We start from the raw sequence: 115,343 nt of genomic DNA, 5'->3' as shown, positions 1-115,343 counted from the left end.
GCCGGTCGTGCATCGCTGGGCCTATGACTACAGCGTGCCAGGGATAGAACAGGATTTTGTGCCGCAAACGGTTTCCGCCGAGGAGCTGGAGCACATGCGGCAACTCAGTGCCGGAACTAAAATCGCGGACGTCAAGACATGAACAGGCTGCTATTGAGAAACGCCGGCGGCGCTGATCCCGGCGGCAGTTGGAGTCACGACCCTGGGGGTATTCAGGCCGCCGAGGGGGCCGATCGAAGCCAAACCGCAAGAGTAGGCCTGCGCCTGTTTCTGGTGGTGGTGAGCTCGTTATTCTTCCTCTTCCTGATCGCGTTCATTGCCCGCTCACAAATGGCCGACTGGCTACCCTTGACAGAGCCTTTGGCGCCGTTGGCCAATCTGCGGCCGCTCTGGCTGAACTCGGCTTTTCTGGTACTCGGTTGCATCGCACTGCAGTGGTCGCGTATGGCCGCCCGACAGGCTCGGCTGGGCGCAACCGTGATCGGTTTTGCATTGGGGGGCGTCTTTGCAATTGCCTTTCTGGCGGGGCAATTCTGGGTCTGGCAGCAGTTTGTCGCGTGGGGCTACTTTGTCGCCAGCAATCCGGCCAACAGTTTCTTCTATCTGTTGACCGGGCTGCATGGGCTCCACCTGCTGGGCGGGCTGATCGCCTGGTGCTGGATCGTCGCTAAATTCCTGCGTCATGTGCCATTGGCGCAACTTGGCGCCAGCGTAGAACTCTGTGCCATCTATTGGCATTACTTGTTGGGTCTCTGGTTCGTACTATTCGCGCTGCTGGCCAGCACGCCACAAACCTATGAAGCCATCGCCAGATTCTGCGGCCTGAGGTGAAAAGCCATGGCATCGCACCCACAAACCCAAGCCCAAGCCCAAGCCCAAACCGAGAGCCGTTCATCCAATCCACCGGGCTCACCGCCTGCACCGGGATGGCAGGGCATCGCCAGCGACTGGTCCTCGGATAGAGAGGCCTTCAAGCAGGTCCCCTGGGGCAAGGCGATGATGTGGATCTTCCTGCTCAGCGACACTTTTATATTCACCTGTTTTCTGACCGGCTACATGTCGGTACGCATGGCCATCACTACCGCCTGGCCGAACCCCAGTGAAGTGTTCGCATTGACGATCGGCGGAAGAGAGATCCCGCTTATTCTCATCGCCATCATGACCTTTGTGCTGATCAGCAGCAGCGGCACCATGGCCATGGCCGTCAATTTCGCCTATCGCCGTGATCGCGCGAAAACCGCTGCCCTGATGCTGGCGACCGCTGCCTTGGGTGTGACTTTCGTCAGCATGCAGGCATTTGAATGGAGCAAGCTCATCGCGGAAGGGGTGCGTCCCTGGGGGAACCCCATGGGGGCGGCGCAATTTGGTGCCAGTTTTTTCATGATTACCGGTTTTCACGGACTGCATGTGTCAATCGGAGCCATCTACCTCAGTATTGTGGCGCTGAAAGTATTGCGGGGAGATTATGAACGCTCCGGAAACTATCAGAACGTTGAGATAGCCGGGCTTTACTGGCACTTCGTGGATTTGGTGTGGGTGTTTATTTTTGCTTTCTTCTATTTGTGGTAGAGGAGCACGGGTGATGGCACATGCTCAGGGTCAGCAACATCCAATCAGTTTGTACCTTAAAATCTGGGGGCTGTTATTCGTCCTCAGCACGATGTCGTACCTGGTCGACTATTTCCACTTCCATGGCTACCTTCGGTGGTTCCTGATTATCACTTTCATGTTGTTGAAGGCAGGTTTAATTGTCTCCATCTTCATGCATATGGCCTGGGAGCGGCTGGCCCTGGTCTATGCCATATTGGTGCCGCCTTTGTGTTTACTGGTGCTCGTCGGACTGATGGCCACCGAAGCAGACTATGTTTTCCTCAGCCGGGTCATTTTCTTCGGCCAATAAGCCGCTTTCGGACGGCCATCAGTTTCCAGGCGCTAACCCGATATCACTCGCTTGAACTGATGCCATTTGTGCTGCCAGGCCACTGTCCAGTGGGGGGCTGCCGCTCCCGTGCCGGCGATCTTCAGATTTGGATGATGATCGATTACCTGGTCCAGGATCGATTCCTGATCCGGTTCAACATCCACGAAGAAAATATGTTTGCCCTCTTTTACCACCTGTTGGAAATTGCGGAAGTGAGTGTTCGGCACCTGGAACCCAAAAAAACCGCCTTCCCAGATGCAGAAGCCCAAAATAACAATGGCCAGAAAGACAAAAGGCGTCCAGCCTGCGGCGGATTCGGTCCAGCCCATCCAATAAGCGCCACCCAGGACCAGTGCTGCGAGGGGCAGACCGACCACAGCACCAATCTCACCGGAATGAACAGCATCTTGTTCCATTAACGAGTTGACCTCGTGGAGGTGATGTTCTTCGACATCAGCAACTTTTTCACTGAGTACATGAATCTGTTCAGAATTGATGCCGCTGGCTTCCAACTCATTTTCAACTGTTTCGAGATCGTTGAGATTGTCACTGATGTAATAGTGCCGATTCATGCCACACCTCCAAACCCAAGTTCGCCGTAGACCTCCTTTTTCCGGCAGCCGTTAATAACCGAGATTTGCAGTCAGTAGCTGTGCCGTGCGGAACGTTGCACACTTCTTGCAAACTGAAAAAAAGTATAGCACTCGCCAGCACGCCCCTAGTTGATCTGCACTATGACCGGACCTTCGGTTACGATCGGCGGGTTGGCGCGGATACTCGAGGTATTTTTCTGAATCCAGTCACGCGCGACTTTCAGGCTCGCATCACAGCCGGCCTTGTCTATGCAAACAGTGATCGCCGTACCACCGTCACCCGTATTGAGCAATGTGTAGCTGACGAGGCCAGGCACTGTCCGCAAGGTCGCTTCGATGTCGTCTTTGCGCTCTTCCAGAAGCCCGAAAAGCTGCTTCGCTCCCGTACCCAGATAGGTTCTTATCACTGCGTACATAGTCGTCTCCTTTGGGAGTACCGTCTTGATGCCCATCCAGATCCGTTGGAGGCCGCCATCACGCAAGTTTCAGCTCACCCTGATTCATTAAGCTTAGACAAACGCCGGCGACAACCGAAATGCAACGACCACCGGCCCATCGCAAACATCAAAAACCGCGGAGCTAACTGAAAACCCGGCGCTAACCGAACCTTGAACATTGACGCAACTGCGCCGGGCTCACACCAAGGCGTTGCTTGAAGGTGGTCGCCATGTGTGCCTGGGAGTTGAAACCGCAGGCGTAGGCGATCTCCGTCAGTGTGGCGGTCGAATCGCGCATCAGGGCTCGGGCCCTGGCGAGGCGTCGGTCGATCAGGTAACCGTGCGGGCTGTTGCCCGTGGCGTTTTTGAAGGCCCGCATGAAATAGCCTTCGGACAATCCAAGCAGGTCCGCCATCGCCGGTACGCTCAACGGGCCATCGAGGCCAGCATCAATGAACTCATCGAGCAAGCGCATCCGGTAACCGGTTATCGAGCCATGGGCCGGTGACAGCACTGCCTCGCTACCCGTCGCCCGCGCAGACAATGCCAGTGCCCAGGCCTCCCAATCGTCCTCCACGGACGCGCGCAACAGCGCGGTGCGCATTCGCCATGCGAGGGTAGTGGCCTGCCGGTCGATGCGATTGTTGAAGGCACGATCCCCCACCAGCGCAATACCGTCGGTGCGCATCACCCGCAGGTATTCACCGCCCGTGGGTGATTCGGACAACACGTCACACCCGGCGGGAACGAACGCCAGGCCGTTGGGCACGGCATCGAAAGGGCGTATTCGGTCACTGCCGATAGCGTGCAGGCCTCGCTGGCTGTCGAAGGCAAAGCCGATTCCCGCCTGGGTCGCCACATAGCGGGTCGCGTAGGCGCGGCCGGGTAGCAATTCGATCGCCCAGGGGCCGACCACGATGCGACGGACCGGTTCGGACAGGAGCGTTGGCGGCAGGCGATTTCGATGGCTCATGAATGCCATAGTAGTGAAGAGGGGGGACAAAAGTCAGGTCAGTTTTTTGAAAGCCGGCGTAATGCGCCCGTGTCCAGACTGGGCAAAATCTCAGGGGGATAACTCATGCACAGACTCACTCGCGACGATATCGAACAGGCTGCACGCAACGTTTACCAGGTCATGCCGGCCACCGCCCAATACCCTTGGCCCTTGCTGGCTCGGCGGTTGGGTTGCACGGTGTGGGTCAAGCACGAAAATCACACGCCTACCGGTGCTTTCAAAGTGCGTGGTGGTATCACGTTCATGCACTGGCTCAAACGCGAGCACCCAGGCGCGAAGGGCATTGTCAGCGCTACCCGCGGCAACCATGGCCAGAGCCTGGCGCTGGCGGCTGGCGCACTGGGTTTGCGGGCGTTGATCGTAGTGCCGCAAGGTAACTCGGTAGAAAAGAACAACGCCATGCGCGGCTTTGGCGCTGAAGTGGTCGAGTATGGCCGCGATTTCGATGATGCCCGTGAAGAAGCGGCACGCCTTGCGCACGTGCATGACCTGTTCCTGGTCCCGCCGTTTCACACCGAGCTGGTCAAAGGCGTCGCCACTTATGCGCTGGAGCTGTTCAACGCAGCGCCGGACCTGGATACCGTATATGTACCGATTGGCTGTGGCTCGGGGATTTGCGGGGTGATCGCTGCCCGCGATGCGCTGGGCCTGAACACCCGGGTGGTGGGCGTGGTTTCCACGCAGGCGGCTGCCGCACAGTTGTCGTTTGACACCGGAGTCCTGTGCGAAACCGCCTCGGCAACCACCTTTGCCGACGGCCTGGCCGTACGCAAGCCGGTGCCTGAGGCCTTTGCCGTCTACGCGCAAGGTGCGCAGCGGATTGTAGCGGTCAGTGATGCGCAGATTGCCGAAGCCATGCGCGTGTATTACACCGATACCCATAACCTGGCTGAAGGGGCCGGTGCGGCGGCGCTGGCAGCGCTCATTTCGGAGCGTGAAGCCATGTCGGGAAGAAGGGTGGGTGTAATTCTGTCCGGTGGCAACGTCGACAGATCGGTGTATGCGCAAGTGATTGCATGAAGGGGCAATGACCTTGGTCACATAAACTTGGCCACATAAATTTGAAATGCACGGCGTTGCTCGACACAATCACGCCCCGATCCGGCCAGAAGGCGCCGGACGGTTGTGGTGAAAAGGGGCCGCTGGTGAACGAACAGACATTGTCCATGCGCCTGGAGCGCGTGGCGGCGCATGTGCCAGCCGGTGCGCGCCTGGCCGATATCGGCTCGGATCACGGCTACCTGCCGGTGGCACTGATGCGCCGTGGCGCCATCGCGGCGGCAGTGGCCGGCGAGGTGGCGTTGACGCCGTTCCACGCGGCCAACCGCACCGTGCGCGAGAATGCCCTGGACCTGCAGATCATCGTGCGCCTGGCCAACGGCCTGGCGGCAATCGAGCCGGAAGACGGGATCACGGCGATCAGCATCTGCGGTATGGGCGGCGAAACGATCCGCGATATCCTCGACAGCGGCAATGCGTACCTGAGCGGTCAGGAGCGCCTGATCCTGCAACCCAACGGCGGCGAACAGCCACTGCGCCAATGGCTGATGGACAATGGCTACCGCATCGTCTGCGAGGAAGTGCTGCGGGAAAATCGTTTCGACTACGAAATCATCGTCGCCGAGCGCGCCGGGCCTGTGATGTACACCGCCCAAGAGCTGTACTTCGGCCCATTGCAAATGCAGGCCCGCAGTCCGGCATTCCTGCTCAAGTGGCAGCGCAAGTTGCGCCAGAAACAGAAGACCCTGACCCACTTTGCCCGGATGCAACAGGCCGTGCCCGAGTCGACGGTGCAGGACATCGCGCAGCAGGCCCGGTGGATCACCGAATTGCTGGCTTGAGCCAGGCCCAGGATTTGTACGAGTCTTTGCTTACGCGGGCGATGAGTCGACCTTTTTTTCGGACCCTTTGCCTTTGGCCTGACGAGCGCTGCGACGCAGTTCCTGTGGCGTGCGCCCCACGACTCGCACGAAGCTGCGCAGCATGTGATCGGCATCGCCGAATCCGAAGCCCCTGGCGATCTCCTCGAACGTCTGGTGCCCGTCCTCGACCAATGGCCGCGCTGACTCGATACGCAGGCGCTCGATAGCTTTCGCCGGCGTCACACCGACCGATGCCGCGAACACGCGGCCAAACTGGCGCACGCTCATATGCGCAACGTCGGCCAGGCGTTCAAGCGACAGATCATCACGCAGATGATCGCGCACGTAGCTCAGCACCGTGCGGATCCTGTCCGAGCCAGGGTCGAAATCCAGCAGCGAAGAGAACTGATACTGACCACCAGGTCGCCGATAGTAGACCACCAGCATGCGCGCGACGGAGCGTGACACGTCCTTGCCCAGGTCCTGCTCGATCATCGCCAGGGCCATGTCGATGCCAGCCGACATGCCAGCGGACGTCCAGACATTGCCGTCCTCGGTCCAGATTCGATCTCCATCCACGCGCAGTGCCGGATAGCGTGCCTGCAATTGTGGCGCGTAGTTCCAGTGCGTGGTCGCCACGCGACCGTCGAGCAGACCACTCTCGGCGAGCAGGAAGGCGCCGGTACAGACACTGGCAGTACGGCGAGCGCGCGGGGACATCTGCCGTATCGCCGCGGCCATCGGCATCATCCGGTCATCGATCGGAGCGGTGGGGGCGCCGACGATGATCAGCGTGTCGAGATGGTCGACAACCTCCAGGGCTTGCGTCGCGACTTGCAGTCCGCTCGAAGCGCTGATCAATCCGCCTTCAAGCGAAGCGACTGTGAATCGATAGCCCGAAGCGGGGGCACGATTGGCATTGGAGAAGGCTTCGAGCGGGCCGCTCAGATCCAGCAATACGAAGCCCGGGTAGACCAGGAAACATATGTGACGCTGCATGCACGGAACATCCAAAGACTGATTGGGGGGCCATAGTACGCACTTGTTGAATGGAAGGTCACGGGGGGTATCGAGCCACCCGCCTCATGCAAGGTGACCGGGCTTGTCGGCCGAAATCCACGGATAAATGTCCATTTCGTGCCGTCTTCTCGCCGTACCGTAAATGCACCACCCCCACATTGCGGACGTGCAAAATGACCTTCAATCGAATTCATCCCGGCAGACTCATCTCCTGCGCCACCTTGCTGGGGGCGATCCTGATGGCGCCCGGCATCGGCTTTGCCGCCGAGAACCCCTACGCCGATCCGGTCAAACCCGCGCTCCCGGCCTCCACCTTTGAATGGGATTCCAGTCGAACCGCGCTGGTCGTGATCGACCCGCAGATCGACTTCATGAGTCCGGAAGGTGCGGGCTGGTCAATCTTCGGCCAGAGCGTTACCGAGCAGAACCTGGTGCCGAATCTGACCCGGCTGTTCACGGCGTTCAAGCAAACTGGAGCAACGGTTGCCATCTCGCCGCACTACTATTACCCCCATGATCATCAGTGGGAGTTTGAAGCGCCAGCGGAGGCCGTCCAGCACAAGCTGGGCATGTTCGACCGCAAGGGCGCCTTGACGCTGGATGGATTTCGCAATTCGGGTGCCGACTTCATGAAGGAATTCAAACCCTTCATCGAAGACGGCAAGACCCTCGTCGCATCACCGCACAAGCTGTATGGCCCGCAAAGCAACGACCTGATGCTGCAGTTGCGCAAGCAGCGGGTCGACAAAATCATCCTGGCCGGCATGGCGTCCAACCTGTGCGTCGAATCGCATCTACGCGAGTTTCTGGAGCGTGGTTTCGAGGTAGTCGTCGTACGTGACGCGGTCGCCGGCCCGAAGCTGCCTGATGGCGACGGATACGGGAGTGCGCTGGTCAATTTCCGCTACATCGCCAACGGCCTGATGACCACCGACGAGGTCGTGAAAAAACTGGAAGGGCGCTGATCAGCGGTATGCCCTATCCGCTGAACAGACACGGGAGTCCTTGTGGCTCCCGTGCCCGCTGAATTGCTCGGAATGATCCATGAGCGAAGATCCCGCCCGCTTTGACGACAATCAGTGACCGGTATGCAATGTTCGCTTTTCGTAGGGGCTGGCGATGTGAGTTCAGCGCGATGGCGGTTTTTTTCGGAATAGAACAGGAAACGATTCAGCTCCTTGGCTACGCCGGTTTCAGCCTGGGAGGCAGGTACCCCCAAGTGTTGGATTTAGTACCGTTTGTCGAGCGCTCTGCTCAAAAAGTGAACGATTTTGATAGGCTTCGCTCTGATGTTCCAGCAGACGGGATCCCTTGAGAGGTCGCGCTGCACTCACTAATAAAAAGGACGTATACCTCATCTGCATTGAATGGAATGCACTTGGGGATTTTTTTACCTGAGACCTGGAGTGATAGTATGCCGTCATCACTGACTCGCTGGGCGAGTCGCTCCCTCTTGTAATACCTAATTATTAAGTTGCTTCAATCATTGCGAACTTGATCTTGCAGTTGCGAATAAATAATTCGCATGCCTGGGGCATGGTCAATTTGCACTGCTGTTTTAAGTGGAGATGTCATCTTGGATATTAATACAATTATCGGCCTGATCGGCCAGAAAGAATCCATGGAGTTTTTGCGTTTAGGTGTTGTTTACGTTCACCTGTTGGCTTGCTGCGTAGCGATTGGCCTGGTGTTTGCCAGCGATGCCGCAATGGTCAAGGATTTATGGAATGGTCGTGTGTCGTCGGGGCACGATAATGAACATATGGCCAGTCTTCAGAAGTCTGTTTCCAATGCGTTGATATTCTTGTGGATCACCGGAGCCGCGGTAATAGGCATTGATTATCTGGATAAAGGCATGAACTATTTTGCCAATCCAAAACTTCAAGCCAAAGTCATCATTGTATTGTTGCTGACGTTCAACGGCATGTTGTTGCACCGCTTTGTATTGCCGGCAATGCTGAAGGCCGGGTCGCTGCTTGATCTCAAGGTCAGTGTACGAATGTTTGCCCTGTTCTCTGGCGCACTGTCGGGTGTGTCCTGGCTGTATGCCGCCATGCTCGGTGTCGGTCGACCACTGGCCTGGAAATATTCGCTCACCGAGTTGCTGATGGCCTATCCGGTGTTGATCGTGCTCGGCTTTGCGATGATGGTGGCGCTGACTCAGTGGGCGCGCAATCGCCACGAGGCAACGCCGACCCAAGAGACTTGGCTGTTCGCGGGAATTCCTGCGCTGCGCTGAGTTGAGCTGACGAAAATCCAGGTAAAGACGGGTAAAACCGTTTGACCCTTTGAAACATCAGACCCCCTCCTGAGCGCCGACGGCAACGTCGGCGCTTTTTTTATGCTTGGTCCACATTCCTGATCACTGCCCTGACCCCTAATGGGGTTGTGCCGAGATATGGCAAAAATTAGAACATTCGCTCTGTAACACAATGAACTACAAGGTAATTTGCAGGTTGTTACTTTCTGCTCACCCACCGTTTGGCTAGATGTCTGTTTCAGCGCCAAAGCCCGGCCGGGGTCCATGGCCGACTATAATTTAGTGTGGGGGGGGACCGTTGGAGGTGGCGCTATGCGTATCTTCAGGCAACTCCTGCTCTTGGTCGCGGGGCTTCTGGCAAGCAGCCTCTCCCTGGAGGCAATCAGCGGTGGCGGCCTCGGTCAAAATCCTCACCCGGCCGTTCTGGTCAGTGGGCAGTCACAGCAATGCGGGCAATTCCACCATTTCCACAGTGGCCCATTTCATATGGGAAACCGGCATTTCGCGCCGATGCACAGCCGGCATTTCGTACCGATGCACAGCCGGCATTTCGTACCGATGCACAGCCGGCATTTCGTACCAATGCACAACCGGCACTTCATACCGATCCACCGGATAAACAGCTTTGAGGTGATCAGAGGGTCCAGGTTCAGCGATCAGCGCTTCGGTTCCAGGCACGTTCACTTTGTGCGTCAGTTCGATCCGCGGACGGGGCAGTTTCTGATTCGGGAAATTGTCTGGTGACGCATGCCGCTCCAGAGAACCGAGCAGCAACAACTCACATCATCCGTTCCTGACGCAATATCTCACCCCGAGGTCCCCGCAGGGCCGGACGGTGGGAAGCCGATCATCCTTTCGGCAGGAGGAGAGGAGCGGGGTTGACCTCGCGTCTACCGCTCATCGCCAAGGCATAAAATAAACTTTGACATCATTGGGGCTTTGGTTGAGTATTCATCTATCGCATGCGATCTAGTCGAGTGCGATTGAAGTCAGCAGCAACCCTTGCCGTTTGGAGATTCAGCCATGAACACCGCAAGCAGCCGCAGAATGTTTATCTCTACCGCTCAAGCCTCCCATGGCCAAAACGGCAACAACTGGATCATTGCACACGCCAATTGCTGAGCGCTGTCTTTTTAAATGCCAAATACACCGTATGCGATAAAATCGCATACATATAAAACCCTGAGGAAATCCCCATGAGCAAAATCGAAAAAGTACTGGCCAGCGGCAAAACCCACACCACTCATAACAGCGCAGGCAACACCTTGCGCGGGCATGACGGCAACCTTGACATCGTGCTGTCGTCCCCCGGCAGCGACACACCGGCACACGTACTCACCGCCGTTCAGCCGCACCCGAAAGCCGAGCAACTGTTCGCCGGAGCCTGGTCAGCCTGCTACATCGCAGCGGTGGGGCTGGTCGCCCAGCAGATGAAGGTGACACTGCCGACCGACACGGCCGTCGACATTGAAGTCGATCTGGGCCAGACCGGCGCGGCTTACTTCCTTCAGGCTCGACTGACTTTGCGTGTGCCGGGGCTGGATCATGGGGTGGCGACCGAGTTGGCCCACAACGCCGATGCAATCTGCCCGTACTCCAAGGCCACACGGGGCAACATTGATGTCGACATCAACGTCCTGACGGCATAACCCACTGAAGACGGGCTCACCGGGGATTTCCCGGTGAGCCCGTCTTCAGTGTTTATACGCACTTCCGATACCATCGCATACGACGTATAGTTTCAGTCTCGCAAGACTGACCCAAGAGAACGTCCATGAAAAACACCGACAAGACATCCGCCCTGGATCTCAAACTCTCCGATTTCCTGTGTTTTGCGGTCTATTCAGCCAACCTGGCCTTCGGCAAGGCCTACAAGCCGATGCTTGAACGGCTCGGCCTGACCTATACGCAATACATCACCCTGGTTGCGCTTTGGGAGGAAGACAATCAGACCGTTGGCAGCCTCGGCGAAAAGCTGTTTCTCGAATCCAATACCCTCACGCCGATCCTCAAGAAGCTGGAAGCGATGGGGTATTTGCTGCGCCAGCGCGACCCGGAAGACGAACGCCAGGTGCGGATCAGTCTCACCAAAGAGGGGCGAAAACTGCGCGAAGGCCTCACCGAAGACGGCTTCCCGCAAACCGGTCTTGACCCCGACGACTTCGTGCAAATGCAGAAGGCCATTGTGAAGTTACGGGGCAATCTCATCCGGTCGACGAAAGACAGGGAGTAAGTCGTAGCGAGTCAAGTGAGTGGCCCCCGATTTCGGAGTGAGCTGCCCCACAAATGGGGCGTCTTTCCCCAGCAGTATTCGCGTCTCCTCCAGCACGCTATTTCAACTTGTGGCCAATGTTTGCTGGGCTCGCACATGGTTTACACAACGCTGGCAAAGTAATTGCTGAGTGAGAGCTTGTCCCGTTCTTGAAAGTTGCAGAGTCGGGAACCTGTGGAGCTGTCAGTACCCCCATTGAGTGATTGCATGTAACCATCGGTTTACATCGCGAAATACCCCGCCTGCTCAATTGAAGTGCTGCTGTCCTCCTCTGCAACCGTCCAGGGGAAATGCTTATGAGCCACTCCAGACATACACGTGCGCAGGTAGCGCTGCGCGGGTTGTGTTTTCTAGCTTGCCTGCTGACGGTTACGCTGATGGCGGCAGACGAACCTCTGGGTAATGACAATCAAAGTAATGAGAAGTGGCTGGAGCCGGCACGCTCCAGGATCATGCATGTGACTGGCGCGATGCCGTTCTTTCCGCATCGGGCCAATACCCCTGGCAACCTGGTTTTGAATATAAAAGACTTCGACAATGCCCAGGTCTGTGGCGCTTGCCACACAGAGATTTACAAACAGTGGCGCTCATCGATGATGTCCCAGGCCTGGGATGAACCTATCTATAGGGCCTTGCTCCAGCGTGCGAGTTCGGCCACCGAAGGGAAGGTCGATAACTTCTGCACTGGCTGCCATACCCCGATCGGTCTCACGACCGGGCAAATCAATTCGCAAGTCAACCGCTCTTCAATTGAAGACAGCGCGAAGAATCATCCGATGCCCGGGGTCGATTGCGAGACCTGCCACAACATCAGTGCCCGCACGGGCCTCGATAACGGCGCCTATGTCCTGAGCCCTCGGGCGCACGGTAAACCGACCAAGTTCGGCCCGCGTAAAGACGCCGTTTCGCCTTATCACGACACGGTGTATTCCGCTCTGCACACGCGCTCGGACTTTTGCGCCACCTGCCATAACGTCACGCACCCGTTCAGCAGTGTGGCGGTCGAGCGTACCTATGACGAATGGCAGGAGAGCGCCTACAGCCTCAACGGCGTAACCTGCCAGAGCTGCCATATGCCGGGTTATGCGGGCAAGGCCGCGATCATGGGGCCAGACCGCGAGGAGGTCGCCTCGCATTGGTTCAGCGGAGCCAACGCGATGATGCTCAAGCATCTCGGTCAGGAAGTGGGCGCGCAACGCGCGCGCGACATGCTCGCGCGAGCGGGGGAAATAACCTTCCAGCAACTGCCGGCCGCCATCATTCCCGGGCAATACAACTCGGTGGCCATCAAAGTTGCCAACGTCGGCGCCGGGCACAAGCTGCCGACCGGCTTTCCCGAGGGTCGGGAGATGTGGATCGACTTCCAGGTGCTGGATGCCAGTGGTCGCGAGCTCTATCGACTGGGTGCGATCAAGGACGGCAAGACCGAGGACAACACGCGAAACTTCAAAGTGCACATCGGCGACGAGGACGGCAATCCGTTGGACGTCGAGGTCTGGAATGCCACGCAGATTCTCTCGGACAACCGCATTCTGCCCAAGGGCTACGATATCGGGGAGTTCTCCTTCCTGGTGCCGGCCGACGCCGTCGGGCCGCTGACCCTGACGGCCACACTGAACTACTGGCCGTTCTCCCAGAAGCTGGCCGACTACCTGCTGGGCAAGGACAAGGTGCAGGTGGAAATCACCCAGATGGCCAAAGTCACGCAGAGCGTACCCCTGTCGACCAGCCTGCAAGCCGCCGGACCCGGTACGGCGCACTTTTAGCGGGTCGGGGCGCTGGACACCGTCAAGATGCACAAAGCACTCAATGGTGAGATCGAGGACCAAAAGCCTGAGACGGTGCCGGCGCAGGTGGGTCATCCCCATTCATCGGTAACGGACAGTCCCTTGCTGCCCAGCCTCGACAAGGCCTCACGAGTGTAAGGAACCGGGGCTGACGAGTGGATCTGTTTTGAGTAGAAAGGGCCCCGAAGGGCTAATGCCGATCAGTTAAGCCGAGACACTGAACCTGTGGCGAGGGAGCTTGCTCCCGCTGGGCAGCGAAGCGGCCCCAACAAATGGGCCTGCTGCGCAGTCCAGCGGGAGCAAGCTCCCTCGCCACAGGTTAATCAGCGCCGGTCGATCCCTTAACTGACTGGCATTAGCCCTTCGGGGCCCTTTTTTGGCTACGCCACTGGAGCTTGAACCATCAGCGATTTGAAATGGCGCAGGTCGCCTTCAGAAAATACAAATGAGAATACGTATCAAAACGTGAGGACGTGGTATACCATGCGTCGCGATTTGTTGGCATGTATGCCACCCCATTTGGCTATTTTCACAAGGTTTCCTAGATGCGTCGTACTCTGGTGTCTATCTGCGTGCTTCAGGCATTCTCCGCTGCCTCTTGGGCGGAGCAAGCAACTACCGATAAATCCAGTCTGGAGTTGCAAGCGACTGACATCGTTGGCACAGCTGACTTCGAAACCGCCCTGGGGCCGGTTGACGGGTATCGCGCGACGCGTTCGGCCAGCGCCACGCGCACCGACACTTCGATCCACGAAACGCCCCAGTCCATCAGTGTGGTCACCCGGGATGTCGTCGAAGACATCAGTGCCACCCGTTTGCAGGATGCACTCGATTACGCCGGCGGGGTGGGGCGGGCCAACAATTTCGGCGGCCAGGGCCTGACCACCTTTACCGTGCGCGGCTTTACCACCGGGGAGTTTTATCGCAACGGGTTCCCGATCAACCGTGGTTATCCGAACATGCCCGATGCCAACACCATCGAGCGCCTGGAAGTACTGCGAGGGCCGGCGACCATGCTCTATGGCCGAGGCGATCCGGGTGGCACCTTCAACGTCATCTCCAAACAACCCCTGGCCGTGCCCACGGTGACCCTGGGTAGCCAACTCGATGACCAAGGCATGCAGCGTGGCACGCTGGACGCCACCGGCCCGCTGGACGAAGAGGGGCGCCTGGCCTATCGCCTGAACGTGGTGGGCGAGGGCGGTGATACCTTCCGCGATCATGTCGAAACCGAACGCTACGGCGTGACGCCGGTGCTGTCCTGGCAGGCCACCGATGACACCAAGGTGATTTTCGAAGGCGACTTCATGCGCAACAATCACCCGCTCGACCGCGGCCTGACGCGCTTTCCAAACCAGATCGGCACGGCCTCGCGCGACACCTTCTTCGGCGAAAAAGACGTTGGCAAATTGCACAACGACAACAACATGGCGCAACTGCGGTTCGAGCATCTGCTGAGCGATAACTGGACGTTGGGCGGCGGATTCCAATGGCTCGACGGCACCCTCAAGGGGAATGCGGTCGAAGCCAACGGTGTGGCCGCGGACGGGCGCACCCTGGGCCGTAACTTCAACTACCGCAAGCTGGAGTGGACGGACAAGGACACCCAACTCAACCTCACCGGACATTTCACCGCAGGCGGTTTCGATCACACCCTGCTGACCGGCATCGAGTACGAGGATTACGACTACCAGGCGATTATCCAGCGCTCCAGCGGGGCGGTGAGTGCCTACCCGATCGATATCTTCAACCCGGTGTATGGCCAGCCGCGTCCAGCCTTGACCCGTACCCCGACCAACGACAAGGAAAACCTCAAGACCTACGCGGCATTTGTCCAGGATCAGGTGGCCTTGACCGAGCGTTTGAGAGTATTGGCCGGGGCCCGTTTCGAGCGCTTCGAGCATGACTTTGAAACCTTCGTGCCGGGCGGCAGAAGCTGGGAGGCCAGCGACAATGCGGTGACCCCGCGCGTTGGCGTGACCTATGACCTCACCGACACCGTGGCGATCTATGCCAATACGGCTCGCTCGTTCAAGCCCAATACCGGTGCCAGTCGCCAGGGCGGTGGTTTCGAACCGGAAAAGGGCAAGTCCTATGAGCTGGGTATCAAGTGGGAAGCGCTGGACAGTCAATTGAGTGTCGACGCGGCGATCTACCAGATCGAAAAACGCAACGTACTCACCACCGATCCTGTGGACTCGACGTTCAGTGTGGCGGCAGGCGAGGTGCGCAGCCGTGGTTTCGACCTGAACATCGCCGGCAACCTGACCCCGCAATGGCGGGTGATTGGTGGCTACGCCTATGTCGATGCCGAAGTGACCAAGGACAACGTCATCAAGTCCGGCACCCGACTGATGAACATTCCGCAGAACAGCTTCAGCCTGCTCAACGTCTACGAGTTCCAGGATGGCGCGCTCAAGGGACTGGGGCTTGGCACCGGGCTCAAGTACGTCGATGAGCGTGCAGGGCAGACCGCCAACACGGCGTTTTCGATGGGCAGTTACACGGTTGTCGACCTGCTGAGCTACTACAAGGTCAATGACCGGATCAGGCTCAACCTGGATGTGAAGAACCTGACGGACGAAGATTTTGAGGAGGGTGCATTCGGCAACGTCTACGCCTTCCCAGGGGCACCAAGAACGGTGCAGGTCGGTGTTTCCTACACGTTGTAGCCCGGCGCAATGTCGCACTTCAGCGTCGTCCGGCAGGGTGTGCATGAGTACCTGCGGCCAGCCAGTCGGTGCGGCCGGCCTGCACCGCTGTTGCACATCGGCATGACGGACTGCCAGGGCGACAATGGTTTTGTCACCTTCAGACTTCGTTAAGAAAAGTCTTTGATACTTCTCCCCAATAGATCCGGGGAGAGGTTTTTAATGTCCGACTTCAACTGGAACGTTCAGTTGCCGCTGCAATTTGGCCTGGCCGAAGCACAGCAGATGTATTTCATCAGGGCCTTGCCGGACGCTGCGCAACGGAGCGCCTTCGAAGATTTTATCCAGCAACGTTTTCGTAGAGCCCACGGTGCCGATATTCGCCATTTCATGCCGCAGCTGTTCGGCATGAGCGATGCGTCCGGCGCGCTTTGTGCGGTGGTCGGGATACGTCTGGCGAACACCGGGCCGCTGTTTCTGGAAGGTTACCTGGACGAGGCGATCGATCCGCTGATCAGTGCCGTTGCCGACCAGACCGTAAGCCGGTCAGCCATTGTCGAGGTAGGCAACCTGGCTGCCAGCGACACCGGAAGCGCACGGATGAGCATCATCGCGATGACCTACCTGCTCGCCATGGGGGGGCTGGAGTGGGTCGCATTCACCGGGAACCTGGGGCTGGTCAACAGCTTTCACCGCCTTGGCTTGAAGCCTGTGACCCTGTGTGCTGCCGACCCGGCGCGCCTGGGCGACGACCGCCACGCCTGGGGCAGTTACTACGAAAGCAAGCCGTGGGTTCATGTTGGCAATATCCGCTCCGGATTCATCCATTTACGCAACATTGGCCTGTTCAGTCGCCTGGGCTTGCCAACCTCCATTGAGGGGGCCTGCCATGTCGCCTGAAATGGAGCGTTTCAAACAGACCCTGCGTAATCACGCCGAGCAAAAAACCAACGACATTGCGTTGTGGGGCGATCATCTGAAGCTGGATTACGCCACGCTGTATGCCGAGGTCATTTATCGCCAGCAGCGCCTGCGCGATGAACGGGTCAGGGTGTTCGCACTGGCGCTGGACAATGGTGTCGAAGCCATGTTGTGGGATCTGGCCGTGTTGTTCGAGGGTTTGACCTGCGTGGCATTGCCGTCTTTTTTCAGTCCGGCGCAACGCAAGCATTGCCTGGAGCAGAGCCAGGCCGAACACGTCATTACCGAGCCGCAACTGCACGACGAGCTGCAAGCGGCCGGGTATCAGCAGTGCGGCGAGTTCTGGCACCGCACCTTCAGTGGCCCGAACCGGATGCCTGACGGCACCGCCAAGTTGACCTTCACCTCGGGTACCACCGGGACACCCAAGGGCGTGTGCTTGAGTGCCGACAGCATTCTGCGGGTCGCTCGCGAGCTGGACCTGGCCAGCAAACCCACCGCCGCGCAACACCATTTGGCGCTGCTGCCGCTGGCCATTTTGCTGGAGAACATCGGCTGTTACGCCGCGCTGTATGCCGGCGCTACCTTGAGCCTGCCGAGCCAGAAAACCCTGGGGATTCAAGGCGCCAGCGGTGTGAATGTGCCGAAACTGATGGGATGCCTGGCCAGCCGATCGCCCCAGAGCCTGATTCTGGTACCGCAGTTGTTGCTGATGCTGGTCAGCGCTGCCGAGCAGAAGGCCTTTGACCCACAGCACCTGCGTTTTGCCGCCGTGGGCGGTGCCCGGGTCAGCGAAGATCTCCTGCACCGCGCTCAACGGGTGCGCATACCCGTCTATGAAGGTTACGGGCTGTCCGAGTGCGCGTCGGTAGTGTGCCTCAATCGCCCGCAAGCACGCCGTCCCGGCAGTGTCGGACGGCCATTGCCCCATGTGGAGATTCGCCTGGCGGACGACGGCGAAGTGCTGATCAAGGGCTCGACCTTGCTGGGCTATCTGGGAGAGGCGCCGCACACCGCCCAGTGGTGGCCCAGCGGCGATCTCGGCGAGTTCGATGCCGAGGGCTTTCTCTATCTCAAGGGACGCAAGAAACATCAGTTCGTCACCAGTTTCGGACGTAACGTGAATCCCGAGTGGGTGGAAGCCGAATTGACCCAGCGCGGGCCTGTCGCCCAGGCCTTCGTCTATGGCGAGGCGATGCCTCACAACCATGCGTTGCTCTGGCCGCATCGCCCGGACTGTACCGACGAACAACTGGCCGCCGCCGTGGCCCAGGCCAACGAGGCTTTGCCCGAATACGCCCAGGTCCGCCACTGGAGCCGGCTCGCCCAACCCTTCACTCCCACCAACGGCTTGCTCACCGCCAATGGCCGGCCCCGTCGTGATGCCATCGTCGAGCGCTACCGGGGGCAATTGACCGAATCTGCATTTCCCGAGGAATCCGTACCATGAGTTTTTTTGACACGCTGCAACAAGCCACCGAGCAAGAACGCATTGAGTTGTTCAACTTGCCGATCATCCGTGATGCGCTGCACGGCGACGTCAGCCTGGAAAGTTATCGGGCCTTTCTGGCACAGGCCTACTACCACGTGCGCCATACCGTGCCGTTGATGATGGCCTGCGGTGCGCGCCTGCCATTACGTCTGGAGTGGCTGCGCGAAGCGGTATGTGAATACATCGAGGACGAATACGGCCACGAACAATGGGTACTCAATGACATTGAAGCCTGCGGCGGTGACAGAGTCGCTGTACGCGACGGGCGTCCGTCATTGCCGATCGAGTTGATGGTCAGCTTCCTCTACGACCTGATTGCCAGGGACAATCCGGTGGGACTGTTCGGCATGGTCAACGTACTCGAAGGCACGAGCATCGCCCTGGCCACCCTCGCCGCCGACAGCATTCGCCAGCGTCTGGACTTGCCGGAAAGCGCCTTCAGCTACCTCAGTTCCCACGGCTCACTGGATATTGAACATATGCAGACCTACTGTCGACTGATGAACAGTCTTGAAGACCCGGGCGACCAGGCCGCCGTCATCCACGCCGCCAAAGTGGTGTACCGGCTCTACGCCGATATGTTTCGTGGCTTGCCGCGTAACGGGGAGAACCTGCATGCGCCTGTCTGAAGCTCGCGTCGTGTTGACCGGTGCCAGCGGCGGCATCGGCCTGGCCATCGCCACCGCACTGTGCGCCAGTGGTGCCCAGGTGCTGGCCGTGGCTCGGCATCGGGAACCGTTGGCGCCGCTGCTGGAACTATATCCCCGTAACCTGAGTTGGATCCGTGCAGACCTGACGTTACTCTCCGACCGCCGCCAGGTGCTGGCGCAGGCCCAGGGCATCGGCGGCATCAACCTGCTGATCAATGCCGCCGGGGTCAACCATTTCGCCATGCTCGAACAGTTGGACGACAGTGAGATCAATTCGATGCTCGCGGTGAACATCGGCGCGCCGATGTGCCTGACAAAACTGATGTTGCCACTGCTCAAGCAAGCCGACAGTGCCATGGTGGTGAACGTCGGTTCGACCTATGGCTCCATCGGCTACCCCGGCTACGCCAGTTACTGCGCCACCAAGTTCGCCCTGCGCGGTTTCTCCGAAGCCTTGCGCCGGGAGCTGGCGGACACCCGGGTCAGTGTGCTTTACGTTGCCCCGCGAGCGACCCGTACCGGCATGAACAGCCCGGCAGCCCAGGCGCTGAACGATGCGCTCAAGGCCAATGTGGACGATCCGCAAACCGTGGCGGCCGCGGTGATTCACGCCATTGCCGGTGACCGTCGTGACTTGTACCTGGGCTGGCCTGAGCGTTTTTTTGTACGCCTGAACAGCCTCCTGCCCCATCTGGTGGACCGTGGTTTGCGCAAACAATTGCCACTGATCCGCCGCCTGAGCCAGAAACCCGACCAGGAAAATCTCGAACCATGAAAAAGATCATCGCTTGCCTGCTGCTTGGCGCATTGAGCCAGACTGTGTGGGCGCTGGATGCTGCCGACCAGCTGCGCCTCAACGGTATCCAGCAAAGCTGGGCACACATTCAGTACGAGTTGCCCGAGGGACAACGAACCGCGGCTTTTGAAAAACTGGCCGCCCAGGCATCGAGCTTCAAACAGGAACGCCAAACGGTGGCTGAGGCCTGGATCTGGTCTGGTATTGTGACCAGTAGCTGGGCGGGCGCCCAGGGAGGGTTGGGTGCGCTGAGCAAGGTCAAGGACGCCAAAGCCGACCTGGAAAAAGCCCTGGCCCTGGACCCCAAGGCCCTGCAAGGCTCAGCCTATACCAGTCTGGGCGCACTCTATGACCGCGTACCGGGTTGGCCCATCGGTTTCGGCGATTCGGACAAGGCCGAGCAGTTGCTCAAGCTGGCATTGAAAATGAACCCCAATGGCATCGACAGCCTGTACTTCTGGGGCGATCACCTCTACCGTCAGAAGCGTTATGTCGAAGCCAGGGCGGCGCTGCAAAAAGCCTTGCTGGCTGCGCCTCGACCTGGCCGCGAGAGCGCTGACGCCGGGCGCCGCAAGGAGATCGACACGCTGTTGGTGGACGTGAACAAGAAACTCGGCTGACAGGATAATGCTGGAAATTGTAGGAGCGAGCTTGTTCCGGGCGGCGTTCCGACGATGGACTCAAGAGCGCCGCGGTTAGCCAGTAAATACGCGTTATCGTTAACGACCATCGCGAGCAATCGAGCGTCGACCGGCTGCTCCTACAGAGGACCACATTCGCTTAACTGAACAGCATTACGGCTGACAGGAGACCCTGTGCGCTTATTACTCATAGAGGATGACGTGGCGCTCGGCGAGGGCATTCATCAGGCCCTCAGCCGTGAAGGTTATACCGTCGACTGGTTGCAGGACGGCAACAGCGCCTTGCACTCGCTGCTCAGTGAAATTTTCGATCTGGCGGTGCTCGACCTTGGGCTGCCGCGCATGGACGGTCTCGAAGTGCTCAGGCGCTTGCGTGACAGCGGTTCCAATCTGCCGGTGTTGATCCTGACCGCGCGCGATGCCACCGAAGACCGCATCGCCGGTCTGGATGCCGGAGCCGATGACTACCTGATCAAGCCATTCGACCTGGCAGAACTGAAGGCGCGCATACGTGCGTTGCTGCGGCGCAGCGCCGGGCGTGGACAATCGCTGATCGAGCACGCCGGTATCAGCCTCAACCCCGGCACCCAGCAAGTCAGCTACAAAGGCGAGCCGGTGGCCCTGACACCCAAGGAATACCAGTTGCTCCACGAGCTGCTCTCGCCGCCTGGCCGGGTAATGACTCGCGATCATCTGATGCAGTTGCTGTACGGCTGGAACGAGGAGGCCGAAAGCAACACCCTGGAGGTGCACATCCATCACCTGCGCAAGAAATTTTCCACCGATCTGATCCGCACCGTCCGTGGTATCGGTTACCTGGTGGAGGAGCGCCGATGACCTCGATCCGGCGTCGCACCCTGACCCTGATCATCGGCCTGATGCTCGCCGGCGTGGCCGTGATCAGTGTGTTCAATCTGCACGACAGCAACCACGAAATCGCCGAAGTCTATGATGCCCAACTGGCCCAGAACGCTCGCCTGCTGCAAGGCGTCATGCGTATGCCCATGGTGAGCAAGGACCATGGGGATCTGTACAAGGCTTTCAACCAGGCCCTGAACGAGGCGACGCCCAGGGCCGACGGGCATTCGTATGAAACCAAGATTGCGTTTCAGGTCTGGAACGCCAGGAACGAAGTGCTGGTACATACGGCCAGTTCTCCGTCCTTCAGCACACCTGCGGTCACACCAGGCTTCAGCGATGTAGTTGATATGAACAACCGGCATTGGCGCGCCTTCCTGCTTGAAGACAAGCAGAACAACCTGCGCATCTGGGTGGGCGAACGGGACGACGTGCGAACGGACTTGGTGGACCGGATCGTGCGCCACACGCTGTGGCCCAATATTCTGGGGAGTTTATTGCTGGCCGCCATGATCTGGCTCGCCATCGGCTGGGGATTGAAACCTCTGGTCAACATGGCTGCAACGCTGCGGGCCCGGCATCCCGGCTCACTTGCGCCCTTGCAATTGACGCCGCTACCCACCGAGCTTGAGCCCATGCAGGCAGCCCTCAATCGCATGCTCGCGCAAATTCAGGAAGTCATGGGGCGCGAGCGACGCTTTATCGCGGACGCCGCCCACGAAATGCGTACACCACTGGCCGTGCTCAGGATTCACGCGCAAAACCTGATGGACGCGGGGAGTGAAGAGGATCGTCGCGCATCGCTCGAATTCTTGATTGCCGGCGTGGACCGTACCGGCCGACTGGTTAACCAATTGCTGACGATGGCTCGTATTGAGCCTACGGCAGGGACTGAACCGCCTGCGCCTATTGATCTGGCCAGCACCGTTCGCGACAGCCTGGTTCAGTTGACGCCCTGGTTGCTGAGCAAGGGGCTTGAACTGGTTTTTGATGTCAGCGACGACATCAGTCTTGCCAGAGTCGACCCAGCCGCGATTGATATTGCCTTGAACAACCTGGTGACCAATGCGGCGAATTTTTCCCCCCGGCATGGAGTGATCACTGTAAGGCTGGTGGAAAAGGAGAATAGCTACGAACTGTCTGTCGAGGATGAAGGGCCAGGCATCGATGAGCTGGATCGCGATCGGCTTTTCGAGCGTTTCTACAGCAGCGGAAATGATCAGGGTGCGGGGTTGGGGCTGACCATCGTCAAGGCCATTGCCGATCGCTTTGGTGGGCAGATCAAACTGGAGAACCGCATCCCCGGAGGATTACGCGCTACGTTAGAAGTCTGTCGCTTTTGACGTTGTTCCTGGTTTTGTCTGGTGCAGAGTATAGGAGAGCGACTGTTGGTCGGATGAAAGATGGCGCCGGGTTTTATGAGCCTGGCTGTTTATTGACGTTTTTAATGGCGTTTTAAAACAATGGGTTGGCGTCTGAAAATCAGAGTCCTGTCATAGTGAATGCTTGTTGACGATCGAATTGGGTCCGACTTAAGTCTGATTTCCGAATGCCAGGCGCCCGGGGCGTGCGACTGGTGACCGGCGGTGTCCCCGGTTCCCTGCTATTAATCAATAAGTGTACGAGTACTGATCGTTTCGGGAGCGCGTCATGAATCCAACCATTCGCATCGGCATTGCCGACGATCATCCGATGTTGCGTGAGGGTGTTGCCAATACGTTGAGAAAACGGGCGGATCTTCAGGTCGTGGAGCAGGGCGCCACTGCGCAGGATGCCATGGATATTGCCCGCAAGATCCGTCCGGATGTGATGTTGATGGACGTCAATATGCCGGGCGATGTGTTCGCCGCGGTGCGGTTCATTTCCACTCAACTGCCGAATGTGAAGGTGCTGATGCTGACGGTTTCGGAAGCCGAAGATGACGCATTTCTGGCACTGGAGGCCGGTGCGCGCGGGTATGTGTTGAAAGGTGTCAGCGGACCGGAACTGGTCCTGGCAATCAGATCGGTTGCCAGGGGGGAAACGTATATCACCCCCGAGTTCGCCAACAAACTGCTGAGTAACGACAAGAAGCACGAAGCACAAATTCACACGATTGATCTGACCCATCGCGAGGAGGAGGTCATTCGTGAAGTTTCAAAGGGGCTGACCAATAGGGAGGTTGCGTCAAAGCTGAAGATCAGCGAAAAAACCGTCAAGCACCACATGGGCTGCGTGATGCAGAAACTGCACGCCCGAAATCGTGTTGAAGCGGTCACGGCTCTACGGCATTACAGGGAGCGCGAAGCTGTCGGGCGACTTCACATCGGCGCAGCAAAAACACAAATGGATGCCTAGAGTTTGAACTGTGCATTGACCGACGTACCAGAGACGCCAGAGTCGATGCTGAACAACCCACCCAGAGATTCAATGCGATAACGCAAACCGGCGAGCCCCAATCGGGTTCTGCCGGATGCCCCTTGCAGCATGGCGTCTGCCGCCATGCCTGGACCACTGTCCCTGACGCTGATGTTCAATAGTTCATCACTGTAGTGCGCCTCGATGACCTGACCCTCGCCGTTGGCATGCAGGTAAGCGTTGTTGAGGGCCTCTTGCACAAAACGGTACAAACAGAGTCTGAGCGGCAGTGACGCGGCCTCCGGTAGCAGTCCCAGGGTTAACGTGACCTTGGTGCCAGTGCGTTGCTCGTGCCGTTGCGCCACCAGTTGCAACTCTTCCACCAGGCTCAATTCATTGATTTCCGGAAGTGCCAGGCCTCGCGATAAATCGCGGACCTCACGCAATGCGTCGGTGGCGGCGCCTCGAATGGTTTCCAGCGACTCCTGATCGACAGCGGAACAGTTTTCGGCCAGGTCGTCGAGCCGGATCAGAATCAAGGTCAATAGCTGCGCCGGCCCATCGTGCAGGTCTGCACCAATGCGCCTCAAGGTGAGTTCGTTGACATGGGAAAATTCCTGGGTAGCCGTCGCCATCTTGCGCTGCAGTTCCGCATTGCTGCTGTGCAGACGGGTTTGCTCCTGCAGCCGTAAGCGCAGTGCCACTTGTTGGCGCTGGATGATCTTGTCACCGCGTCGCACGATGAAGAAAAGCAGCGTCAGCATTGCCAGGGTCGCGGCGCCAACGACCACCCATACCTGCTCTCGGACGCGATTGATCTCGCGCTTCAGACTACCGGCCTTTTCATAAAATTCGCCCACCGCGATAACTTTCCTGGTGCTTGAATCCCGCAGGGGCGCGTAGATCTCATAGAGCGGCACGTTGAGGTTGCGCTCGAACTCGTTCTCATCCTCGTTCAACCCTTCAAGGTCGGTGACTACTTTGCCCTTGAGTGCCTCGGTGATCTCATCCATGGGGAATGTGTGGTTGGTGATGGCTTTATTCGTGCTGTAGACCACCGTGCCATCCGCTCGCCAGATCTTGATCGAGACAATGTGATGTTTGAGCGAACGACTTTCGGTGAGGTGGTCCAGGGACTGGACACTTGCCGCCGAGAGCTTGTTGTCCCGGCTCATCTCCTGCACATAGGGCTCCAGAAACGTATCCATGTACTGAGCGCCTGCTTCTGCTGCGCTATGTACCGCGGCACTTTCTATTCGAGCGCTCACCAGTTTGCCGACGAAGAACATGGTCAGTCCCAGGATCACCGCAGCGGCAACGACAAACTGGGTCGAGCGACTCAGATTGCGCGCCTTGACCCTGATCCGTGTGCGCCAGATTCCATTGCGAGCCGCATCGCCAACAGGGGCTGGTTCGACCAGAGCCTCAGTCTCCAGCGCGGTAAAAGTCGCGTTTTCCGATTCGGCTTTTGCATCTTTTGCCATCGACCTGGTTCCCTGATCATCGTGATAAGTCGGTTGGAAACCCTGCAACTCAACGGATATCTGGAGATTGGCTGTGAGCGCCATGCCCATGACTGACAGTAGTTCACTGTATAGCGATCCGACAGCTTCACCGATGGACTACACACCACGATGCTCAGCAAGAGCACCGTCAGTGCTGCTTGAAGGCGGCGCTCGTGCGGCGCTAACCGAGAGGTTTCGGTTAGCGCCGCACGGCGATGTGTTGAGACGCGTACACCCGACCTATGTTCAGGCTTGCGCGGCGCTGACCTTGCCGGTGACCGTGGAATTCTTGCGGACCGCTTGATACAGCAGGCTGGAGACCAGGAACCCGACGATGGCCAACAGACTCATCAACGAGAACACGTAGTTGTAGCCTTGTTGACCCGGGAAGTGGTCAAGGATTGCGCCATAGATGACGTAGGCAAACATGCCCGGCGCATAGCCGATCAGGCAACCAATGCCAAAGGCTGAACCGGTGATGTGTTGGGGAATGCCGACTTCACCCATGGGTGCCCAGAACACGCCGCGCATGGAAAAGACAATCAGCGCGAAGGAGAGGGTGGCCGCCATGCCGGCGTAGATGTAATCCGGGCTTTTCGGGATGAGCATGATGACGCCCATCAGCGGCAACAACGCCAGGAATGCCCACTTCAGATAGCGGCTGGAACTCTTGAACTGTTTGTCGGCAATGAAGCCACCGGCAGGGCCGCCCAGGATCTTGAGGAAGTACTGGTTGATGATGCCGTAGGCGCCCACCAGAGCCACGGGCAGTTCGTACATTTCCTTGAGGTAGGGAATGAAATAGGTCAGGCCGCAGTACACGATGTAGACCATGAACACGTTAAGGCTGACCAGCCAGATGCCCGGCACCTTGATGGCCTCGAGCAGGTTCGACAACCCGTTCTTCGGCTTGGCGGTCGACTGGGTATTGCCGCTCTTGAGCAGCAGCCAGGTCAGGGTCCCGGCAAGAATGTCGATGACCGAGTAGAAGAGGATCGCCGACTTCAGACCGTTTTCACCGGAGCCCATGGCGACGAACACGCCCAGCGCAGAGAAGGCGACCAGGGTATCGATGACGCCACGTCCGCCTTCGAGCAGGCCGAACAGGCGCCCCTGTTCCTTATCGTCGCCCAGGTTGCGGATGGCTTTGAGCAGCGAAGGCCAAAAGAGGCAGTCGGCACACACGGCCAGCAGGCAGAACACAACCAGCAGATTGCTGAAGGGCGGAAAGGTCGCCAGGTAGAACCCGAGGCCGCCGGTACCGATCAGGCCAAGGGGGATCAGCTTACGCGTGTCGTACCGGTCGGCGAGCATGCCGCCCACCACGAACAGCGCGGTGGCGATGATGGCGTTGGCGCTCAGCAGCAGGCCGATTTCAGTGTGGGACAACCCCATGAATTCTTGCATGGGGATATAGAAGGCGTCTTTGAGGCTCGCCAGCTTGTAGATGGTGCCACCACCGAGGATGAGAATCAGGAATCTGAGCCATTTGGCCTTGTCTTGGGATGTCATTATTGTTCTCCAGGCTTGATTGGGTAGGCAGTGCCGGTGGGCACGCCAGGTTCAGTCGTTAGCGCAATGGGCCAGGGTCAACTCGGCCAGAGTTCGGAACTCGGCCAGCAGACCTCGTACATAGGCCACCTGGTTGTTGGCCCAACGGTGTTCATCGGCCAGCATTCGTTCCAGCGAGAAGCCCTCCGGCAGCGCTGTTTCACTCATTTCCCGGTACGCAATGAACGGGTCGGCGGCTTCGTCGAGTTGGCGGAACGCCGGGGCAACGTAGTGGTTTTCCTGCTCGAGAATGAAGGCGATCACTTGCGGAGCTGATTCGCCGAGCATCAGCAGTTCGAACAACATGCGTGCGTTGGGCAGGTCGTCTTCGTCACAGCCCTGCAGCACGCCGTAATGGCCGAATGCGTTTTGCTCGGGGACGATGCGCACACCCTTGAGGTGGGTCTGGCGTATGTGCGGCGCCAGGTTACGCAGCGCAGCAAGGGGCTGTTCGCAGGCATTGATCATGTTGCCGAAATCGAATAGGGCATGCAGCCGAGGGTGGTTCAGCCGGCTCAACAGTTGCGCGATCTCGCCGCTCTTGAGTTCCTCATGCTGCTCGAAGTCGAAGAACAGGTCGTGCTCGTCTGCCTGCTGCGCGAGGTAGTGCAGGTCCGACTCGATCAGGTCCATGACCCGCGACAGCGCCCCTTCGTAGCGTGAGTAGACACGGATGTTGCGGGTGCCCAGCGCCTTGGCAATGGCGATCACTTGATCGACATCTTTTTTCAAGGTACTGCTGATTTCCAGATGCACATCCAGCCCGAGTGCATTGGCCTTGTCTGCAAACGCCTGAAGCTGCGCGGGCGTCATTTGACTCAGGCTGTTTTCCTCACCGTCGAGCAAGTGCAGGCTCAGCCCCTGCAGCTCGTGGCGATAGGCGAAGTCCAGCAGGTCAGCAGGTGTCACGCGGCCGTGGGTCAGGTTGGTCAGCAAGGGGTAGGCATGGGCAAACAGGCGCAGTTGCCCCAGTCGGTCGAGCAACTGGCGGGCCAGTGCCTCAGTCAGTACGGGGGGAGCCCCGGCCCGGGCAGCCTTATGGCTGAGCAAGGCGTTGAATCGTTCCTGGATCTTATTGTTCATTCGAGTCGTTCCTGGTTCAGACGCCGGGTCTACCGGCGCAGCCTTTATCGCGCCAGTCAGGAACTCTCGATAGATCCATTATCAGTTAAATCATAAGACCACTTGCCTTGGGTCAAGTGGTCTGCTGCAGGTAGCCCATTGTGCCCAGGGCCTGGGCCAGCGCTTCGACGCGCTCTGCGGCCTGGTCCTCAGGGGTGCTGGCAAAACCGATCAACAGCGCTGGCGGCAAGACATGCACAACGCAGTAGTCGCTCAGGGCATAGGTATGAATGTCATGCTGGCTGAGTTCACTGGCCAGGGTGTCGTCATCAAGATGGGCTGGTAACCAGGCGATCAGGTGCATGCCGGCTTCCACAGGCGTGATCCTGAAAAAACTGCCGAGCCGTAGCTGCAGTTGTTCGACCAGTGCCTGCTGGCGAGCCTGGTACAGCGCGCGCATTCGACGAATATGGCCGAGAAAGTGGCCTTCGCGCATGAAGTCTGCCGTGACGGCCTGCAGCAGTGTCGGCGGGCTGCGATCCATGACCGCTCGCAGGGTGCAGAAGGGTTCGATCAAGGCGTTAGGCAGTATCACGTAACCCAGTCGTAGCGAGGGGAACAGCACTTTGCTGAACGTTCCGGCGTAGATCACACGGGCCCATTGGTCCATGGCATAGAGTGCCGGCAGGGGGCGGCCGTTGTAGCGAAACTCACTGTCGCAGTCGTCTTCGATGATCCAGCTTTGATTCTGGGCGGCCCAGTCGATGAGTTCCTGGCGCCGCGCATAACTCATGGTGACGCCCAAGGGATGCTGACGAGACGGTGTGGTAAACACCAGGCGGGCGTCAGGACACTGAGCCAGGCCTTGCTGGACATCGATCCCCTGTTCGTCGATACGCAACGGCACGACCAGACCCCCTTGGGCCTGGAGCGCAATTCGCGCCGCGATATGCCCCGGATCCTCCATCCAGAAACTGTCCTGCGGATTGAGCAACAGCATGCCCAGCAGGTTGAAGGCTTGCTGGGCGCCGGAAACGATGACCACCTGCTCGGCAGTGCAGTCGATGCCACGGGCATCGAAAACGTATTCAGCGATCGCCTCGCGCAGGGCCAGCAACCCTTGCAGTTCGCCATAGCCGAGCATGGCCTTGGTGGGTTTGTGCAGGTGGCGATTCATCAGCCGCTTCCAGACCGATTGCGGAAACGCATCGTAAGCACTGTGACTGGGCAGGAACGAGGTCGGGCTCCCGGTGGACCAGCCGGCATAGGAAACACCGCGGAAATGATCGCTGCGCAACGACAGCATGGACTGGCTCAGGTCGGACAGGCGAGGCGGCTGGGGCTTGTGCTCATCGTCATCGATACTGCGGCCTTCCCATTCATGGCCAACATAGGTCCCGGCCCCGGTGCGCGACGTCAGAAAACCTTCGGCAATCAGTTGATCGAACGCATTGAGAATGCTGATTCGCGAAAGCTGCAATTCTTTGCTCAGGGTTCGGGTGGACGGCAGACGTACGCCTCCCTGAATCCTGCCACCGAGAATCTGTTTGCGAATCTGCAAGTAGAGTTGGCGGTACAAGGGGATGGAGCTGGCACGGTCCAGCTCGATACCCGACAACAGCAAACCTGCGGAGGATTTCATTTTTGGTTCGTCTGGATGGAGTGAGTCTGGCCTGAATTGCTGTCAGGCACCCGAGGGCGAAAGGGTATCGAGCGGTACTGGATATGTCATCCACCACAGGTATTGATAGCCCTGCGATCGCAGTGCCGCCCGTTATGAACCGCGTCACAATAATATGGCTGCTGAGTGCGGCATTATCCATGGCAATGAAAGGCCAGTACCATGACCGCCATCCCTTTTCCTTTACCTGCACTCGAGCCGGTAAATAAACCGATGAATCGTTCTTCAATGGAGAGGCACATGACATCAGGACAATGTCTTTGCGGGGCTGTACGTTTTTCCCTGGAGGTTGAACCACGATTTTTTTATCGCTGCCATTGCACCCTATGCCGCAAGCAAACCGGGGTTGGTCATAATCTCGCCACGCTGGTCAAAGCTTGCGATTTTCGATGGGAAGAAGGGCCGGGTGCGATCACGAGTTGGCGCAAACCCAGTGGATACAGAAATGACTTTTGCTCACGATGTGGCTCGACTGTGCCTAATCCTCTTCGCGAGACGCCTTACTTCTGGATTCCGCTTGGGCTTCTCGATGTCGAGTTGAGCATGGAGTGTGTTGGAGATTTCTGCACCGATGACGCTATGCCATGGGATGAACAACGCTCGCAAAGAAGTCACCACGCTGCCCCGGATTCACTTGGGTTCATTTTACATGAGCTCCAGGTCAACAACGATTGACGCAGGAGCTTGGTCGGCATGCAGACGAATTGGCAGCCTGGCCCAAGCCGAACAGCGTGACCAAACGCTGCCGACCGCTTCTTCGACGAGTACTGGTCAATAGAATCCAACCGCCGTCCGGCACTAACGTATCTTGTCATGGTCCATAACCCCCGCACGACCCTCAGCGGTCGAACTGCCCGGAACCGACCGGCCCCGCATCGGTAACTTGATCAAGGACAGTGAAAGCATGCTCGCCGCCACATAATCAGCAACGCCCTCCACCCGGTTCCGTGAATCGGGACTCGCCATACGTTTACCCCTCAATTCCATTCGAAGATTTAACCCATGCACCTACGCAAAATTGCAGTTGGGCTGTCGGCCCTTGTTTTGCTCTCGACCGGGGCGCAAGCCCGCAGTCTGCTGGACATCCTCAAGCCGCCCACCGCGCATCATGAACAAACGTCCCGCTCGGGCTCGATTAGTCAGAGCGCGGCCCTGGACCTCTACTCAAGCAAACAGAAACAGGCATCGTTCGACGGCTGCGCAGACCTGTTCCCGTCAGCGAAACCGATCAACACGGCCACTGTGCCTGCAACCATGAAACCCCTGGCGCTGTGTTCCGACAACTTCGCGGTACTGTACTCGCAAACCAGCAAGACCCCGCTGGTTGTGGTCGAACGCCTGAACGCGGCCCAATTGCAGGATGCCAAAGGGGAGGAGCGCACCAACCAGTTCTACCCGGACCCACGCATTCCCAAGAGTGGGCGCGCGGAGTTGAGCGACTACCGCAGCCAGCATCCGGCCGTGGACCGTGGTCACCAATCCCCGGCCGCCGATGCACCGAACCCCAATGCAATGGCCCAATCCTTTGCGCTGTCGAACATGGTGCCGCAAGACCCGACCAACAACCGAAAGATCTGGAGCAAGGTCGAGTCTGATGTCCGAAAGTTTGCCAAGCGCGCCGAAGGAAACGTGTTTGTCTTTACCGGCCCGCTGTTTGACCCTGGCCACTCCACCATTGGCGACAACCAGGTGTGGGTGCCGACGCGCCTGTTCAAACTGGTGTACGACGCATCGTCCAAACGTGCCTGGGCCTACGTGCTGCCTAATGCTGAAACCCGAATCGAGAAGCCGATGGACTATGAGACGTTCGTGAAGAGTACCGGGCTCAAATTGCTCGGGAACCTGCCCGTCACAGGTTCCGCAGGGCGCACCTGATGGCTGGATGAGCCGCACCCCAAAGGTTGAATGCAACTGATGGGGTGCTTCATTCACAGTCGAGCGCTGTGCGTGATTGCTGAGGATCAATGCCTTTGGATTAATTCAACTTAAAAAATCGGCAGGAAGTAACAAATCGTAAAAATGAACTATACCCAATAGGGCAATCGCTCCTGACCCCGGGACATGATGCCTCTGAAGTTGGTCGTCCCAGGAACTTCAACGTCAAACAGACCGAGAGATTCTGGTTATGAACGCCTTGAAAATCGCTGCCAGCGATGCGGTACGAGATTGCTTTCGTAATGCCCGTGAAGTCGTCCGGCTCGACCAGACTGACTTTACTGATGTCGCCGTCGCCGTACTCTCGAAAGATGATTTGGCAGCAGGGGCGCTGGATGCCATCAAGCGTACCGGCTTCGACATCCCCATCTTCCTGGTGGCCTCTCAGGGCCGCAGCAATCGCTCCCTGGAAGTCTACAAACAACTGCAGGATGTGATTTTGCAGGTCAATGGTGTGTTCGACCTGTCCAGCAATAATGCCGAGTACTATGGCAATCAACTGGAGACCGCCGCCAGGGCCTATGAAGAAAGCCTGCTGCCGCCGTTCTTCGATGCGCTCAAGCATTACACCGAATCCGCCAATGCAACCTTCGCCTGCCCCGGTCACCAGGGCGGCCAGTTCTTTCGCAAGCATCCGGCCGGCCGGCAATTTTTCGACTTCTTCGGCGAGACGCTGTTTCGCGCCGACATGTGCAACGCCGACGTCAAGCTCGGCGACCTGCTGATCCACGAAGGCCCGGCACTGCTGGCGCAGAAACACGCCGCGCAAGTGTTCAACGCCGACAAGACCTACTTCGTGCTCAACGGCACCTCGGCGTCGAACAAGGTGGTGACCAACGCCCTGTTGACCCCCGGCGACCTGGTGCTGTTCGACCGCAACAACCACAAGTCCAACCACCAGGGCGCCTTGCTGCAGGCCGGTGCCACGCCGGTCTACCTGGAAACCGCGCGCAACCCTTATGGCTTCATCGGCGGCATCGACGCCCACTGTTTCGAAGAAGACTACCTGCGTCAACTGATCGCCGAAGTCGCCCCGGACAAGGCGCAACTGCCACGGCCGTTTCGCCTGGCGATCATTCAACTGGGCACCTATGACGGTACCATTTACAACGCCCGGCAAGTGGTCGACCGCATCGGCAAGCTGTGTGACTACATCCTGTTCGACTCGGCGTGGGTCGGTTACGAACAGTTCATTCCGATGATGAAGGATTGCTCGCCCATGTTGCTCGATCTGGACGAGAACGACCCGGGCATCTTCGTCACGCAATCGGTGCACAAACAGCAGGCCGGTTTCTCCCAGGCCTCGCAAATCCACAAGAAAGACCGGCACATCAAAGGTCAGGCGCGCTACTGCAACCATCACCGGCTCAACAACGCCTTCATGGCCCAGGCCTCAACGAGTCCGTTCTACCCGCTGTTCGCCTCACTGGATGTGAATGCGCGCATTCACTCCGGCCGCAGCGGCCTGCGTCTGTGGGACGACTGCGTGAAGTTCGGCATCGAAGCGCGCAAGTTGATCCTCGAAGCCTGCACCCTGGTCCGCCCGTTCGTGCCGGATACCATTGAAGGGCGTGCGTGGGAGGACTATCCAACGGAAGAAATCGCCAGCGACATCCGCTTCTTCGAGTTCCATCCCAAGGACCGCTGGCACGCCTTTGCCGGCTACGCCGACAAGCAGTACTTCATCGACCCGTGCAAGTTGCTGTTCACCACGCCGGGCATCGACCCGGTGGACGGCAGCTACACCGAGTTCGGCATTCACGCCGGCATCCTGGCCAACTTCCTGCGCGAGAACGGCATCGTCCCGGAAAAGTGCGACCTCAACTCCATTCTGTTCCTGCTCACCCCGGCCGAAGACTGGGCGAAGATGACCCACCTGGCGGCACAGATCGCCCGTTTCGAACGCTTCGTTCAGGACGACGCGCCGATGAGCCGGGTGCTGCCGGCCATCTACGCACAGCACCAGGAACGCTACCGCGACTACACCATCCGCAGGCTCTGCCAGGAAATGCACGACCTGTATCGCAGCCACAACGTGCAGCAGTTGCAGAAGGACATGTTCCGCAAGGAGCACTTCCCGAAAAAGGCCATGAACCCGCAGCAAGCGCAAATCGAGTACATCCGTGGCAACGTCGAGCTGGTGGCGCTGGCGGATGCGGACGGGCGTATCGCCGCCGAGGGCGCACTGCCTTACCCGCCGGGCGTCTTGTGCGTGGTGCCCGGGGAGATCTGGGGTGGCGCAGTTCTCAAGTACTTCCTGGCGCTGGAGGAGGGCATCAACCGCTTGCCCGGCTTCACGCCGGAACTGCAGGGCGTGTACCTGAAGCACGAAGGCGGTCGCACCCGCGCGTATGGCTATGTGATCAAGCAGTAAGGATCACCCTCGTACTCGGTGGCAGGTGTCAGGTCAGCGGGCCCAGGGGTTAACTCTCTGAACAGGGCAAGGAGTTTGCGATGGCGGATTCAAGCAAGAAAATGGGCCTGATGGGGCTCACGACGCTGGTAACGGTCAACATGATGGGCTCGGGCATCATCATGTTGCCCACCAACATGGCTCAGTTGGGTGCCGTCTCTTTGTTGTCGTGGATTTTCACGGCGATTGGTTCGATGGCCATCGCCTACTGCTTTGCCCAGTGTGGCGTCTTCTGTTCACGCTCCGGCGGCCTGTCCGCCTACACCGAAGAGGCCCATGCGAAGTCGGGTTTTTTCCTCTGCTCGTACCTGTACTTCCTGTCCCTGGCCATCGCCAACGTGGCCGTGGCCATTTCGGCGGTGGGCTACATGACGGCCTTCGTGCCCTGGCTGGGCACGGGGGCGATTCCACTGTGCGTCGGCACGATCGCACTGATCTGGCTGACCACCTTCGCCAACTTCGGTGGGCCGGGCATCACCGGCAAGATCGGCGCTTTCACGGTGTGGGGTGTGATCATTCCGGTAGCGGGCCTGAGCATCATCGGCTGGTTCTGGTTCAAGCCCGATGTGCTGGCCGCCGCCTGGAACCCCAACAGCCTGCCGATCTCCGAAGCGATCAGCAAGGCGATTCCGCTGACCCTGTGGGCCTTCCTCGGCATGGAATCGGCGGCCCAGGCTACCGATGCCGTGGAAGACCCCAAGCGCAATGTGCCGTTGGCGTGCCTGTTCGGCACCCTGGGTGCCGCCGTGGTCTATGTGCTGTCGACCACCGTCATCCAGGGCATCATTCCCAACGCTGAGCTGGCCAAGTCCTCCGCACCCTTCGCGCTGGTCTATGCCACGATGTTCAGCCCGATGGTGGGCAATATCGTTATGGCCCTGGCGGTCATGGCCTGTGTCGGCTCGCTGCTGGGCTGGCAATTTACCCTGGCGCAAACCGCCAAGATGACGGCTGACCAGAATCTGTTCCTCAAGCTGTTCAGCAAGGTCAACTCGATGAATGCGCCCGTCGTCGGCATGATCGTTTGCGGTGTGCTGCAGACTGTCTTGGCCCTGTCGACCATCTCGCCCGATGCCGCCGCACAGTTCAGCAAGCTGGTCAGCCTGGCAGCGGTCACCAACCTGATCCCTTATATAACGGCGATGACCGGCCTGCTGGTGATCATGCACAAGGCCGGGGTCTCGTCGGCCATACACTCGCGTAACGTGGTGGTCCTGCTGATTGCAATAACGTACGCCTTGTACGCCTTGTATGCCTGCGGCAAGGACGCAGTGATGGGCGGCACCCTGGTACTCGCTGTCGGCTACCTGCTCTATGGATTCCTCGCCAAACGCTTCACCGAAGCGCCACCCGCCAACCAGGCCAGGGCCGGCAATCTTTAGGCGTGGCCACCAGGACTGCACAGACATCTGCATACGGGGAAACCGGACATGAACGTACCATTTGCCACAACCACCAGACTGCTGCTTGCCTTCGCACTCTCGACGCTGCCGCTAGTGGCCGGCGCCAACACCCTTGAACGCGTGCGCAGCAGCCACACCTTTACCCTGGGCTACTTGCCTGACCTGGCCCCTTTCAGCAAGCAGGAAGGCGACAAAGCCAGTGGTTATGCCATCGACCTGTGCCTGAAAGTCGCCGACAAGCTCAAGAGCGAATTGGGACTGCCCGACCTGCAAGTGCACTATCAGCCCGTAACGGTTTCGGACCAGGTCAGCGCCGTGAGCCAGGGCAAGGTCGATATCCTCTGCACACCGACGCCACCCACCCTGGAACGGCGCAAGATGATCAGCTACTCCATACCGATCTACACCGCCGGCCTCTCGGTCGTGGTGCGCAACGATGCTGGCGAACCGTTGCTCAATGTGCTCAATGGCAAGGTCGCCAATAGCGGCCCGACCTGGCGTGCCAGCATCAACAATGGTCTGGCCAACCACACCTACGCGACCCTCGAGGGCGGGGTGACCGAAGACTGGATTCGCGAGCAGATGCGCCTGCTCAACGTGATCGCCTCACTGGTGACCGTGGCCAACAACGACGAGGGCGTCAAGCTGGTCGCCGAGGGCAAGGCCGATGCCTTCTTCTCCGAACGCATGCTGCTGCGAAACGAAATCGCCAAGGAAGGCGTGGCGAAAAACCTGATGCTCCTGGACCGCATTTTCGAGTACTCGCCAGTGGCGATGATCGTGGATCGCAACGACGAAGACTTCCGCCTTCTGGTCGATACGGCGCTGAGTGAAGCCTATTACTCGGGCTTCATAGCAAAGGCCTACGACCAGTATCTGGGCGGGAGCAACCTGACTGTGAAAAAACTGTTCAGGGTGTATGCGTTGCCTTAGTGGCATCGTTGGCAACGGGCCGTCCGCGGACGTGTTGCTACTGTAGGAGCGAGCTCGCTCGCGATGGACTCAAGAGCACCGTGTTTATCCAGTGAGCACGCGTTATCGTTGACGACCTTCGCGAGCAAGCTCGCTCCTACAGATGAGCAGCATCAATCCGCGAAGACCATGGCGAAATAGCTCAGGACAGGCTCGTTTGGTGTTTCAGGCGGATGCGCTCACTCCTGCACCTTTTTCCTGCGACGCAACGTCATGCAGGGAAATCCTCGAAGTCTCCGGCAATGCCAGCCCTCCCGCCAGCGCGAGCAATGCAACCGCGATCAGATAGAACGCTGGCGACAAGTTGCTGCCGGTGGTGCTGATCAGCCACGTCGCCACCAGCGGAGCGGTGCCGCCGAAAAGGGTGTACGCCATGTTGTAGGTGATCGCCGAGGCAGTGTAGCGAGTACGGGTAGGGAAGGTTTCCGAGAGCAGGGCCGCCGTCACCACGCCACACAACACCGCGCCAATCGCCAGGAGCATGACGCCGACGATGGACGCTACGAACGAGCCGGAGCTGGCCATCAGGAACGATGGGTACACGACCACAATCAACAGCACGCAAGTCGTCATCACCGTAACCCGACGCCCGACCCGGTCCGAATACAGCCCGGCCAGCGGGCAGATCGCCGCCGCAAACAGCAATGCAATCAGCGACACCAGCAACGCTGTGGCGCGACTCAGGCCACCAGCGACTTGCAAGTAAGTCGCGAAATAGGTGGTGAACATATAAAACGACAGTGCCGTGAGTGACACAAAAGCGCCCAGACAGCAGATAGCCGCACCATGATTGCGCAAGGTTTCCTTGAGTGGGGAGTGTGCGACTGCATGTTCCTCGGTCACTGCCTGGAATGCTGGTGTCTCATCGAGCTTCAAGCGCAGGTAAAGACCCACCAGGCCCAGGGGCGCGGCAATCAGGAACGGCAGGCGCCAGCCCCAACTGCCCATTGCTTCGGCCGACAATGACGCCTCGAGTGCGTAGGCCACTACGGCTGCCGCGGCGAAGGCGGAAAATGTCGACACCGGAATGAAGCTGCCGTACCAGGCACGTTTATCACTCGGTGCATGCTCCATCAGGTAGGCACAGGCACCGGCGTATTCACCCCCGGCGGAAAAACCCTGGGCGCAACGGATCAGGGATAGAAGAATCGGCGCCATGACTCCGATCGCCGCATAAGTGGGCAGCAGACCGATCAAGGTCGTCGCCCCGGCCATCAGCAGAATGGTCATCGCCAGGGTTCGTTTGCGGCCGATCCTGTCGCCCAGCATGCCGAAGAAAATCCCGCCAAGGGGGCGAAACGCAAAGGCCACGGCGAATACCGCAAAGGTCTTGAGCAGCGCGGCACTGGCATCGCCGCTGGGGAAAAATTGCTGGGCGATGGTCGTGGCCAGAAAACCATAGACGGCGAAGTCGAACCACTCGACGAAATTGCCGATGCCGGCAGCCACAATCACTCTTCTCAGCGTTCTTGGGCTGACTTGTTCCATAGTTGCACTCGTCATGCTTGACCTCGACCGTTCGTCAGTAAGTATCGATTATCGGGGCAGGCACTGAGGCGGCTCACTTCAAAAGTGTCATCCACATAGTCACTACCGACTTTGTGCCGTTGAATGAGGCATGATTCGCGCCAGATTGGTCGAGGGTGAGTAAAGGGCGGTGTATTTCGCGTATTTGTAAAGCGTTGGCGGTATTGTCGATCGTCAGGACTTGATCGATTGAGAAGGGATGAAGATGACATTGACTGTCGAAAGCCTGGTCAGGATCGCAATGACCAATCCAGTAAACGCAGAGCTTGCTGATCGCTTGCCTGAGCTTGGTTTGAACCAGTGCATGCTCACGGCCGGTTGCCTGTTCCAGGCCGTGTGGAATCATCAGTCACAGCGACCGGCAGCGTGGGGCGTGAAGGATTACGACGTCTTTTACTTCGACAATGATCTGTCGTGGGAAGCCGAGAATGAGGTCATCCAATCCGCTCAGCGTCTGTTCGACCACCTCGACGTGAACGTTGAATTCAAGAATCAGGCTCGCGTTCACCTGTGGTACAGCCAGCGTTTTGGGGGGGATTATCCAAAACTTCAGTCGGCCAGAGACGGAATTGATCGCTACCTGATTGCCGGCACCTGCATGGGGCTGGATATTGAAACGGGCGAGGTCTATGCACCCAACGGCTTGGCCGACACTGAGTACGGGTTACTTAGAATCAATCCAAAGAATCCGAGGACAGACTTGTTCGACCAGAAGGCGAAAAGTTACCAGGTTCGCTGGACTTGGCTCAGGATCGTAGAGATGCAACGTTGAATGGGAGCGAGGGGCGTTTACCGATGAAGCAATTTATTGGAGATGAAAGCCGATTGCTGCGTGCCACGACGGCCTGTAAACGAAGCAGCCCTTGGCGAAGGGCTGCCTGGACTGTGGATTCAACACAGCAGATTTTGTGTAATCCGGATCTCGGTCAAACCAGCAGCACCTTGGGTGCTGCATTCGAGGCTTGAAACCGCACAACAGATCAGCTGTTGGTGCGATCGGTTGCCTTGGCTTTGCTTTGAGCGACAGCGGCTTCAGCCTTTTGTTTCTGGGCAACCTGGTAGGTTTCCATCGAGACTTTCCGGGCCGACTCCATGCGTGCGAAGGTCCGGTCACCACCACCTGTGGCCATCGCCAGGGAAGAGGCGGTCAGCGTGGCGACTACGAAGAGAACTTTCATGGATTTCATTTGGGTATCCTCAAGTGAAACTTGTTAACAGTTAAAGCGCGATTCATTGGCGAGCGCTGAACGTCCTTGTTCAACCTGACTTCACCAGCCAGCCAGGGCGGCGTTACCTGGTGTCCAGGTGCTTTGCTCCATGCGCGCTTCGGCGTCTTTGTTTTTTGCCCAGATGGTGAGCAGTACCATCATCCCGAAACCGCCGACGATGAGCACCGGATAGGCTGCCAGCAACTCCACCAGCGAGTACTTCCAGGCCAGCGGACGACCAACACCCAGCATGGCGGCATAGAACCACGACACGCCAGAGAACGCCCCCGAGAACAACGCCAGCATGCGCAGGCTGAAGGAGAGTTTCAGTAATGAGCCGGCTTTTTTCAGCGCCGGCAATACACCGCGATGCAACACGAAGCCGTTAATGGTCAACAGCACAACGATGCCGATTTTGGCTTGCAATTTTGGATTGAGGAAATACTCCATCCCCTTGCCGGCATAATCGATCCCGATAACAGCAATGCCCGTAATCCAAAGCGCTACAAGTGCAAGCGATACGGTTTTTTGAAGACTGTCCATGTGCGCGTCGTCATGGTGACTCGACACATCGCCCTTCAGGAGTTGCTTGACCATTGCAATGTCACTGGTCAACACCAGCCCGATTGCCACACAGCAGGCGATAAGATGGAAATATACAACGCCCAAGCGCAAATATTCCCCGACGGGTGAAGTAAGAATACTAAGTTCCATGACTACCTCTTTGTACAAACAGTGAATCAACCTGACTTTCAGGACGGCTTGGTTAGAGTTTGCCGTAGCTGACGGAAGTTATGATTCAGCCGTTTCAATTGAATTATCTTGCGGCATTACGCTGTCAAGATAAAAGCGAGTTTGGCGAATGAACTTTTAGTCATTCGATTATTCCATTTTCAGGTAATAAAAAACCTCATCCGCACTTGGCGCATATGAGGTTTAACTTCCGCTTCTGGGGTCAGGTGAGCATCAGAGCCCGTAACACCTGCTGCGCATTCTGAACGAAAAAACCGTATACGTTCATTTTTTGATCAATTTTGCTGACCAACGGCAGTTGTCATGACTGGTTGCACATTGCCATCCTTTATCGCGCAGCCTGCACCATTACTGGGTTTGCGGCGAGTCGGAAGGCAGACGAGAGCCCCGGCGTTTTTTTCGTCTTTTATTCCAGATTCCATGGATGAACTCGGGGAGCTTGAGTGAATCCGCCATAAAAAAGCCTTTGGCCGGGTTAACAAACCAGGTCAAGGCACTGCCATTTTCCCCTCGAAAACAGAAAATTCGCGGCATAGCCACAGGGGAGTTTTCAGCAAACAAGTTGCCTCTGCATTTGCTGACGACATAACCAGCCGTTTAATAGACGACGCTAGCCATTACCTCCGCTGCCACTGTTTACTGGTTTCTGTTGACCTCGACCTGTGGCCCGACGCCATCTCCTGTACGGAATGTCGGTAACGCAACCGAGTTCACGAATTTCACGCCGTCCCAGCTGGGCAAGGGTGTAGGCATCAATTGGAACTGGCCCGGGTGCTCAGAGTCCCAGCGCAACAGCATCGCCGTGTCCTCATGCTGTGTGTTGTGGCAGTGCTCCATGTAGGTACCGGCAAACTCACGGATGTGTATGGCCATTTCGACATTGTCGAGGCTCTCGGAATCGCGGCCTACACGGTAGATATCCTTGCGCGCCCCTTTTTCCCATTCTGGTGGTGGTTTGCCACCTCGAGTGAGAATGATCCCTTCCTCGAAGTGCACATGCACCGGGTGACTCCAGCCATTGCCGCCGTTCTCGATCTTCCAGACTTCCAGCGTGCCTTCGCCCTTGAACCCGGCCGGTGTCGGGCCAGTGGCCAGTTGTGGCGCGGCTGAAATCCGCCGCGGGTCCATGTTGAAGCCTTGGCCTCCATCGGTCTTGATCGTCCAGGGCGTAAAATCCGTGCCGTTGGAGCGGCCAAAGCTAAAGGTGCGGTGCCGCGCCTGGGCAAGCCGGGCGATATCGGCAGGGTCATCACGGTGCAAGGGCAGGGGGATCATGAACTTGCCCTCGGGCTTGCCAGGCTTGGCGGGCTCGAAGTCGACCGGATTCATGCTGACATCCTGGCCGGTGTAGGGCTGGACGTTCAGTTGCAGGAACAGGCCCACGCCCGGGTCACCGTTGACCCACTGTGGCCCGTGGCTGGTTTGCCTGACCACGGGCAGGTACTGTTCGGAGAGTACATCCGCCAATGGAATGTCGCGATTAGGACGCTTGCCGTCTTCATGCTCCTCGATGTTGACGAAGAAAATCTTGTCGCCCGGGCTGATACCGTTCTTCGCGAAGTCGACGACGATGTCATAGCGCTCGGAAATGCCCTGTATCGGCAGAATGGCATTGTGGTTCTGCGTGTCGCCGTCACCATCGAGGTCCAGGCTGCCGTCGAACGGCACCGCGTGCTCCATGATATTGCCGTCATTGGCAATCATGTGGAACGGCACCCGGTTGTATGAGACCCCGGAGCCGTTCGGGCCAGGAAACTCGCCACTATTACCATTGACCTGGCGCACCATCGCCAGCTTGAAGTAGCGAGAAACCGATCCGTTGAGAATGCGGAAACGGTAGCGGCGGGCACGTACGTCCAGGAATGGCTTGTACTCCCAGTTGGTCAGCACCTGGTCACCGAGAAAACCGTCGGTGTTGAAGGGGTTGAACCACAACTGGCCGGTCTGGTCCCAGGCCTTGTCGGCGATCGTCAGGTTGACGTCATAGTCGCGGTTACCCCAGCCCAGCGCCGAACCGCTGGGCAAGCGCAGGTTGACCCCGTCGTCGACCGACTCGTTGCCACGGTCCACGGCGCTGTAGTAGTTCATCATCGTGGCATTGCCCTTGTAGACATTCTGCGCGGTGAAATCGAGCATGTGGTCGTGGAACCAGTGGCTGCTCATGGTTTCACGCCAGTCGCCACGGATCTTGATGGTGCCGTTGTTACAGGTCTTGAGGCCCGGAGCGGCATCGTTGACGAACAGGGTTTCACCGGGGTCGCACGGGAATGCCGCCCGTGGGTCCTCGGCACTGGTATTGATGGTGTCGTAACCGGCCAACTGGATCGGCCAGCGATAGTCGTAGTACTGGCCTGGGAAGAAGAACGCGTTGGTAAAGCCGTCGCTTTCCGCCGGCGAGTGGCCGTTGTGTTCATGGGTGGTGAGGGTGTGCAGGCCAAAGCCCCGGTTGGCCGACGGGTCAATGGGCAAGGCATCGTAATGACGCATCAGCATCGCCTGGCCATAGCGTACTAAAAGCAGTTTGGGCGGAAAGGTGCCGTCGAATGTCCACAACGCATTGTGGTCCTGGACAGGGAAGTTGGCGTGAAACTGCACTTGAATGCCCCTGGTGGTGCCCTCGTTGGCCGGGTTGCCGCTGGTGTTGTGATAGAGCCCGCCTGGGGCAAATTCCCCTACGGCGTAGTTATGCCGTTGCATGCGATCACGAAAACCGCTGTTGACGTGCGCACCGGCTTGCACGGTCTTGAAGGCATCGCGCGGGAAAAACTCATTGAAACGCTGGTGCGACCAGCCTTTTCCCGGTGGCCGGCCTTCTGCGGGCGAATCGACCCGGCGATTGAGGAAAAGCTCGATCTGCGCCTTCCAGGGATTGCGGTCCAGGACATTGGAGAACTCGGTCGGGAAGGGCGTCAATGCCGGCTGCCTGAGAAAGGCATCCAGCGCATCCGGCGACGGGCCGCTTCGCGCCACGTTCAATGGATCTTGCGCCGGTGCGGGCCCCAGCGTCGGAACCGGAAACGGGACGGGTGATGGCGGGTCGGTCGCATCCAGTTTGTTCGAGCCGAACTCCTCGAAAAGTTCAAGCTTCTGGGTGAACGGTTGAGCCCCGAACACCGGGCTGGCATTACCGTTGGTGGGGATGTTGAAGCTGGGTTGCAGATCGGGTGGCAGCACATTGTCGACCAAGGGGGTCCGGCGGTTACCGACCACTCCATTGGGTAAGTCGAAGGCGCCGACGTTTGCGGGAGGCAGCTTGAGCAAGTCCCGCAGTGCGGCATTGGGGTCGGCGGGCGGATTGGTGAACGCCGATGGGTCGGTAGGAGGCGGTGGATCGGTGTTGTCGAGGGGGACTGCCTGGGTCCGGGACAAGCCCAGCCCGAGGATGATCGCGGCAGCAGAGATACTTAACGCCAGCCTGGTTTTGGACAATGGACTAGGTTTCAGCCTTCCGGCATCTAGTTTCATCGCAAATACCTCTGACTGGTTCCTCGGAGCGCGCGGCAATACATGGGCAACGAGCCACTGCTCCTGGCCCGGCTGGCGAAATGTTTGATTTCACGCCGGGAAGATGACGACGCAACTTTCCTGCCAAAAGTGAAAGAAGGTGACTAATGGCTCTACGCCGCGTTCCCCTTGTCTGCTGGCTTCTGGCAAGTATTAGCAGCCAGGATGAATACCCCGATAACGGGGAATATCCCCCAATAACGGGTGCGATTGTGCGCAGTGTCTGGGCTAAGAGAAATGGCCACGTCAGTCGAGTGGCAGCGATATCGTCAATCTCGTTCCTTTGTCCGGTGCGCTGTCGATCGTGAATTCGCCGCCGAGCATGCTGATGCGTTCCTTCATCCCCACCAACCCGAACGAGTTGATTTTTTTTTGATCCGTCATGCCGACGCCATTGTCTTTGATCTGCAAGTGAAGCCGGTGACCGTCCGTGTAGAGTTCGATATGCACCTGTGTCGCTTGCGCGTGCCGGGCAATATTCGACAGCGATTCCTGCACGATGCGAAACAGCGTCGTGGCGGATTTTTCGTTCAGATCGCAACGCAAACTCTCGTCTTTCACCGACATCGTGCAATCGATCGCGCTGCGCTGCCGGAACTCTTCAAGTTGCCACTCGATCGCTGCCTGTAATCCCAGATCGAGTACGGGCGGCCGAAGATCATTGATGATGCTGCGGACACTGCGGATGGCTGTATCGAGGTGATTCAGGGCATCGCTGACCTTTTCGTTGAGCTTGGGGTGCAGGGTACTGGTGCGCGCCTGCAACATGGAGACATCGATTCGCAACGCCAGCAGACTCTGCCCCAGCTCGTCATGGATGTCGCGTGCGATGCGCTTTCGCTCTTCTTCCTTGATGCGCTCCTGATAGGCGGCCAGTTCGCGCAGTTGCAGCTTCGATTGCAGCAATTCTTCGGCCTGCATCGTCAGTTTGCGCTGCAGGTAGAACAGGTCGACAAACACCCGGATCTTGGCGCGAAGAACCTCGACCACAATCGGCGAGAAGATGTAATCCACTGCGCCGGACGTATAACCGCGGAAACGCTCGGAATCCGTATCGGCCTCAGCCGTGACGAAGATAATGGGCGTGTGGGCCGACTTCGGGCGGCCGTGAATGAGTGCCGCGGTTTCAAAACCGTCCATCACGGGCATTTTCACGTCGAGCAGAATGACGGCGAAGTCGCGCTGCAATAGCAGGCGCAGCGCCTCGCGCCCGGAGGTCGCCGTGGCAACATCGAGGCCCATGTCGGCAATCACCGCGGCGAGCGCCGTAAGCTTGCCGGGATTGTCATCCACCAGCAACACGGATGCTGGTACGCCATCAGGCGGGAGCGGTTGCCGCACCTGGGCGCTCTCTTTGAATGCCGGGGGTTCCTGCATATTCATGCCACTTCTTTATGCCACTTCGGTTTGCGCTGGCCGCAATGAGCGCGGTACAGCATCATCGATAGAGCCATTTGCGCATCAGTGACAGCAGCTGGTCGGTATCCACCGGCTTGCTGACATAGTCCGATGCTCCTGCCTCGAGGCACTTTTCACGGTCACCCATCATCGCCTTTGCCGTCAGCGCAATAATGGGCAGGGTTTCAAATCTTTTGAATGTACGGATCTGGCGCATGGTTTCAAAGCCATCCATCTCGGGCATCATGATGTCCATCAGCACGATGTCGGTATCGGGCTGCTGCTGCAGCAGTTCTATGGCAGTTCGGCCGTTTTCGGCCGTGGCCACCAGCATTTTGTTGCACTCGAGCACGCTGGTCAGGGCAAAAATATTGCGCACGTCATCGTCGACCACCAGGGCCTTTTTACCCTCGAGACTGTCTGAACCCTCATAGAGTTTTTCCAGCATCTTGCGCTGGGCCGGCGACAGCGTGGCTACGACTCGGTGTAGAAACAGCGCGGTTTCGTCGAGTATGCGCTCGGGCGATTGAGCTGCCTTGATGACGCCCTTGCCGAGCAGTGTCCTGAAACGCTCGCGTTCCGGCTTGGTCAGTGTATCTGCGCCATAGACGACGATCGGCAATTCACGCATTGCGTGGTCTTCCTGCAACGCCTCGAGAAACCCGATGCCGGATGCGTCGGGCAATTTGAGATTGATTGCCATGCAGTCGTAGCGTTTCGTTGCCAGTTTCTTCATTGCTTGCGCGCCGCTGCCGGCCGTTGCGATCCTCACATCGGTATTGCCGAGTAGATCGAGGATACGGGCGCGGCTCCCTTCGTCGCCGTCGACGAGCAGCAGGTTCCTGGTCTTGCGCCGAGCGAATGCCACGATGCCGACCAGCGCATTTTGAATCTCGTCGGCTGTGACCGGCTTGAGCAGATAGTCGAAAGCGCCATAGCGCAGCCCGCGTGTGTGGTCGTCAGCGATCGAGATGATCTGGACCGGGATGTGACGCGTGGCGAAATTGCGCTTGAACTGCTCGAGCAGCGACCAACCATCGATGTCCGTCAGGCCCGGGTCTAGCGTGATCGCGGTGGGTTTGAAGCGCTCGACAAGCTCCAGCGCATCCGCGCCACGGGTCGTGACGATAGCCCTGAACCCCTCCTGGCGCGCGGCTTCGAGCAGAATGCTGGCGAATCGGGCGTCGCCCTCGAGCATCAGCAGCACTTGGTCCCCGGGTTGGACAGACTCGCGGTCGTCCAGTATCTGTACAGACGGGGCTGACACGGGGTCGCGCTTGCCTTGGCCAGGTACTGTCACTGATTCGTCCAGCGTCTGACGCTGGGCATCCTGTGTACGCAAGGGCACGTACAGCGCGAAAGTACTGCCCTTGCCGATCTCACCGGGGATCAGCCGCAGCTCACCGCCCAGCCGGTGTGCGAGCTCGCGGCTGATCGACAGGCCGAGGCCGGTGCCGCCGTATTTTCGTGAGGTTCCGGTATCTGCTTGCTGGAACGCCTCGAAGATGAGCTTCTGCTTGCCGGCAGATATGCCAATGCCGGTGTCGGTGACCAAGAAGGCGACCACCGCATCGGCGCTATTGAGTTCGCTGTGATCCACGCTCCACCCGGACACAGCGGGTTCGATGCTGATCTTGACGCTGCCTTGCTCAGTGAACTTGAAGGCGTTGGACAGCAGGTTCTTGACCACCTGCAGCAGGCGCTTTTCATCGGTCCAAATGCGGGGGGGCAGGGTAGGGGCCAGTTCAATCGTGAAGTCCAGGCCTCGGCTTTCGGCGACCGGCCGGAAGGTGCGTTCGATCTGGTCGTGCAGATCGGCGAACAGCGCTTCTTTCATATCCAGTGTGACTGTACCCGACTCGATCTTGGACAGATAGAGGATCTCGTCGATCAGCTCCAGCAGGTCTTTGCCCGCGCTACGGATGGTCTTGGCATATTCGACCTGCCTGGGCGTGAGATTGTGCTCCGCGTTGTCGCTGAGCTGCCGGGCCAGGATCAGCAAGCTGTTCAATGGCGTTCTGAGCTCATGGGACATACTGGAAAGGAATTCGGACTTGTACTTGGAGGTCAGCATCAGTTGCTCCGCCTTCTCCTCCAGCGACAGCTTGGTGATTTCGACTTCGCGGTTCTTGCGCTCCACTTCGGCTTTCTGCTCCTCCAGCAGTCCGGCCTTGTCCTCCAGTTCCTCGTTGGTCTGTCTCAATTCTTCTTGTTGCCTTTGCAGCTCCTGCGCCAGCGATTGCGACTGCTTGAGCAGTTCTTCGGTACGCATATTGGCTTCGATCGTGTTGAGCACGATACCAATCGATTCAGCAAGCTGATCGAGGAAGGTCTGATGAATGATGCTGTAGCGCGTGAACGAAGCCATTTCGACGACGGCCTTGACCTTGTTCTCGAACAGGATCGGCAACACGATGATATTCAGCGGGGCGGCCGCACCCAGTCCCGATGAAATCGCGACGTAATCTCCGGGGACATCGGTCAGCAGGATGCGCCGCTTCTCGTAAGCGCATTGCCCGACGAGGCCCTCGCCGAGCCGCCATTCATCGTTCACGTTGATGTTGCCCTTGTACGCATAAGCGGACATCAGTTTGAGTTTCGCAGGATCGGGCGGGCTCTCGTTCATCATGTAGAACACACCGTGCTGGGCGTTGATCAGCGGAGCCAGTTCAGACAGCACCATCTTGGAGACTGCCGCCAGATCGCGCTGGCCCTGCAATAAACGGTTAAACTTCGCGAGATTGCTCTTGAGCCAATCCTGTTCCGCGTTTTGCCGCGTGGTTTCCCGCAGGTTGCGGATCATTTCGTTGACGTTGTCCTTCAATTCCGCCACTTCACCCTTTGCTTCCACCTCCACGTAACGCGTCAGATCACCCTTGGTCACGGCAGTCGCCACATCGGCAATTGCGCGCACCTGATTGGTCAGGTTGGCCGCCAGACCGTTCACGTTGTCGGTCAGATCGCGCCAGGTGCCGGCAGCACCCGGCACGTTGGCCTGGCCGCCCAGCTTGCCTTCGACGCCCACTTCACGCGCCACTGAGGTCACCTGATCGGAGAACAGCGCCAGCGTATCGGTCATACCGTTGATGGTGTCGGCCAGTTCGGCGATCTCGCCCTTGGCCTCCAGTGTCAGTTTCTTCTTCATGTCGCCGTTGGCTACAGCGGTCACCACTTTCGCGATGCCTCGCACCTGGCTAGTCAAGTTGGCCGCCATGAAGTTCACGTTTTCGGTCAAATCCTTCCAGGTGCCGGACACGCCTTGCACCTGCGCCTGTCCCCCGAGCTTTCCCTCGGTGCCGACTTCGCGCGCCACCCGCGTCACTTCGGCGGCAAAGCTGTTGAGCTGGTCCACCATGGTGTTGATGGTGTTCTTCAGCTCCATGATTTCACCCTTGGCTTCCACGGTAATCTTGCGCCCCAGGTCACCTTTGGCCACCGCCGTCGTCACGTCGGCGATGTTGCGCACCTGATTGGTCAGGTTGGCCGCCATGCTGTTGACCGAGTCGGTCAAATCTTTCCAGGTCCCACCGACACCCGTCACTTTGGCCTGACCACCCAGTTTTCCGTCAGTTCCCACTTCGCGTGCCATGCGCGTCACTTCGTCGGCAAAGGTCGAGAGCTGGTCCACCATGGTGTTGATGGTTTCCTTGAGTTGGAGAATTTCACCTTTCGCTTCGGCTGTGATCTTGCGCGACAGGTCGCCGTTGGCCACCGCCGTCGTCACGTCGGCGATGTTGCGCACCTGGGTGGTCAGGTTGGCCGCCATGCCGTTGACCGAATTGGTCAAGTCCTTCCAGGTACCGGACACACCGGTCACTTCGGCCTGTCCACCCAGTTTGCCTTCGGTACCGACTTCCAGCGCCACGCGTGTCACCTCCGAGGCGAAGCTGGAGAGCTGGTCGACCATCGTGTTGATGGTGTTTTTCAGTTCGAGAATCTCGCCCCTGGCTTCAACGGTAATTTTCTTGCCGAGGTCGCCGCGCGCCACCGCGGTCGTCACTTGTGCGATGTTGCGCACCTGGGTGGTCAGGTTGGCCGCCATGCCGTTGACCGAATTGGTCAAGTCCTTCCAGGTACCGGACACACCGGTCACTTCGGCCTGTCCACCCAGTTTGCCTTCGGTACCGACTTCCAGCGCCACGCGTGTCACCTCCGAGGCGAAGCTGGAGAGCTGGTCGACCATCGTGTTGATGGTGTTTTTCAGTTCGAGAATCTCGCCCCTGGCTTCAACGGTAATTTTCTTGCCGAGGTCGCCGCGCGCCACCGCGGTCGTCACTTGTGCGATGTTGCGCACCTGGGTGGTCAGGTTGGCCGCCATGCCGTTGACCGACTCGGTCAGGTCGCGCCAGGTGCCTGATACGCCACCCACTTCCGCCTGACCGCCCAACTTGCCTTCGGTACCGACTTCCAGCGCCACGCGGGTCACCTCGGAGGCGAAGGAGCCCAAACGAGTCACCATGGTGTTCACGATCCCGGCGGATTTGAGGAACTGGCCCCGCAGTTTCAGGCCATCGAGTACCGGTGGTACCTGCTGGCTCAGATTACCCTCGGCAACCGAACCGATAACGCGAATCATCTCGTTCATCGGGCTGATGAGGTCGCTGGTGAGCGCATTGCTCGAGTTGACGATCTTTTGCCATGAGCCTTTCATCATCGGCAAATGAATACGCTCATCGACCTTGCCCTGCTTGCCGATCAGTCGCGCCACGCGTTCGAATTCGGTGGCAGTATCGGCTGCCATGTCGATGATCTCGTTGAGCGTGTCGGCGATCTTGCCCGGCATGCCGGTCCAGTGATCCGGCATACGCGTGGTGAAGTTACCATTGCGCAACGCCTTCAGCGCTGTCAGCAACGTCTTCATGTCGAATACTTCGATGGGTGTCGTTACTGTGGCCATGTCTATGTCCAGTCAAAATGGATGACACGCGCAAGGCGTTACGCAGGAGCCGGTATTGCAGTATTGACCATGCTGAAGACTGAGCGTTGGCTTACGAAATATTAGCAAGGTTGGCGCAATGCCCCGGATCCTGGGGAAGTTGGCCGGGAACAGGCCATTCCAACCGCCTGCACCCGCATTCCCGAGAAGTGAGTGCTAACGCCTGAGGCAAAAGTGCAAGTGTGCTCTGCGCCTGCTAACGTCAAACTCTGCAGCAGACTCCATGGCTTGCTGGCCGCTGGCCGCAGGGTTAGTGTGGGAATGCATGAGTGCGCGCCACTGTGCCGGCGGGTTCAACATCATCTGTACATCGAGACACGATACGGCCAGGGCCTTGCGGGTGCGAATGGAAAATACAGATGATTGACCAAAAAATCAGAGTCTTGCTGGTGGATGATCACAGCATCGTGCGTAACGGCGTGCGACGCATGCTGGAGACTGCCGGCGAGATCGACGTAACGGGCGAAGCAGAGACGGCACAAGACGCCATGCGCCTGGTCCGGGAGCAGGATTTCGACGTGGCGCTGGTAGATATTCAACTGCCCGATAAAACCGGCCTCCAACTCCTCAAGCTCATGCGTGCAGAGAAGCCCAAGCTCGCGATTCTGATGTTGAGCATGCATTCGGTCGAGGCCTATGCATTACGCGCAATCAAGCACGGCGCAGCGGGATACCTCACCAAGGATATTTCCGCAGCCACCTTGGTGGCGGCGGTTCGCAAGGTGGCCTCAGGTGGCAAGCACGTCAGTCCTGAGCTGGCAGAAAAACTGGTCAACGCTATCGGTAGAAGCGACGGGGCACTCCACGAAGCGCTATCCGACCGGGAACTTGAAGTCCTGAAACTCCTCGCTTCAGGCGAGCGAATTGTCCGCATCGCGCAGATATTGCACTTGAGCCCGAGTACCGTCACGACGTACCGGGCACGCATCCTGGAAAAAACCGGGATGGACAGCAACGCGAAACTGGCCCGCTATGCGCTCGAAAACGGCCTGTTGAGTTAGAACGCCCCGTCACCCGATCCAGCCTGCTTGTAGTGGAATCACTACAAGCGCTTGGCCGATATCTCCACAAAGAAGTCCTGCTAACGTCGATAGTCGGTTCCGATCTACTTGAGCATATTACCCCTGCGCAAGATTTAGTCCGCTGAATGGAGTTGTCTTCGTCAGCGTCTTGTACAGCTATGTCAAAAAAGAGAGGTGAAATCATGCAGGTCACCAGCACAGAACCATTGACTGCACTGATGCCAGCCAGAGATTCAGGCCCTTTGCGCCTGTTTGTCGTTGAGGATTCGAACGTCGTGCCAGCACTGCGGCGCACGATGTCGCCACGGATCGCTGGCCTGTCGCTTGCCGGGGTGTTCCACCGCGCAACGGCCGCCATCGTCGCCATCCGGCGTGAACCGCCCGATGTCGTCTTGCTGGACGTCAACCTCGGCGACGGTCAGGGCATGGAAGTATTGCGTGTGGTCGCGGCCGAGTATCCGCTGACAAAAGTCATCGTGGTCAGCAATTGCGCTGCTCCGGCACATTGGAAGTACTTCACAAAAGCGGGTGCCTACGCGTTCTACGACAAGAACCATGAACTGGCCATCATGCGCCGCATGTTGGAGCGTTTAGCCAAGTACCTGTTACCAGAAGATTTTTCCTGCTGGCAATCATCACCAAATGGGAGCAGTACCCCATGGAACCAATCAGTAAAGAACACGACTTTCTAGCCGTGCTGCGCCAGGTCATGTCACATGGCGTCATCACCTTGCTCGCGATGGCCATCGCGTTTGCCACGCCGGATGCCGCGCGGTACATCCTCTATGTATGGTGGCCACGCGTGGAGTTGAACGCGAATCTGCTGCTTGCGACAGAAATCGTGCTGGCTTCAACCTTGATGGTTCTGTTCTATCTGTGCAAACGCGCATGGGACAACCGCCATCGCCTGACAAGCGCGAAGATGGCTTCGCTGCTCTTCACCAGGCATCCGCGCAAGGGATGGCTTTCGACCCTTCAGGAACGGAATCTGGTCCGCTCTTTACCGGCGGCGCGCGACGCCTCCATCCTTTCGCTCACGGGGTACGAAACCCTGATCGCCCCCAATAGCCTGTTGAAGGAGGTCTTCACGACGGCGTATGAAATCCGCGTCATGTTGCTCAATCCACTTGGCGTAGCGGCGCGCAAGCGAGTCGACTCACTTGCGGAAAACATTACGACCTCGACCTTTCAACAGGAACTTGCCGCCAGCATTGCGTTCCTGAACGAGTGCCGCAGAAGCGGCAAGAAAGTTTCGCTGAAGTTCTACGACCACGACCCGTTCTGGAAGGTTGTCGTTCTCGATGATCTTGCCTGGGTCCAGCATTGCCATAGCGGTCGTGAAATGAAGGAGCAGCCTGAGTATGTGTTCGGGCTGCAATACGCTGAGCCGGACCAGGGATTGTTTGTGCCGTTTTATACCTACTTTCTCCACAAGTGGAATGAGGCAGGCCACTGGGAGTATGACTTCGACACCGCTGAAGTGGTCCAGCGGGATGCGACCACTGGCAACGAGACCGGGCGTGCTCCACTCGGGCTCCCCGACCATGGTCCTGCATCGCCGTCCCAGGCAGCTGCTCGAACTTTCTCGCCTGCTTCAGAAAATGAAATTGCACAAGTCAGAAAAGAATCTGGAAACGATCTTCGTAAGTTGAGTGCGGAGTGCGCACTGAATTCATGTTGAATTAATGTTCTACCTGTTGAATTAATGTTCTAACTGGAGGAAATCATGATGATAGGCTATTGGTTGTGCGCGTTGCTGTGGGGTGTGGTGCTGCTGGAGGAGATCCATTGCATACCCCCTCAAGAATGGAAAGACGAGGGGCTGAAAAAGGTTCTGTTGCTGCGACGGACCAGAGCCCGGACCGGATACTTTCTAGCCTTGATCGCGGGCGCCTTGTGCCTATATAGCGAAATCCTGGTAGCGCCGGCCGATCAGAACATTTTCAATCCGGAGCTCATACTTGCCTTGTGTGGTGTTCTTTGGGGTGCTTATCTTTCCGTCGTCTGCATGAAGGGGAAGCGCTAGATGCCTGTCTCCATGACGACTGCGGGTAACTGATATTTCACTATCGTCGGCCGGCAGGAAAATCCCGCCGGTCAGGCGCTGAAGCGGGCTCAGGCCCACAGCCTCGACGCACCCGAAATCTCAAGCCCTGGTTTTTTTCGAACCGGGGCTTTGTGATTTATCGATCGTGCATGACCGGGCGTTGGTCCAACCTAGCGAATACCGGTGCCCGCCATGGACTCTGGCACCCACTGCGCCGTCGATAGCGGCTCGATGTAGCGGATGCCGCCATGAGGGCCCACCACGCCATTGATGTTATAGGTGCCTTTCGACAAGTCGTACGTCATGAAAGGGGTGGCGTCCGGGACCTGTTGGTCATAGCTCTGGCTGAAGAAAGCGAAGGAGCCACGGTATAGCTGGCCACTGGTGTCGTACTGATCGGAGGCCACAGCGGCCCAGGTGTCTTCGTCCAGGTAAAAGCGGCGCTTCTGGTAGATGTGGTTTGCACCGGGCTTGAGGTTGCCTTCCACGACGTAGACCCGGTGTTTTTCCCAGCGTACGAAATCCGGCGAGATGAAGTTTGGCGTGGTCAGCGATTTGGCACTGCGAGCGTAGGTCAGCTTGTAGGTGTTGTAGGGCACGATCATTTCTTTCTTGCCCACCAGCGTCCAGTCGTACAGTTCGAGTGCACGGGCGGTACCGGGGTTGGGTGTGTCGTAGGCCAGGATCGAGATCTGTTTGACGCGGCGCTGGGCAGGCATGTACTGCCAGGCCCGGCCAGGAAACTGCGTCGGGTTGGTGGCGTTCTTGAGCATGATCGACTCGCCGGCCCGGCGCGCGGGGCCGGTATAGGACAGTTTCAACTGATAGTAAATGTCGGAGCTGTTGAAGGGCTTGGACATGTTCTCGTAAATCGGGAAGGAGACGAATGCCTCGCCGGTGACCGCCAGACTCGGTACGCCCGCCGTGTCGACGCTCCAGGAGTCGTACTTGGAATGGATGTTGACACCCTGGTAGCGCAGCAGGAAGTTCCACATCGCTTCAGCGCCTGATTGCGGGATCGGGAACGGCACGCCGGGCATCACATTGTCGATGGCGATCCCGCCGTTCAGGGACCTGGCGGCAGTGGCATTCCTGCGGCTATTGTCCAGTACCGCCTGCGGGAGCGATGCAGTGCGGTGGGTCGGATACACATCGATGCGAAAGCCGGGGTAACGCCTGGCCAACGCTACGGTGGTGGCGGTCAGCATGCCTTTGTACGACTCGACATTCTTGCCATTGATCACCAGCAGGGGTTTTTCGTGGGCAAAGGGGTCCGGGCGCATGCTGTCGCCGGCCTTGAAGCTTGCGGGGGCAGTGGTCAGGCCACCGTTGTAGGGCGGAATGGAACCATCGGCATTACCGGCCTTTTCGGCACCCACCCACGTCAGGCTGGTGCCCAGCCGGGCGGCTTCCTGGCTCGATACATAGGCCTGGGCATCGATGGCCAGCGCCATGAGGGGTACGGCAGCCAGAAGACTTTTCACGAATTTCATATTGTTATTCTCCTGCCTGGCGTACCAGGCAACTCGTGACTCAGGCAGAGCAGTCGCTTACGTCCGCTCGATCACCAGAGACTTTTTCAGTGCTGTCATTAAATAGCCCCCGCATCAGGGGCGCTTTTCATTTGACGACAGTCCCTTGGCTATTGATGACAGGCTCTGGCTGTCTCTGCGGGCAGGGTGGCTGTGATTGCCTCAGCAGGCTGATGCGTTCGATGGCGCGGTAGCCGGGAGCGACCATCACTTGTTTGTATTTCCCAGAGGAATCATTGAGTTACTGAATGGTCATAGTTGTAACCATTCCATACTTCCGACGTTTAGGACGTTCATATGAATCGCGCAGTACTCTTGATCGTGGCCATTTCCAGCGCCGTCTTGTTGGGAGGCTGCGGCCCGCACTGGGATGACGGAGAAAGGTACGGTCGATATCACGATCATGATCATCGACGTGGCTACGACCAAAGAGGGGACGATGATCGAGGTTATTACCGTGACTATGATCGTCGTGACTACGAGCGCGATCACCGTCGCTACCGCGATCGCGATGACAACGACGACTGATACGTTCAACGTCGTTGAAAAGTGGGGGGTTGGTTGAGCCGCATCCAGACCCACTACCTGTGGCAATCAGGCTGTCGATTTCCTGCTTCACGTCTGTTGGCAGGCTGTCATAAGCCAGCACCATGTTGGCCCATATGGTGTCGCCACCCTGTGCATTGCAGGACAGTTTGTTGGCATGTCGGGACGCTGCAAGTGAGTTGCGGCGCAATGGGTAACGTCAGATACGTCGAAGAGGTGACAGGTTCAGGCAAGGTGCCCGGCCAGCAGGCTAGTGAGTCGGCCACCCGAACCTCTCGTTCTATTTATTCAGGCGATAGGGGCTCGGGTGTCGCCTTGCTCTCTCTGTAGGAGGCGGCCCAAGCCGAAGGTGTCTTGCCAAACTGGCTGCGGAACCAGCGGGAAAAGTCGCCGGCAGAGGAAAAGCCTAGCAGTTCGGCGACCTCATACAATCGGCGTTTGCTGTTGGCCAGATACTCCTCGGCGAGTTCAGCGCGTACGGCATTGATGATCGTTGTGACACTCTCACCCTCAGTTGCCAGGTGGCGGTTAAGGGTGCGTCGATGCATGCCAAGATGCTGGGCAACCGCATCGACAGAACACAGTCCGCTTGGCAGCAGCATCTTGACGATCTGACGTACCCGCTGCGTCGGCTCGTCGCGCAGGTTAGCCAACTGCATGTCCAGCGATCGCTTCACTTCGCGATGCAGCGCCGGGTCCGCCTCAGGTATGGCCATATCCAGATCGCGCCAGCGGCAAACGATGGCATTGAATTCCTGAGAGAACTCGATCGCGGTTCCCAACACACGGTGGTGTACTTGAAGGCTGGAGGGGGGCTCGTGAGTAAAACTGACCCTTACAGGCCGGAAGGTATAGCCGCTCAGAATGCACAACGTGCGCAGGATAATTCCGGTTGCCTGTTCAATCGCCTGGCGCCAGACGCCATGATGGCCCTGCATGTTCACACCTACATGCAGCAGGGTCAGATCGCCCACATCCTCAAGCCACAATTGCACACCGGCGTTATGCAGTCGCGTATAGCGAAAGCAAGATTGCAAGGCGGTGCGCAGTGTTGGCTCTTCGCGGATAAGCAGCGCCAGCATGCCAAAGTTGGAAAGGTGTCTCTTTTCGGCGAGCAGCAGACCGAAAGCCTCCTGACCGGACAATCGGGCTGACTCCTCCAGCAGCCACCCGACCGAATCGCTACTGATCATGATATTCGGATCGTCGAGGGCACTGGCCGGCAGCCTGGCTATGCGCAGCATACGAAAAGGATCGAGCCCCACTGAACGGGCAACCTGTTCATAGTTGGTAAGGCTGGCACTGCGCGTCAGGGTATACATGCTTTCCCTCCTGTCCCAATTTCGCAAGATTGTGTCCTGCGAAGCTTAGTGCAGGATGCGCCGTCAGAGCTACCTTCAGGCTTCTGAAAATAGAGAGCGCAAGGTAATGGATACGCGCTGGAACCTACTGCGGTTCAGCAGCTCGGCCCTTGGTCATGAGGATACTCACGCGTGTGGGCATTGCAGTCACTTTCGTAAGCCGTAGCGGCTACACGCTTGATAACAACAATAAAACAAAGACATTGAGGAGGCTGCATGGCCTTTCACCCAATCGCCGCAGACGATGACGACGCAGTTTGCGTCGGCGTTGCGCGTAAATATGCCTGGATTGTCTTCGCGCTGACGTTCGGCCTGTTGATTTCCGATTACATGTCGCGTCAGGTACTGAACGCGGTGTTCCCGCTGCTCAAGAGTGAATGGTCGCTGAGCGACGGCCAGCTCGGTCTGCTCAGTGGCATCGTCGCCCTGATGGTCGGCCTGCTGACGTTTCCCCTGTCGTTGATGGCTGACCGCTTCGGCCGGGTCAAGAGCCTGGCATCGATGGCGCTGCTGTGGAGCGTGGCCACCCTGGGCTGCGCCCTGGCGCAGGACTACCAGCAGATGTTTATCGCCCGGTTCATGGTCGGCGTCGGCGAAGCCGCCTACGGCAGCGTGGGCATTGCGGTGGTGATTTCGGTGTTTCCTAAACACATGCGCGCCACCCTCGCCAGTGCCTTCATGGCCGGCGGCTTGTTCGGCGCTGTGCTGGGCATGGCCCTGGGCGGCGCGATTGCCGCCAAGCTGGGCTGGCGCTGGTCGTTCGCCGGCATGGCATTGTTTGGTCTGGTGCTTGCCGTGTTCTATCCGCTCATCGTCAAGGAAGCACGGATTGCTCCACAGCGTGCCGCGCAGATCGCGAACAAGACGGCTGCCGTGGTCAAGCGTCCGCTGCGCACGCTCTGGTCCAGCCGTTCGGTGGTGGCGACTTACATCGCCAGCGGTTTGCAGTTGTTCGTCGGCGGAACGGTCATGGTGTGGATTCCCAGCTACCTCAACCGCTACTACGACATGCCGACGGACAAGGCCGGCGGTATGGCGGCGCTCATCGTGTTGTGTAGCGGTGTGGGGATGATTCTGTGCGGCATGTTGAGTGATCGGCTGTGTCGGCATTCGCCGGAGCGCAAGGTCAGCCTGGCCATCGCGTTTTGCCTGGGCAGTTGCCTGTTGCTGTCGGCAGCGTTCTCGTTACAGGCAGGTCCCGTGCAACTGCTGCTGATCTGCCTGGGCATGCTGATTGCCACGGGCACCACCGGCCCTAGCGGAGCGATGGTGGCCAACCTGACCCATTACTCGGTGCACGGCACGGCGTTCGCCACGCTGACCCTGGCCAACAACCTGCTGGGCCTGGCACCGGGACCGTTCCTTACCGGTCGGGTGTCCGACCTGATCGGCCTGCATGCGGCGTTTCAATTGGTACCCCTGGTCAGCCTCGCGGCGGCGGCGGTGTTCTTTTATGCCAAGTGTCATTACCAAAAAGATATTGCCCGGCTACAGGGTGAGAGAGTCACCAGCCCCATTGGTGGCGCCGCGTTAGAGGTGAAGTTGTGAGTCGTCGGTTACCTCGCTCTTGCAGCATCGAGTCAGCAGCTGTGGCCGATTGCCTCACCGGCGAGCGAAAGTGATCGCGAGCGGCAACCGGCATGACCCGACGCACTCCAGTGCCTGCCGGCAAAAAAACCGCAGGCCGGGGGCCCTGTACAGAGCGGCTATCTGCTCACTTTCACCCAACTCAACGTCAATAACTACCCGGTCGAGATCATCGACGGCCAGGCGTTCATTGCCACCCTTTCTGAGGAATCCGCGCCATGAGTGCCATTGCTCTCACCCGCATCCACAGTCGCACGCGCGAACTGGCACCGGGATTTATCGTCAGCCTGATCGTGGCCGCCGCCGCGTCGTTTTTGTCCGAGCACTACGGCGCACCGGTCATGCTGTTCGCCTTGTTGTTGGGCATGGCCCTGAATTTTCTCGCCGACGACGGCCCCTGCAAAGTCGGCGTCGAGTTCACCGCCCGCACGGTGTTGCGCATTGGCGTGGCGCTGCTGGGCATGCGCATCACCCTGGAGCAAATGGCGGCGCTGGGCTGGAAGCCGATAGCGCTGGTGGTGATCCTGGTGGTGGTGACCATCAGCGTGTCTGTGATCGCCGCGAAGTTTCTGGGCTTCTCGCGGCTGTTCGGCATGCTCACCGGTGGCGCCACGGCGATCTGCGGCGCTTCGGCAGCCTTGGCGCTGGCGGCGGCGTTGCCGAACCATCCCCGGAAAGAGCGCGCGACCTTGTTCACGGTGATCGGCGTGTCAGCATTGTCGACCCTGGCGATGATCGTCTATCCAATGATTGCCAACTGGTTATCGCTTTCACCGCAAGTGGCTGGGGTGTTCCTCGGGGCCACTATCCACGACGTCGCCCAAGTGGTCGGTGCCGGCTACGGCATGTCGACCGAGACCGGTGACACCGCCACCGTGGTCAAGCTGATGCGAGTTGCCATGCTCCTGCCGGTGATCGTCACCGCGGCCATGATCACCCGCATGCAAGGCGCCGACCCGACCGGCAAACGTCCGCCACTGCTGCCATGGTTCGCCGTGGGATTTCTGATCCTGGCCTGCATCAACAGCACCGGCTGGATCGCGCCGGCGGTGCAAGGCGGGGTCAATGAGTTGTCGCGCTGGTGCCTGGTGATTTCCATCAGTGCCCTGGGCATGAAGACCCGACTCAAGGAGTTGGCGGCGGTCGGGATCAAGCCGATTCTGCTGATGGTCGGTGAGACGGTGTTCCTGGTGGTGCTGGTGCTGCTGTTGCTGCGCTGGGGGCTCTAGTCTCAGCCAGACACAAAACCTGTGGGAGCGAGCTTGCTCCGGGCGGCGTTCCGACGATAGCGGTCTGACATTCAGCATTGATGTCGACTGACACTCCCTCATCGCGAGCAAGCTCGCTCCTACAGGGATTGTGTTCCAACCTCGCGCTTTTGCGGCGTCTGTACCAGCAGTCGCCGTTTTTTTTGGTTCATCACCAATGATCGGGAAACCCGCGCTGGCTTTCATGAAAATCAATTCGCAGTATTCATACCACGCAAAAAAAAACGCCGATTTGTCAGATGTGTTTGTTTGCACGAACATCATCAGGCAAATCGGCGTTAGTGTTTCTGTGTTTCCAGGGATCGCGTGAAAACCCTTTGTACCCGTGGGCTCAGAAAGGTTTGGGGGCGGCGGCACTCACTGCGCAAAGACCAGACTGTTTCTGCGCGCTACGCCACGCCGCCGGTGGCATGCCGAACTGGTTGATGAACCAGCGGGTAAAGGAGCTGGCCATGGAGAAACCGAACATGTCGGCGATGCGGCTCAACGAGTGGTTCGGGTTTTCCAGATAACGCAGCGCCAGGTCACGGCGCACGTCGTTGACCAGGTCGTTGAAGGCACAGCCGTTGTCCTGCAGACGACGCTGAAAGGTGCGCACGTTCATGCCCTGTGACAGGGCGATTTGCTCGATGGTGGCGCGCCCCATGGGCAACAACAGGTAGATGGCCTTGCGCGCCTCGAACAGCATCGAAGTACTTTCATCACCTTGTAGAGAGTCGATGTAGTCTTGGGCATAACGGGCCATGGCCGGGTCGGCATTGGGGTTGATCATATCGAGACTGGCGTCGGAGCAAACGATGCCGTTGAACTCGCTGCCGAACTCCAGATTGCAGCCGAACAGGCGCCGATGCAGGTTCAGACTGTCGGGTGGCTGGTGTATGAAGTTGACGCTGTAGGGGCGCCACTGGGAGCCGAGCAGTGTCGAGCACAGGCGAAACAGCACGCCAATGACCAACTCCGTGGCCTGGCGAATGGGCAGCAGGGATTCGGTAACCATCTCTGCACGAATGATCACCGTCCTGCCGGCCTCTTCAACGAAAATTCCCAGGGAATCGTTCATCAGATGACGGTAGCGCTCCATCACCTGCAAGGCTTCGCGCAGGGTGCGCTGTTGGCTGAGCAACAGGCTGACCACGCCGAGGTCCGAAAGCTGGCGCGACTCGGCCATGCTCAAGCCGAAGGTCTGGCAACCGCTGGCGGAGGCCGAATCTTCCAGCAGGCGCACGGCGGCGTCGATCGGAATGCGGTATTCGGGGGCTTGCAGCTGAGCCTTTATCAGGCCGGCAACTGCCAGGACGTCGCGTGGGTTGAATCCCAAGTCCTGGGTGACTTCCAGGTATTTGGTCAAGACGGCGGCGCGAACAAGCTTGGGCATGAGTAGGATCTCCCTCGGCCGATGGCGGCATTTCTTTTTTCATCGAAGATGTATTGAGCGAGAAGACGGCGTGTGTGGAAGTACTGATAACGCAAGCGATCTTCAACCTGGTCTGGCGCATTGCAGAGCAGGAAGCGCGGTCCCATCTTAGGGAGCACCAGCGCGGCGGCATGGGCATGGCGGGATAATTTCTTAGCATATTGGGACACTGCCGGCGGGCCATGGGTGGCGGCGGCAGAAACAATGCTACTGGCTTTTGACCTGTCCCAATTTCACAAGATTGTGTCCTGTGAAGCTTAGTGCGGGGCACCCTGTCAGAGCTACCTTCAGGCCCACAACTGATAAAATGGAGGTAGATAATGGATACGCGCACTTCAATGCGTATCGGTCAGCCGCTCGCTGCAATGGCGCAGGTGGATGCCGACGATCCTGATGTATTCAGCCATTGCTTTGCCGAACTCAACGGCATCCGCATGCATTACATCGACGAGGGAGAGGGCCCGCTCGTCATCCTTCTGCATGGTTTTCCTTACCTTTGGTACATGTGGCGCCGCCAGATCGTGGCATTGGCCGAGGCCGGCTATCGAGTCGTCGTCCCGGATCAACGGGGGTTTGGCCAAACCGATCGACCCGATGCCATCGAAGCCTATGACATGAGCCAGGCTGTCGGCGACATGGTGGGTTTGATGGCGGCCCTGGGCGAAACGTCCGCGGTAATCATTGGACATGACCTGGGCGCCTGGGTGGCCCAGGCGGCGGCCATGCTGCGACCGGATTTGTTCCACGGCCTGGTGATGCTCAATACACCGGTACCGCCGCGCGGCAAGGTCAAACCAACCGTGGGTCTGCAGGTCATGGCGAAAGGAAGGGTCTACCACCACCTGTATTTCCAGCAGCTCGACAAGCCGGATCGCGAGTTGGCCAGTGATCCGCGCAAGACCTTGAGCAGCGTTTATTACTCGATCTCCGGTAGCGCCGTCGGTGCCGAACGCTGGCGTCTGTTCGTTGAAGCCGGTGAACCCATTCTCAATGCCTTTACCGAGCCCAAGGGGGAGTTTCCGTCCTGGTTGAGCCCGCAGTCGCTTGATTACTACATCGCCGAGTACACGCGCACGGGGTTTACCGGTGCCCTGAATTACTACCGCTGTCGTGACCGGAACTGGGAGATTACCGCGTTTCTCGACGGTGCGAAGGTAAGCCAGCCGAGCCTATTCATCGGTGGCGCTGCCGACCCCTCCCTGGAACCGGTCGAAATCCGTGGCCTCTACGACCAGATGGACGCCTATCTACCCGCACTGCGTAAAAAGGTCCTGCTACCCGGTGTGGGCCATAGCGCCGCAGAAGAAAGCCCCGCTCAGGTCAACGAATTGCTTCTGGAGTTTCTCGAGCAGTTGGTGTCCAGCGACAGGGCGTGTGAGCAAGAGGCACGCTTAGCCCCTTGATACCATCGGTGCACGGTACCGGCGTCTGCCGCAACGTCAGCCCTGCCATTGCACATGGACAGGGCTGAATTGTTTCCCCACTACGCTCAGTCGACAACCTTGACCAGCAGATGATCGCCGAACTGCTCGCGCAGACGGTTCTTCAGGACCTTGCCCGTAGCGCCCAGTGGAATCGTGTCGACGAAGACCACATCATCCGGCGTCCACCACTTCGCGATCTTGCCTTCATAAAAGGCCAGCAGTTCTTCCCGTGTCAGGGCTGTCTGCGCTTTCCTGACGATGATCAGCAAAGGGCGTTCATCCCATTTCGCGTGTTTGGCGGCGACGCATGCCGCCTGAGAGACTGACGGATGGCTCATCGCAATGTTCTCCAGGTCGATGGAGCCAATCCACTCTCCACCCGACTTGATCACATCCTTGCTGCGGTCGGTGATCTGCATGAAGCCATCGACATCGATGGTCGCCACATCGCCGGTCGGGAACCAGGTCTGGCCTGCGTGCTCGAGCAGCGGTGAACAGTCACCTTCGTTTCTGAAATAGTCGCGTACCACCCAGGGGCCACGCACCATCAGGTCACCCGATGTCGCGCCGTCCCAAGGCAATTCCAGTCCATCCGCGCCAACGATCTTCATGTCGACGCCAAACACTGTCCGGCCTTGTTTGGATTGCACGGCATGGCGCTCTGCCGGGGACATATCAAGGTGCCTGGCCTTCAGGGTGCCAATGGTTCCGATCGGGCTCAGTTCCGTCATCCCCCAGACGTGCAATACCGCTACGCCGTAGATTTCCTGAAACTTGTGCAGCATCGCCGTGGGACAGGCTGCGCCACCAATGATGGTGCGCTTCATGCTGGAGAAAGGCTGGCCTGTTTCTTCCAGATGCCCCAGAAGGCCTTGCCAGACCGTAGGTACGCCGGCGGACAGAGTCACCTGCTCGGCTTCGAGCAAATCGAACAGCGATTTGCCGTCCAGCGCAGGTCCGGGAAGCACCAGCTTGGCCCCGACCATGCACGCGATGTACGGAAGTCCCCAGGCATTGACATGAAACATTGGCACAACCGGCAGGATCACGTCGCGCGCCGAACAGTTCAGTGCATCAGGCAGCGCGGCGGCATAGGTGTGCAGCAGCGATGAGCGATGACTGTACAAGACTCCTTTCGGGTTGCCCGTGGTGCCGGATGTGTAGCAGAGCGTACTGGCGGCATCCTCGTCGAGAATCGGCCAGACGTAGTCGGCAGATCCCTGTTGAAGCAGATCTTCATAACAAAGCAAATTATCGATGCCGACGTCTTTCGGCATGTGGGTGTGATCGGTCATGGCGATAAACGCCTTGACCGTATTGCAGCGGCCAGCGATGACCTTGATCAACGGCAGGAAGGTCATGTCGAAGAAGATGTACTGATCCTCGGCATGATTGGCGATGTAGGCGACCTGGTCTTCATGCAGGCGAGGGTTGATGGTATGCACGATGGCACCCATGCCGGACACGCCGTAGTACAACTCCAGGTGACGATAGCCGTTCCATGCCAGCGTACCGATCCGGTCGGCGGGCTGGACACCCAGGCTGGTCAGCGCGCTGGCCATCTGGCGCGCGCGACGGTGGCAGTCCCGGAAGGTGTAGCGATGGATATCGCCCTCCACCCGGCGGGACACGATCTGCGTATCGCCATGATGGCGGTCGGCGTGCTCTATGAGCGAGGAGATCAATAGCTGCTTGTGCATCATCAAACCATGCATGACATCACTCCGTTCGTACGTCTTTGATCGGGGAGCGGACAGGCGGCCAGGGCCCTCTGTCAGACTCCGCGTCAAAACCGCGAACCGGGACAGCCTGTTTTCCTCCCCTGGATTTTGGCGATCAGGTTACTGTCCCGGCACCCCCATGAATCGAGGGATGCCGGGCGTTTTCCTGGAACTCGGATCAGTTGAATGCCGTGAGGTCTTTTGGCGCGATGTCATGCTGCTCGCAATAAGCTAGATAACGTTGCAACCCCGTCTTCCAGTTTTCCAGCGCGACGATGTTGTCGTTGCCGTCCAGGAACGCCAGATCGCCAGTGACTTGAACCAGCATGAGCGAATACCCGTCTGCGCTGCCTGTGCTGACGACTTCAGGGGTGTGAGTCGACGCGGCCGTCTCGTAGACGATGCTGCCGGGGCCGGCGATCCAGTCATGTTCCTTGTATTTCCACTGGCCTTCGATGGTGTAGACCATCACCGTCCCGGTGTGGTGGTGCTTGGGCAATTGCATGTCCAGCGGCGCCTTCATCATGACGATCCATTCACCACGGATCGGGTCAAGCTTGTAGTACTTCAGCAGGACGTTTTCGGCATAAGGCGTAAAGGGAATCCACGGCAGGGATTCGCCATCGATGACGGCGGTGTCGACGTGTTCGTAGAGCATAGGTGTCTCCATTGTTTTGTTTGAGATCGAACAATTGTGAGCGACCAGGGTTACCCGACTGACTCAGATGGTCGGTCGGGTGTCCTGAATTTCCCCGGAGGGAACCGTTTGGATCAGACGAGCGGGGTACCCACGAGGGTGGCGCGCAGCATTTTTCTCGGCGCATTGCCGTAGTCAGCTACCGCGTAGTGCTGAACTTGCAGGTTGTCCCACATGGCAACCGTGTTGGTGCGCCACTTCAGGCGTACCTGATATTCCGGAATGGCGGCTTGGGAGATCAGGTAGTTCATCAAATGATGAGCCTCGGGCATGAAGTCCTGGCCGTAACGTACGTCCTCGAAGTTGAAGAAATTCGAGAAATGGGTAGTGAACGCCGAGTTGACGAACAACACCTTTTCGCCCGTCTCAGGATGGATAAGCACAACCGGGTGTTCAGCGCCGGGGGTCTTCAGGGCCATCGCGTGACGTTCTTCGCGTGGCAACTGGGCGCCAAAGGTCTGCTCGGCACTGTGCTTTGCATACAAGCCATCGATCCGTTGCTTGATGCTTTCGGGCAACTTTTCGTAGGCCATCACCATGTTGGAAAACAGGGTGTCGCCGCCGGTCTCCGGACCCAGTTCGCAGCGCAATACCGCGCCGCGGGGCGGCGCCTTCTTGTAGGTGACATCGGCATGCCAGAGGTTTTCGCGGCTGGCCTTTTCGACATAGCTCTTGGGCTTGCTCGGATCGAGATTGCGGTACAGCATCAGCAACTTGTCCGCCTCCGGATGGCTCGGCGCCAGGGGATGGGCTTCCAGTTCGCTGAATTGCGCGGCGAAGTGCTGTTGCTCCATTGGAGTGATGTTCTGGTCGCGAAAGAACAACACTTTGTGCTTGAGCCACAGGGCTCTGATTTGCGCGATCAATTCTGGATCCTGGGCTGCGTCGACCAGGCTAACGTTGCTGAGCTCGGCACCGACGGCGGGTGTGCAAAGCTCTACCTTGATCGAATGCTGGCGCACCGACGACCGGATGATGGCCGGTGCCGAGGGAGAGGCTGGTGAAGGGGTGTCTTGGATTTCGGCGATTTTTGTCATTGTTGTGTCCAGTCCGTGCTTGTGCGGCGGTGCGCAATATGTGCATCCGGTATAGGTAACTGTCCCCTGCCTGTCAGGTAGAGGTGCCGTTCCTATAGTAGGTATCCCGGGTTCGATGTTATTGGCTTGGCAGGACAGTTTCTTCGCATATTGGGACGAGTGAGCCGAAGGCCTGTCTCGAAGGCGAATAATGGCCACGCTCCTCCCACTTACACAGAATCCAGTGAGTTGCATCGTCCGGTTGAATCCGCCACACACGCCGCCCCGTCAGACAACAAGCAGCGGATAATTTGTCGCCCCTGGCACCAAACTGCATAAAATCATTGAAAAAAACCGCTACAAGCTTTAAACGGGAAGCTTTACGGCACATTGCTGGCAATCAGTAAGTGAGTGTCGGCAGTTTTGGGCTCAGGGAGCGCTGATGAGTTTTCGTACATTGACCGGCTCCCCATGGCAATCGCGCACGTGCGAAGTTGCCGCACTTGAACCCATAGAGAACCCGGGTAATGCCGGCGGCGACGACACGATCGGACAATTGCTGGATTCTGCGCGCAACTGGGCCCCTACAAGCGCCTGGGTGTTTTACCGCGCCGGTGAACAGATGCATCGGGTTGGCCAGGGCGACCCACGGGTACAGTGGCCTTCAAGCGTTGCGAATGACGAGTTTGAAGGCTTTTGCCGGGCCCGCAACGTGCATCGCTGGCCGACCGGTAGAGGCGAAAGTGTGCTGGGTTGGCTACTCGCGCCAGTCGACGATGCTGCGCAACCGGCGCTCGCTGAACTTGCCCAGCGCCTGGGCATTCAGCTCCAGACCGATACCCTTGCCCGCGCGCAGATCACGCAGCGTGTGCTGTATGAAATTACCTATCTGGCCAGTTCGACCCGTGACCGGTCAGTGTTTCTGGTCGGGGTTCACCGGCTTCTGGCCAGCCTGATCGACGCCGAGAATTTCTATCTCGCGCTGTATAACCCGCGCACTGGCAAGATCGACTACCCGTATTACGTCGACATCATCGACGCTGATGCCCTGGAGGCCGAGAACTACGAATACCTTGACCCAGCGCATCTGTCGTTGACTGGCCAGGTATTGACCACTGGCCAGCCGTTGCTGATCGACTCTGCCGGCATTCTCGCGGCTCAGGCCGAAAACCGTTTCTACTGCGTGGGTGATCGTCCCGAGTTCTGGATGGGGGCACCGTTGAAAAATGCCTCGGATGACGTGTTTGGCATGCTGGCAATGCAGGTCTACGACGTTTCTCGCATCTACAGCGCCGAAGACCGCGCGCTGTTTCTGGTGGTAGCCCGTCACGTGGCCATGGCGCTGGACCGGATTCTGCACCGGGAGGACCTGGAAGAAACGGTGATGCGTCGTACCCTGGAGCTTTCGGCACTCAACGACGCCTTGAGGCAGGAAGTGGCAGACCGAGAGCGCGCCGAACATCTGCAGAGCGCGCTGTTCCAGATAGCCGAGCTGTCGAGCCGGCCTGGCGACATGGCCGAGTTATTCCAGACCTTGCATGGCATCGTCGGTGAACTGCTGTTCGCGCAGAACTTCTACATTGCCCTGTTCGACGACGCGACCGGTGAAGTGACGTTTCCTTATTATGTGGATGAACGGCAGACGACCCGCCCGGCGGCACGGCGAGGGCGCCGGGGCTTGACCGAGTACGTGATCCGTCAGCGTCGACCCTGCCTGATTGACGCCGGCGAGGCTGAACGATTGTCCGCGCACGGTGAAATCGAAATTGCCCATGAGTCTGTGCGCTCCTACTCCTGGCTGGGCATTCCATTGTTCGAAGACGACGTGGTGCGAGGCGTGCTGGCGGTACAAAGCTATACCTCGCAGGTGAGCTATACCCAGCGTGACCAGGAGCTGTTGACTTTCGTGTCGCGGCACATCGACACAGCGTTGTCGCGACGCACGGCCGCTGAAGCGATCCATGCCGCCAACCTCCAGCTGGAAGCCCGGGTGCAGAGCCGCACCCGCGAACTCGATCACGCCAATGCCAAGTTGCAGCACGAGAACTCCCACGATGCGCTGACCGGATTAGCGAATCGCACCTACCTGCAACAGCGCCTCAATCGGGCCTGGTCGCGGTTCCGCAGCGAAGGCGGGCACCTGTCGGTGATGTTCATCGATCTCGACCGCTTCAAGATGGTGAACGACAGCCTCGGCCACCATTTCGGCGACTTGCTGTTGATGCAGGCGGCCCACCGTTTACGTGGTTGCCTGCGCGATACCGACATGCTGGCGCGCCTGGGGGGCGACGAGTTTTCGGTGCTGGCTCCCGAGGCGCCGCTGGAGGTGATGATCGAAATTGCCGAACGGATCCTGATGGCGTTCGACCTGCCGTTTTTCATCAATGGCCATGAAGTTTTCTCGTCCTGCAGTATCGGTATCGTCAGCGCCGACAGTCAGTTCCATCACGAGCCCGCCGACTTGCTGCGCGATGCCGATGCGGCGATGTATCGGGTCAAGAGTGCCGGGCGCGACAGCTACGCGGTGTTCAACCAGCAAGTGCGCCGTGAAGTCTCGGACCAGGTCGAGCGAGAAGGGGCCTTGCGCAACGCGCTCAAGCGTACTGACGAACTGCTGCCGTATTTCCAGCCGATCGTCAGCGTCGAAACCGGCGAGCTGTTGGCCCTTGAAGCGTTGATCCGCTGGCATCAGCCGGGCGGCCGGGTGATTGCGCCGGGCGAGTTCCTGCCGGATGTCGAGGGTTTGCGCCTGATCGGTCGACTGGACCTGTACATGCTCGCCAGCATTGCAGCGATCCTCGCACAGCCCGAGCACGCCGATTGGCCGCCGGTGCACGTCAATTGCTCCAGCTACAGCATGACGCGTCCCGACTTCGCCAGTGAGGTGCTGGCACTGTTGGCGCAGCACCACGTCTCGCCGTCACGGATCTGCCTGGAACTGACCGAAGGGGCGCTGGTCGCCGAGCCGGCGATTGCCCGACAGACCATGCAGCAACTGGCGGACAACGGCATGTCGGTGGTGCTCGATGATTTCGGTGCAGGGTTTTCATCCCTGAGCTATGTGCATCAATACCGTTTCAGCGGATTGAAAATCGACAAGTCGTTCATCCTCGAACTGACCACCAGCTCCCGCAGTCGCGCGATTGTCCGGGCGATAGTGCGGATGGCCGAATCGCTGGACCTGAGTGTGGTGGCCGAAGGCGTCGAGGATGAAGCGACGCTGGACCTGCTGCGCGAAATAGGGGCAGGGCAGGCCCAGGGTTATCTTTTTGCCAGGCCGATGGGTTTGAAGGCGCTGTTGGCCAGTTCACTGCTCGGTTGCCAGGGGTTCACCACTGTGTGCTGCCCTGCAGCGGAATTTTGAACTCCCGGTCCGGGGGCTGACTCCTAACTCACAAGGTAGTGCACATGACCATCTTGTAGCGATGACTCACCAACAGCTGCATAGCCGCGAGCCCGGCGCGATATTCGAAACCCACCTTCCAGCACGCCTGGACCGCTTGCCGTGGGGCCGCTTTCACTCTCTGCTGGTGGTCGCGCTGGGCGTCACCTGGTTGCTCGACGGCCTGGAAGTGACACTGGCCGGCTCGGTGTCCGGCGCGCTGAAAAACAGCCCCGACCTGCGCATGAGCAACTTCGATATTGGCTTGGCCGGCGGTATATACATCGCTGGCGCAGTGCTCGGCGCCTTGGTGTTCGGATGGCTGACCGATCGCCTGGGGCGGCGCAAGCTGTTCTTCGTTACGTTATGGCTGTATGTAGGTGCCACGGCGGCCACGGCGTTCTCCTTCAACCTGGAAAGCTTCCTGCTGTTGCGCTTCCTCACGGGCATGGGCATCGGCGGCGAATACACGGCGATCAATTCGACCATCCAGGAATTCACCCCGGCACGCTATCGTGGCTGGGTCGACCTGACCATCAACGGCACATTCTGGTTAGGCGCAGCGCTTGGCGCCGGCGGGGCGATCGTGTTGCTGGATCCGCATGTGGTCGGCGGCGATCTGGGCTGGCGCCTGTGCTTCGGCATTGGTGCAGTGCTGGGCCTGGTGATCCTGGTGATGCGCCTGTGGCTGCCGGAAAGCCCGCGCTGGCTGCTGATCCACGGTCGGCGCGATGAGGCACGAAGCATCGTCGAAGGCATCGAAGCGCGTCTGCGCGAACAAGGCCATGAACTGCCGGCCGTGACCGGCAAACCACTGCGCCTGCACGCGCGGGACCATACGCCGCTGGCGGAGATCTACCATACCCTGTTCATCAGATTCCGCCGCCGCGCGCTGGTGGGGCTGACCCTGCTGACCGCGCAGGCCTTCTTTTACAACGCGATCTTCTTCACCTATGCGCTGGTGCTCACCGATTTTTACCGGGTGCCCGTCGAGCATGTCGGTTGGTATGTATTGCCCTTGGCCCTGGGCAATTTCTGCGGGCCGCTGCTGTTGGGGCGCCTGTTCGACGTGATCGGCCGACGCGTGATGATCAGCTTCACCTACGCGATGTCGGGGGTGTTGCTGGCGCTCAATGGCTATGCCTTCCAGCAGGGTTGGCTGGATGTCACCCAGCAAGCCGCGGTGTGGATGGTGATCTTCTTTTTCGCGTCCGCTGCGGCCAGCTCGGCCTACCTGACCGTGTCGGAAACCTTCCCACTGGAAATCCGCGCCTTGGCCATCGCCGTGTTTTACGCATTTGGCACTGGCCTGGGCGGCATCATCGGGCCGACGTTGTTTGGCCAACTGATCCAGACCCAGCAGCGCAGCAGCCTGTTGATCGGTTATCTGACAGGCGCTGCACTCATGTGTGTGGCGGCGGTGGTGCAAGCGGTTTGGGGGGTGGCTGCAGAACGTCGAGCGTTGGAGCAGGTGGCCAGGCCTTTGTCGCAGGCTGAGGATTGAGGGGGGCTACCAGCCAGCGAGCAAAGGTGTCGGGCCTTTCGTGAAGGTAAACACCTCAGGATTACGCCGGCCATCATCTGCTTTTTTTGGGTACTTCAGGGAATCCCGGGGGAACACCTATAACGAAATATCTGTAGGAGCTGCCGAAGGCTGCGATCTTTTGATCTTGATCTTGATCTTGATCTTGATCTTGATCTTGATCTTGATCTTCAGCAATCTCCAGATCGCAAAAGCAAGATCAAAAGATCGCAGCCTTCGGCAGCTCCTACAGGGGAACGTGTGCACCACCGAGCAACGAGGTCGAGCGTTAGCCAGCTTCTACAGGTATCGGTGCTCCCCGGAATTGCGTGAAGAACCTTTTTTTGAGCCATCCTGCATCATCAACCTATCACTCGGACATTCTGCTTTCTCGATGCCAGAGTGTCGGAAAAAGCTTGTGTTCCATAGGTACACCTGATGCCAGAGCATCTTTAAGCCCGGGAAAGTCGGGGGAGGTGGCCCAAGGTCTCGGCGCATGCCGCACGTCATCGCCTATGACCCTCACTGAAAACGCGCGGCGACGGTTATGCCCGCCCACACCAGCAGAGGCATGCAAGGTCAACATGTTGAAACACACCATGTCCCCCGGCGACAACGTCCATCCGAGAATCGGAAAGTCCTCGCGATGGCTTTCAATATCCGGTAGCTCGCCCAGTGTTCCCTCGGAAAACCATTTGGCCTGGCTGTCCATGAAGGACCGAGGCATCAACCAGGGGCCTTTGTGTGAGCCGGCGATGAATTCGAGGGTTGATTCCCTGGGCACGGGGTCAACTGGAATCCAGAAACTCACGGTGTCCGAACCCGTGATGTTGTAGTAAGGCTGGTCCTGGTGCCAAGGTGTGCGTTGACGCGTATTGGGCTCTTTCACCAGCAAGTGATCATGGTGCAGGCGCACCTGTTGGCTGTTCAGCAGGGCGGCCGCGATGGGGGCGATGGCAGAGTTGAAGATGAAGTCGCGATAGTGTGCATTCTCTTGCCAGTTACAAAAGTCCTCGAAGAACCATCCCGGGTCCGTAGGGCTGCTCGCTACTTTTGCGCGAGGGCTGGGATGGGCAAGGTTGCGCTCGATGCCTAGCGTCAGCTCACTGATTTGCTGCGCAGTAAACGCATTACGGATGCACACTGCACCATCAGTTTGAAAGGCATGTACAGTCTCGTCGCTGACGGGGATGGCAAAACGAGATTCACCGCGTTGTGTCATTTCGTTCATGGGGATTGCCTCATTCGCCGTAAATATCGAAGTTGAAGTACTGCTTCGCGATCTGGTCGTATTGGCCTGATTGGCGAATGCTGGCAATGGCCGTGTTCAGTTGCTCTCTGAGCTCAGGCTCGTTTTTCCGGACACCGATAGCGACGCCATCGCCAATGATGCTTTTGTCGGTGATGGGCTCACCGGCGAAGGCAAAGCCCTGGCCCTGAGGCTTTTGCAGTAATCCGATGTCGGCTTGTACCGAGGCCTGGAACGATGCATCCAGGCGTCCGTTGATGAGGTCTGAAAACACCTGGTCCTGGGTTTGGTAGGAAAGGATATTGACGCCCTGGCGGCCCCATTGCGACTTGGCATAACTCTCATGCAGCGAACCTTGAACCACCCCAACCGACTTGCCCTTCAATGATTCTGCCGTCGGCAGCAATCCGGAGTTTTTTCTGGCAACGAGAGAAGACGGCGCGGTGTAGATCTTGTGGCTGAAATCGACCTGCTGGCGACGTGGCTCGGTGGCGCTGAATGCAGACAGGATGGCGTCAAATTTTTTCGCCTTCAACGCCGGGATCATGCTGTCGAAGGGCTGCTCGACCCAAACACACTTGACCCGCAACTCGGCACAAAGGGCATTGCCCAGATCGATATCGAAACCACTCAATGAGCCATCTGGCTGCTTTTGCTCGAAAGGCGGGTAGCTAGGATCGACGCCGAATTTGATCACCGGTTCTGCCTGCGATAACGGGGTGATGATCAGCCCGAACAACAGGGTGATGGATTGAAGTTTGCGTAGTTGCATGATGACCTCGTTTTTTATTGGTTTTCTCGTTTTGGCAGGTCTTTGCTCAAGCGTTGAGTGGCAAGAAAGCCTCAGTCAACTTGACCCAATATCCAGCGCCCCGAATCAGGATGTCGTCATTGAAGTCGTAGCGGGGGTCGTGAGCCATGCAGCTCTTTTCACCGTCGCCATTGCCGATGATCAGATAGCTGCCAGGGCATTGCTGCAGGAAGTAGGCGAAATCCTCGCTGCCATTGAAGGGCACGATGTCGTTCATCACCTCGTCCTCACCGAGCCAGTCGATGGCCACCTGACTGGCAAACCGGGTCATTTCTTCGTCATTCACCAGCAAGGGGTAGTCGGCACTGTAGTCGATGTCGGCTGTCGCGCCGAATGCCTGCGCCTGGGCGTGAATGAGGTGTTTTATCTGGCTCTCCAGGCGGTCCCGGACGGCGTTGTTCAGTGAGCGGACGGAAATCAGCATGTGCGCGCTGTCCGGGATCACGTTGGACGCCTTGCCTGCGTTAATGGCCCCGACGGTGATAACGCTCATTTCCTGAGGTGAAATATTGCGCGAGACGATGGTCTGCAAGGCCATGATGATGCTTGCGCAGACCACCACGGGGTCGACGCTCAGATGCGGCATCGCGCCATGACCGCCTTTTCCGTGAATCGTGACATTGACCTGGTCGGCGGAGGCCATGAAGGGGCCGGCCCGGAACCCGAGTTTACCGACAGGGTAGCCAGGCATGTTGTGTGCAGCGAACACTGCATCGCAGGGGAACTGTTGCAGCACGCCTTCCTGAATCATTCGTCGGGCGCCGGCCAGACCTTCTTCGGCCGGCTGGAAAATCAGGCGGACGGTACCATCGAACGGATGACCATGGGCGAGGGCGTAGGCGGCGGCGAGGAGCATGACCGTATGCCCGTCATGGCCACACGCGTGCATCTTGCCCGGTATCCGGCTGGCATAGGGGAGCCCGGTCTTTTCCAGAATCGGCAGTGCGTCCATGTCAGCCCGTATGCCGATCACACGCGAACCGGTGCCTTTTTTCAGCGTGGCGATGACCGCGGTTTCGGCGAAACCGCGCGTCACGTCATAACCCCATTTGATCAAACGTTCGGCTACCAGATCACTCGTCTCGACCTCCTGATAACCGAGTTCAGGGTTGGCATGGATCTGGTGGCGCAGTTCGCGCATTTCCTGCTCAATCTCTTTTAACAGCGTGATGGACTGTGTCATTGGCAGTGTTTTTCCTTGGTGACCAAGAGGAGAAACCAATTTGTCGCAAGGGCCACAATCGACGATGGCTTACGGCATCATGCGTTTCATCAAAGTGCCTGGGCTTTTTCTGGTACGGTCTTTTGCTGAGGTTCGAAGCCCGGGTGGTGTTGGTCCCCAGAGTAGTGGGCCAAGGCAGCAGCTGACAGGCAATCGAAAGTGAACAAGGCAACCCAGGGTTAACATCGGCGGACACTATGAAGTTCTATCAACTCAATGCACTCGTGGCGGTGGCCGACGCGGGCAGTATCCGCGGCGCGGCAAAAAGGCTCGACACTTCGCCGGCAGCGGTTACCAAGGCCATCCAGAAACTGGAGGCAGACACCGCCACACAATTGCTGATCCGCAATACCTCAGGGATTGTGTTTACCGAGCTCGGCAAGAAGTTGTTGATTCAGGCACGTCTGCTGGTGGCACAGATGGTCAGTGCCCGTCAGGTATTGCCTGATTGCAAGGGGGAACTGGAGGGGTGCCTGTCGGTCGCCGTGACACCCTGGTTGGCGATGACGCTCATGCCAAAAGCCGTCGTGCGTTTTCGCCAGCTGTTTCCAAAGGTACAGCTTGAATTGCATGAGGGGCTTTCATCGGTCGCGTGTCCGCTGCTGCGGGATGCGAGCGTCGATCTGTTTATCGGACGGCTTGATACCCGGTTTTCCAGCACCGACCTGACCTATCTGCCGCTGTTCACGGCCGATTGTGCGGTGGTGGCCCGTCAGCAACACCCGCGGTCGAACAGCAGGACCATGGAGGACCTGGCGTCGGCTGACTGGATACTGGCCTCGCAACAAGATGGAACGATTTCGACGCAGGGGCATGTGCATTTCGCCCATTCGCTCTCGATCATCTTGAGCTTGCTGCGTGAAACCGACATGTTAAGCATCTTTCCCTGGCCGCTGGTGGAGATATGTGCTCAGCGCGAAGGCTTGTGCACCTTGCCTCTGCGCGAGCCGGTCGGCAGTGCCTCGGTGGGCGCCATCAGCCGAAGCGGGCAGCCCCTGCGGCCGGCGGCCGAGCGGTTTCTGGAGTGTCTGATCGAAACCATTCACCTGGAGATGGGGCATGCGCAATCTCCTTATCGGCGCATGTTGCAGACTGTCGATTTGTTGGTCTGAGAGCTGTTATCGAAACTGAGTGGAACGTCACTGGTTTCGTGGTTATACGTCATTGCCTGCTTCTGGCCGATCTCAGTCTACCGCGACCGGCAGAAGGCGACCCATAGCTGCCGGTCAGCAGCGGCAGAGTTCGGCCAGAAGCAGACATTAACGCAGCTGGGTTGGTAGTCTCTCGCTCCGACTTTTAACATCCAGGCCAGCGCCCATGATTCAGCTCTCGCAGGTGCAGACCATCATCGTTGCCGATCCTGTACGTTGGCGGATACTCCGTCTGGTGCAAGGATAGCAATACGGGGTCAGGTCTTGCCTTTTGCATAATAGCGATGGCAAAAGACAAGACCTGACCCTGAGGTTTCACAGACTTTCTGCACTGATCCGCCGTGCCTGGGAATGCGGCGACCCCGGCCGCTCTACTCGGCCTGACCCGCCTGCAACTTGCGACCCCGCAGCGGCATCGCCCGTCATTCTGCGGCAAAGCAGTACAGCAGCCCCGCCCCGCCCGAGCCGGCCAGGGCTTCGCTGCTGCAGCCACGCGAGGGGTGCGAGGAGTTCCACGAGCGTGCCGCCGCATCGTCACGCAGTCCTATTCGGTCATGATGACCGACCTGGGCCGTCCCTTCGCCGCTGCTGGTCCAGTTGCTGCAGGTATGGTCATCGCTGCCGGCGAACGCAGTTCCGTCCGCCTGCGAGCCGGTGAGGATGTCGTGCATGTTCGGCGTGTCGCCGCGCCCCTTAACCAGCGCCCCGTGTTCGTCCAGCGCCGTTTCCTTGGTCAGTTGGTTGTCGCCGTGCAGTTGCGCGACGTCGCGGGCGATGACGACCCCCTTGGCGTTTTGCCAAGGGCCTTGGCCGATGCGATCACGGGCATTGACCGCCCCCGCACCGCCGACGGCACTGGTGCTGAGGTAAGCACGCCAGGTGTGCTGGCCCGCCCCGACGGCGGAGGCCAGCGTCTGGCAGTGCCTATCGGCGCCGCTCAGACCACCTAGATCGGCGCCCTTGCCCATGCCGAGGCTGGTGACAAAAAAGGTCATGTCCGTTTGCTGGGCCTGACTGGCGAAACTGCAGGCTAATGCCAGCAGGGCAGTCGGTAAGGTGAGAGTGAAAGTCATGGTGTGCATGTACAGTCCTCCTGCGGGAAAACGGTCTCCAAGATGGAATGTGACCTAGAAATTGAGCCTAGACGACGCCGGTTACCGACACACAGCCGCGGTTCAACCTTCCGTCCTCATGTATTGCTTGAGTGCGCGGCTCGCAGCTTGGCGAGCGGGCGTTGGATGCAGGATGCGGTAAGGCTCAATCCGCTTGGGGCGCTCTAGGGGCTTCGACACTTTTTCGACACGGCCCCGGGCGGCCAGAAAGCAAAAACCCCCGATCTCTTTCGAAATCAGGGGGTTTCGTATTTCTCAAAGCAATGCGGGGTCAGGGTAGCAGTACGGCTTGGAGTAGAGGGTGTGGTCGAGGTCGCGGCACCACTCGGCCTAGACGATCTCTTTAACCATGTCGTCCGACCTACGGTGAAGTTCCGGGCAGATAAACGGCAGGTCTATCTGAACCGCCTTCGCTCAAAAAACTGGCTCGCAACCTGGCCGGATCTGAAGGTTCTCTCGATAGGCTGAAGCGTATAAGCTTCGAAGTTTCATGCCCGTTTGGGATCGTTAGCTGCCATTCCCGAACGTCCGCTTGTGGCCGGTTTCTGCCTGTCGTGACCGGCAGAAGTCGGCCGATTGTGTTGAAAAAGTCCGACTTGGATTCCACGGCAGAAAAGTACGCGTCTGAGATTGAAATCGTTGCTTTTCAGCAGAGGCTTCCGGACTCGGATTTCACGTAGCAGCGTGCAAAAGAGGTGTTTTCTCCCATCAATATTCGAGCATTTTGGACAAAACGACTTTTTCAACAGAATTGGCCAATAGCAGACGTTCGATTTAGTGCCTCTTCGAACCAACCTACCGATTTCCACCTAGCGATTGCAGCTTTTCTAGCTACGCTTGCCAGAAACAGATTGGCGTAAGTACGCCTACTCCTGAATTGGCAGGCAAGGGAGCCAACCTCCATGGATAGCATGCAGGGCGTTTATCCATCAGCGACCGTTCTGGTGGTCGATGATACCCCCGACAACCTGATGTTGATCGCCGAGTTGCTGAAGGACAAATATCGGGTCAAGGCCGCCAACAGCGGTGAGAAAGCCTTGCGTCTTCTCCAGGCCGACCCGCTTCCCGATCTGATCCTTCTGGACATCATGATGCCGGGCCTGTCCGGTTATGACGTTGCCGGGCAGCTCAAGCTTGACGCTCGCATTCGCCATATACCGATCATTTTCCTGACCTCCATGACCGCCACGGAGGACGAGATTCGCGGCTTGAGCCTGGGCGCTGCGGATTACGTCACCAAGCCGATCATTCCCCCGGTGCTCATGGCCAGGGTCGAGACTCAGATCAAGCTCAAGGCCGTTGCGGATTTCCTGCGCAATCAGAACAATTTTCTGGAGCAGGAAGTACAACGCCGTACCCGCGAGGTGATCGCCATCCAGGATGTCACGATCCACGCCATGGCCTCGCTGGCTGAAACCCGAGACAACGAAACCGGCAACCACATCCGCCGCACCCAGCACTACATAAAACTGCTGGCCGAACTGCTGCGCGAGAACCCGCGCTTCCGTCACTTCCTCGACGAGGAAACCATCAAACTACTATTCAAATCGGCACCGCTGCACGATATTGGCAAGATTGGCATTCCTGATCGCATCCTGCTCAAACCGGGACGGCTCACTGCCGAAGAGTTCGAGATCATGAAGACCCACACTACATTGGGGCGCGACGCCATCCAGCACGCGGAGGATCAATTAGGCATAGACGTCGACTTCCTTCATTTGGCCAAGGAAATTGCCTACGGCCACCAGGAAAAGTGGGATGGCAGTGGCTATCCGCAAGGCGTGGCCACCGACGACATCCCGATCAGTGCCCGGTTAATGGCCGTGGCAGATGTCTACGATGCGCTGATCAGCCACCGCGTGTACAAGCCCGGCATGCCCCATGAGCAGGCGGTGGAAATCATCCGTGAAGGCCGGGGCTCGCATTTCGACCCGGACATCTGTGACGCGTTTCTCGCCAATGCTGAGCAGTTCCGCGAAATTGCAGCGCGGTTCGCCGACAGCGACCAGGACATGGCCAGACAGTTAGCCCTGCTTGAGCAGATTGCCGACCGTCCCTGAGCCCTGTGTATCACTCTGCACACCCTGCTGAACGAGGCCATTTATGAACAGACTGTTCGAGATGCTCGAGCGCCTGTCCCTGCGCAGAAAACTGATCATCGGCTTCGCGGCGCTTCTGATATTGGTTCTGATACTGGGTGTGCAAAGCCTGCGCACCCAGTATTCGCTCCGGAACGAAATGCAGCAGTTGTACCAGCAGGATTTGGTGGGTATCCAGCATGTGCAGGAGGTTCGGGTGCAGTTGCCGCATCTATTGCTGGCAATGCAACGTGCGATCGCGACCAACAATGCGGACATTCGCATCAGCGCCAGAGCCCAGATGGATGTCGCCCATGAGCGACTCCACGAAGCCTTGGAGCAGGTGCGCCCGACGCTGCGGCGACAGAGCAGTCTCAACAGCTTGCTTGAATTCGAAGTGGTATTGCAGCGTCTGCAAAAAGATGGCGATGAAGCGCTGGAATTCGCCGGCAAGGGCTCCCTGGGTCAAGCCTTGATGTTGCTCAACAGTAAGGATTTTCTCGCGCTGGAACAGGGAAGCGACGGGCTTCTCACTCAGATCGAGAAAAACAAGGAAGCCGACATCCACGATACGGCGAAGAATCTAGCCGAATATGCGCAGCGTAGTACCACGATCACTTATGTGTTGCTGCTGGGCGGTTCGTCGTTGGCCTTGCTGTTGACCTGGCTGGTCAGTTATTCCATTCGTGTGCCGCTGAATCGCGTCCGCGAGGCGGTGGACGAATTGGCGTCCGGCAAGCTGGACGGTCATATCCCCCATACCGACCTTCGCAACGAAACCGGTGACTTGGCACGTGCCATCGCCACGCTGCAGGTGGAGGCTTGTCAGCTTGAGCGCCAGCGCTGGATTAAAAACCACACTTCGCTCTTGCAAGTGGATCTGCAACAAGCGGAGACGCCGCAACAGTTGGCCCAGGCTTTTTTCAGCCACATGGCACCGCAGTTGGGCATGTACCAGGGAGCGCTTTACGTTCTCTATGATGGCGCGTCGCGCCTGCGATTGGTTGGCGGTTACGCGGTGGATAGTGAGCACCCTCTGCCCGTTGAACTTGAGCTCGGTGAAGGGCTGCTTGGCCAGTGCGCAATGGATCGCCAACCCCGTCAACTTCAGAGTCTGCCCGAATCATTTTGGCATGTACGCACGCAGTTGGGGGCATCTCCCGCCAGCGTCCTGATAGTTCAGCCAGTGCTGCGTGGTGAACGCCTGCTCGGGGTGGTGGAAATGGCCGGTTTTCGCCAACCGGAAGAGAACGAAGCGCTACTCTTGCAAGAAGTTTTGCCTAGGCTGGCCGGTGCCATGGCCATCATGGAACGCAGTGAGGCAGCCAAGGCGCTGCTGCTGGAGACTCGCCGCCAGGCAGACGAACTGGGGACGCAAACGTTACAGCTGGAGCACCAAGCCAGAGAGTTGGAAACCCAGCAGGCTGAGCTACGCGCCACCGAGGCTTGGTATCGCGGCATCATCGAGGCGGCGCCGGACGGCATGCTGGTGTTGGGTGCCGACGGTCACATTCTGATGACCAATCCGCAAATGGACACCTTGTTTGGCTATGAACGCGGTGAGCTGATTGGCGCCAGCATCGAGCGTCTAGTGCCGCAAGCCGCCCGCCAGCGGCATGTCAGGTTACGAGACGATTTTATTGCCAGCGGTGGAACTCGGCAGATGGGCGGCGACCTCGATGATCTGAGCGGAGTGCGCAAAGACGGCAGTCTATTCTCGGTCGAAATCGGTCTGTCCCATCTGCCGCGTCTGGAGGGGCGTGGTGTCTGCGTGTGTGCCTCGGTGCGCGACGTCAGTGAGCGCAGGGCGATGGAAGCCAAGCTGCGGACTGCCAGCGATCGCCTGAACCTGGCGCAAGAGGCCGGCGACATCGGTCTGTTCGACGTTGATCTGGTCAGCGGCACAAACTATTGGACGCCCCAGCTGGAAACCTTATTTGGTCTTGGGACTGGCGCCTTCGGTGGCACTCTGGAGCACTGGAAGGCGCTGGTGCATCCCGAGGATGTGGCTCGGGTCAGCAGCACGTTCGAGAGCGCCGTCCAGAGTGGAGATGATCGCGTCGAATTCGACTTTCGCATCGTGCGCAAAAATGATGGAAAGGTACGCACGTTTCGGTCGCTCAACCGTTTCTCACGCACACAGGACGGCAAGCCATTGCGCGCAACCGGCATCAACATCGACGTGACTGCTTTGGCAGAGGCAAGAGCAACGGCCGAAGAGGCCACCCAGGCCAAGAGCGAGTTCCTCGCCAATATGAGCCACGAGATTCGCACGCCGATGAACGCCATCATCGGGATGAGCCACTTGGCGCTGCGTACCGAACTGGACCAGCGTCAACGTAACTACATTGAAAAGGTGCACCGCTCGGCGGAGAACCTGCTGGGGATCATTAACGACATCCTCGATTTCTCCAAGATCGAGGCTGGCAGGATGTGCCTCGAACAAGCTCCATTCCGCCTGGAGGACGTACTCGACAGCTTTGCCGCCATGATTGGCCTGAAGACCGAGAACAAGGGGTTGGAGTTGTTATTCCAGATCCCGCCCGACCTGCCCACTTCCCTGCTCGGCGATCCCCTGCGACTGGGGCAAGTGCTGATCAACCTAGGCAACAACGCGGCCAAGTTTACCGAGTGCGGTGACATCGTGGTCGGGGTGGAAGAAGTTGGTTCACACAACGAACACGTGCAACTGCACTTTTGGGTGCGCGACACTGGCATCGGCATGACCGTCGAGCAGTGTTCACGCCTGTTCCAGTCGTTCAGTCAGGCTGACAGTTCTATCACTCGCAAGTACGGGGGCTCCGGGCTGGGGTTGTCCATCTCGAAGAAGCTGGTGGAGCTGATGGCCGGCCAAATCTGGGTTGAAAGCGAACCGGGGGTCGGCTCCACGTTCCACTTCCAGGTGCAATTCGGAGTGCAGCAAGGACTGCAGCCGCGCCGTATGTTCAAGGCCGGTGAACTGCTTGGCATGCGGGTACTGGTCGTGGATGACAACGCCAGTGCGCGTGAAATTCTCTCGGGCATGGCGCGCAGCTTTGGCCTGGAAGTGGATGTCGCGCAGAACGGTAGTCTGGCGCTGCGCATGTTGGCCGACGCCGAACACAAGGCGCTGCCTTACGATCTGGTTTTGATGGACTGGCGGATGCCCGTCATGGATGGTATGGAAGCCGTAAGCAGAATGCATTCCGCCGGTCTGAAGCGCACGCCATCGGTCATTATGGTTACCGCTTTTGGCCGCGAAGAAGCCCGCGAAGAAGCCGAACGCCAGGGCATCCAGTTGCCGGTAGTACTGACCAAGCCAGTCACGCCGTCCTCGTTACTCGAAGCCATCGGTGTGGTGCTGGGCAAAGACACGAACGGCGATACTCGGGCTCGCGAACGCTATCAACAGAATGTCAGTACCGTAGCCAGTCTCAATGGAGCGCGGCTGCTTCTGGTCGAAGACAACGATCTGAACCAGGAACTGGCCAGCGAGCTGCTGGAGAGTGTCGGAATACGCCTGCGACTCGCCACGCACGGTCGGGAGGCCCTAGACATCCTCGCCGAGGATGTCGACTTCGATGGCGTGCTGATGGATTGCCAGATGCCAGTGATGGATGGCTACACTGCCACCCGGCAGATTCGCCAGCAACCGCGCTTTAGAACTTTACCGGTGATCGCCATGACCGCCAACGCTATGGACGGTGACCGCGAGCGCGCGCTCGAATGCGGCATGAACGACCATATCTCCAAGCCACTCAATGTCGAAACCATGTTCGCCACAATTGCAAAATGGATCAAGCCACGAGCCGCTAAAGCATTGCTGAACGTGGGTTTCGCGGACAGGTTGCCAGATCATCTTGAGGGCATTGACTTGGCTGCGGGTCTCGCCACCTGTATGGGGCGGCGAGATCTCTACTTACGCCTGCTTTGCAAGTTTCGCGATACTCAGACAGGCTTTGCCGAGCAATTCCAGGCCGCACGGATCGATCCGGATGTTAGCGCCGCTGGACGACTGGCGCACAGTTTACGCGGCACCGCCGGCAACATCGGCGCCAAAGCCGTGGCGCAGGCCTGCGCTTTGCTGGAACAGGCCTGCCAGAACGGCGAGCCTGCTACGCAGGTGCAAGCGCTGGCGACGCAGGTCGAATATTGCCTGCACCCGATCCTGGCGGCTCTAGCCGATCTCAAGGCAGACACACCGGCCTCCACGGATGGTTACCTGCTGGACGACTCGGCAATCAGCGAGCAGCTGAACAGGCTTATGGTTCTTTTGGACGAAGGTGACACAGCGGCTTTGGACCTGCTTGCGGGACTGCGCAATATGCCACTCGATCGTGCGTTGGCAGAGCGTTTGGCACTCGCCGCGGCGCAGGTGGAACTGTTCGACTTTGATCGCGCCTTGAAGCTCCTGCAGGATGAATGAATTGGGTAAGCAGGTAGCCGCTAACCTTTACCTGAAGCTGACCACTTTTGGCCGTTTTGTGCCTGTCGCGAAGGGCCGTTACCGGCCCAGAGTGTGTAAAAACGCCTTCGCGAACCCTTGCTATGATTTCTGAGGATTTCATCGCAGGGATCGCCCATGAAGCGCTTTATCCAAGGTGAACATCGAGGCCAAGGCACCTTACTTCAAGACCATCGCTAACTTCCGAAAAGACAACAGCAAGGCCATCCGGGGCGTCTGTCGCCAGTTCGTCGTGCTGTGTCAGCAGTTGGGATTGTTTGGAGAACATCTGGTCGCCATCGAGGGCAGTAAGTTCAAGGCAGTCAACAATCGCGACCGCAATTTCACCAGCGCCAAACTGAAGCGGCGAATGGAAGAAATTGAATCGAGCATCAACCGTTACCTGACGGCACTCGATACTGCTGATCGGCAAGAACCCACAGCTACCGAGCCCAGCACCGTGCGGTTGGAAGAGAAAATCGCCAAGCTCAAAACCCAGATGAAAGAGCTTCAGGCGATCGAAATTCAGCTCAACGAATCGCCGGATAAACAGGTCTCACTGACCGATCCCGACAGCCGCTCCATGATGACGCGTGGCACGGGAATCGTCGGCTACAACGTGCAGACAGCGGTCGATACTCAGTACCATTTGATCGTTGCGCATGAGGTGACTAACGTCGGTTCCGACCGCGATCAACTCAGCTCGATGGCCAAGCAGGCCCGCGAGGCGATGGCGTCAGATACGTTGTCGGTAGTGGCTGACCGAGGTTACTTCAAAAGCGAACAGATCCTCGCTTGTCACGATGCCGGCATCACCGCCTACGTGCCCAAGCCGATGACCTCTGGAGCCAAGGCTGACGGGCGTTTCAATAACGATGCCTTCATCTATGACGCGGCAAAAAAACCAATACATTTGCCCGGCTGGAGAGGCGCTGATCTGGCGCTATTCCAACGTTGAAAAAGGCCTGAAGTTGCATCGTTACTGGAGTTCGAAATGCCAGGGCTGCACGTTGAAAGCACAGTGTACGCCGAGCACGGAACGACGAGTTCGACGCTGGGAGCATGAAGCCGTCTTAGCGGAAATGCAGCTTCGGCTGAGCAAAGCGCCAGAGATGATGCGAGTCCGAAAACGGACGGTTGAGCATCCCTTCGGGACGCTCAAACAATGGATGGGGGCGGCGCACTTCCTGACGCGAAAGCTGGCCGGGGTGAGTGCGGAGATGAGCTTGAATGTGCTCGCCTACAACTTGAAACGGGTGATGAAAATCATCGGTGCCAACGGTTTGATGAAAGCGCTGACGGCCTGAAAAAGGCTGATTTTGGCCCATCCCAGAGGCTGTAAAAACAGCGTTGACGTATTCCAGGTCACGACCGATGCGACCCGCAGCATTGACCGTGCGATCGCTCAGCCAACGAAGGTCGATGATCCAAGACGATGAGGTCAGAGCGTTTTTACACACTCTGGACCAGAAGTGGTCACTTCTGCGCTTCACAAGCACGACTCTCAGGCGCGCTTGGGGAGCTTCCAGTTCGGGCGGATGAAGTGGCATGTGTAGCCATTCGGTATACGCTCGAGGTAATCCTGATGCTCCGGCTCCGCTTCCCAAAAAGGTCCCGCCGGTTCGATTTCGGTGACAACCCGGCCTGGCCACAGGTGTGAAGCATCGACATCGGCAGCGGTGTCCTCGGCGATGTCGCGTTGCTGTTCGCTGAGGTAGTAGATCGCCGAACGGTAGCTGGGGCCCAGGTCATTACCCTGACGGTTGGGCGTGCTGGGGTCGTGTATCTGGAAGAAGAACTCAAGGATCTGCCGGTAGCTGATCACGGCAGGGTCGAAGACGATCTCGATGGCTTCGGCGTGGTTGCCATGGTTGCGGTAGGTGGCATTCGGCACATCGCCGCCGGTGTACCCGACCCGCGTGTGCAGCACACCGGGATAGCGTCGCAGCAGATCCTGCATGCCCCAGAAGCAACCTCCGGCGAGAATGGCAGTTTCGGTTTGTCTGGTCATGGTCTGTCGTTCCTCTCGGAGGAGTTGGGTATAGCCATTGTTATGAGGGCGTGTTGGCCAATTCCAAGGTTTCGCGCAAACAGAACTGGAATGACCGCATTTGGCCGATTACTACCTGTCGCGAAGGATCGCAATCACCTCAAACCTGGCGGTGGCGGCAGACAGAAAACCGCCGGAGTCAGACCATGATTGAACCCGCCAGTATGTTAGCGTGCAGCCGATAAAAGGGACTACCTCAACGAGCTATAACCGAATACTGGCATTTATAGGGGGCTGTCTCACTAGCGGTAGGTGATTGGTTTTTCCGGGAATTTGCAACCGGTGGTATGAGTCGCCTGCAATGCACCGTGGAGGGCACCCATGACTATCTCATGCAGCAGCTTGCGTCGTGCTCCCTTACTTGCCTGGGACTCTCCAATCCAGGCAGGCAGTTGGTTGAGCAGGGAAACGATGCTGCTCAAGGTAGCACGCTGGGTGAAGCTCACCGGTGTACCCGTGAGCTGCTCTATCGTTCCCACCAAGTGTTCCTCATAGCGCCGACGCAAGGTCAGGATCAAGGCTTGCTGTTCGCTGCTCAGACAATGGAGGTCATACTCCGCCAGGCGGAAATGCGCCCCCATACGCTCATGCAGCAGGAGGTGCGCCTCAAGCAGGCCGTGCAGTCGTACCGCAGGTGCGGATTTGCGACGATTCACCAGGCTGGCGCCGTGAAGCAACTGTTCGTAGAGTTCCTCGATCAGCTCGAACAGCAGTGTTTCCTTGCTATCGATGTGGTTGTAAATGGAGCCGACATTGATCCCTAGATAAGTGGCGAGATCGCGCATGCTTACCCGGCTGAAACCACACCTGGCGAACAGCTCGAGTGCTTTGTGGCGGGTTTCCATGTAGCGCGAGTGGTGCCCTTGTTCGACAGGTCCCGCTGAAAGGGAATTCGGGCTGGCGCAACGGGGCGTTACTGGCTGGGCGTTGGTCATGGAATTAACACCTCGATAGTTGTTCATTCACCTTCATCCGCGAAACTGCCCCAATAGCCGATTCAGCTGACCCGCCAGTTGGCCCAATTCCTGGCTGGCCTCGTTGGACCGGTCTGCTGCCTGGGCATTTTCGTGGGCCAGCGAAGCTGCACGGGTGACATTCTGGTTGATGTCCTCTAAGGGAGACGGAAGAGGGGGACAGCCGCACGCAGGGCGCGTCCAGCCAAGGGCTCAGAGCACGTAGTGGACCAGCTCGCGGGCGATCAGCAGGCGCTGCACCTCACTGGTGCCTTCGTAGATCTGGGTGATGCGCGCATCACGGTAGTAGCGCTCTACCGGGTAGTCCTCCAGATAGCCGTAGCCGCCATGGATCTGCATGGCACTGGAGCACACGCGTTCGGCCATTTCCGAGGCGAACAGCTTGGCCTGCGAAGCTTCTGACAGGCACGGTTGCCCGGCGCTTTTCAGGCGTGCGGCATGCAGCACCAGCAGGCGGGTAGCATTGAGCCGGGTGTGCATATCGGCGAGCAAGTTGGACACACTCTGGTGTTCGATGATTGGTTTGCCGAATTGGATGCGTTCGCGGGCATACCCCAGCGCGGCCTCGAACGCGGCGCGGGCGATGCCCAGGGCCTGGGCGGCGATACCGATGCGACCGCCTTCCAGGTTGGACAGGGCAATGGCCAGGCCCTTGCCGCGCTCGCCCAGCAGATTGGCCTCGGGGATCGAGCAGTTGTTCAGGGTCACCGCGCAGGTATCGGAGGCCTTGATGCCCATCTTGTGTTCGCTGCGGTCGACCACGAATCCGGGATTGTCGGTCGGCACCAGGAAGGCCGACAGCCCCTTCTTGCCCAGCTCCGGATCGGTGACGGCAAAGACGATGGCCAGCTTGGCGCGCTTGCCGTTACTGACGAACTGCTTGGCGCCGTTGAGCACCCACTGGCCATCGCGCAGTTCGGCGCGAGTGCGCAAGTTGTGTGCTTCGGTGCCGGCCTGTGGCTCGGTCAAGCAGAAGCAGCCGATGGCTTGGCCGCTGGCCAGAAGCGGCAACCAGCTATCTTGCTGGGACGGGCTGCCATATTTCAGCAAGGGGCCACAGCCCACTGAATTGTGGATGCTCATCAATGCGCCGAGCGCCCCGTCGCCGGCCGAGATTTCTTCCACGGCCAGGGCGTAGGCCACATAGTCGGTGTAACTGCCGCCCCATGTGTCCGGCACAACCATGCCCAGCAGGCCCAGTTCACCCATCTGCGCCACCACGGCGTTATCGATCCAGCCGGCCTTCTCCCAGGCTTGGGCATGCGGGCCGACTTCGCTGCGGGCGAAGTCGCGCGCCATGTCGCGGATCATGCGTTGTTCTTCGGTCAATTCGATATCGTGCATTGCGAGTCTCCTGCCGATCAGGCGGTGCGAAGGGGGTTGCCAGAGGCTGGGCGATAGTCTCTGAAGAAGGCCTGCACCCGCGCAGGTACCAGTTCCCCCAGGGAGGGCGGGTTCCAGCGTGGGATCTTGTCCTTGTCGATGATCAGGGCGCGGACGCCCTCCATCAGGTCGCCCTTGTCGAACCACTGGTAGCCCAGGTGCAACTCCAAGGCAAAACAGTCGGCCAGGCTCAGGTATCGACCGCGACGCAATAGCTCCAGTGTCGCGGCCATTGCCAGCGGCGAGCGGCTGTCGAGCAGCTCAACCGTCTGCTCGGCCCAGTCGCGCAGCTCGGGACGCTGCTCGCGCTGCAGCGCGTTGCGAATCGCCGGCACATCAGGCAGGGCGAAGTATTCATCGATCACCTGGCGATAGGCCTTGAGTTCCGATCCCGCAATACGCTCGGTGGCCAGGCCAGCGAGCAGATCTTGCAAGTCTTCGTCGGGCGCACGGGTCCAGTTCAGATGATCCAGGGCGGCATCCAGTTCGGCCAGCCGCTCGCTGGGCAGATAGTAGTCGGCCAGGTTGGCATAGAGCGCATCGGCGGCACGTACCTGGCAGCCTGTGACCCCCAGATAGATACCCAGCTCCCCCGGAAGGCGCGGCAGGAAATAGCTGCCGCCGACATCGGGGAAAAAGCCAATGCCGACTTCCGGCATACCCATCCGCGTGCGCTCGGTGATCACCCGCAGTGAGGCAGCCTGTGCCAGCCCCATGCCGCCGCCCAGGACGAACCCATCCAGCAGCGCCAGCACCGGTTTGGAATAGCCATGCAGGTACTCGTCAAGGGCGTACTCTTCCTCGAGAAACAGCTCGTGCAGGTTGTCGCCCGCCTTGTGACTGTCATACAGCATCCGGATGTCGCCACCGGCACAGAAGGCTTTTTCCCCGGCGCCACGAATGGTCACGGCGACGATTTCCGGGTCCTGTTCCCACACCCGCAGGTACCGGCACAACAGTGTCACCATGGGCAGGTCCAAGGTGTTCAACGCGCGTGGTCGATTCAGCGTCAGGTGGCCGATGCGGTTGCGCACACTGGCCAGCACCGGGGGTTGCTGCCCGCTCATGCTTTTGCTTCCCCACGGAACAGTTTGATGATGGCGGAGAAGTCCAGACCGCCATTACCTTGCAGGCTGAAGGTCTGGTACAGCTGCTGGGCGGCAGCACCGAGCACCACTGGCTGACGCGCATGTTTCGCTGCTTCGGTGGCGAGGCCGAGGTCCTTGAGCATCAGGTCGGTACCAAAGCCGCCACTGTAACCACGCGAGGCCGGAGCGTTTTCCAGCACACCCGGGAACGGATTGTTGATCTCCGAGCTCCAGCAGCGACCGGTGGAGGTACCGATGACACCGGCCAGCACCTTGGCGTCCATGCCCAGGGCCACACCCAGGGCCATGGCTTCGGCGACGCCGACCATGGAAATGCCGAGCAGCATGTTGTTGGCGATTTTGGCCACTTGGCCGTTGCCTGCGCCGCCGCAGTGCACGATGTTCCTGCCCATGGCCGAGAGGATCGGCAGGGCTTGGTCGAACACGCTGACTGGGCCGCCGACCATAAAAGTCAAGGTGCCTGCCGCCGCGCCACCGGTGCCGCCGGATACCGGCGCGTCGAGCATCGGGTTGCCCTGGGCCAGGGCGAACTTGGCCACCTCGCGAGCGCTTAGCGGGTCGATAGTCGAACTGTCGATCAACAGCACGCCTTGGCCAATATTGGCCAACAGGCCGTCCTTGCCGCGATAGACCTGCATCACATGGTCGGCGGTCGGCAACATGGTGATGATCACCTCAACCTTGGCTTTGGCCACGGCGGCGGGCGAGTCAGCGGCGCTGGCACCGGCCTCCACCAGGGCGGCGACCGCCTGCGGGAAAGGATCGAAGACGGTCAGACTGTGGCCAGCCTTGAGCAGGTTGCGGGCCATTGGGCCGCCCATGTTGCCGAGGCCGAGAAATCCGATATGCATGATGACTACCTTTTGCGAGTGGGGATCAGCGGTGCAGAAAATTCGGCGCACGCTTTTCGACGAAGGCTTGCATGCCTTCCTTTTGGTCGTGGCCGGCAAACAGCGAATTGCATCGTTCAGCTCCTGGCCGGCCGACGCTTGGCGCCGGCCGGCAGAGATCATTTAAGGGTGATGGTGGTGTTCACCGAGCCGCCGGTGTCATCCTCGTCGAACCAGCGCTGGGTGACCGTCTTGGTCTGGGTGTAGAAGGTCACCACCTGCTTGCCGTAGGGGCCCAGATCACCGAGCTTGGAGGCGCGCGAACCGGAGAAGGAGAACAGCGGAACCGGTACCGGGATCGGCACGTTGATGCCTACCTGGCCGACGTCGATTTCTTCCTGGAAATGACGGGCCGCAGCGCCAGAGCGGGTGAACAGGGCGGTACCGTTGCCATTCGGGTTGGCGTTGATGATCTCGATCGCCTCGCTCAGGCTGGCGGCGTGCATGACGCACAGCACCGGGCCGAAGATTTCTTCGCGGTACACCGACATTTGCGCAGTGACGCCGGAGAAGATGGTCGGGCCGACGAAGTTGCCGTCCTGGTAGCCAGGCACGCTCGGGTTGCGTCCATCCAGTTCGAGTTTGGCGCCTTCTTCGATGCCGCTGGCAATCAGGCTGTGGACGCGGTCCAGGGCCGCGCAGGAAATCACCGGACCGATGTCGGTGCCAGGCTCGGTGCCGCCATTGATCTTGAGGGTCTTGGTCCGCTCGATCAGGTCCGGCAACCAGGCCTGTGCTTCACCCACCAGGATCACCACCGGCAGGGCCATGCAGCGTTGACCGGCGGCGCCGAAGGAGGCTCCCAGCAGGTTGTTCAACGTCTGCTGCTTGTTGGCATCGGGCAGGACAATGGCGTGGTTCTTCGCGCCCATCATGCACTGTGCGCGCTTGCCGTTCTGGGTGGCGCGGTTGTAGACATGGGTACCGACTTTGGTCGAACCGACGAAGGATACGGCTTTGATGTCCGGGTGGTCGCAGATCAGGTTCACCGCGTCGACGCCGCCGTGGATAACGTTGAGCACGCCCTTGGGTACACCGGCCTCCAGGGCCAGTTCGACCAGGCGCATGGTCACCAGCGGGTCTTGCTCGGACGGCTTGAGGATGAAGGTGTTGCCGGTGGCGATGGCCATCGGGAACATCCACAGCGGGATCATCGCCGGGAAGTTGAACGGGGTGATGCCGGCGCACACGCCCAGCGGCTGCATCAAGGTGTAGGTGTCGACGCCGTTGGCGACGTTGTTGGCCAACTCGCCCATCTGCAGGTTGCCGATGGAGGTGGCGTGTTCGACCACCTCCAGGCCGCGGAACACATCACCTTCGGCATCCGGCAGGGTTTTGCCCTGTTCGGCGGTGAGCAGGGCAGCCAGTTCTTTGATGTTCTCACGGATCAGCTGCTGGTATTTGAAGAAGATCCGGGAGCGGGCGCCGATCGGCGTCTTGCGCCAGGTCTTGAAGGCTTCCTTGGCGCTGGCCACGGCGGCGTCCATTTCCTCGGCGGTGGCGAAGGGTACGCGGGCCAGAACTTCCTGAGTGGCCGGGTTGACCACGTCGCGCCACTGAGTGGTGCGCGATTCAACGAATTCGCCGTTGATGAGGAGCTTGACGGTTGGAATGCTGGATGAGGTCATTTTCGGGTCCTGCCTACTTTCTTTAGGTCGAGTGAAGCCCCTCGGCCTGGTTGGCCGAGCGGTCGCGTTTGAATTCAGAAGGGCCGGCGTACCGGCCCGGGTTCAGCCCTTGAGGTGCGGGAAGTCTTCTTCGAAGTATTCTTGCGCGCCGCGTGCATCGCTCTGGCGGCGCTGCACTTCCATTTGTCGCAGTTCTACCCGACGGATCTTCCCGGAAATGGTCTTGGGCAGTTCGCTGACGAATTCGATACGTCGCACCCGCTTGTAGGGCGCCAGGTGCTCGCGGGCGAAGGCGAGGATGTTGGCGGCCAGCTCGGCACTGCCGGGTTCGTCATGGGCCAGGATCAGGAACGCCTTGGGCACGGCCAGGCGTAGCGGGTCTGGGCTTGGTACAACGGCCACTTCCATCACCGCCGGGTGCTCGATCAGCGCGCTTTCCAGCTCGAATGGGCTGATGCGGTAGTCGGAGGCTTTGAACACGTCGTCGGCGCGACCGACAAAGGTGATGTAGCCATCCGCGTCGATCTGCGCCGTGTCGCCGGTACGGTAGTAGCCGTCGCGCATCACTTCGGCGGTTTTTTCCGGGCTGTCCTCGTAGCACAGCATCAGGCCGAGGGGACGCACGTCCAGCGGCAGGGCTACTTCACCCTCATCGCCGGGTACGCCGTCGGGGTCAAGCATAGTCACCTGGTAACCCGGCAATGGACGGCCCATTGAACCGGGCTTGAGCAGCTGGCCGGGCGTGTTGCCGACCAAAGCGGTGGTTTCCGACTGACCGAAGCCGTCGCGCAGCGGCAAGTCCCAGGCATGCAGGATCTGCTCGATGATCTCCGGGTTGAGCGGCTCACCGGCGCCCACCAGTTCGCGCAGGCTCAGGCGCTCCTTGTAACTGGCCAGATCCTCCTGGATCAGCATGCGCCACACGGTGGGCGGGGCGCACAGGCTAGTGACGCCATAGCGCTCCAGCGCGCCAAGCAGGGCCAGGGCGCTGAAGCGCGCGACGTTGTGGATGAAGATGCAGGCGCCGGCGTTCCACGGTGCGAAGAGGCAGCTCCACGCATGCTTGGCCCAACCCGGTGACGAGATGTTCAGGTGCAGGTCACCCGGCTGCAGGCCGATCCAGTACATGGTCGACAGGTGGCCGACCGGGTAGCTCTGGTGGCTGTGCAGCACCATCTTCGGCTTGGAGGTGGTACCGGAGGTGAAGTACAGCAGCATCGGGTCGGTGGCTAGCGTGCGGCCTTCGACGTCGAAGTGCTCGGAATATTCGCTGGCGGCGCTGTGCGGGGTCCAGCCAGCGGGAGCCGGGCCGACGCAGATGCGACTGCAGCCGTCTCCCAGGCCGACGAACTTGTCGACATGGGCACTGCCGACCACCAAGTGACGAACCTGGCCGCGCTCGATGCGGTCGCCCAGGTCATCGGAGGTCAGCAGGGCGGTGGCGGGGATAACCACGGCGCCAAGCTTGAAGGCGGCCAGCATGGTTTCCCACAGGGCGACGTCGTTACCGAGCATCAGCAGGATGCGTTCGCCGCGGCGCACGCCAAGGGCACGCAGGTGATTGGCCACCTGGTTGGAGCGCGCGGCCAATTGCTGGAAGCTGTAGCGCTGTTCGCTGCCGTCTTCTTCAACGATCCACAGGGCGTTGGCCTGGTTGCCCTCGGCCATGGCATCGAAATAATCCAGTGCCCAGTTGAACTCGTTCAGTTGCGGCCAGCGGAAGTCACGCACGGCAGCGGTGTAGTCAGTACGGTGGGCCAGCAGGAAGTCTCGAGCGGCGAGGAAGGGTTGGCAGTTGCTGTTCATTGGAGTCTCCATCGATCGTGGTGACGATCGGCGCGGGTACAGGTACGGGATGGTCAGGCGGCGAGGGTGGCTTCGCTGCGGGCAGCAATGCGTACGAGACGCGTGCAGGTACCTGAGAGCGGGGAGACGGCGGCAAGCATGGATGTCTTCACGGTGTATGCCCTTGTTTATTTTTGTTGGGTCTGGCCCGGTTCATGACCAAGCGCTTGAGCCCAGTATATGCATGCAAAAATCAATTAAAAATGCTCATAAAAACCGGTGCGTTGTGCAAAAAAATCATAGGTGTGGCGCGTTGGATGAGGCCACTCGCACCGTCAGGCGACGCGAGCGGCCCCGTCTGGCGGGGGGATTTACCAGAGCGCCAGGGTATAGCTGAGGATCAGGCGGTTTTCATCCAGGTCGCTGCCGAAGTTGGTCGAGCGCACCGTCGCGTTGCGCCACTTCACCCCGACATTCTTTAATGGCCCGCTCTGCACGACATAACCGATGTCGGTATCGCGTTCCCATTCCTTGCCTTGGGGACGGTTGCCGCCCAGATCAATGTTGTCGCCGGTGAGGTAACGGGTCATGAAGGTCAGCCCGGGAACGCCAATGGCTGCAAAGTTGTAGTCGTAGCGAGCCTGCCAGGACTTTTCGTCCTTGCTGGCGAAGTCGCCGATCTGCACGAAGTTCACCAGGAAGGCGTCGGTGCCGTTGACGTAGGCGTAGCCGGTGTCGCCGCTCATGCCTTGGTAACCCAGGCCCAACGCATGCCCGCCGAGGTTGTAGGTGAACATCGCGCCAATCGCATTGTTATCGACATTGCTGCCGCCATCGTCCGTAGAACGGGCGAAGCGCAGATCCGTCTTCAGCGACTGGCCGGTTGTGACTGGCAACACGTAGGTCAGGTTCACCAAGTGCTGACTGTAAAAATTGTCGAGGTGACCGTAGCTGTAGCCGGTGGCGAGGTTGCTGGTCCATTTGTAGTTCAGGCTGGCGAAATCGAAGCTGTCGCTATCGAGATGACGTGTGGTGATGCCCTTGGCGCCGGTGCGGGTGATGCCCATGTCCTCGTAATCGGAGGAGTCGCGCTGATTGACCTGCGTCAGTCGCCCGGCATCCACCGTCAGGCCTTCGAGTTCCAGCGACGTCAACTGGCCGCCCTTGAAGGTTTGTGGCAATAGCCGTGAATCGTTGGCCAGTACCGTCGGCAGTTTCGGCAGCAGCGTGCCGAGTTTCAGTGTGCTTTTTGAGGCACGCACTTTGGCGGTCAGGCCCAGTTCGCCGTACTCGTCCTGTGCACCTTTGCTCGTGTCGCGGTGGCGTTTGAGCAGACCAGAGCCTGCGCGATCAGGGCTGGAATCGAGCTTGACGCCGACCAGACCGATGGCATCGAAGCCGACACCGATCAAACCTTGGGTGAATCCCGATTCATAGCGCAGCAGGAAACCCTGGGCCCATTCCTCTTGTTTGGATTGGGCGGCGTTGTCCTGGCGATAGTCACGGTTGAAATAGAAGTTGCGTAACTCAAGGTTGGCTGTGCTGTCTGCGAAGAAGTCGGCGTGAGCTTGTGCTGCGAGGCCGCTGCCGGCCAGGAACAGGGTAAGGGTGGTAGATTTCATTGGATGCCTTTTGTTGTTTTTGTTGTCGACGAGCCGCTCCCGCGCCATTTGGAGTTGGCAAGGGAGGGGCGCTTTTTGGGTGTCCTGCGCCGAGCGGCGCAGGTCGGGCGTAAAAAAGCGCGAAGCAAAGGAGCGGACTCGCGCTAGGGGCATCAGCCCCGGAAAAAGCAGCGTCAGTGACTGCTGGCCATGGAAGCTCCAAGGCCGGTCTGGGCACGGACGAATTGGTCGGCATAGGCGGCGCGCTCACGGTCGGCGCGCTCGCTGCGATCAAGCCTGGAAGCGACCACTATGACCAGGAAGGCCAGGGGCATTGAGAACAGCGCCGGTTGGTCGTAAGGGAAGAGCGCTTGGGCATGTCCCAGTACACCGACCCAAACCGACGGTGAGCAGACCACCAGGGCCAGGGCGCTGATCAGGCCGGTCAGGCCGCCATAAAGGGCGCCGCGGGTGGTCAGGCCGCCCCAGTACATGGACATGATCAGTACCGGGAAATTCGCCGAGGCGGCGATGCCGAACGTCAGGCCGACCAGGAAGGCGATGTTCTGGCCCTCGAACAGAATGCCAAGGGAAATCGCTACGATGCCCAGGCAGACGGTGGCAATGCGCGACACGCGCATTTCCTTTTTCTCGTCGGCGCGGCCCTTCTTCAATACCGAGGCGTAAAGATCATGGGAGATGGCCGAGGCACCAGCCAGGGCCAGACCGGACACGACGGCGAGAATGGTAGCGAAAGCCACGGCGGAGAGGAAACCGAGAAACAGGTTGCCGCCCACCGCCTTCGCCAGGTGCATGGCCACCATATTACCGCCGCCAATCATGGCCCCGCCGAGCTTGCCATCGACGTAGTACTGAGGATCCGTGCCGACGATGACGATGGCGGCATAGCCCAGGACGCAGACCACCAGGAAGAAGAAGCCAATGAATACCGTGGCGAACAGTACGGATTTACGCGCCTCCTTGGCATTGGGCACCGTGAAGAAACGCATCAGAATGTGAGGCAGGCCGGCGATGCCGAAGACCAGTCCAAGGGATAACGACACCGCGTTGATTGGGTCGGACAGCAAGGTACCCGGGCCCATGATCTGCACGCCACTGGCATGCACGGCTACAGCCTGGGCGGCCAGCGTCTCGAAGCTGAAGTCGAAGCGACTCATGGCCATCAGCACCAGGGTAGTGCCGCCCGCCAGGAGCAGGACCGCCTTGGTGATCTGTACCCATGTGGTGGCGAGCATGCCGCCGAAGATCACGTAGACCAACATCAACACGCCGACTACCACCACCGCCGTGCGGTAGTCGAGACCGAACAACAGTTTGATCAGTTGACCGGCGCCGACCATTTGCACCACCAGATAGCAGCACACCACGGTCAGCGATCCGAGGGCGGCAAAGCTGCGTACGCGGGTTTGATCGAGGCGGTAGGAGACGATGTCGGCGAAGGTGTAGCGCCCCAGGTTGCGCAAGCGCTCGGCCATCAGGAAGGTGACGATAGGCCAGCCGACAAAGAAGCCAATGATGTAGACGAAGCCGTCGTAACCCTTGGCGAATACCATGCTCGACAGGCCCAGCAGAGTTGCTGCCGACATATAGTCCCCAGCGATTGCCAGGCCATTCTGGAAGCCGGTGATACCGCCACCGGCGCTGTAGAAATCGGCGGCGGAGCGCGTGCGGCGCGAAGCCCACCAAGTGATCAGCAACGTGACGAGGACGAAGACGAAGAACATGCCGATGGCATGCACATTGAGCGGTTGCTTCTCCGCGGTGATGGGTGCGGCGTTGGCCAGCAGGGGGCTGAGGGCGAGAAGGGCGAGTAGGCGTTTCATGCGCGGGTCTCCTGGAGGATCTGCGCGCTGAGCGCGTCGAAACGGGTGTTGGCGGTATTCACGTACCAGGCGGTAAGCAACCAGGACAGCAGGATAATTGTCACGCCGATCGGCATGCCGAGGCTGAGGTGACTGCCGTCGTACAGCGGCAGGTGCAGCCAGGCAGGTGCGAAGGCCACTACCATGATGAAGCTGTAATAGACAGCCAGGACCGCGCCGCTCAGTGACCAGGCTAACAACGCGCGCTGGCGGGTGAGGCGCTGGAACTTGGGATTGGCCCTGACCTGGGCGCAGGTCTGGGCGTGGTTCGGATGATCTGTCGTCATAGTGAGGCTCCGCTTTTAATTGTTGTTGTTTGCCGGCCTTTTGAGGGGCGTACGGGTACCCGGGCGACGTCCCGAAGCGGAGCGTCACCTGAATGCTGCTGGAGTCGTTGCTGCCCTGGCGATCTTCCGGAGGCGAGGGGCTGTTGAAATGGCAGGTGTGGCGCCGACAGGAAACCCGCCGTATGAGCCCTCGGCGGGCGCGAAGGTGGCAGTGATTGCGCTGCCGCGCAGCTGCCTGTTTTCTGCTTGAAAGCAGGCTTTTTACCCTGCATCCATGCCGTTAGCCCTGGTTGAAATCGGGGCCTTTCCGGTTGAGAAACGATGCTGGTCAAACCAGGCTGGATGCGAGTATATGTTGGCTAATTTCCAATATGTATTGGCAGAAAAGCCTGATGAATATGCAAAAACGCACAACGCAAAGTCACGTGAATTGGGACGATATGCGTTTCTTTCTCGAGGTCGCCCGTGCAAGCACCGCGAGTGGCGCAGCGCGCCGTTTGGGGGTGGACTACACCACGGTGTCGCGGCGCATCCGCGCCCTTGAGCAAAGCCTTGGCGCGCTGCTTTTCGAGAAGTCCCGTGCGTCGGGCTTCGTCATGACTGTCGAGGGGCAGCGCCTGGTCAGTCACGCCGAAACGCTGGAAAGTACGCTGCTGGCAGCCTGCGAGCAGGTTTGCGGAACCACCGGGGGGCTCGCCGGGCACCTGCGTATCGGCTGTACCGAAGCTTTCGGCTCCTGTTTCGTCACCACGCAGATGAGCCACTTCATCATTCACTATCCGCATATCTCCGTGGACATCCTGCCGGTCCCGCATTTCGTCAACCTGTCACGGCGCGAGGCAGACATTGCCATCACCCTGGAGCGGCCTGAGCGCGGTCCGTACGTGTGCTCGCGGCTGTGCGACTACCGTCTGCGTCTGTATGCGACACCGGAGTACCTGGCCAATCATTCGCCGATTGCCAGTCGCGAGGACCTGGCCGGTCACCCATTCGTGACTTATGTCGAGGATCTGGCCTTCAGCTTCAAGCTGCTCTACCTGAACGACCTGCTGCCCGGCGCGCACAGCCGCCTGCGCAGCACCAGCGTAGTCTCCCAGTACCATGCGGCGCTGGAAGGGCGCGCGCTGGCCATCCTGCCCTGCTTCCTCGCCGGTCCCGACCCGCGCCTGTGTGAAGTGCTACCGGATCAGGTGGAGGTCACTCGACAGTTCTGGATGTACTACAGCGAGGACCTGCGCAAGCTCAAGCGGATCACTTTGGTAGCCGACTACCTGCGCGCCTGCGCGGATCTCAATCGCCCGCTACTGATGGGCGAGTCACACGTGATGGCCTATCTGCCGTCGCTCTGATAATGGCGAAAGCTTGAGCACGGAAAACACCCCACGCTTGAGCCGTGCCCGGAAGGTCTCCAGATCGCGTAGTTGTCACGACGGGCATCGCTGAAAACGCTTGAGCACCGCATTGAGGGCGCGCATTCCATACAAACCGACGCCAAGACCCGAGACGATAAGAACAACTGCGAGGTGCCGGGTTTTCATACGGATCTTCCTTGGCGGATCGTTGAGAATCGCAACGTAAAAAACCACAGCACCAGGGCCGTCGCACTGATCGAAGCGCCCAGCAGGCTGACGGCTATCCAGCCCCATAGCGCATAAACCTGCGTCGCGGCGGCAGCGCCCAGTGCACTGCCCACCGAGTAAAAGCACATGTACGCACCGACCATGCGACTTTGCGCGTCGGGTCGTGCCGCGAAAATCAGGCTCTGGTTGGTGACGTGTACGGCTTGCACGGCGAAGTCGAGCAAAAGCACCCCGCAAACCAGCGCGATCAGTGACGACTGTGCAAACGCGATGGGCAACCAGGACAGCGTCAGGATCGCCAGCGAAATGCCCGTAACGCGTTGCCCCATACCTTGATCGGCCCAGCGACCGGATCTTCTGGCCGCAAGGGCGCCAGCGACACCCGCCAGGCCAAACAGGCCGATGGCTGTGTGTGAAAGCGACAGCGGCGGGGCGCTCAACGGCAGCACCATGGACGTCCAGAGCACGGAAAAAGCGGCAAAGATCAGTAAGGCCAGCAGGCCCCTGATGCGCAAGACCGGCTCGGTCATGAACAGCGTGAAGAGCGAGCGGATGAGTGCCGGGTAGGTGTATCGACTACGTGGCGTCACTGCGGGAGGCAAGGCTTTCCAGAACACTGCCGCGAGGGTCAGCATCAGTCCCGAGGAAACGAAATACACGGCGCGCCAGCCCGCCAGATCGGCGATCAGCCCGGAGGTGAATCGCGCCAGAAGTATGCCCAGGACAATGCCGCTGGTGACGGTTCCCACGGCCTGACCACGTTGTGACGGTGTTGCCAGCACGGCGGCATACGCCACCAGCACTTGAACCATCACGGCCAGCAAACCCACAACGATCATGGCCCCTAACAGGGTCAACCATTGCTGTGCTGCGCCGACCCCCGCCAGCGCAATCGCGGACAGCAGCACTTGAGTCAGAATCAGCCCTTTACGGCTCAACAAGTCGCCCAGCGGGACGATAAACAGCAACCCCAGCGCGTAACCGACCTGGGTAGCCGTCACCACAAACCCGATCATGGATGAGTCCACACCCAAGCTCTGAGCCATTGAGTCGAGTAAGGGCTGCGCGAAATAAACGTTGGCGACTGCCAGCGCGCAAGTGACCGAAAATAAAAACGTGAGTGATGGAGAAAGTCCCGAAGCCTGCGTGACGAAAGGCTGGGTGGCTGAGTCGGCATCTGCTGTCACATGAGCCTCCGTGGCGCTAAACTGGTTTCAATTAAAAACTCGATGCAATTGTTGTCGAATCAGGTTTCAAATTGCAACCACATTGCTCAAGATTGGACGACCGGCTTGGCAGTCCTTATCCAAAAGGTAAATACGATGGTCGAAGACGCTTCATCGCACAGCAGCGAATGTCCGGTAGCGCGAACACTGCAAGCCATTGGCGATCGATGGTCGCTCTTGATCATTCGCGACGCGTTTGATGGCATTCGCCGATTCAGCGAATTCCAGAAAAGCCTGGGGGTAGCCAAAAACATCCTGGCATCGCGCCTGAAAGCGCTGGTTGAGGTCGGGGTATTCGACGTTCAACCGGCTTCTGATGGCAGTGCCTACAAGGAGTACGTCCTGACGGAGAAAGGACGGGAGATCTTTCCGGTGGTGGTCAGCATGAGGCAGTGGGGCGAACGTTTCCTGTTCACGCGGGAAGAGACCCGTTCTGTGTTGTTGGACAATGCGTTCGGCCAGTCCCTGATGCCGATAGAGGTTCGCTCCTTGAGCGGTCAAAAACTTGGGCCGTCCGATTGCCACAGAGTGAGAGTGGTTGCCGACGAGTCGTGAATCGACAAGTGACCCTCAAGCAGATGCCTCCTGCGCCGAGCTTTGTTGAACGAATCGCTCGATCAGCCATCTCGCGGCCGGCCCCGGTGGCAGATCGGTGCGGTAAATGACGTCAAAGGCATAAATCCCGCTCTGGTATTCCGGCAAGTTCAAACGTACCAGCCGACCGGCCTGCAGGTCTTCCTCGACCATCGGACGGGGCATGTTCCCCCAGCCAATGCCTTCACGCAGCAGCATGTGCTTGGCGCCCAAGTCCGCCAGGCGCCAGGTGCGGTTGCTGAGGACGGCGAAATCCTTGTCCTTGGTCAGCAGCGAGCGGTCGGACAGCACCAGTTGCGTGAACTCTCGCCCGGCGCCCGGAACATTGCTGTCGCTTGAAGCCAGTGGATGATTCGGCGCCGCCACCGGAATCAACTCGACACTGCCGACGCCGATTCTTTCGATACCGTCGATGCCCTCGTTCATGGGGCCACTGACGCCGATGATCGCGCCACCGTTGATCACCAGGTCGGTGACGGCGCCGAGCGCTTCCATATGCAAGTGCAGGGCAACCGTAGGGAACTCTTCGCGAAAGGATTTGAGTGCATCCACCACGCGCTCGGGGGGCAGCATGACATCGAGCACCACGTGGACTTCGGCTTCGAGCCCCTGAAGCAAGCCTTTGACCTTGGCGCGTAGTCCATGGATGCCGTTGGCAATGGTCCTGGCTTCGGCCAACACGGTGCGACCGGCATCGGTGAGCTGGGGTTTGCGGGTTGTCTGGCGGTCGAATAGCGACACACCGAGCTGCATTTCAAGGTTGGCGATCGAGTAGCTGATGACCGAAGTGGCGCGGTGCAGTTTTCTGGCGGCGGCCGCAAAACTGCCGACTTCCACAACCGTCAGGAACACGCGCAGTTGGTCCAGTGTCGGTGTTCCCGGGTCAGAGATCATGTCTGTTTCCTTGAATCAGACGTCGCTTGGCAAATTGCACGATTGAACTCCTTTATCGGTTACGTGGGTTTGCTTTTCTAATTTATCGAATCTAATGATCTAAATTAGCCAGCTATTCAGATTAGCTGACGAAAGGCAACATTTCCTCACCCAGGCGGTTCCTGTCGAATCGCACCCAATCGAAGGAAATACCCCATGACGACTTCTGCAAACATCGCTCAAACAACCACCTCTGAACAGAGCCGTTCCGACGTGACACAAGCCTCGGCCTCGTTGATCGGCCGCGTACTGCTCAGCGCAATCTTCATCCTTTCCGGTTTTTCCAAACTGGCAGCTCCGGCCATGATGGTCGGTTACATCAGCTCGGTCGGGCTTCCGCTTCCACAATTGGCATTGGCGCTGGCGATCGTTGTCGAGATCGGCGGTGGTCTGGCATTGATCGCCGGTTATCGCACCCGTACCGTTGCCGCCGTCCTGGCAGTGTTCAGCGTGTTCACCGCACTGGCGTTCCATAACGCACTGGGCGATCAGAACCAGTTCATCCACTTCTTCAAGAACATCGCGATGGCCGGTGGCCTGCTGCAGGTCGTGGCCTTTGGTGCCGGTCGCTTCAGCCTCGACGCGCGCCGTCGTTGATCCCCCCGCGCTGCGAAGGCTGGTCCCTCGCAGCGCAATGCTTTTCTCCCTTCCTTTTCAAAAGTCGAGACCTCCATGAATGCCATATGTTTGTACAAATACGGCAGTCCTGAAGTTTGGTTCTTCACGGAATTCCGGGAACCTGTAGGAGCGAGCTTGCTCGCGATGGACTCAAGACCGCCGCGTTTAGACAGAAAATACGCGTTATCGTTAACGACCTTCGCTGGCAAGCCAGCTCCTACAGGGGAGCGTGCCCACGTTTTTTTGATTCTTCCCGGGATTGCGTGAAGAACCTGAAGTTTTACGTTTGGGAAATGAGTAGCTTTGCTACCCGTTACTCGTGTACACGATCAAGCGCTCGCCGCACCTGATTCAACAGGTGATCGACATCCTCGGCAGTGGTGGCGAACGAGGTGACAAAGCGAACGATGTTGGGTCCCCAGCGATCATGGTAGAAGCCGAACCCGGCCTTGAGCAGTGCTTCGATGATTGCCGAGTCCAGGCGACAGAACAGGATGTTCGCCTCAGTGCCACCGAACATTTCAACGCCGCTCAGGCCGGCAAGTCCCTGCGCCAGGCGCTGGGCCGCAGCGTTGGCCTGGTGTGCATTGCGCAGCCAGAGGTCGTCGGTCAGGTACGCGTCGATCTGCGCCGAAAGGAAACGCATCTTGGAAAAGAGATGGCCTGCGCGCTTGCGCCGGTAATTCATTTCGGCTGCGAGCGAGGTGTTGAACAGGACGATGGCTTCCGCCGCCAGTGCACCATTCTTCGTGGCTCCAAACGACAGGGCATCCACGCCTGCCTTCCACGTCATCTCGGCCGGGGAGCAACCAAGCGACACCAGGGCGTTGGCAAATCGCGAGCCATCCATATGCAATCCAAGGGAAGATGACTTGCAGACGTCACCGATGGCTGCGATTTCGTCCAGGGTGTAGATGCTGCCGACTTCGGTGGCCTGAGTGATGCTGACGCAGGCGGGCTGGGTCGTGTGTACGTCGCCGACTTTTTCGCGAGTCCGCTCGCGCAGTCGGACGATGTCCAGCTTGGCCGCCGGGCCGTCGACGGTCATCAGCTTCGCACCGTTGGAAAAGAACTCCGGCGCGCCACATTCATCGTTGTTGATATGACTGGCCGGGTGGCAATAGATGTTACCCCAGGACGGCGTCATGGTGCTCAGGCACAAGCCGTTGGCGGCGGTGCCGGTGGGCACCAGAAAGACCTCTACGTCACGCTCGAAGATCTCACAGAACTTGCGCTGGACCTGCGCCGTCAACGCGTCTGTTCCATAGGGGCTGGCCTGGCCCGTGCTGTGTTTCACGATGGCTTGTGCCACCTCCGGCGATGCGCCAGCGATGTTGTCACTTGAAAAACCCAGCGCGGGCGGTCTGTTTGTTTCACCGTTCATCATCCATTTCTCGGCTGCGCAGGCGAAGGTGTTTCGCCCGTATTGGCGCATCCTATGGAGAGGGAAGGTTGTCGCGCTTGTAAAAAATTGACGGTCGCCTGATGGCCGACGCCCTATGTTCTGTAGCGCGAGGGTGCGACGCCGAATGCCTGTCGAAAGGCGCGGTTGAAATGGCTTTGATCGTAAAAGCCGACAGCGTGGGCGACCTCGATGATCGGTTGCCCGCTGCGCGATAGCAGGCCACAAGCCCGTTCAAGACGCAGGCGAAGCAGCCATGCGTGCGGCGTCATGCCGATGGTCCGCTTGAACTGTTTAAGGAACGGGAACCGGCCCAACCCGCACAGGCCAGCGAGATCATCGAGGGTGATTCGCTGATCGATGTGGCTGAAACAATAGTCCCTGACGCGAGACCATTGCAGGGGAGATAGTGTGCCCGTAATCGTTTCGGGCCTGGTCGCCCGTGACTGGCTCAACAGGTGTTCAAGGAGGGTGATCCATTGCGTCTGTACCGCCAGGCTGCCTGGCCCAACGGCCTGCTGCATCGCGTCATGCAACCCGCGCAGGTTACCGGCAAGCCCTGCGTCTTCCAGCAACACACCGGTCAATTCAAGTTCTCTCGGTTGACCGCTGATCTCCTCGGTCAGACTCGCGACCAGCACCTGGGACAGACGGAATGTCTTGAGCGTATAAGCGTCGCCACCCTCGGGCACACCATCGTGGATTTCACCCGGCGGCATCAGGGCAATCCTTCCCGGACCTAAAAGATACGACTCGCCTTTGGATCGATGACGCTGGATGCCTTCGGTGACCAAACCAACGTGGAAATCGAGGTGGTAATGGCGATCGAAACCGGTGTCAACAAAGCGAGCGGACCCCAGCACCAGGCCTGGTACGTCGGATACGTGATGGTACTTGGCATGCTCAGTCATGAAACCCGTTCAACAATCGGCGAGGAGGGCAGGGGACTGCAAAGTCTAGGGCCACCAGCGCAATAGATCCATGGGCATCGACTGCTGCTCGCTACGAGTGCACCTCTGGCGCGTGCGACGCATTCAACTTCTCGATCACCAGCTCGATGAAGGCCGATACCGCAAGCGGCAACTGTCGTCGGCTTGGATACAGCACGTTCAGGCCATAGCCTTTAGGCTGGTATTGCGCCAGCACCGGGACAAGCACACCGGCCTGAACATCGAGCCTGGACATCACCGGCGGCAGTAGCGCGATGCCGAGGCCGGCCACGGCGGCCCTGCGCAGTGCCTGTGCGGTATTGCCACTGAAGCGCCCACTGACCTGCACTTCCTCCTCACCCTGCGGGCCGATCAAGCGCCATGTGGCGTAGCCGCCGGGTTGCGCTGAGATCACACAATCGTGGTTCACCAGGTCCTGCAGCGTGCGGGGTGCGCCGTGCGCGGCAATGTAGGCGGGGCTTGCGACCATCCCGACGCTGCGCGGGTCAAGGATCTGACGCCCGACAAAACCGGAATCGCGCAAGGCGCCGCCGCGAAACGCGACGTCGATCTTCTCTGCGATCAAGTCGGCCTTCGCATCGCTGAGCATGAAGTCGAGCCTCACGCGTGGATACGCGGCGAGAAACCCGGTCACCCAGTCCATCTGGAAGAAGTCGAAGAAGTCGGCTGGAGCCGCCACACGCACCAGGCCATTGGGCTCGTTATTACCCGTTATCAACGCCTGTCCGGCTTCGAGCAAGCCGTCGACTGCGCCTGCACAACGCTCATGGAAGTCCTGGCCAGCATTGGTGAGCGTGAGTTTGCGGGTAGAGCGTTGCAGCAGACGCGTGTCGAGATGCACCTCGAGTTGCTGGATGCGACGACTCACGGTATTGGGCGGCATGCCCAGCCGTCTCGCCGCCTCTGCAAAGCTGCCGCAGCGGACTACCTGCACAAACATCGCGATGTCATTGAGGTCGAGCATGACCGTTAATTCCTGTCGATAGTGGACGAGTGCAATCCAATTGTATCGACTAATAAAGCAATCGGTCCCGCTCTATTGTTTGAGGTATCAGGCCGCGAGGCTTCCCACTTCGAGTGATCATGATGAACCTTCAGCAACCACGTCACATCGCAACGGATCCTGGCGCTGCACGCGAAACCGGAACTGAGCGCGCAATCAGCTATCGCACCACAGGCAGCGGGCATGGCGCGATTGTCCGGCTGATGAGTCCTTCGGATCTGGGCCATTTGATCAAGCCGTTCGTTTTCCTGGATCTGTTTGAAGGTGAGAGCTCACTGATCAACGGCATGCCAATGCACCCGCACTCGGGAATCGCCACCGTCACCGTCATCACCGAAGGTAATTTGCGCTTCGAGGATGTGGATTCGGGCACGGGGATGATTGACTACGGCGGTGTCGAATGGATGCGTGCCGCAGGCGGGGTCTGGCACGGCAAGGAAATGTCGGTGTGCACATCGAAACGAATTCAGGGTTTTCAACTGTGGGTTGCACTACCGCCCGAGTTGGAAAACGCCAGTGTCGACAGTCAATACCTGGAGTCAGGCGTGATGCCTGAAGTCGGGCCGGCGCGGTTGATTCTCGGCACGTACCAGGGTGTCCAGAGCCCGGTCCGTGCCCCCGCCGGAATGAATTATCTGCTGGTCACGCTACGTGCCGGGGAATCCTGGACTTATGTTCCACCTGGCGAACATGAGTCGTTGTGGTTGAGTGTCAGCCGCGGCGCTTTGTCTGCACCAGGCCTGGTCAACGCAGGAGAGATGGCCATCTTCGAACCTGGCAACGGCGCCGTGACGCTCAAGGCGCTGCAAAAAGACACGGTCTTCGTGATCGGTTCAGCCGCACCTCATCCCTATGATCTGGCGCTGGGAAATTACTCGGTGCACACCAACCCGCAAGCCTTGCGTGCGGGAGAGGCGAAAATTGCCGAGATTGGCGTTCGGTTGCGTGAGTACCTGAAAAAGCCCAACGGGTCAGCCAGCGTACCGGTATTCAAGTAGCCCATGACCGCGCGCCATTCGAGTCAGGATTGCGCGCAGTCATGGATCATGGGGCGGCGGAGCAACGTCCAGTCGCTACCGCTAACCTTGTGGCACCACCCGCGCTTCGTTTCCGGAACCCTCGACATAAACGTTCATGCCGTTTTTCAGCCCCGGGTTGATCGGCTGGGTCACCTGAACCAGTACGCCGCTGTGGGTGCGAACGATGATCTGCTGCGCGTCCACGGGCTGATCATATTTTTTCTTTTCGGCGTAATTGCCGCCCGCCGCGCCAGCCAGGGCACCGGCGACCATCGCCACATCCCGGCCGGTACCGTGGCCGATCAGGCTTCCCAGGGCCAGACCGCCAATACCGCCCATTATGGCGCCGACACCGCTATCGTGATTGGTCTGCATCTGGGTCTGTGTAATCTGCTCGATTTTCCCCGAACGAATTTCCATCTCGCCAGCGCCTCCGCTCCCGGCGCCAACCGCGGCACAGCCGCCAAGCACAACACCAAAAAGCGTAATCGTCAGCCAGGAAGCGATAGTTTTCATCGTCAAACTCCATTTTTAGAGGAAGTGGATCATGCAAACGCATCCACTCACGTTAGACGAAAATGCCTGATTCGCTCGGTTGTTTGGCTGCGCAAAGCGTTTGCCACTAAAGGGCTGCGGTGCAAGCGCCTGGACCGCTCGATCCGATATAGCTTGAACGTAGTCGAATATTCCATAAAGGAAGTACAAGCTATTTTTATAGTGCGTTTTAATCTATTCAGTATTTTGAATCGATTGGAGCAATTGTCTGTGAACACTAAGGCGCTTTTACCTTTTGGCTTGGGATTACTGGCGACATGCTCGACGGCTTTCGCTGGCGCCACTCTGGATCGCGTAACCAGCAGCGGGGAGCTGACCGGCGTTCTGATGGAAAGCTATCCGCCATTCTCCTTTCTCAATGAACAGAACCAGCTGGACGGGTTTGACGTGGATGTCGCCAAGGCCGTTGCGCAACGGCTAGGGGTGAAGCTGAAGCTGCAAACACCGTCCTGGGATGTCATCGCTGCCGGACACTGGAACGGTCGATATGACATCTGCGTCTGCTCGATGACCCCGAGCAAGGCACGGGCCGAAGTGTTCGACTTCCCGGTGGAGTATTACCAGTCCCCGGCCGTGATCGTGGTGAATGCCAAGGACCCGCACATTGTCACGGGCAAGGATCTGTCAGGTAAAAAAGTCGGTGTGATCAGTGCCTCGACCTATGAAGCCTATCTGAACAAGGATCTGCTGATCGAGGGCGCCGAGGACAAGCCGTTGAGCTATCCATTCGAAAGCGTCCAGGTCGCGCCATACGACAACGAAACCGTGGCCTTCCAGGATCTGGCCTTGGGCACGGGCGTGCGCCTGGATGCCATGGTCACCAACCTGATCACTGCTCGCGAACGCATCGCCCAGGATCCTCATGAGCTTCGATCTGAAGTTCTCGATCATTGTGCAGAAGCTGCCCAACCTGGTCGGCCTGCATTTGGGGCCTGACGGTTTCTTGCAGGGCGCCGCGCTGACGCTGTTCTTGTGCTTCTGTTCGATCTGGCTTTCGTTGCTCCTTGGCTTCGTGACGGCGCTGGCGCGCCTGTCTCGCAGTGCAGTGGCTTTCGGCATTGCCAGTTTCTATGCGTCTTTTTTTCGCGGTACTCCACTGCTGATTCAAATTCTGCTGATCTACCTGGGTCTGCCGCAGCTGGGTGTCGTTCCGGGCGCCATCAGCGCCGGGATCATTGCGCTGTCGCTCAATTACGGTGCCTACCTCAGCGAGATTTTTCGTGCCGGCATCATCGCTGTGGCACCCGGGCAGCGCGAAGCGGCGATGGCGCTGGGTCTGGGGCCGGCGGCAACGTTCCTGCACATCGTCCTGCCGCAAGCCATGCGCACGATCATTCCACCGACAACCAGTCAGTTCATTTCAATGCTCAAGGACTCCTCGTTGATATCGGTGATGGGCGTCTGGGAAGTGATGTTCCTGGCGCAGTCATACGGTCGCTCGTCCTACCGCTACATCGAAATGCTCACCACCGCAGCCGTTATCTACTGGCTCCTGTCCATTGGACTGGAGCTGATACAGAACCGTCTTGAACGCCACTACGGCAAGGGTTTCAAGCATCAGCGCTAATCCGCCCGTTTAATGACTTTTTTACAGGTACTACGATGTCCGATCCAAAACCTCTGTTGTTTGCGTTATACGAGCAAGCCAGTGTTGGCTGTGGCGGCGCGCCAAGCCTCTGGACGCACCCGGCTGACGAACGACTGACCATCAACTCGCTGGGCTACTGGTCGAACCTGGCACGCATCGCCGACCAGGCTCATCTGGACATGCTGTTTTTTGGTGATGTGCTGGGTTTCTACGATGTGTTTGGCGGTAATGCCGACGCAGCGATGAAGTGGGCAGTGGAAGCACCGGCCAACGATCCGTTGATGATCATCCCGGCATTGGCCGCCGTGACGGAAAACCTCGCCTTCGGCGTCACTGTCACCACCAGTTACGAGCATCCTTTCACCCACGCCCGGCGCTTCAGCACGCTGGATCACCTGACCAATGGCCGGGTCGGGTGGAACATCGTCACCTCCTACCTGACCAGTGCCGCCCGCAATTTCGGCCTGGAGCAGATGATCAGGCACGATGATCGCTATGAACGCGCCGATGAATTTCTCGATGTGGTTTACAAGCTCTGGGAAGGCAGCTGGGCAAATGACGCCGTGGTGGCCGACAAGTCTCGCCAGGTCTATGCCAAGGGCGATCGCGTGCGACCGATCAATCATGTCGGCGAGCATTACCGGGTGGCCGGGCCGCATTTGACGTCCCCGTCACCGCAACGCACTCCGTTGCTGATCCAGGCCGGTTGGTCCGGCCGAGGTCGCGAGTTTGCGGCCAAGCACGCCGAACTGATTTTCATCGCCAAGTCCAACCCGCTGGAGATTCGCCAGGGATTGGAAGATATATGGACGCAGGCCAGGGCGCGGGGGCGTCACGCCGGTGATGTCAAATCACTGACCGTACTGCGCATCGTCACGGCCAGGACCGAGATCGAAGCCCAACGCAAATATGACGAACTGCAAAGCAACTACCACTTGCAGGCACAACTGGTCAGTTATGCCGGTGATACCGGTATCGACATCAGCCGCTACGCGGACGGCGACGCGTTGTCCACTCACACCGAAGGCATGACCTCCTATGTGATGCGGCCTGATGGCAGTGGCAAGCCCTTGACCGCCGGCGATGTCAAACAGCGCTTTGCCAAGGTGACCCGGGGCAGTGATCTGATTCTGGTGGGAACGCCGCAACAAGTGGCCGACCGGATCGAAGAGCACGCCCGTATTTCCGGCACCAGCGGCTATATGCTCAACCCGCTGATCAGCCCGGGCAGCCTTGAGGACTTCGTTGAACTGATCATTCCCGAACTGCAAAAACGTGGCTTGTATCGCACCCAGCCACAGAGCGGGACTTTCCGTTCGCGGTTACGGGACGATGGCGCTAACCATTTGCCTGATACTGCTTACGGCGCCTCATTTCGCTTTGATAAAGGTTCTCAGGACGGGACAGTCTAGAAAAAAGGGCTCTCCCGGAGTAATGCCAGTCAGTTAAGGGCTCGACCAGCGCTGATTAACCCGTGGCGAGGGAGCTTGCTCCCGCTGGACTGCGTAGCAGGCCCATTTGTTGGGGCCGCTTCGCTGCCCAGCGGGAGCAAGCTCCCTCGCCACGGGTTCAGTGTCTCGGCTTAACTGATCGGCATTACTCTCCATGGGCACTCTCCTAGGGCCCCTTTTGTGAGCAAATGATCCTGATCAAAAGTATTTGAGCCATCCGATATCACGACGGCGTGCCTTCAATGCCGCGAACCAGCGCACGGGTAAATACAGGGATAAAGCCAGGAGCACCGCCGTCAGCCACACCGCCAAAATGCTGTCGAAACCGAAAAAATCCCCCTGGTTCAATCCGAACAACGCCACGCCGACCAGATACAGCGCCTTGAGTACGTAAAGGTGGAGCAAGTAGAAGAACATCGGCGCCGCGCCAAAGACTGCCAATGCATTGACCCACTTGCGTTGTTGCGACCGTTCCAGGGCACGGAGCAGCAACAGGCCGATGCCCAAGGTCAGCGCAAGGAACAGCAGGGAAGGTGGGTATTTTGTGATGTTGAAGAAGCTCATGAGGGTTTGCGTGATGCCTTCATGGGCGACCCAATGCACCTCGCCATAACCATTGACGGCTCGCAATGCGACAAATCCGATCAATGTCCCGGCCCCTGCAACTAGCAGAGCACGTTGACGCTGCGCGGCCAAAACCTGGCCAGCGAACCAAGGGCCGATACTGTATCCAAGGGCGATCACACCGATCCATGGCAGTACAGGGTAAGAGGTGCGCAGACGCAAGCTGTCGGAGAATTCGATCCAGCCGCGATCATGCAGAATCGCCCAAGGTATATGCATTGGCGAGCCCGGCGCGAAGTGCACATTATCCAGCAGGTTGTGCCCGGCCACGACCACCAGACCCAGGCAGCACAGAATGGGCCTGGGTAACCAGACCAGTCCGGCCAGGGCAATCATGCAGATGCCAATGGCCCAGATCACTTGCATGTAAATTGCCGCAGGTGGGAACTGAAATGTCCAGGCGAAATTCACCAGGGTGAACTCCAGCAGTACCAGGAACAGACCGCGCTTGAATAAAAAGGCTGACACATCGCCCTTGCCCTGGTGCTTTTGGCCGTACAGCCAAGCGGAAAGTCCAGTGAGCAGTATGAAAACCGGGGCACACAAATGGGCAAGTGTGCGGCTGAAAAATAGCGCCGGCTCAGTGGATTCGATGTCCATCGGGTCTGTTACCTGACGGTGCAAAAAGAACGTTTCGCGCACGTGATCCAACAGCATAAGCAGGATTACCAATCCCCTCAGGGCATCAATGGACAGCAGGCGTTGGTTCAAGCGTGTGATAGTCGGGATGTGAGTAGAAATTGTCATCGAATGTCGCAGGCAGGGAGTGGATGGTTCTGCCAGGGGTGACTGGCAGCGTATATTTACAAAAGTTATAACATAACACTTTCATCAAAGGCGACCGCTTCATTGCGTGATAGCTGTTCAGCACAGGGCACCCCCGGCGGAACCTTCGCGCGTCGCCTCATCCTGAATCACATCCCAGTGTTCGACCATCACACCGTCCTCAAGACTCAGGCTATCGACCACGACCCAGTTCGCCGGCTGGCCGAGGCCAGTGAAGCATCTCTTCTTTTCTGCGTGGCGAACGTCGTGTTAAAAAATGTTATTGATAAAAAATACTTCACATAATCTGATCACTGGTAGATGATCTTCATCAGCCGGTATGACAACCTGATAACACGACAAAAACGGGATTGCCTTGATGTTCGATGAGATCCCGACTCACGTCCTGAATCACAGCGCCCCTTGGCGGGCTTATCCGCGTGGTGCTGATGCTGTCTACCGCTGCCTTATTCACAACGCGGCCAACGTCTGTGCCTTGCAGGCGTTCAAGCAGTCGCTGCTTTCCTCTGGAGTACCCCATGAATAACAAGAATGTCGGTGTGGTCGGTCTGGGCGCGATGGGGCTGGGCATTGCCCGCTCGTTGTTGCGCAGCGGTTTTAATGTGCATGCCTGTGATGTGCGCACTGCCGTAACAGAGCAGTTCGCCGGGGAGGGCGGTGTGGCTTGCCTGTCACCGTCGCACATGGCCGCTGAGTGTGACGTGATCATTACCGTGGTGGTCAACGCCGAGCAGACCGAGACCGTATTGTTTGGTGAGGGTGGGGCCGTGGCCTCTCTGCGGCCGGGCAGCCTGGTGATCGGCTGCGCCACTGTCGCTCCGACTTACGCCGTGGATCTTGGTCAGCGTCTGGCAGCAAAGGGCCTGCTGTATCTGGATGCACCGATTTCCGGTGGCGCGGCCAAGGCTGCCGCTGGCGAGATGACCATGATGACCTCGGGCCCGGCCGACGCCTATGTCAAGGCTGAGTCGATCCTCGCTGGCATGGCCGGCAAGGTGTATCGCCTGGGTGACGTCCATGGCCTGGGGTCGAAGGTCAAGATCATCAACCAGCTTCTGGCGGGTGTACATATTGCCGCTTCTGCCGAAGCCATGGCGCTGGGCCTGCGTGAAGGGGTCGATGCCGATGCGCTGTATGAGGTGATCACCCACAGTGCCGGTAACTCCTGGATGTTCGAAAACCGCGTGCCGCACATTCTCAAGGCGGACTACACGCCGTTGTCCGCGGTAGATATTTTCGTCAAGGACCTGGGCCTGGTGCTGGATACCGCCCGGGCCAGCAAATTCCCGCTGCCGCTGTCGGCCACCGCCCACCAGATGTTCATGCAGGCCTCCAGTGCCGGCTTCGGCCGTGAGGACGACTCGGCGGTGATCAAGATTTTCCCGGGCATCGAATTGCCGACTGCCAAGCCTGAGCCTGTTTGAGGAACACCCCATGACTACCTCCACCGCACGCCCGCTGCTGGGCTGCATCGCCGACGATTTCACCGGCGCCACGGACCTTGCCAACATGCTGGTGCGCGGCGGTATGCGCACCGTGCAAAGCATTGGCATCCCTAGCGCACAAGTGGCTGCAGGGCTTGATGCCGATGCGATCGTCATTGCCCTGAAGTCTCGCACCACACCAGTCGCCGAAGCAGTCGAGCAGTCCCTCGCGGCGCTGGCCTGGCTGCGCGAGCAAGGCTGCGAGCAGATCTTTTTCAAATATTGCTCGACGTTCGACTCCACCGCGGCCGGCAATATCGGCCAGGTCAGCGAAGCACTGCTGGCCGCTCTGGGTAGCGACTTTACCCTGGCGTGCCCGGCATTCCCGGAGAATGGCCGGACGATCTTTCGCGGTCACTTGTTTGTGCAGGATCAGCTGCTCAGCGAGTCGGGCATGCAGAACCACCCGTTGACGCCGATGACCGATGCCAACCTGGTTCGCGTGCTGCAATCGCAAACCCGCCTGAATGTCGGCCTGTTGCGCTACGACACCGTTGCCCGCGGCGCTGAGCAGGTGCGTGCGCGCATCGCTGAGCTGAGGGCTCAAGGTGTCGGCATGGCGATTGCCGATGCCTTGTCTGACAGCGATCTGTATACCCTCGGTGCCGCCTGCGCCGATCTGCCGTTGTTGACGGGTGGCTCGGGGCTGGCCCTGGGCTTGCCGGAAAATTTCCGTCGGGCCGGCAAACTGCGTGATCTCGACGCCTCGAAACTTCCGGCAGTGTCCGGCGGGGAAGTGGTGTTGGCCGGCAGTGCTTCAATCGCCACCAATGGACAAGTGGCCGCCTGGCTCGAAGCCGGCCGGCCAGCGTTGCGGATTGATCCGTTGGCCTTGGCGGCGGGGGAACCGGTGGTGGCGCAAGCCTTGACCTTCGCCCGTGATAACGAGCAAACCGTATTGATCTACGCCACCTGCTCACCGGATGAGGTCAAGTCGGTGCAACTGCAACTGGGCGTCGAGCAGGCTGGCAGTCTGGTGGAAAACGCCTTTGGCGAAATTGCCCAGGGTCTGCGCCAGAGCGGCGTGCGCCGCTTCGTGATTGCCGGCGGGGAAACCTCGGGCGCTGTGGTCCAGGCATTGGGCGTGCAGCTGCTGCAAATCGGTGCGCAGATCGATCCGGGTGTACCGGCGACCGTCAGCAATACCGACGAACCTTTGGCGCTGGCTCTCAAGTCGGGCAACTTCGGTGGTCGGGATTTCTTCAGTAAAGCCTTGAACCAACTCGCCCGGGCCGGGGGTGCACAATGAGCTGCGCAATGAGCAACGAGAACGCCTTGCGCGAAGAAATCTGTGAGGTTGGCCACAGCCTGTACCAGCGCGGATACACCGTCGGCAGCGCCGGCAATATCAGCGCGCGCCTGGATGACGGCTGGTTGATCACGCCGACGGATGTGTGCCTAGGGCGCCTCGATCCAGCGACCATCGCCAAGGTCAATCTGGCCGGCGAATGGGTGTCCGGTGACAAACCTTCAAAGACCCTGGCGTTGCATCGCCAGGTCTATGACCGCAACCCGAATGTCGGCGGCGTGGTGCATACCCACTCCACCCATCTGGTGGCGTTGACGCTCGCCGGTGTCTGGCAGGCGAACGACATTCTGCCGCCACTGACGCCGTATCAGGTCATGAAAGTCGGGCATATCCCGTTGATTGCCTACCAGCGACCCGGTTCGCCGAAGGTTGCCGAACAGGTCGCACTGCTGGCCAATAGCGTTCGCGGGGTGATGCTCGAGCGGCTGGGTCCGGTGGTCTGGGAGAGTTCGGTCTCGAGGGCCAGCTACGCCCTGGAAGAACTCGAGGAAACCGCGCGACTCTGGCTGATGAGCAATCCCAAGCCGGAACCGCTGAATCAGGCGGCGCTGGACGAGCTGCGAGAGACCTTCGGTGCGCACTGGTAACGCGCGGGCGTAACACGACAGATCGATAACACAGGCTCTGCCCGGGAGACGCACAGGGACTCTCGACGGCCCCGGCTTGCCTGAAAAAACAATAACAACAGGAAATCCAGGTATGACTCTCTTTCACTGCGGCATGTTCAGATCCATTGGTTGTACCCTTTCATTTACCCGGTGTGGAGGGTTTGTGAAATGAGCCCGTTAATCCTGATAATTACTGCCGGGGTGGGCATCGCACTGTTGTTGTTCCTGGTGCTCAAGTACAAGTTCCAGCCCTTCGTGGCGTTGATGCTGGTGAGCATTCTGGTGGCGCTGGTGGCCGGGGTGAAACCGGCGGATCTGGTCGCCACCATCGAAGGCGGCATGGGCAAGACCCTTGGCCATATCGCGATCATCATTGCCCTGGGCGCGATGATCGGGCGGATCATCGAGCTCTCCGGCGGTGCAGAGGCGCTGGCCAAGACGCTGATTACCCGTTTCGGCAACCGGCGTACGCCTCTGGCGTTGACGATTGCCGGCTTCATGGTCGGGGTGCCGGTGTTCTTCGAAGTCGGCGTGATCATCCTGATGCCGCTGGCCTATGGTGTTGCCCGAACTGCGCGTAAGCCGCTGTTGGTGTTTGCGCTGCCGATGTGCGCGGCCTTGTTGACCGTGCACGCCTTTCTGCCGCCACACCCGGGCGCAGTGGCCGCTGCCAGTCAATTAGACGCGGACCTGGGCCGCGTGCTGATGTTCGGTCTGCCGCTCACCGCGTTCCTTTGCTATGTCGGCTACCGCGTGGCCGGGCGCATGACCCGTCGGGTGTATCCGATGACCGACGATATTCGTGCGGAAGTCTATGGTCCGCATGTCACCAACGAGGATCTGGTTGCCTGGTCCAACGGCAACGACAAGAGCGCTGAGCGAGCGGCTGAAGCCGTGTCACACATGGGCCTGGAAGAGTCCGTCAGCAGCATCGTTTCCAAGTTGCCGCCGGCACCGCCGCCAGGTTTCGGTATGATCGTCAGCCTGATCGCGCTACCGATCATTCTGATTCTGCTGGGGACTTTGTCCACCTCGTTGCTGCCCGCCGAATCGGTCCTGCGCGGCATCATGACCGTGCTCGGCGCGCCGCTGGTGGCGCTGTTGATCGACACCTTGCTGTGTGCCTGGCTGCTGGGTTCGCGCCGGGGCTGGAGCCGCACTCAGGTGTCTGACGTGATCGGTTCGGCCTTGCCCGGTGTGGCCATGGTGATCCTGATTGCCGGTGCCGGCGGTGTGTTCGGCAAGGTGCTGGTGGACACCGGAATCGGTGCCGTGGTCTCCGATATGCTGCGCACCACCGGTCTGCCGGTTCTGGCCCTGGGCTTTCTGCTGACCATGCTGTTGCGCGCAGTGCAGGGATCGACCACGGTGGCGCTGGTGACCACTGCCGGCATCATCAGCCCGCTGATTGCGACCCTCAATCTCACCCCGAACCACATGGCCCTGCTGTGCCTGGCCATGGGCGGTGGCGGGCTGGCCATGTCTCATATCAATGATGCTGGCTACTGGATCTTCACCAAACTGGCGGGGCTGAATGTGGCCGACGGTTTGCGCACCTGGACGGTATTGACCACCTTGCTCGGCACCTTGGGTTTCTGTATTACCCTGTTGATCTGGCCTTTTGTCTAACGAACTATCGACGCCACCTGTAGGAGCGAGCTTGCTCGCGATAGACGTTAACGATAACGCGTGTTCTTTGAATAAACGCGTCGCTCTTGAGTCCATCGTCGGAACGCCGCCCGGAGCAAGCTCGGCTCCTACAAAAAAGCCATCTATAGGAGCTACCATGCCTCGTTTTGCTGCCAACCTCAGCATGCTTTACCCGGAACATGAGTTTCTGGATCGCTTCGCCGCCGCCGCTGCCGATGGATTCGAAGCGGTGGAGTATCTGTTTCCCTACGACTACAGCGCGCAAGAACTCAAGCGACGCTTGAGCGACAACGGCCTGGTACAGGCACTGTTCAACGCGCCGCCCGGTGATTGGGCGGCGGGGGAGCGGGGCACGGTGTCGTTGCCGGGCCGGGAGAGTGAATTTTGCAGCGGTTTTGATCGCGCCCTGGATTACGCCAGTGTGCTG

The 115,343-nt window shown here is 59.0% G+C and carries 92 protein-coding genes and 5 pseudogenes (2 of these 97 only partly in view); 55 read left to right on the top strand and 42 right to left on the bottom strand.

All coding sequences use genetic code 11. From position 1 onward, the window contains the following. The 4 genes in view from ctaD to KW849_RS05500 are tightly spaced (at most 13 nt apart) and all read left to right on the top strand, a layout consistent with a single transcriptional unit that may run on beyond the window. Positions 1–142, top strand: partial view of a cytochrome c oxidase subunit I gene (gene ctaD, locus KW849_RS05515; RefSeq protein WP_218428735.1) — the end only. 1,634 nt of this gene lie to the left of the window's left edge; only the last 142 of its 1,776 coding nucleotides appear in the window; its start codon lies off the left edge, out of view; it ends in the stop codon at positions 140–142. Next, the gene (locus KW849_RS05510; RefSeq protein WP_218428422.1) at positions 139–831 is read left to right on the top strand and encodes a cytochrome c oxidase subunit 3; all 693 of its coding nucleotides are present in this window, start codon (positions 139–141) and stop codon (positions 829–831) included. The genes ctaD and KW849_RS05510 overlap by 4 nt, the downstream gene beginning before the upstream one ends. 6 nt (positions 832–837) lie before the next feature. After that, a complete protein-coding gene (locus KW849_RS05505) occupies positions 838–1,569 on the top strand; it encodes a heme-copper oxidase subunit III family protein (RefSeq protein ID WP_218428420.1) in 732 nt (243 codons plus the stop codon). A gap of 13 nt (positions 1,570–1,582) precedes the next feature. Then, the gene (locus KW849_RS05500) at positions 1,583–1,900 is read left to right on the top strand and encodes a cytochrome C oxidase subunit IV family protein (RefSeq protein ID WP_218428417.1); all 318 of its coding nucleotides are present in this window, start codon (positions 1,583–1,585) and stop codon (positions 1,898–1,900) included. 32 nt (positions 1,901–1,932) lie between these two features. On the opposite strand, the gene KW849_RS05495 is transcribed toward KW849_RS05500, so the two are convergent. The 3 genes from KW849_RS05495 to KW849_RS05485 form a co-directional block, all read right to left on the bottom strand. Continuing rightward, complete coding sequence (locus KW849_RS05495; protein ID WP_108215739.1) at positions 1,933–2,493, bottom strand: hypothetical protein; 561 nt, start codon at positions 2,491–2,493, stop codon at positions 1,933–1,935. A gap of 146 nt (positions 2,494–2,639) precedes the next feature. Continuing rightward, the gene (locus tag KW849_RS05490; RefSeq protein WP_218428415.1) at positions 2,640–2,930 is read right to left on the bottom strand and encodes a hypothetical protein; all 291 of its coding nucleotides are present in this window, start codon (positions 2,928–2,930) and stop codon (positions 2,640–2,642) included. Between the two features lie 181 nt (positions 2,931–3,111). Next, positions 3,112–3,933, bottom strand: coding sequence for a helix-turn-helix transcriptional regulator (locus tag KW849_RS05485; protein WP_218428734.1), 822 nt, complete (start codon positions 3,931–3,933; stop codon positions 3,112–3,114). A gap of 96 nt (positions 3,934–4,029) precedes the next feature. Between KW849_RS05485 and KW849_RS05480 the strand changes: the two genes are divergently transcribed. Both KW849_RS05480 and KW849_RS05475 read left to right on the top strand, forming a co-directional pair. After that, positions 4,030–4,986 (top strand): threonine dehydratase, encoded by a 957-nt coding sequence (locus KW849_RS05480; RefSeq protein WP_218428413.1) that lies wholly within the window; start codon positions 4,030–4,032, stop codon positions 4,984–4,986. Between the two features lie 125 nt (positions 4,987–5,111). Further along, on the top strand, positions 5,112–5,807 hold the full coding sequence (locus KW849_RS05475) for a tRNA (adenine(22)-N(1))-methyltransferase TrmK (protein ID WP_371319109.1): 696 nt from the start codon (positions 5,112–5,114) through the stop codon (positions 5,805–5,807). Between the two features lie 30 nt (positions 5,808–5,837). On the opposite strand, the gene KW849_RS05470 is transcribed toward KW849_RS05475, so the two are convergent. After that, positions 5,838–6,827 carry a GlxA family transcriptional regulator gene (locus KW849_RS05470; RefSeq protein WP_218428411.1) on the bottom strand — a complete coding sequence of 330 codons (990 nt, stop codon included), beginning with the start codon at positions 6,825–6,827 and terminating at the stop codon, positions 5,838–5,840. 194 nt (positions 6,828–7,021) lie between these two features. On the opposite strand from KW849_RS05470, the gene KW849_RS05465 reads away from it, so the two are divergent. Continuing rightward, complete coding sequence (locus tag KW849_RS05465) at positions 7,022–7,813, top strand: cysteine hydrolase (protein ID WP_218428409.1); 792 nt, start codon at positions 7,022–7,024, stop codon at positions 7,811–7,813. Between the two features lie 656 nt (positions 7,814–8,469). Continuing rightward, positions 8,470–9,087 carry a hypothetical protein gene (locus KW849_RS05460; protein WP_218428732.1) on the top strand — a complete coding sequence of 206 codons (618 nt, stop codon included), beginning with the start codon at positions 8,470–8,472 and terminating at the stop codon, positions 9,085–9,087. A gap of 459 nt (positions 9,088–9,546) precedes the next feature. On the opposite strand, the gene KW849_RS05455 is transcribed toward KW849_RS05460, so the two are convergent. Continuing rightward, on the bottom strand, positions 9,547–9,885 hold the full coding sequence (locus tag KW849_RS05455) for a hypothetical protein (protein WP_218428407.1): 339 nt from the start codon (positions 9,883–9,885) through the stop codon (positions 9,547–9,549). A 419-nt stretch (positions 9,886–10,304) separates the two neighbouring features. On the opposite strand from KW849_RS05455, the gene KW849_RS05450 reads away from it, so the two are divergent. From KW849_RS05450 to KW849_RS05395, 12 genes are all read left to right on the top strand, one after another. After that, positions 10,305–10,757, top strand: coding sequence for an Ohr family peroxiredoxin (locus tag KW849_RS05450; RefSeq protein ID WP_218428404.1), 453 nt, complete (start codon positions 10,305–10,307; stop codon positions 10,755–10,757). 125 nt (positions 10,758–10,882) lie between these two features. Beyond that, positions 10,883–11,341 (top strand): MarR family winged helix-turn-helix transcriptional regulator, encoded by a 459-nt coding sequence (locus KW849_RS05445; RefSeq protein WP_108215731.1) that lies wholly within the window; start codon positions 10,883–10,885, stop codon positions 11,339–11,341. 335 nt (positions 11,342–11,676) lie between these two features. After that, positions 11,677–13,146: a multiheme c-type cytochrome gene (locus KW849_RS05440; protein WP_218428402.1), complete on the top strand. Its 1,470-nt coding sequence runs from the start codon at positions 11,677–11,679 to the stop codon at positions 13,144–13,146. A gap of 566 nt (positions 13,147–13,712) precedes the next feature. Further along, on the top strand, positions 13,713–15,839 hold the full coding sequence (locus tag KW849_RS05435; RefSeq protein ID WP_218428400.1) for a TonB-dependent siderophore receptor: 2,127 nt from the start codon (positions 13,713–13,715) through the stop codon (positions 15,837–15,839). Between the two features lie 201 nt (positions 15,840–16,040). Then, entirely contained in the window at positions 16,041–16,718 is a 678-nt protein-coding gene (locus tag KW849_RS05430) for a thermostable hemolysin (RefSeq protein ID WP_218428398.1), read from the top strand. Then, positions 16,708–18,189, top strand: coding sequence for an AMP-binding protein (locus tag KW849_RS05425; protein WP_218428395.1), 1,482 nt, complete (start codon positions 16,708–16,710; stop codon positions 18,187–18,189). Before KW849_RS05430 ends, KW849_RS05425 begins: the two co-directional genes overlap by 11 nt. Next, a complete protein-coding gene (locus KW849_RS05420; protein ID WP_218428393.1) occupies positions 18,186–18,860 on the top strand; it encodes a TenA family transcriptional regulator in 675 nt (224 codons plus the stop codon). Before KW849_RS05425 ends, KW849_RS05420 begins: the two co-directional genes overlap by 4 nt. After that, positions 18,847–19,656: an SDR family oxidoreductase gene (locus KW849_RS05415; RefSeq protein ID WP_218428390.1), complete on the top strand. Its 810-nt coding sequence runs from the start codon at positions 18,847–18,849 to the stop codon at positions 19,654–19,656. The genes KW849_RS05420 and KW849_RS05415 overlap by 14 nt, the downstream gene beginning before the upstream one ends. After that, entirely contained in the window at positions 19,653–20,297 is a 645-nt protein-coding gene (locus tag KW849_RS05410; RefSeq protein WP_218428388.1) for a tetratricopeptide repeat protein, read from the top strand. Before KW849_RS05415 ends, KW849_RS05410 begins: the two co-directional genes overlap by 4 nt. A 195-nt stretch (positions 20,298–20,492) precedes the next feature. Beyond that, entirely contained in the window at positions 20,493–21,155 is a 663-nt protein-coding gene (locus tag KW849_RS05405) for a response regulator (RefSeq protein ID WP_218428386.1), read from the top strand. After that, complete coding sequence (locus tag KW849_RS05400; RefSeq protein ID WP_218428384.1) at positions 21,152–22,519, top strand: HAMP domain-containing sensor histidine kinase; 1,368 nt, start codon at positions 21,152–21,154, stop codon at positions 22,517–22,519. The genes KW849_RS05405 and KW849_RS05400 overlap by 4 nt, the downstream gene beginning before the upstream one ends. A gap of 307 nt (positions 22,520–22,826) precedes the next feature. After that, complete coding sequence (locus tag KW849_RS05395; RefSeq protein WP_218428382.1) at positions 22,827–23,513, top strand: response regulator transcription factor; 687 nt, start codon at positions 22,827–22,829, stop codon at positions 23,511–23,513. Here KW849_RS05395 and KW849_RS05390 read toward each other — a convergent pair. The 4 genes from KW849_RS05390 to KW849_RS05375 form a co-directional block, all read right to left on the bottom strand. After that, positions 23,510–24,997: an ATP-binding protein gene (locus KW849_RS05390; RefSeq protein ID WP_218428731.1), complete on the bottom strand. Its 1,488-nt coding sequence runs from the start codon at positions 24,995–24,997 to the stop codon at positions 23,510–23,512. The two genes, KW849_RS05395 and KW849_RS05390, sit on opposite strands and share 4 nt — an antisense overlap. Before the next feature lie 267 nt (positions 24,998–25,264). Then, positions 25,265–26,530: a nitrate/nitrite transporter gene (locus tag KW849_RS05385; protein ID WP_218428380.1), complete on the bottom strand. Its 1,266-nt coding sequence runs from the start codon at positions 26,528–26,530 to the stop codon at positions 25,265–25,267. A gap of 51 nt (positions 26,531–26,581) precedes the next feature. Continuing rightward, on the bottom strand, positions 26,582–27,652 hold the full coding sequence (locus KW849_RS05380) for a sugar phosphate isomerase/epimerase (protein WP_218428377.1): 1,071 nt from the start codon (positions 27,650–27,652) through the stop codon (positions 26,582–26,584). A gap of 112 nt (positions 27,653–27,764) precedes the next feature. Beyond that, positions 27,765–29,273 (bottom strand): PLP-dependent aminotransferase family protein, encoded by a 1,509-nt coding sequence (locus KW849_RS05375; RefSeq protein ID WP_218428375.1) that lies wholly within the window; start codon positions 29,271–29,273, stop codon positions 27,765–27,767. Between the two features lie 279 nt (positions 29,274–29,552). Between KW849_RS05375 and KW849_RS05370 the strand changes: the two genes are divergently transcribed. From KW849_RS05370 to KW849_RS05350, 5 genes are all read left to right on the top strand, one after another. Continuing rightward, a complete protein-coding gene (locus tag KW849_RS05370; RefSeq protein WP_218428730.1) occupies positions 29,553–29,987 on the top strand; it encodes a GFA family protein in 435 nt (144 codons plus the stop codon). Positions 29,988–30,314: 327 nt separating this feature from the next. After that, entirely contained in the window at positions 30,315–31,187 is an 873-nt protein-coding gene (locus KW849_RS05365; protein WP_218428373.1) for a DNA/RNA non-specific endonuclease, read from the top strand. A gap of 250 nt (positions 31,188–31,437) precedes the next feature. Then, positions 31,438–33,621 (top strand): ornithine decarboxylase SpeF, encoded by a 2,184-nt coding sequence (gene speF, locus KW849_RS05360; protein ID WP_218428371.1) that lies wholly within the window; start codon positions 31,438–31,440, stop codon positions 33,619–33,621. 80 nt (positions 33,622–33,701) lie between these two features. Next, positions 33,702–35,042: a putrescine-ornithine antiporter gene (potE, locus tag KW849_RS05355; RefSeq protein WP_218428369.1), complete on the top strand. Its 1,341-nt coding sequence runs from the start codon at positions 33,702–33,704 to the stop codon at positions 35,040–35,042. Positions 35,043–35,090: 48 nt separating this feature from the next. Continuing rightward, positions 35,091–35,996: an amino acid ABC transporter substrate-binding protein gene (locus tag KW849_RS05350; RefSeq protein ID WP_218428367.1), complete on the top strand. Its 906-nt coding sequence runs from the start codon at positions 35,091–35,093 to the stop codon at positions 35,994–35,996. Between the two features lie 204 nt (positions 35,997–36,200). Here KW849_RS05350 and KW849_RS05345 read toward each other — a convergent pair whose 3' ends face one another. Next, complete coding sequence (locus KW849_RS05345) at positions 36,201–37,538, bottom strand: MFS transporter (protein WP_218428364.1); 1,338 nt, start codon at positions 37,536–37,538, stop codon at positions 36,201–36,203. Positions 37,539–37,767: 229 nt separating this feature from the next. On the opposite strand from KW849_RS05345, the gene KW849_RS05340 reads away from it, so the two are divergent. Beyond that, complete coding sequence (locus KW849_RS05340; protein WP_218428729.1) at positions 37,768–38,334, top strand: nucleotidyltransferase family protein; 567 nt, start codon at positions 37,768–37,770, stop codon at positions 38,332–38,334. A gap of 208 nt (positions 38,335–38,542) precedes the next feature. Here the strand turns inward: KW849_RS05340 and KW849_RS05335 are convergent, their stop codons facing one another. From KW849_RS05335 to KW849_RS05315, 5 genes are all read right to left on the bottom strand, one after another. Continuing rightward, entirely contained in the window at positions 38,543–38,749 is a 207-nt protein-coding gene (locus tag KW849_RS05335; protein WP_218428362.1) for a co-regulatory protein PtrA N-terminal domain-containing protein, read from the bottom strand. 81 nt (positions 38,750–38,830) lie between these two features. Next, a complete protein-coding gene (locus KW849_RS05330) occupies positions 38,831–39,484 on the bottom strand; it encodes a hypothetical protein (protein WP_218428360.1) in 654 nt (217 codons plus the stop codon). Between the two features lie 675 nt (positions 39,485–40,159). Continuing rightward, positions 40,160–42,988, bottom strand: a complete 2,829-nt coding sequence (locus KW849_RS05325; protein WP_218428358.1) for a multicopper oxidase domain-containing protein — start codon at positions 42,986–42,988, stop codon at positions 40,160–40,162. 285 nt (positions 42,989–43,273) lie between these two features. Then, positions 43,274–44,410: a response regulator gene (locus tag KW849_RS05320; protein ID WP_256357081.1), complete on the bottom strand. Its 1,137-nt coding sequence runs from the start codon at positions 44,408–44,410 to the stop codon at positions 43,274–43,276. Between the two features lie 55 nt (positions 44,411–44,465). Then, positions 44,466–49,322, bottom strand: coding sequence for a HAMP domain-containing protein (locus tag KW849_RS05315; RefSeq protein WP_218428356.1), 4,857 nt, complete (start codon positions 49,320–49,322; stop codon positions 44,466–44,468). Positions 49,323–49,720: 398 nt separating this feature from the next. Here KW849_RS05315 and KW849_RS05310 point away from each other — a divergent pair, with 398 nt between their 5' ends. From KW849_RS05310 to KW849_RS05295, 4 genes are all read left to right on the top strand, one after another. Beyond that, positions 49,721–50,362, top strand: coding sequence for a response regulator transcription factor (locus KW849_RS05310; protein WP_218428354.1), 642 nt, complete (start codon positions 49,721–49,723; stop codon positions 50,360–50,362). A gap of 203 nt (positions 50,363–50,565) precedes the next feature. Beyond that, positions 50,566–51,075: a response regulator gene (locus KW849_RS05305; RefSeq protein WP_218428352.1), complete on the top strand. Its 510-nt coding sequence runs from the start codon at positions 50,566–50,568 to the stop codon at positions 51,073–51,075. Continuing rightward, positions 51,042–52,064: a hypothetical protein gene (locus tag KW849_RS05300; RefSeq protein WP_218428350.1), complete on the top strand. Its 1,023-nt coding sequence runs from the start codon at positions 51,042–51,044 to the stop codon at positions 52,062–52,064. Before KW849_RS05305 ends, KW849_RS05300 begins: the two co-directional genes overlap by 34 nt. A 45-nt stretch (positions 52,065–52,109) precedes the next feature. Then, positions 52,110–52,409: a hypothetical protein gene (locus KW849_RS05295; RefSeq protein WP_218428348.1), complete on the top strand. Its 300-nt coding sequence runs from the start codon at positions 52,110–52,112 to the stop codon at positions 52,407–52,409. 191 nt (positions 52,410–52,600) lie between these two features. On the opposite strand, the gene KW849_RS05290 is transcribed toward KW849_RS05295, so the two are convergent. Continuing rightward, on the bottom strand, positions 52,601–53,923 hold the full coding sequence (locus tag KW849_RS05290; protein WP_218428345.1) for a DUF1329 domain-containing protein: 1,323 nt from the start codon (positions 53,921–53,923) through the stop codon (positions 52,601–52,603). 336 nt (positions 53,924–54,259) lie between these two features. Here KW849_RS05290 and KW849_RS31250 point away from each other — a divergent pair, with 336 nt between their 5' ends. Beyond that, complete coding sequence (locus tag KW849_RS31250) at positions 54,260–54,490, top strand: hypothetical protein (protein WP_256357080.1); 231 nt, start codon at positions 54,260–54,262, stop codon at positions 54,488–54,490. 302 nt (positions 54,491–54,792) lie between these two features. Here KW849_RS31250 and KW849_RS05280 read toward each other — a convergent pair whose 3' ends face one another. Continuing rightward, positions 54,793–55,830: an AraC family transcriptional regulator gene (locus tag KW849_RS05280; protein WP_218428340.1), complete on the bottom strand. Its 1,038-nt coding sequence runs from the start codon at positions 55,828–55,830 to the stop codon at positions 54,793–54,795. 255 nt (positions 55,831–56,085) lie between these two features. Between KW849_RS05280 and KW849_RS05275 the strand changes: the two genes are divergently transcribed. The 3 genes and pseudogenes from KW849_RS05275 to KW849_RS05270 all read left to right on the top strand — a co-directional run bounded on the left by KW849_RS05275 (position 56,086) and on the right by KW849_RS05270 (position 58,685). Next, a complete protein-coding gene (locus tag KW849_RS05275; protein WP_218428338.1) occupies positions 56,086–57,417 on the top strand; it encodes an MFS transporter in 1,332 nt (443 codons plus the stop codon). Positions 57,418–57,564: 147 nt separating this feature from the next. Further along, a pseudogene (locus KW849_RS31765) lies at positions 57,565–57,678 on the top strand ((2Fe-2S)-binding protein); the annotation flags it as partial. Further along, the gene (locus tag KW849_RS05270; protein ID WP_218428336.1) at positions 57,675–58,685 is read left to right on the top strand and encodes a YeiH family protein; all 1,011 of its coding nucleotides are present in this window, start codon (positions 57,675–57,677) and stop codon (positions 58,683–58,685) included. The pseudogene KW849_RS31765 and the gene KW849_RS05270, both read left to right, overlap by 4 nt. Before the next feature lie 370 nt (positions 58,686–59,055). Here KW849_RS05270 and KW849_RS05265 read toward each other — a convergent pair whose 3' ends face one another. After that, positions 59,056–60,099: an AraC family transcriptional regulator gene (locus KW849_RS05265; protein ID WP_218428333.1), complete on the bottom strand. Its 1,044-nt coding sequence runs from the start codon at positions 60,097–60,099 to the stop codon at positions 59,056–59,058. 359 nt (positions 60,100–60,458) lie between these two features. On the opposite strand from KW849_RS05265, the gene KW849_RS05260 reads away from it, so the two are divergent. Next, on the top strand, positions 60,459–61,541 hold the full coding sequence (locus KW849_RS05260; protein ID WP_218428331.1) for an alpha/beta fold hydrolase: 1,083 nt from the start codon (positions 60,459–60,461) through the stop codon (positions 61,539–61,541). A gap of 86 nt (positions 61,542–61,627) precedes the next feature. On the opposite strand, the gene KW849_RS05255 is transcribed toward KW849_RS05260, so the two are convergent. The 3 genes from KW849_RS05255 to KW849_RS05245 all read right to left on the bottom strand — a co-directional run bounded on the left by KW849_RS05255 (position 61,628) and on the right by KW849_RS05245 (position 64,927). Next, positions 61,628–63,277 (bottom strand): 3-(methylthio)propionyl-CoA ligase, encoded by a 1,650-nt coding sequence (locus KW849_RS05255; RefSeq protein WP_218428329.1) that lies wholly within the window; start codon positions 63,275–63,277, stop codon positions 61,628–61,630. 184 nt (positions 63,278–63,461) lie between these two features. Further along, positions 63,462–63,941: a 2,4'-dihydroxyacetophenone dioxygenase family protein gene (locus KW849_RS05250; protein WP_218428327.1), complete on the bottom strand. Its 480-nt coding sequence runs from the start codon at positions 63,939–63,941 to the stop codon at positions 63,462–63,464. Between the two features lie 113 nt (positions 63,942–64,054). After that, complete coding sequence (locus KW849_RS05245) at positions 64,055–64,927, bottom strand: TauD/TfdA family dioxygenase (RefSeq protein WP_218428727.1); 873 nt, start codon at positions 64,925–64,927, stop codon at positions 64,055–64,057. A 511-nt stretch (positions 64,928–65,438) separates the two neighbouring features. Here KW849_RS05245 and KW849_RS05240 point away from each other — a divergent pair. Both KW849_RS05240 and KW849_RS05235 read left to right on the top strand, forming a co-directional pair. Then, positions 65,439–68,360 (top strand): EAL domain-containing protein, encoded by a 2,922-nt coding sequence (locus tag KW849_RS05240; RefSeq protein ID WP_218428325.1) that lies wholly within the window; start codon positions 65,439–65,441, stop codon positions 68,358–68,360. Between the two features lie 61 nt (positions 68,361–68,421). Further along, positions 68,422–69,882 carry an MFS transporter gene (locus tag KW849_RS05235; RefSeq protein ID WP_218428322.1) on the top strand — a complete coding sequence of 487 codons (1,461 nt, stop codon included), beginning with the start codon at positions 68,422–68,424 and terminating at the stop codon, positions 69,880–69,882. A gap of 388 nt (positions 69,883–70,270) precedes the next feature. Here the strand turns inward: KW849_RS05235 and KW849_RS05230 are convergent, their stop codons facing one another. From KW849_RS05230 to KW849_RS05220, 3 genes are read right to left on the bottom strand one after another with little or no spacing between them, the layout of a single operon-like run. Then, positions 70,271–71,131 (bottom strand): phytanoyl-CoA dioxygenase family protein, encoded by an 861-nt coding sequence (locus tag KW849_RS05230; RefSeq protein ID WP_218428319.1) that lies wholly within the window; start codon positions 71,129–71,131, stop codon positions 70,271–70,273. Between the two features lie 10 nt (positions 71,132–71,141). Then, complete coding sequence (locus KW849_RS05225) at positions 71,142–71,921, bottom strand: ABC transporter substrate-binding protein (protein ID WP_218428317.1); 780 nt, start codon at positions 71,919–71,921, stop codon at positions 71,142–71,144. A 46-nt stretch (positions 71,922–71,967) separates the two neighbouring features. After that, a complete protein-coding gene (locus tag KW849_RS05220) occupies positions 71,968–73,143 on the bottom strand; it encodes a M20 aminoacylase family protein (RefSeq protein ID WP_218428315.1) in 1,176 nt (391 codons plus the stop codon). Positions 73,144–73,379: 236 nt separating this feature from the next. Between KW849_RS05220 and KW849_RS05215 the strand changes: the two genes are divergently transcribed. Next, positions 73,380–74,294, top strand: coding sequence for a LysR family transcriptional regulator (locus tag KW849_RS05215; protein WP_218428313.1), 915 nt, complete (start codon positions 73,380–73,382; stop codon positions 74,292–74,294). 461 nt (positions 74,295–74,755) lie between these two features. Here KW849_RS05215 and KW849_RS05210 read toward each other — a convergent pair whose 3' ends face one another. Next, positions 74,756–75,415, bottom strand: a complete 660-nt coding sequence (locus KW849_RS05210; protein ID WP_218428311.1) for a hypothetical protein — start codon at positions 75,413–75,415, stop codon at positions 74,756–74,758. 279 nt (positions 75,416–75,694) lie between these two features. On the opposite strand from KW849_RS05210, the pseudogene KW849_RS05205 reads away from it, so the two are divergent. The 4 genes and pseudogenes from KW849_RS05205 to KW849_RS05190 all read left to right on the top strand — a co-directional run. Further along, a pseudogene (locus KW849_RS05205) lies at positions 75,695–75,913 on the top strand (nucleotidyltransferase family protein); the annotation flags it as partial. A gap of 434 nt (positions 75,914–76,347) precedes the next feature. Next, positions 76,348–77,505 (top strand): HD-GYP domain-containing protein, encoded by a 1,158-nt coding sequence (locus KW849_RS05200; RefSeq protein ID WP_218428309.1) that lies wholly within the window; start codon positions 76,348–76,350, stop codon positions 77,503–77,505. Positions 77,506–77,548: 43 nt separating this feature from the next. Then, entirely contained in the window at positions 77,549–81,928 is a 4,380-nt protein-coding gene (locus KW849_RS05195; RefSeq protein ID WP_218428306.1) for a response regulator, read from the top strand. A 196-nt stretch (positions 81,929–82,124) separates the two neighbouring features. Beyond that, positions 82,125–83,253, top strand: a pseudogene (locus tag KW849_RS05190) (IS1182 family transposase); the annotation flags it as partial. A 197-nt stretch (positions 83,254–83,450) separates the two neighbouring features. Here KW849_RS05190 and msrA read toward each other — a convergent pair. From msrA to KW849_RS05140, 10 genes are all read right to left on the bottom strand, one after another. Beyond that, positions 83,451–83,957, bottom strand: coding sequence for a peptide-methionine (S)-S-oxide reductase MsrA (gene msrA, locus KW849_RS05185; RefSeq protein WP_108215682.1), 507 nt, complete (start codon positions 83,955–83,957; stop codon positions 83,451–83,453). Between the two features lie 281 nt (positions 83,958–84,238). After that, the gene (locus KW849_RS05180; RefSeq protein WP_218428726.1) at positions 84,239–84,931 is read right to left on the bottom strand and encodes a TetR/AcrR family transcriptional regulator; all 693 of its coding nucleotides are present in this window, start codon (positions 84,929–84,931) and stop codon (positions 84,239–84,241) included. 231 nt (positions 84,932–85,162) lie between these two features. Beyond that, on the bottom strand, positions 85,163–86,314 hold the full coding sequence (locus KW849_RS05175; protein ID WP_218428304.1) for an acyl-CoA dehydrogenase family protein: 1,152 nt from the start codon (positions 86,312–86,314) through the stop codon (positions 85,163–85,165). Positions 86,315–86,331: 17 nt separating this feature from the next. After that, positions 86,332–87,420, bottom strand: a complete 1,089-nt coding sequence (locus KW849_RS05170) for an enoyl-CoA hydratase/isomerase family protein (protein ID WP_218428302.1) — start codon at positions 87,418–87,420, stop codon at positions 86,332–86,334. Continuing rightward, a complete protein-coding gene (gene mmsB, locus KW849_RS05165; RefSeq protein WP_218428300.1) occupies positions 87,417–88,313 on the bottom strand; it encodes a 3-hydroxyisobutyrate dehydrogenase in 897 nt (298 codons plus the stop codon). The genes KW849_RS05170 and mmsB overlap by 4 nt, the downstream gene beginning before the upstream one ends. Positions 88,314–88,471: 158 nt before the next feature. Continuing rightward, positions 88,472–89,980: a CoA-acylating methylmalonate-semialdehyde dehydrogenase gene (locus KW849_RS05160; protein ID WP_218428298.1), complete on the bottom strand. Its 1,509-nt coding sequence runs from the start codon at positions 89,978–89,980 to the stop codon at positions 88,472–88,474. Between the two features lie 102 nt (positions 89,981–90,082). Further along, positions 90,083–91,786 (bottom strand): AMP-binding protein, encoded by a 1,704-nt coding sequence (locus tag KW849_RS05155; protein WP_218428296.1) that lies wholly within the window; start codon positions 91,784–91,786, stop codon positions 90,083–90,085. A 350-nt stretch (positions 91,787–92,136) separates the two neighbouring features. Further along, positions 92,137–93,387, bottom strand: coding sequence for an OprD family porin (locus KW849_RS05150; RefSeq protein WP_218428294.1), 1,251 nt, complete (start codon positions 93,385–93,387; stop codon positions 92,137–92,139). Between the two features lie 173 nt (positions 93,388–93,560). Continuing rightward, entirely contained in the window at positions 93,561–95,210 is a 1,650-nt protein-coding gene (locus KW849_RS05145; RefSeq protein ID WP_218428292.1) for a cation acetate symporter, read from the bottom strand. Continuing rightward, positions 95,207–95,536: a DUF485 domain-containing protein gene (locus tag KW849_RS05140; RefSeq protein WP_150780962.1), complete on the bottom strand. Its 330-nt coding sequence runs from the start codon at positions 95,534–95,536 to the stop codon at positions 95,207–95,209. The genes KW849_RS05145 and KW849_RS05140 overlap by 4 nt, the downstream gene beginning before the upstream one ends. A 398-nt stretch (positions 95,537–95,934) precedes the next feature. Here KW849_RS05140 and KW849_RS05135 point away from each other — a divergent pair, with 398 nt between their 5' ends. Then, complete coding sequence (locus KW849_RS05135; RefSeq protein WP_256357107.1) at positions 95,935–96,885, top strand: LysR family transcriptional regulator; 951 nt, start codon at positions 95,935–95,937, stop codon at positions 96,883–96,885. Positions 96,886–97,070: 185 nt separating this feature from the next. On the opposite strand, the gene KW849_RS05130 is transcribed toward KW849_RS05135, so the two are convergent. Continuing rightward, on the bottom strand, positions 97,071–98,303 hold the full coding sequence (locus KW849_RS05130; RefSeq protein WP_218428287.1) for an MFS transporter: 1,233 nt from the start codon (positions 98,301–98,303) through the stop codon (positions 97,071–97,073). A gap of 135 nt (positions 98,304–98,438) precedes the next feature. Between KW849_RS05130 and KW849_RS05125 the strand changes: the two genes are divergently transcribed. Beyond that, positions 98,439–98,897, top strand: coding sequence for a helix-turn-helix domain-containing protein (locus tag KW849_RS05125; RefSeq protein ID WP_108215681.1), 459 nt, complete (start codon positions 98,439–98,441; stop codon positions 98,895–98,897). A gap of 15 nt (positions 98,898–98,912) precedes the next feature. Here KW849_RS05125 and KW849_RS05120 read toward each other — a convergent pair whose 3' ends face one another. Then, positions 98,913–99,830 (bottom strand): LysR family transcriptional regulator, encoded by a 918-nt coding sequence (locus KW849_RS05120; RefSeq protein ID WP_218428284.1) that lies wholly within the window; start codon positions 99,828–99,830, stop codon positions 98,913–98,915. Positions 99,831–100,025: 195 nt separating this feature from the next. Between KW849_RS05120 and KW849_RS05115 the strand changes: the two genes are divergently transcribed. Further along, entirely contained in the window at positions 100,026–100,466 is a 441-nt protein-coding gene (locus tag KW849_RS05115) for a DoxX family protein (RefSeq protein WP_218428282.1), read from the top strand. Positions 100,467–100,800: 334 nt separating this feature from the next. Here KW849_RS05115 and KW849_RS05110 read toward each other — a convergent pair whose 3' ends face one another. The 3 genes from KW849_RS05110 to KW849_RS05100 all read right to left on the bottom strand — a co-directional run bounded on the left by KW849_RS05110 (position 100,801) and on the right by KW849_RS05100 (position 103,803). Further along, positions 100,801–101,871, bottom strand: coding sequence for a low specificity L-threonine aldolase (locus tag KW849_RS05110; protein WP_218428279.1), 1,071 nt, complete (start codon positions 101,869–101,871; stop codon positions 100,801–100,803). 113 nt (positions 101,872–101,984) lie between these two features. Next, positions 101,985–102,800, bottom strand: a complete 816-nt coding sequence (locus KW849_RS05105; protein ID WP_108215676.1) for an AraC family transcriptional regulator — start codon at positions 102,798–102,800, stop codon at positions 101,985–101,987. 91 nt (positions 102,801–102,891) lie between these two features. Then, positions 102,892–103,803 carry a LysR family transcriptional regulator gene (locus tag KW849_RS05100; RefSeq protein ID WP_218428277.1) on the bottom strand — a complete coding sequence of 304 codons (912 nt, stop codon included), beginning with the start codon at positions 103,801–103,803 and terminating at the stop codon, positions 102,892–102,894. A 119-nt stretch (positions 103,804–103,922) separates the two neighbouring features. Between KW849_RS05100 and KW849_RS05095 the strand changes: the two genes are divergently transcribed. Next, complete coding sequence (locus tag KW849_RS05095; protein ID WP_218428275.1) at positions 103,923–104,840, top strand: pirin family protein; 918 nt, start codon at positions 103,923–103,925, stop codon at positions 104,838–104,840. A gap of 81 nt (positions 104,841–104,921) precedes the next feature. Here the strand turns inward: KW849_RS05095 and KW849_RS05090 are convergent, their stop codons facing one another. Further along, positions 104,922–105,377: a glycine zipper 2TM domain-containing protein gene (locus KW849_RS05090; RefSeq protein ID WP_218428272.1), complete on the bottom strand. Its 456-nt coding sequence runs from the start codon at positions 105,375–105,377 to the stop codon at positions 104,922–104,924. A 249-nt stretch (positions 105,378–105,626) separates the two neighbouring features. Here KW849_RS05090 and KW849_RS05085 point away from each other — a divergent pair. The 3 genes and pseudogenes from KW849_RS05085 to KW849_RS05075 all read left to right on the top strand — a co-directional run. Further along, positions 105,627–106,277: pseudogene (locus tag KW849_RS05085) on the top strand (transporter substrate-binding domain-containing protein); the annotation flags it as partial. Between the two features lies 1 nt (position 106,278). Then, positions 106,279–106,983: pseudogene (locus KW849_RS05080) on the top strand (amino acid ABC transporter permease); the annotation flags it as partial. A 35-nt stretch (positions 106,984–107,018) separates the two neighbouring features. After that, positions 107,019–108,416 carry an LLM class flavin-dependent oxidoreductase gene (locus KW849_RS05075; RefSeq protein ID WP_218428270.1) on the top strand — a complete coding sequence of 466 codons (1,398 nt, stop codon included), beginning with the start codon at positions 107,019–107,021 and terminating at the stop codon, positions 108,414–108,416. A gap of 237 nt (positions 108,417–108,653) precedes the next feature. Here KW849_RS05075 and KW849_RS05070 read toward each other — a convergent pair whose 3' ends face one another. Next, complete coding sequence (locus tag KW849_RS05070) at positions 108,654–109,826, bottom strand: DUF1624 domain-containing protein (RefSeq protein ID WP_218428268.1); 1,173 nt, start codon at positions 109,824–109,826, stop codon at positions 108,654–108,656. Between the two features lie 102 nt (positions 109,827–109,928). Here KW849_RS05070 and KW849_RS05065 point away from each other — a divergent pair, with 102 nt between their 5' ends. From KW849_RS05065 to otnI, 6 genes are all read left to right on the top strand, one after another. Then, positions 109,929–110,150, top strand: a complete 222-nt coding sequence (locus tag KW849_RS05065) for a hypothetical protein (protein ID WP_218428265.1) — start codon at positions 109,929–109,931, stop codon at positions 110,148–110,150. Positions 110,151–110,383: 233 nt separating this feature from the next. Next, entirely contained in the window at positions 110,384–111,289 is a 906-nt protein-coding gene (ltnD, locus tag KW849_RS05060) for an L-threonate dehydrogenase (RefSeq protein WP_218428263.1), read from the top strand. 10 nt (positions 111,290–111,299) lie between these two features. Further along, positions 111,300–112,598 carry a 3-oxo-tetronate kinase gene (otnK, locus tag KW849_RS05055; RefSeq protein WP_218428261.1) on the top strand — a complete coding sequence of 433 codons (1,299 nt, stop codon included), beginning with the start codon at positions 111,300–111,302 and terminating at the stop codon, positions 112,596–112,598. Between the two features lie 8 nt (positions 112,599–112,606). Then, a complete protein-coding gene (locus tag KW849_RS05050; RefSeq protein WP_218428259.1) occupies positions 112,607–113,245 on the top strand; it encodes an aldolase in 639 nt (212 codons plus the stop codon). Positions 113,246–113,434: 189 nt separating this feature from the next. Continuing rightward, positions 113,435–114,895 carry an SLC13 family permease gene (locus KW849_RS05045; RefSeq protein ID WP_218428256.1) on the top strand — a complete coding sequence of 487 codons (1,461 nt, stop codon included), beginning with the start codon at positions 113,435–113,437 and terminating at the stop codon, positions 114,893–114,895. A gap of 157 nt (positions 114,896–115,052) precedes the next feature. Further along, positions 115,053–115,343, top strand: the start of a protein-coding gene (otnI, locus tag KW849_RS05040) for a 2-oxo-tetronate isomerase (protein WP_218428254.1). The gene runs 492 nt beyond the window's last position; 291 of the gene's 783 nt are visible here — the first part of the coding sequence; the start codon lies at positions 115,053–115,055; its stop codon lies beyond the right edge, outside the window.

This window comes from Pseudomonas sp. PDM26 (assembly GCF_019219185.1).
In the GTDB taxonomy this organism is placed as follows: Bacteria; Pseudomonadota; Gammaproteobacteria; order Pseudomonadales; family Pseudomonadaceae; genus Aquipseudomonas.
Note: the sequence above shows the minus strand (reverse complement) of the source record. Positions and strands in the feature narration are given on the sequence as shown.

Excerpts from the sequence above, each read along its gene's own strand:
- potE (WP_218428369.1), top strand. The coding sequence starts at position 33,702 with ATGGCGGATTCAAGCAAGAAAATGGGCCTGATGGGGCTCACGACGCTG.
- KW849_RS05180 (WP_218428726.1), bottom strand. The coding sequence starts at position 84,931 with ATGACCAACGCCCAGCCAGTAACGCCCCGTTGCGCCAGCCCGAATTCC.
- KW849_RS05290 (WP_218428345.1), bottom strand. The coding sequence starts at position 53,923 with ATGAAATTCGTGAAAAGTCTTCTGGCTGCCGTACCCCTCATGGCGCTG.
- KW849_RS05370 (WP_218428730.1), top strand. The coding sequence starts at position 29,553 with ATGACATCAGGACAATGTCTTTGCGGGGCTGTACGTTTTTCCCTGGAG.
- KW849_RS05460 (WP_218428732.1), top strand. The coding sequence starts at position 8,470 with ATGGAGTTTTTGCGTTTAGGTGTTGTTTACGTTCACCTGTTGGCTTGC.
- KW849_RS05135 (WP_256357107.1), top strand. The coding sequence starts at position 95,935 with ATGCAAAAACGCACAACGCAAAGTCACGTGAATTGGGACGATATGCGT.
- msrA (WP_108215682.1), bottom strand. The coding sequence starts at position 83,957 with ATGACCAGACAAACCGAAACTGCCATTCTCGCCGGAGGTTGCTTCTGG.
- KW849_RS05175 (WP_218428304.1), bottom strand. The coding sequence starts at position 86,314 with ATGCACGATATCGAATTGACCGAAGAACAACGCATGATCCGCGACATG.
- ltnD (WP_218428263.1), top strand. The coding sequence starts at position 110,384 with ATGAATAACAAGAATGTCGGTGTGGTCGGTCTGGGCGCGATGGGGCTG.
- KW849_RS05050 (WP_218428259.1), top strand. The coding sequence starts at position 112,607 with ATGAGCAACGAGAACGCCTTGCGCGAAGAAATCTGTGAGGTTGGCCAC.
- KW849_RS05275 (WP_218428338.1), top strand. The coding sequence starts at position 56,086 with ATGGCCTTTCACCCAATCGCCGCAGACGATGACGACGCAGTTTGCGTC.
- KW849_RS05380 (WP_218428377.1), bottom strand. The coding sequence starts at position 27,652 with ATGAACAATAAGATCCAGGAACGATTCAACGCCTTGCTCAGCCATAAG.
- KW849_RS05095 (WP_218428275.1), top strand. The coding sequence starts at position 103,923 with ATGATGAACCTTCAGCAACCACGTCACATCGCAACGGATCCTGGCGCT.
- KW849_RS05200 (WP_218428309.1), top strand. The coding sequence starts at position 76,348 with ATGGATAGCATGCAGGGCGTTTATCCATCAGCGACCGTTCTGGTGGTC.
- KW849_RS05170 (WP_218428302.1), bottom strand. The coding sequence starts at position 87,420 with ATGAGCGGGCAGCAACCCCCGGTGCTGGCCAGTGTGCGCAACCGCATC.
- speF (WP_218428371.1), top strand. The coding sequence starts at position 31,438 with ATGAACGCCTTGAAAATCGCTGCCAGCGATGCGGTACGAGATTGCTTT.
- KW849_RS05430 (WP_218428398.1), top strand. The coding sequence starts at position 16,041 with ATGTCCGACTTCAACTGGAACGTTCAGTTGCCGCTGCAATTTGGCCTG.
- KW849_RS05495 (WP_108215739.1), bottom strand. The coding sequence starts at position 2,493 with ATGAATCGGCACTATTACATCAGTGACAATCTCAACGATCTCGAAACA.
- KW849_RS05110 (WP_218428279.1), bottom strand. The coding sequence starts at position 101,871 with ATGAACGGTGAAACAAACAGACCGCCCGCGCTGGGTTTTTCAAGTGAC.
- KW849_RS05100 (WP_218428277.1), bottom strand. The coding sequence starts at position 103,803 with ATGCTCGACCTCAATGACATCGCGATGTTTGTGCAGGTAGTCCGCTGC.
- KW849_RS05215 (WP_218428313.1), top strand. The coding sequence starts at position 73,380 with ATGAAGTTCTATCAACTCAATGCACTCGTGGCGGTGGCCGACGCGGGC.
- KW849_RS05125 (WP_108215681.1), top strand. The coding sequence starts at position 98,439 with ATGGTCGAAGACGCTTCATCGCACAGCAGCGAATGTCCGGTAGCGCGA.
- KW849_RS05220 (WP_218428315.1), bottom strand. The coding sequence starts at position 73,143 with ATGACACAGTCCATCACGCTGTTAAAAGAGATTGAGCAGGAAATGCGC.
- KW849_RS05105 (WP_108215676.1), bottom strand. The coding sequence starts at position 102,800 with ATGACTGAGCATGCCAAGTACCATCACGTATCCGACGTACCAGGCCTG.
- KW849_RS05310 (WP_218428354.1), top strand. The coding sequence starts at position 49,721 with ATGATTGACCAAAAAATCAGAGTCTTGCTGGTGGATGATCACAGCATC.
- mmsB (WP_218428300.1), bottom strand. The coding sequence starts at position 88,313 with ATGCATATCGGATTTCTCGGCCTCGGCAACATGGGCGGCCCAATGGCC.
- KW849_RS05400 (WP_218428384.1), top strand. The coding sequence starts at position 21,152 with ATGACCTCGATCCGGCGTCGCACCCTGACCCTGATCATCGGCCTGATG.
- KW849_RS05395 (WP_218428382.1), top strand. The coding sequence starts at position 22,827 with ATGAATCCAACCATTCGCATCGGCATTGCCGACGATCATCCGATGTTG.
- KW849_RS05320 (WP_256357081.1), bottom strand. The coding sequence starts at position 44,410 with ATGAATATGCAGGAACCCCCGGCATTCAAAGAGAGCGCCCAGGTGCGG.
- KW849_RS05265 (WP_218428333.1), bottom strand. The coding sequence starts at position 60,099 with ATGCCCAAGCTTGTTCGCGCCGCCGTCTTGACCAAATACCTGGAAGTC.
- otnK (WP_218428261.1), top strand. The coding sequence starts at position 111,300 with ATGACTACCTCCACCGCACGCCCGCTGCTGGGCTGCATCGCCGACGAT.
- KW849_RS05280 (WP_218428340.1), bottom strand. The coding sequence starts at position 55,830 with ATGTATACCCTGACGCGCAGTGCCAGCCTTACCAACTATGAACAGGTT.
- KW849_RS05410 (WP_218428388.1), top strand. The coding sequence starts at position 19,653 with ATGAAAAAGATCATCGCTTGCCTGCTGCTTGGCGCATTGAGCCAGACT.
- KW849_RS05425 (WP_218428395.1), top strand. The coding sequence starts at position 16,708 with ATGTCGCCTGAAATGGAGCGTTTCAAACAGACCCTGCGTAATCACGCC.
- KW849_RS05210 (WP_218428311.1), bottom strand. The coding sequence starts at position 75,415 with ATGCACACCATGACTTTCACTCTCACCTTACCGACTGCCCTGCTGGCA.
- KW849_RS05365 (WP_218428373.1), top strand. The coding sequence starts at position 30,315 with ATGCACCTACGCAAAATTGCAGTTGGGCTGTCGGCCCTTGTTTTGCTC.
- KW849_RS05225 (WP_218428317.1), bottom strand. The coding sequence starts at position 71,921 with ATGCAACTACGCAAACTTCAATCCATCACCCTGTTGTTCGGGCTGATC.
- KW849_RS05345 (WP_218428364.1), bottom strand. The coding sequence starts at position 37,538 with ATGACGAGTGCAACTATGGAACAAGTCAGCCCAAGAACGCTGAGAAGA.
- KW849_RS05300 (WP_218428350.1), top strand. The coding sequence starts at position 51,042 with ATGGAACCAATCAGTAAAGAACACGACTTTCTAGCCGTGCTGCGCCAG.
- KW849_RS05070 (WP_218428268.1), bottom strand. The coding sequence starts at position 109,826 with ATGACAATTTCTACTCACATCCCGACTATCACACGCTTGAACCAACGC.
- KW849_RS05145 (WP_218428292.1), bottom strand. The coding sequence starts at position 95,210 with ATGAAACGCCTACTCGCCCTTCTCGCCCTCAGCCCCCTGCTGGCCAAC.
- KW849_RS05445 (WP_108215731.1), top strand. The coding sequence starts at position 10,883 with ATGAAAAACACCGACAAGACATCCGCCCTGGATCTCAAACTCTCCGAT.
- KW849_RS05390 (WP_218428731.1), bottom strand. The coding sequence starts at position 24,997 with ATGGCAAAAGATGCAAAAGCCGAATCGGAAAACGCGACTTTTACCGCG.
- KW849_RS05260 (WP_218428331.1), top strand. The coding sequence starts at position 60,459 with ATGGATACGCGCACTTCAATGCGTATCGGTCAGCCGCTCGCTGCAATG.
- KW849_RS05235 (WP_218428322.1), top strand. The coding sequence starts at position 68,422 with ATGACTCACCAACAGCTGCATAGCCGCGAGCCCGGCGCGATATTCGAA.
- KW849_RS05090 (WP_218428272.1), bottom strand. The coding sequence starts at position 105,377 with ATGAAAACTATCGCTTCCTGGCTGACGATTACGCTTTTTGGTGTTGTG.
- KW849_RS05150 (WP_218428294.1), bottom strand. The coding sequence starts at position 93,387 with ATGAAATCTACCACCCTTACCCTGTTCCTGGCCGGCAGCGGCCTCGCA.
- KW849_RS05045 (WP_218428256.1), top strand. The coding sequence starts at position 113,435 with ATGAGCCCGTTAATCCTGATAATTACTGCCGGGGTGGGCATCGCACTG.
- KW849_RS05415 (WP_218428390.1), top strand. The coding sequence starts at position 18,847 with ATGCGCCTGTCTGAAGCTCGCGTCGTGTTGACCGGTGCCAGCGGCGGC.
- KW849_RS05270 (WP_218428336.1), top strand. The coding sequence starts at position 57,675 with ATGAGTGCCATTGCTCTCACCCGCATCCACAGTCGCACGCGCGAACTG.
- KW849_RS05490 (WP_218428415.1), bottom strand. The coding sequence starts at position 2,930 with ATGTACGCAGTGATAAGAACCTATCTGGGTACGGGAGCGAAGCAGCTT.
- KW849_RS05510 (WP_218428422.1), top strand. The coding sequence starts at position 139 with ATGAACAGGCTGCTATTGAGAAACGCCGGCGGCGCTGATCCCGGCGGC.
- KW849_RS05435 (WP_218428400.1), top strand. The coding sequence starts at position 13,713 with ATGCGTCGTACTCTGGTGTCTATCTGCGTGCTTCAGGCATTCTCCGCT.
- KW849_RS05255 (WP_218428329.1), bottom strand. The coding sequence starts at position 63,277 with ATGCATGGTTTGATGATGCACAAGCAGCTATTGATCTCCTCGCTCATA.
- KW849_RS05350 (WP_218428367.1), top strand. The coding sequence starts at position 35,091 with ATGAACGTACCATTTGCCACAACCACCAGACTGCTGCTTGCCTTCGCA.
- KW849_RS05250 (WP_218428327.1), bottom strand. The coding sequence starts at position 63,941 with ATGCTCTACGAACACGTCGACACCGCCGTCATCGATGGCGAATCCCTG.
- KW849_RS05470 (WP_218428411.1), bottom strand. The coding sequence starts at position 6,827 with ATGCAGCGTCACATATGTTTCCTGGTCTACCCGGGCTTCGTATTGCTG.
- KW849_RS05075 (WP_218428270.1), top strand. The coding sequence starts at position 107,019 with ATGTCCGATCCAAAACCTCTGTTGTTTGCGTTATACGAGCAAGCCAGT.
- KW849_RS05385 (WP_218428380.1), bottom strand. The coding sequence starts at position 26,530 with ATGACATCCCAAGACAAGGCCAAATGGCTCAGATTCCTGATTCTCATC.
- KW849_RS05505 (WP_218428420.1), top strand. The coding sequence starts at position 838 with ATGGCATCGCACCCACAAACCCAAGCCCAAGCCCAAGCCCAAACCGAG.
- KW849_RS05240 (WP_218428325.1), top strand. The coding sequence starts at position 65,439 with ATGAGTTTTCGTACATTGACCGGCTCCCCATGGCAATCGCGCACGTGC.
- KW849_RS05450 (WP_218428404.1), top strand. The coding sequence starts at position 10,305 with ATGAGCAAAATCGAAAAAGTACTGGCCAGCGGCAAAACCCACACCACT.
- KW849_RS05230 (WP_218428319.1), bottom strand. The coding sequence starts at position 71,131 with ATGAACGAAATGACACAACGCGGTGAATCTCGTTTTGCCATCCCCGTC.
- KW849_RS05115 (WP_218428282.1), top strand. The coding sequence starts at position 100,026 with ATGACGACTTCTGCAAACATCGCTCAAACAACCACCTCTGAACAGAGC.
- KW849_RS05500 (WP_218428417.1), top strand. The coding sequence starts at position 1,583 with ATGGCACATGCTCAGGGTCAGCAACATCCAATCAGTTTGTACCTTAAA.
- KW849_RS05335 (WP_218428362.1), bottom strand. The coding sequence starts at position 38,749 with ATGAAATCCATGAAAGTTCTCTTCGTAGTCGCCACGCTGACCGCCTCT.
- KW849_RS05315 (WP_218428356.1), bottom strand. The coding sequence starts at position 49,322 with ATGGCCACAGTAACGACACCCATCGAAGTATTCGACATGAAGACGTTG.
- KW849_RS05155 (WP_218428296.1), bottom strand. The coding sequence starts at position 91,786 with ATGAACAGCAACTGCCAACCCTTCCTCGCCGCTCGAGACTTCCTGCTG.
- KW849_RS05485 (WP_218428734.1), bottom strand. The coding sequence starts at position 3,933 with ATGGCATTCATGAGCCATCGAAATCGCCTGCCGCCAACGCTCCTGTCC.
- KW849_RS05440 (WP_218428402.1), top strand. The coding sequence starts at position 11,677 with ATGAGCCACTCCAGACATACACGTGCGCAGGTAGCGCTGCGCGGGTTG.
- KW849_RS05330 (WP_218428360.1), bottom strand. The coding sequence starts at position 39,484 with ATGGAACTTAGTATTCTTACTTCACCCGTCGGGGAATATTTGCGCTTG.
- KW849_RS05195 (WP_218428306.1), top strand. The coding sequence starts at position 77,549 with ATGAACAGACTGTTCGAGATGCTCGAGCGCCTGTCCCTGCGCAGAAAA.
- KW849_RS05305 (WP_218428352.1), top strand. The coding sequence starts at position 50,566 with ATGCAGGTCACCAGCACAGAACCATTGACTGCACTGATGCCAGCCAGA.
- KW849_RS05480 (WP_218428413.1), top strand. The coding sequence starts at position 4,030 with ATGCACAGACTCACTCGCGACGATATCGAACAGGCTGCACGCAACGTT.
- KW849_RS05420 (WP_218428393.1), top strand. The coding sequence starts at position 18,186 with ATGAGTTTTTTTGACACGCTGCAACAAGCCACCGAGCAAGAACGCATT.
- KW849_RS05325 (WP_218428358.1), bottom strand. The coding sequence starts at position 42,988 with ATGAAACTAGATGCCGGAAGGCTGAAACCTAGTCCATTGTCCAAAACC.
- KW849_RS05375 (WP_218428375.1), bottom strand. The coding sequence starts at position 29,273 with ATGAAATCCTCCGCAGGTTTGCTGTTGTCGGGTATCGAGCTGGACCGT.
- KW849_RS05120 (WP_218428284.1), bottom strand. The coding sequence starts at position 99,830 with ATGATCTCTGACCCGGGAACACCGACACTGGACCAACTGCGCGTGTTC.
- KW849_RS05295 (WP_218428348.1), top strand. The coding sequence starts at position 52,110 with ATGATGATAGGCTATTGGTTGTGCGCGTTGCTGTGGGGTGTGGTGCTG.
- KW849_RS31250 (WP_256357080.1), top strand. The coding sequence starts at position 54,260 with ATGAATCGCGCAGTACTCTTGATCGTGGCCATTTCCAGCGCCGTCTTG.
- KW849_RS05340 (WP_218428729.1), top strand. The coding sequence starts at position 37,768 with ATGACATTGACTGTCGAAAGCCTGGTCAGGATCGCAATGACCAATCCA.
- KW849_RS05465 (WP_218428409.1), top strand. The coding sequence starts at position 7,022 with ATGACCTTCAATCGAATTCATCCCGGCAGACTCATCTCCTGCGCCACC.
- KW849_RS05160 (WP_218428298.1), bottom strand. The coding sequence starts at position 89,980 with ATGACCTCATCCAGCATTCCAACCGTCAAGCTCCTCATCAACGGCGAA.
- KW849_RS05140 (WP_150780962.1), bottom strand. The coding sequence starts at position 95,536 with ATGACGACAGATCATCCGAACCACGCCCAGACCTGCGCCCAGGTCAGG.